Origin of the sequence: Acidisarcina sp. (assembly GCA_035539175.1) — a bacterium.
GTDB lineage: Bacteria > Acidobacteriota > Terriglobia > Terriglobales > Acidobacteriaceae > JANXZS01.
The window spans coordinates 170,557-254,878 of sequence record DATLIY010000003.1 but is presented as its reverse complement, the minus strand read 5'-3'; the positions used below and the strand labels follow the sequence as shown (position 1 = coordinate 254,878).

Below are 84,322 nucleotides of genomic sequence, written 5' to 3'. Positions count from 1 at the left end.
TTCGAGGATCAGAGGAGCGCGCACCGGATCCGGCTCTATGTTGGCTCCGGCCTTGCTCTGAACGTTGAGGTAACCGAGCGGCGCCCGCCACGGGACGCGGCCGGCAGCAACCGCATCCCGTTTCCTGACACGCTGTTTTTCGGAGTGGGCGTCGGAAAAGTACTGGTTAAAAGCTCCGAAGATGTTTGCTGCCAGCTTTCCCGCCGCTGTCTCATCGATGTTGCTTTCGAAGGTAGACCGCAACCGGACACCGCTGAGACCCAGGGCGCCGATTGCCTCGGCTTGGTCCAGATGATTGCGGGCAAAGCGGCTGAGATCCTGGACCACGACATACCGCACATTGTTGCGAGCGGTCTTACAGAACGCCAGCATGCGTTGAAACTCGGGCCTGTCGCTGGTGCGGCCAGACTCGCCCCTGTCTATGAACACATGCAATACGTTCAGGCCCATCTGCTGGCAGTATGCCCGGCAGCGCTTCTCCTGGTTCTCCAGATTATGAGGATCTTCCGCCTGCTCCTTCGTTGATACCCTCAGATAGATAACGGCGTTTTCACCTCTCAAAGATCGTTGGACCTTCATCACTCTGCCGCCTCATCACAGGTAGACCGTAGCTGAGAGAATATCCACCGGCGTCTATCGTCTATGACCCCCATGTTCAAGGCGAGCTTAGCTTGCTCACCGTTGAAGAAGTTCTTGTACAAAACCGTTTTCTCCATGTTGACCTCGTACTCGTTCCGATCCGGACGTTAATCAATGTTCTTGTTGACCAGTGTCAGCCCCATCCTTTCGCAGTATGCCCGGCACTGTCTTTCTTGACCCTCCAAGCCAAGAGGTTCGTCTGCCTGTTTGTTCTCAGGCCCTTGCTGCAGAGAGGTGTGGTTCTTACTGCCTTTGTTCTCCGTGATCTCGGCGTTCTGTGTTTGTTGGTTGGAGGACACTCTCACGTAGAAGATAGCTTTCTCCATATTGATCTCCAATCTGTGTCAGTTAGGCTGCTTGTTGACCGGGTTCCAAAGCACGTCGCTTTTGGTCCGGGGTCATCTCTAGGAAGACGCAGGCGAAGATCTCGATTAGCTCGGATTCAGCTATGGTCTTGCTCGGACTGTCATCATGCTTGTCCTTCAAACTTGTCGCCCCCGTTAACTCTGTTGCGGGGGCATAGCTCTTGCGACAAACCTCAGGTAGCTTACATTCGCTCATAGATACGTCTCTGCGCTCAGATTTCAGTTCTGAATTCACGAAGCGCGTTGATCCTCCTCAGGAAAAATTTGTCGAGATCGCGCGGATACGCTGATGCCCTGCTCCTTGGGCCACGGCATCTCCGATTGCGTCTCGGCAGCTGTCTCGGTGCGCTGGCGTAAGTCATCTCCTTTCGTGTGCGCCAGTGCAGGAACATAAGGGTCTTGTTTGCAAGATTGGGAAGCAGATCGTTTGAGGCCGTTACGGTCGTATGGCAGAGACTGTAGCGGGAACACTGCCGCCCGCCAGGTAGATCAAGCGAACAATTCCCATATTTTCTGGAAGAAACAGCTAAACTTCCGAGCGAGACCGTTCGGGCCTAAAATCTTGATTCAGTTTTCAAAGATCCGGAAATGCTGGGCCTGGGCTCAGCTGTGCCGGCGCAAGTCTAAACATCGCCGCACATATGTATTATCGGCATATACCACTGGTATATAAATTACGAAGGTAATACTCGCTTTCTCGAGTAGTTGCTGAGTGTGCTTGGGTTGCGTCTACTAGCCCGGAAGGCCGTTTCAACAGCTACAAGAGGCTGGTTAGTATGAAGGATCGGAAAGGGGAAAATGGCAAACGTGCCTGCGCCACGTCTGAGCGATTGTCAGCCTCCCCTTCTCGATAACGTAGAGTGAAGAGATGAAGATCGATGAGGCTGCGGCACTCATTCATACGCCCCTCGTGGAATGGGACCGGCCTCAATCCTGGTGTGATCTTGGCTCAGGGAGAGGAACCTTCACACGAGCCCTGGCTCAGCTACTCGCTCCGGGCAGCACCGTCTATGCTGTCGATTTCGACGCGAGCGCTCTGGAGGGAATTCCAGACCGGCACAAAGATGCAGAGATCCGCAAAATCGTCGGGGATATTGAGAGTTCAACTCTTCGATTGCCCACGGTGGATGGCGTCCTCATGGCGAACACTCTGCATTTCGTCCGCGAACAGCGGCCGCTGCTGAGAAGGCTTTTGACTGTGACCGATCGTTTCCTCGTCGTGGAGTACGAGCGGTCCAAGCCGAACAGATGGGGGCCCTATCCAGTTGGTTTCGAGAAGCTCAGTCAACTCTTCAGCGGGGTTGGAGTAGAGAGCATCGAGAGGCTGGCAACACGACCTTCACTCTTTGGCGGCACAATGTACTCTGCAGTGGCGCAGCGCCAACGGCCGAAGTTAGGAGAGGGACCGCACCTGCCTGTCGCGTGAGTCGAGAGTCGGGGCACCAACCTGCAGTGTTGCCTGCCAGGCATATTTTACGAACGTTCTGAGTTTTCGAATGGACGATCCTCCTGCGAAAAGGAGTGATCGGTCGCGCACGATTACGATTAGCCGGCCCGTATTCGAACACGCTTACGACGATCCCATCCGCAACCTAATCGAACTGCGTGAGGCTAATGCGCGGCTGAGCTTTGGTAATAGAAGGCTCCGTGGGGCGAGGCCAACATGAGGCTGCAGCCGCATCAACGAGCTAGCTGACCGTCTCTCCGACTTCTTCTTCTGAGGAGGCGGATGCGTCTCCGGATGCCTTATCCACGCCTTCCTCTGCTTTTTCTTCTGCGAGCGTGACGGCGGACAGCTAGACATTTGCACCTTTCAGCGTTGCTCAAGATTACTCTATATTGCCTTTTATAAATGGTTTACTTAATCCTAGTTGCCACAACTGAAATGTAGGGACTGCCCAGAATTTCGCTTCATTTTTAACTCTAGTCCCTACAAAAATCCCTACATCGAAAACGCCAATTTTCGGCATGATTCGAACCTCGCAAGCGATGAATTAATGACTCGACTGCAAGATCGCCAATGAGTGACTCGGCCTGTTGGCAACAGCTGAGATTCAGGTTGTTCATGAATCGCGGGACGTGGCCGACTTTTGAGTACAATTCGGTCGTAGAAGTCCAACACGGTAAGAAACTCGAATGAGAAAGCTTCGGGCTACATTGCCGAAAAAGATCTCAAGGTGCTGTTTTGCGTGATTGATTCCAATCGCCTCTAAAGCAACACTTGGCGGCGAGAACTTAGGAGAATTCAATGCCGGACAACACTCATGAGCGAGCCGCTGAAACAGCGAACGACCGCGACGGCGCTTCAGAACTCTTCGAACCGCTTAACAAGCTTAATGATCTGACCAGATTCTGGAAGACTCGCAATGCAATTTTAACTGAGGAGCCGTTGTTCGATTATGGCAAGCAAAGGCTAGAGAAGGAAGGACATCTAGGGCCTTGGCAATTCAATCTATTACAAAGCACGATTTGCGGGCTTCCGGCGATTGTTCTCCCGCTTGCTGTTCGCGTGGTGAAGCATCTGGTCGGTCTACCCATCCCGACGGACGAACCAGAAACGTTAGACAAGATTTCGGAAATGGTACAAACCTTTTCCGTGCCATTTATCCTCATGCTTTCGGCATATGTCATCGGCAGAGCAAGCCTATGGAAGGGGGACAGGAGCCGAAGCTCGCGAACACACGCTGCCCGAGCGTTTCTCTACCTAGACGGCGCATACGGCTTCTACCCACAGCTTGCCGTATGTACAGCCTTCACGCTCTTCCTGTTGGCACCTGAAGTACCCCCCATCCGTTCGTTCTGGTTTTGGGCCTCCATCTGGCAGCTGTATATATACATGAAGACTATTCCGGTGCAGCTCTTTCACGTGGTTGGATATGCGAACGCGGATAGAGTCCTATCGCCTAACATCCCAGTAACGCTTTTTCCGCCAGAAGATAAGACTTCGAGAGCGAGTACGCTCTCCCGACCCGATCCCCCTCTTTGGAAGTATCGCCTCAGCGTGCTTCTCGTTATTCCAATATTGAGCGCTCTTGTACTAGCAGTCATCACGGGCATCTCTCTCGCACTACACGCGCTAATAGTACGTTTGACTGGGTGACCTCGCGTGTGCCCCAAGTCTCGCATCTTAGACCCTGGGCTCCGCAGCGTCGCACCTCTCGGTTTACATCAAGCAACGCGTCCGGAAGTACTCCCGAAACTTACTCCCTTCAGAACAGGGAGAAACACACTTCGCGGCACACGGCCAAACCATTCACAGAACGGGCAATCCGCTCGCAAACCCGAATAGGTCTCTGAAAACAGGGATCGGTCCCGCGATCTCGCGCGGCTTGCCGACGAGTGCCAAATCTCTAGTGCCGTATCGACAGCGCTCCGCAGGCAGGGATTCCTCGAGTTCGGAGAAGCTTCCGGCGGAGCGGTGTTGGTACGGCGATTTGCGCTAAGCCGCTAGCGCGGTGGATGTATGGGGATTGGATGGACTCTGCAGGGAGCCGATGCGGCCGATTCCGCGAGGGATCCGTTGGTGCGGATGCCTGGTTGGGTGCTCATCAAGGGCAGTCTCGACTCGGGTTGTGTTTGCGCTCGCTTCGCTGACGGATGGCGAGCTGTTTCGAAGCGCACGTTCGCGAAGGGCTGATGGAGATGCCGTGAGCGCGCCTGATCGAGTTGGCATGAAAGTGAGCATCGATTCTCAGGAGGAGTCGACGGCTGCAGGGTGAGTTGGAGTTATGCTGCCGATCTGCTGACCGGCGATTGCACGGGCCACGACCTGGAGAGTCCCGCATCGACACTGGGGGCAGGCTCGGTTCAACGCGGATCGCTGTCGCTCGTCAAGCAGTCTGGTGAGGTCGGTCTGCGTGGAGCGGAGATGAGCTCGGCATAGGGCCAGCGCGCGCCGTCGGTTCCGGTTGGCAAGCAGGCCGAAGTGCCGAATCTTCACGAAACCGGAGGGCAGGACGTGGAGAAGGAAGCGCCGGATGAACTCGGTAGCCTCGAGCCTCATGGTGCTGCTGCGGTTGCCGTGCCGCGAATCGCGCCAGCGAAAGCGCACCTGACCGTTCTCGATGCTTATCATCCTTCCGTTAGAGATGGCGACCCGATGCGTGTAGCGTGCCAGATACTTCAGCACATGCTCGGGTCCGCCGAAAGGAGGCTTGGAGTAGACCACCCACTCCTTCCGTCTCAGGCTTCCGAGCAGCGAGTAGAAGGTGCGCGGGGAGGACAGTGCAGCTACCTTGCCGGTGAAACATAGCTCGCCGCTGCGGTAGCTTCGCTTCAGAAAGCTGAGCAGCTTGCCACGGAACATGCGGCTGAGCACGCGCACTGGGAGGAAGAAGCCGTGGCGTCTCGTAGCCACCCAGTTGGAGTGATCGGGAGCCAGCCCCCCAGCAGGGATAAGACAGTGCAGATGGGGATGGAACTGGAGGTTCTGACTCCAGGTATGAAGAACGGCAAGGATGCCTATGTGCGCGCCAAGGTGCCGTGGATCCGCGGCGATCTCCAACAGGGTCTCGGAAGCTGCGCGAAACAGCATCGAATAGAAGACCTTCTGGTTGCGCAGTGCGATGGGCGCCAGTTGTTCCGGGACGGTGAAGACTGCGTGGACGTAGGACACCGGCAGCAGGCTGGCAGCCTGCTTGAGCAGCCATCGATCGCGCGCTGAAGACTGGCACTTGGGACAGTGCCGATTGCGGCACGAGTCGTATGCCAGCGTTTCGTAGCTGCATCGATCGCAGCGTTCCAGATGAGTGCCCAGCCCGGCTGTGCGGCACAGACCGATATCGCGCAGCACCTTCCGTTGCTGGTCCGACAGTGCGTGGCGCCAGCCTTGGAAGAACTGCTCCTGAAAACCGCGGAAGACATCGGCCACTTCGAGCCGATGTCCTGTCATGCTGTCCTGTGGCCTCCCTGCGCGGTTGGGCGCATCTGAATCGGCAGATCATCAAGCGGGCTTGGAGTGGAACGCAGCCGGGCTTCGGATACATGCAGGTATCGTGAGGTCGTCTCGAGATCGCGATGACCGAGCAGCAGTTGAATGCTGCGCAGATCGGTGCCCGCGTCCAGCAGATGCGTCGCGAACGAGTGGCGCAGCACGTGCGGGCTTAGCGGCTTCCTGATGCCCAACTGCTTGCGCAGCTTCTGACAGACGACACGAACTGCGTTCGCTTTAAGCGGCCCTCCCGGCCGTTTCCCTTGAAACAGCCACTCCTTGGGCTTGCGCCAGCGCCAATACATGCGCAGGATCTCCAACAGCTTCGGGGACAACATCACCTGACGCGGAAACTTGCCCTTGCCTTCGCGGACGTGGATCACCATCCGCTTGCTATCGATGTCGGTCACCTTCAGATCGAGCGCTTCCTGGCAACGGAGACCGGCGCTGTAGTACAGGGCGAGCAGCGCGCGATGCTTGGTGTTCATCTCCGCGTCCAGCAATGCGCGGACTTCCTCGCGGCTCCAGACGGTGGGCAGCTTGCGCCGTATCTTGGGCTTGATGACTTCCTGATCAAACCAAGTCTGCTTCAGCGTCCTCGTATAGAGAAACTTCAGCGCCGATCGCGCGCCCTGAATCGTTCCCCATGCAAGCTTGCGTTCGTTGAGCAGATGCAGCAGGAACGTGCGCACATGCTCAGGACCGAGTTGATCGGGTGACTTGTGGAAGTACTTCGCGAACTCGGCAACGGTGTGGGTGTAGTGGCGAACGGTGCGTTCGGAGAAGTTGCGCAGCTGGAGATCTTCCTGCATGCGCTGACGTAGATGAGTCATGGACACCTCCTCGGGTGTCCAACACTCTATCCAAATGCCACAAAGGCATCCCCTGCCGCGCTAGCGGCTTAGTGCAAATCGCCGAGGTGCTCATCGAGGCTGGCTGGATGAGCGCATTGGCCTGTTCTCACAACTTAAGAACATTTGGCAGGGAGCGGGCTACTCCCTGCAGGCCGACTTCTCATTACCCATTGATGGATGTAATCAAAGCATCCTCGCTCTCGTCTGCAGCCATATTCTTCAAGACGACATTCGATCTGTTCCATAACCACAACAAGCCACCACCCCACATCACGGAAACCAGGACCAAAAACTCGATTGCCTTTCCATACTGCGGGTATTCCATGCGGTGGAAGAAAACATCCGCCGTCAGCCACGCACACGAAATGCAGAACAAAATAAGAAGAAGTAACGCTGCTGTGCGCGCCCTCCACCTGTCCGCAAGAGCCTTCCGTTGAAAGATGGCGGCATAATCACGGACCGTCTCCGTCGGCGTGATCCGTTCTTTTCGCCATCCCATGAGAGCGAGAAAGAGTGCCACCAGCGTAGCCATCCACACCACTACCGCCCAGACGACAATCTCGCGGCTATGCATGAGCCGAGCCACAACTAAACTTCCACCGATCAGGATGAAACCGAAGACCACATTGGCCGCCAGCTTCAACGAGGAACGCATCTGATGCCGATGAATTGCCTTAGCCACATCGATTTCCCTTGTTGAGGTTTCGTCGGCTGACCATACTTCACTCCACGTCTCCATCTCTGGGTCGGACATCTTCACTTTCTCCTCATGCGTTCGCGCAAAGTAGCGCGAGCTCGGTTTAGTCGAACTGCCACATTGTTTTCGGTGATGCCAAGAACCTCCGAAATCTCGCTGGTGGAAAGCCCTTCCAGAGAGAGCGATATTGTCTGACGCAATCCGAGGGGCAACTCGCGAATCGCTCGGAGCAGATGCTCGCGCTCGGCCCCGACCATTCGGATTCCGGTCCATACCGGTCCTCCAGGTGGCGACATGCGCGCAGAAATCCGACCTCTGTAGGTGTCTGGTATTGATGCGCCTTGACCAAATGCAGAGATCCGCACCCGGGATCTGAACAATGCCATAGGGGGAGATGAAGAGTCGGTGGCACGATACGCCAATCTGCACTTTCCAGAAGTCCAAGCGGCCCCGAGAGAAGAGGGCCAACCTGGAACACTCCTTGGGCCGTTCCGCTAAGTAGATTTCGTACGTGATCCGCTTCCAAGAAATCCGTTCGATTTCCTTGATAAGTGTCTTGGAACTTATCGTACAACGTATGTCCATAGACATATGGCCAGCGTACGCCTCCGGAGTGAAGCATGCGACTGAGGAAAGTGACAATTCGTTCCATATCGCATCCAATGTCAATCAACACGTCCCGAAACGCGAACATTCGAAGCATCGTGAAGGCAGCAAGTCGAACTGAATCTAAAACCCCTTCTCTCTCGAGCTCAGATGCAATCGTTCTTCCTTCCTCGGATAGCACGACAGCGGACTCCCATTCATCCGTCAATTCAAAGTCCGCAGGATAGAATGCATTCTTGAGAAACCGAGAAATTGCAAATAAGCGAATAAGAGCTTCTGGGTTTGTTTGAACTTTAAGTCTGGCTTCAGCATCCACCTGCGATAACCATTGCATCATCGAAAACTCCCGTTCCTGCCCGACGAAGGTGTGTAGACTTCGTGTGCATGCAAATCAGGGTGCAACGTCGGAATTGTGGTGAGTTTATCATTTGGACGGATTGTCTGAATTCCTGCAGTTGGCAAACTGGAAGTCAAGTGGTTCGTATTGATTTGGCGGTTCACTACCCTTGGCTTCTCATACAGTCCCCCAAAGAATGATTCATCGCCAACTCACTCATGTAGGCGGTTTCTGTAGGCAAGGCAAGGTCGGAATGCCCCGATCTCAAATAGAGCTATTTTGCCAGTTGGGCCCGCCACCGATGGTAGGAATTCACCGAGATGCCGGCCTTTCCGAGCGCAACGTGCAGCAACTCGCCGCCACGGCGTGCATCGTCAATTTCTCCGAGAATGGCCGCCTTTTCCTCTATGGTGCGTACAGATCCGTGCCTTCTTATAGAAACGCGATTCAAAGGAAGAAACTCCACCAGACCAAATGCATCTCCGAAGCGCGTTGACCTCTTGCGCCATCGACGATAAGTCGAAATTGGAATACCGGCCTTCCAGCACGCCTCGTAAAGCGATAGGCCAGTTGAAACACCTTCAGAGATCCTCTTCGAAATCTTGATGATTTCTTCAAAGGAATATGCATTGCTTCTCCATTGTCTCTGTTGCTTTCCGACAATCTCGATTAAGGGTAACGGTGGTTGCTGCTGCGAAGGAAATCCGCTTGCCAACCTCTGCCAATGCCCGGCAGGCGGAATGGGAACATGTAGCTTCTTGCATCTTCTCCAGATCGTTGTGGTCAGAACGCCATAATCTTTCGCGACTTCTGACATCGGTTTACTCCAGACTTCCCGATACAATGCTTCCCGGTCATGAGCACGGATGAGCCGTTCCGAGACGCGCACAACCGAAAACCTTTCATCGGACAAGCCTTTCGCTGGAACAGCACCAGCATTCATTTCCACCTCAAGAACGGTCTGCCCCTCCACTTTCGAGAATTCATGAAGGGAAATGCAGTGCGAAGGGTTGGCCCCGGAGCGGTCCGATTCTGGAACACTATGAGATTGGGAATCGGGAGCAACTCCCCAGAGCTCCGCGTCAGCTTTTGCCGACTCAAATGAGCCTTGCTCAGTTTCCGGCCTCACGGACACGCCCACCTGAGCCTCGCACGCTACCATCTCGGAATGCGCTGAGTACCAGCGTCGGTACGTCTGGTAAGTAATTCCAGCGTTTCGGCAGGCTTGAGCCAGGTTCTTCCCACCTGAGACCTCCTGAGCCACCTGAGCCAAAATTTGCGCCCGTTCCTCAAGGACATAGCCACGGCTGTAGTCTCCCTGAACGAAATTAAGTTTAGGGAGTTCGGGGCGAGGCACCAGTTGTCGCGCTGAAGCACTCCTCTTCCAGTAACCTGCTGGCGGAGTCGGTACTTCGAGCCTGCTGCATGCTTTCTGTACGGCGCTAGCGGATACGCGATATTGGAGAGCCAAAGTTGTCATTGGGACCTCCCAGACTTCCTGGGACAGGCGCACCCGATCGTATTTGGCAGATGGTTTCCGGAGAATGCCAAAAGAGTCTCGAATAAAAGGTCGGTCTCCCCTTTCACTTTGAACGGGGCCGACGATGCTCTCATCCGTGGATGGTAATGTTCAAGAGTCCAGTCTTCTGTTGGGTATGGTTACAGTCGGTCCAGAATCGTCTGCAGGTATTGAAATCTCACCTGACCCTGACGGCTCTGTCGTTCGTAAATCTTGCTCATTGGCCCAGGACTGAGTTATCGAGGATTTCGGATCGCGCTCTGAGGAAGGCTTTGCCGTCAATAGAGTGTCGTAACCCAATACATCTCTCTCCAGCCCGGCGTCATTACCTACAGCCACGTTTGAGCCTGTGTCTGGTTTTTCTTTTAGAATCTGCATGATAGTCGCGTTTAATATTTCCAATTCTCGAGATTTAGCCGAGATTTGGTTCAAAATCTCAGTATTTTGGTCCACCAAAAAATTCAGCAACTTGCGGCATACGCTCCATCTCCTCCTCATTTTCTGTCGCCGTCATCCAGAGCGAAGCCAAGGACCCATCCCCTCCTTTGTCTCCCTTGAATCCCTCCAGCGCGTTCCGCATCGCTTCCATGCGAACGTGAGAGTAGTGCTTAGAGAAATGACTGGCATTCGTGCCAAAAAACTGATCCGAATGAGCCTCCTTGGCTCTTCGCGCCGGTCAAGAACTCTCCTACTTAAAAACTGCTTCGCAGGACCAAAGCAGGCGCTGGAAATGGCAATTGTTGGCGAAAGAAGTGCGCCGACGCCGGATTTCTCAGAGGTGATCCACCTTACCGGAATCTCCTAAAACCCCTCCCCATCGTGGCTCTTCAGACGCCTGGATCACAATCCGTTACCGACCAATGCTGTCGATCCTCACACGTCAGTCGCGATTCCCGTAAATGTTTTATTTTGTGTTGCTTATCACCTTTTTGCTCGAGCACGCCGAGTATGATGCGGGCAATTTCAATACAAGCTCGCTCCGTGAGGTGAATGCGCATGAGACGTGCCGTGCGTTGCATATTATTCGGGCTTCTTCTGTTGTCATTAGGGAGACCAGCGCCGGCTCAGCAAGCCAGCAAACAACTCAAACCTGGTGCCTCTCAAAGCGCGACTCAGGTCACTGCGACCGACTATGTCGGTTCCGAGACCTGCACTGCGTGCCATGAAGAGGTCTCGAAAAAATTTGGGTTTAACCCCCACGCCCGGCTCGCTCTCGAGCACGGCAGCCAAGGCGTCACCTGCGAAGGCTGCCATGGACCGGGCAAGGCGCACGTGGACGGCGGTGGCGACGTATCAAAGATTCGCTCATTCAAGACACTCTCCAAAAAGCAGTCGGACGAGGTTTGCTTGAGCTGTCACTCCGGCCAGCACGCCAACTTCGAGCGCTCCAGACACGCTAAGAACGGCGTGGGATGCCTGAACTGCCACAGCGTGCATCAGGCCACAAGCAAGGCCAATCTGCTTACGCTCGACCAGCCAAACCTCTGTTACACCTGCCACAAAAAAGAGCGGGCTGCCTTTGACCAGGCATTCCACCATCCGGTGAACAACGGCCAGATCAAGTGCTCGGATTGCCACGACCCGCACGGCACATTCCAGGACACGCAGTTGCGCTCGACCGCCGACCAGAGCGCGGTCTGCACGAAGTGCCACGCCGACACCGCCGGACCGTTCGCCTATGAGCACCCGGTCGTGAAGACGAGCGGATGCATGGCCTGCCACTCGCCTCACGGCTCGCCCAATCCGCGCATGCTGCGGGTGAGCAACGTCAACACGCTCTGCCTGCAGTGCCACTCCTCGGTCAATCTCGCCAAGTTCCCGAACGCCAGCTCCGAACAGGGCGGACCGGTGCATAACCAGTCCACGCAGTATGTCTCGTGCACGACGTGCCACACGCAGATTCACGGCTCGAACACGGCCTACAACTTCTTCCGGTGAGAAAAGGAGAACGGTAATGCGATCCAGATTTTGCCTGTCTATGTCCTCCCTGCTCTCCGGCTCTGCAGTCCTCCGGTGCTTCTCGGTCCTGGGAGCGGGCGCTCTTCTGTGTGCTTCGTACGCGGCGGCGCAAACACCGCAACCGGCGAAGGAAACCATTCGCGACGGCTTTGCCGTCCGTCAATCCATCGATTTCGGTGGCCGCATCGCCGATGAATCCGGCAGCCCGTCGATGTACGATACGCTGGTCAACCTGCACAGCGGCACGCGGATACTACAGCAGTCCCTGCAAATGGACGCGGTGCCTGGCGCTAAGCATTTTGGCTTGTACGACAGTCTCTTGCTGACGAACACGGGTTACGGCGGCGACCCGCAAAATGCCACAGTACTGCGCATGTCGAAGGGCAAGCTCTACGATTTTCAGGGATTCTTCCGGCGCAACCGGCAGTACTTCGACTACAACCTGCTCGATAATCCATTGATTCCTGCGGGAGTGACGTCGAATGGCTATACCTTTCCGCAGGTGCAGCATTCGCCGCATCTCTACAACACGGTGCGGCGGATGACAGACACCAACCTGACCCTCATGCCGCTCTCACGGCTCATCTACCGGGCCGGGTACTCGCAAAACATCAACCAGGGACCAAGTTTCAGCTCGATCCACGCCGGCGCGGAATCGCAGTTCCTGCAGAACTGGCGCAACAGCACCGACACATGGTTTGGGGCCGTTGATTGGAAGCTCCGGCCACGGACCATCCTCACGTTCCAGGAAACAATTGTGCATTACAAAGGCGACACGAACTACCGGCTCGTGACTCCTACTCTGCAACTGCCCAACGGCGGAGGCCCGGTCACGCTTGGCTATGACCAGGTCACGGTGCCTTCGTGCAACGACGGCAACCCACCCATCCTGGACAGCACCACCAACCCGCCAACGGCCAACCCCACCTGCGCCGGGCTGCAGCAGTTCACGCGCTACTCGCCCACACGGACCCTGTTCCCGACGGAGGAGTTCCGCTTCCAATCCTCCGACATCAAAAACCTGCAGATGAACGGACGTGTCCGCTACACCGGGGCGAGGATGAAGATGCCGCAGTTCAACGAAACCTTTTACGGGTTGGACAACTTCGGCATCCGTCGATGGAACATTACCGGATATTCCAAGGCAGAGAGGGTGAATGTTTCCGCCGATTTCGGAGCCGTGTGGCAGATCTCACCCCGATTTGCGATTTCGGAGCAATACGACTTCTGGAACTTCCGGCAGCCGGCGGACAACTACCTTTCCGAAATCGATCATATGGACGACGTGAATCCGAACACGCCGTCGATGGCCGATCCGGCCGGCGCACCGCAGCCAGCGGTAATTACCGCCGCGCACAACTTCCTTGGCCAGAAGACGGAGACCAACACCGTACTTCTGGAATGGAAGGCGACCAGCCGCGCAAACTTCTCCGTGGGCTATCGCTATCGCGCCCGCACCATCGGGTTCGCGATGCCGCTGGTCACCGACTTCCTTGCCAACGGAACTTCGTACACAGTGCCGATCCACGAAAACGGCGGCATCCTCGGGGCGATCCTGCATCCGACAAACCAGTGGTCGATCGACGCTACGTTCGAGGGCTCCTACGCCGACAACGCATACGTGCAACTTGACCCGCGCCAGACCTATCGCTATCAGGTTCACTCGATGTGGACGCCAAACAGCGTTGTTACGGTTAGCGGATCGTTCGACGATCTGGAGCGGTACGACAACCAGACCCTTGTCCATCACGCAGACCACAGTCGCAGTGGCGGCATCGGGGCGGAGGTCGCGTTCAGTGAACACTATGGGCTCAACCTCAACTACACCTACATGGACGCCTTCACCCGCACCGGGATCTGTTATTCGGCCTCAACTCCGCCGGCAGGAGCCTCTGCGACAGCACCGGCCGACTGCGGCACGAACACGTATCTCGGAACCGGATATTACGACGAACCCACGCAGTATGGCTCCATCGATTTCATGTACGCGCCAAACGCGAAGGTGAAGTCGCACTTTGGCTACCGCATGAATGCAGTGGACGGGACTACCGAGTCTCTCAATCCGCTGCAGGTTCCCGGTTCGCTTCGGTCGCAGTACCAGACGCCCTTCGTCAACGTACTTTGGATTGTGGCGAGGGGGGTGGGCTTCCGCGGCAACTGGGACTACTACGGCTATGGCGAGGGCGGTCCGGTCGGTCCAACGGCGCCTCGCGCCTTCCACACGAATCTCTACACCCTTGGCGTTCACTACGAGTTTTGAACGGCAAGGGAAACACGATCCCCCGGGGAACTCCTCGGGGGATTGCTGTCTGCACGGTAATCCTGCGTCAGTTGATCCCTTCACGGCCCACGAAGAATTCCGTCAAGAAGATGCACCTGTAACAATCGGGCGAGTATGCTGAATGCTCCGGGGAGGTTCGCTCTGCCCCCGCCTGCGAGGAAACATGAAACTAAAGCTGCTGATCGCTGTTTCTGCGGCATGTATGGCTCTGACTGCCGTCGCGAACGCCGCCTCAGCCCACAAGGTAGTGGTGAAGATGACAACTGCCGATGGCAAGGACGCCGGCACTGTGACCCTGGCTCAGCAACCGGAAGGGGTCGCCTTCAAACTCAATCTGCAGAATCTGCCGCCGGGCGAGCACGGGATCCATATCCACCAGAACGCCAAGTGCGATGCTCCGGACTTCAAATCAGCCGGTCCCCACTTCAACCCCTCCGGGAAGAAGCACGGCACCAAGAACCCGGCAGGCCCTCACGAGGGCGATGTTCCGGTCAATCTGACCGTGGGAGCGGATGGCACCGATAAGACTTCCTTTGAGATGAAGACCGTGTCGCTTAAGCCCGACGCTCCAGACTCCCTCTTTCTCAATGGCGGAACGGCGATTGTCATTCATGCCCAGGCAGACGATATGATGACCGACCCGGCTGGCAATGCGGGAGCGCGCATCGCTTGCGGCGTAATCACGGCTGCGGCAAAGTAGACGACAAGTTAGCGGTTAACATGCCGTCCTGAAGCACGAAAAGGCCGCGGAGCGTTTCTGCCTCCGCGGCCTTTTCGTGCTACGTGCTCAATGTAGGTTGAATTACCTAAAAATGAGTAGAAACCGAGCCAGACGAATTCTAGTGCTACCACGATATACCGTGAGTATGCTGAACTGAGTACGCCGGGAAAGATCCTCTGCAACCCGGGCTCGAGGATAGCCATGAAATTCAGGCCCTTGTTGGCTGTTGCTGCTGCCGCATTTGTTCTGCTACCTGCCGCCCTTCAAGCCGATCCTGCTGCGCCCGCCACGGCTGCACCTGTCACGGTAAAGATGAAGACCGCCGACGGTAAGGACGCCGGCACCATTACCCTGACGGAAAAGAAGGGTGGAGTCACCTTCACTCTCGACCTGATGAACCTGCCACCGGGAGACCACGCGATTCACGTTCATCAGTTTCCCAAGTGTGATCCACCGACGTTTGCCACCTCGGGCTTTCACTTCAATCCCAGCGGCAAGCAGCATGGGATAAAGAACCCGGCAGGCTCCCACGAGGGAGATATTCCCCTCAGCCTGAAGGTGAAAGCGGATGGCACCGAAAAGAGCTCGTTTGTCGTGAAGACGCTGTCGCTGGAGCCATCGGCGGCAAACTCCGTCTTCGCGAATGGCGGAACATCGATCGTCATCCACGAAGGAGTGGACGATATGATGACGGATCCAGGCGGCAACTCCGGTGCGCGCATCGCTTGCGGCGTGATCGCACCTCCCGGGGCGTAGACCCAATCGATCCAGTTGACCAGCAGGCCGAGCAACCCCGCAGGAGAGCCTGCCGGGCCGAGTTAAACCGGGGGTAAACCGGGCAGCTTGTCCGGTTTACCCTATCCTGCTACTGCTACTTCGCAGGCACTTCCACTCCCAGAGCCTTCAGATAGCCAGGATTCACGCGGGTATTCTCGTAACGGATGTTGTGCAGCAGCCCGTTCAATGCGGCACGGGAGTGCTCCAAGGAAGGCCGCGCCGCCACAAGCTTCTCAACGTTTCCTAAGCCGTGCGGCAGCTTCGCATAGGCCACAACCTCATCCCAATAAGGAGGCCGGTCGAAGGTCACGGGGCATGAGGCCTGGTCCATCTTCTTATACGGCCAGAAGGCCCAGCCGATGTTGTTCTTCTCCAGCAGCGGGACAAATTGCGCCACCCACTCGTCCTTGTTTTCGCCGGATTCCCCGAGCCAGATCGGTACCTGGTAGCGCTCGCGAAAATCTACGTAAGACTGGATGGAATCCTGCACCGGCGGCATCCAGTACTTGTGGAAGGTGTAGAGGATGTTGTTATCAAACGGCGCACCCAGCACGGAGAAATCGCTGTCCCACACCGCTCCCGTTGCGATGATCACGTGGTTGCCATCGACCTCGCGGATGGCATGCGCGATGCGCTTTTCGAGCGGCTCCAGCATCGGCTTGTACTTCGCCAGCGCAGGAAAGTGCGGGACAGGCTCATTCAGCATGTCATATCCCAGCACGGTGTGGTTGTTGCGGTAGTGCCCGGCAATTCTCTGCCAGACGGCGATGGTGCGTTGCTGCTCCTCCGGGCTTTCATAGAGCCAGGGATAGCCCCAGCTATCGTCGATGTTCGTACCCGTCTGGCCGCCCGGCGCACAGTGCAGATCGAGGATGACGTAGAGTCCCGCCTTGTGGCTCCACTCCACCACACGGTCCAGAAGCGCAAAGCCCTCCTCATTGCCGGGGAGGAAGAACTTGTAGTGCAGCGGAATACGCACGGAGTTGAATCCCGCGCGATGGATCAAGTCGATATCGCGCTCGGTGATGTATTGCTGGCGATACTCATGCCAGAACTCTTCCGCTTCGACCGGGCCGATCAACTCGTTGAAGTAGGCTTCGATCTCGCGCCCGGATTGCGGGCCGTCGTCGAGCCGGAACATGTAGCCTTCGTTCACCAGCCAGTTGCCGAGATTGATGCCACGCAGCAGCAGCGGCTTTCCCGATGCATCCACCAGGTTCTTGCCTTCGCGGTGGACAAATCCTCCCTGGGCCTGAGCGCCGATCGAGCAAAGGAACAAAAGCAGACATAGAAATTTACGCATGACTCTCCCTGAGGTGCGGCCGCAAGATGGGCCACCCGCGGCTCGTTATAACGGAACGGTCAAGGATACACTACGTGGGTCATGAGATGGCGAGGCAGATGGTGCCGGAAAAACGAGAAGGGGAAGGCCAGGAATGGCCTTCCCCTTCATTGCTGACAGAGGGCTTATGCCCTCCTCAAAGCTAGTCCGCGCTGCTGCGAATACTGGCCTTCTGCGTGACAACCTTGCGGGCATTCTCTTCAAGCGCCTGCGCCTGCGGCAGATAGCCGATTGCCTTGTTGATCATGGGATCCCAATCCGCCCGAATCCTCAACCCCTCAAGCTGGCCGAACTGCGAAGTGAAGATCTCCGCTTTGATGTTGGTCTTCACCCAGTCCATCACAGCGTTCATGTCCTGGGGCGTGTAGCTGATCTGCTGGCTGGTGAGGAACTGCCGGAACTCCGATAGCACCGCATCGTCCACCACAAAGCTCTTCTCCACCGTGCGATTGGCAAGATAGTGCTTGGCGAAGTTGAAGAAGCTCTGGTGCTCCATCAGGATGTCCTGGAAATGTGTCGATTTCGGAGTATCAATCTTCACATCCGGCGTAATGCCGCCGCCCCCATACACCGTTCTGCCGGAGTCGGTAAGCTTCACCTCGCGGTTGGTGTTGTCCTGCTGCTGCGGCGCTCCATCGTGGTTGTAGTAGTAGTCGTATAGCGAAACGCCGTTGTAGTTGCGCTGGATCAACCTGCCGCTGGGTGTGTAGTAGTGATACGTCGTCAGCGCCAGCCCGGTGTTCTCCGAGAGCTGGTAGACAGTCTGCACTAAACCCTTGCCAAAGGTGGTCTCACCCACGATCAGCGCGCGGTCATGATCCTGCAAGGCACCGGAGACGATCTCGGCTGCCGACGCCGTGCCGCGATTCACCAGCACCACCACCGGGTACTCCCGGCCGCCATTGCCATGCGACGCGCGATAGACCTGTTCCGGGAAGGCACGGCCACGCTGGGAGACGATGATCTGCCCCTTGTGCAGGAACTTATCGCTGACGGAAACAGCTTCGGAGAGCAGACCGCCGGGGTTACTGCGAAGATCCAGGATCAGCCCCTTCAGATCCCCGAAGTTATCCAAAGCCTCGTTCAACTCACGCCCGGTCGTCTCCTGGAAATTTGTGATGTGGACGTAGCCTACCCCAGGGCGGACCTCATACTTCAGATCAATGCTGTTGTGGGGAATCTCGTCGCGGATCAGGTCGAAAACCAGCGGCTTGGCCGCGCCCTCGCGGATCATCGTCACCTGAACATGGGTTCCCTTGGGCCCCTTCAGCAGGTTGGCCACGTCTTCGGAGCTCATGTTGTCCGTAACCTTGCCGTCAATCGACGCAATGACGTCTCCCGGCCGGATTCCTGCCTTAAAGGATGGCGTGCCCTCAAACGGAGTGACGACCACGATCTTGTTGTTCTGCGGCTGGATCAGCATGCCGACGCCGTAATACTTGCCGTGCTGATCCTCGCGCATCTTCGCGTAGGCCTTGGGATCGTAAAAATTCGAGTGCGGATCGAGCACGCGCAACATGCCGGGAATGGCACCGTCATACACAACTTTGCCCGGCTTATCCCCGTCAATCGGCTCGGCGTAGTTCTGTTCCACAATCTCGTACACGCTGGTGAATGCACGCAGGCTGTCGCGGAGTGTGGATTCGTCCGCTTCCGACTGTGCATCGACTCGTTTGTTGATCACCGCGCCGAGAAAACCGCAGGCGGTAAAGAAGACTACCAGCGAGAAAAGCGTACGACGAGTGCGGGACGGCATAGCGGGGAAGTCCTCTGGAGGTGCCCGGTCCACGAGGAGGCAGGTCTTACCCTCAACTCACCGGATCCCTATTCTAGAGCGAAGTATAACATTTGGGGACTTTCGCAGGCTTGCCGGGAGCGCATATTGGCTTGCATCCCGTCGATGGATCCGATGGCGGAATCACAACCTCTTCCATCCTGAAGAAAGCGGAAGGCCGATCTGTTAGGAGTCGGATTTCCGCGCTGCGTGATGCACGCGTCGCGACAAACGGCGCCTTAGCTCCAGCCGGGCACGCAGTCTGCGGCTCTTGGCCGCGGCGACGGTAATTCCCAGCGTTGAAGCTGTCTCTTCAATGGTTCGGGACTCGATATCATGAAGAAAGATGACGGCGCTCCAGGCCTTCGGCAGCCCCTGAATCGCGTTTCGCAACACCACGGCAAGCTCCTCCCGCTCCGCTATAGACTCGGGACCCAATTCCCTGGAGACCACTTCCGCCTCGGGTAGCACCTCGCCATCTTCATCGATCAATGGATTACGGCAGCAGGAATCCCGCCGTTGCTGCCTTAAAAACATGAGGCTTTCATTCATCACGATGCGGGTGACCCAAGTGGAAAACTGCGAATCGCCCCGGAAATTCCGGATCTTTTCAAATGCCTTCATCAGGGATTGCTGCACGACATCCTCGGCGTCGTAGGGGCTTCCCGTGAGCCGCAAGGCGATGCTGCGCAGCTTGCCTTCGTGGCGCACCACAAGTTCGTCAAAAGCTCCGTGATCCCCACGTTGGACCCGGGAAACGATCTCGTGGTCCCGGTTCCACTTCTGGTTCCGCTGCTGCCCGCAAGCCGCCTCCAATGTACTCATATTGCTCCTCTTCTTCTTCTTTCGAGGGAGATCTCACGCCTTGCGGCATGGTCTCCATGGCTACAGTACCGTACGGTACGGTACAATGCAAGCGACATTGGAATGAGCCGACAATGTGCACAAAAGGCATGGAGGCAAGCCTAAAAGCCAATGGGACCGAACGTTGATGACGGCGCGTTTGAGAACCATGTCTTTTCAAGTGCCTGCTTCCCCATGCTTTGGATACACTTGTTGCGAAAGTCTTGAATGCAAATGACGAAAGACAAAATTGATCCCTGCGCGACGATCGAGGGCGAAAGCAAAGATCAGCCCGATATCCGGCTTGGCGCACTGCTGGATATTGCGGCAGAGGTCTTCGTGTCCGAGGGGTTCGAGGCAGCCAGCGTGGGCGAAATTGCCCGCCGCGCAAAGGCCTCCAAGCAGACGATTTATTTGCACTACCCGAGTAAGGCGGAGCTTTTTCAGGCGGTGATCACCTGGCGCGTGGATGCAACGTATTGCCGGATCGCAAGCCTTCTTATCTCGGACGATCCTCCGCAAAAAGCCCTCATGACCTTCGGTGCAGGCCTTCTGGATATGGTTCTCGAGGCCAGCGCCGTAGGGCTTCTGCGCCTTGTGTATATGGAGTCCCGGCGCTTTCCGCAGTTAGGCGAGCTGATTTACAACCAGGGCGCAGGCCGTGGGCTTGCAAAACTGGAGTCCTACATCCGGAAGCAGCGGGACCTGGGCAGGCTGAGGGTGGAGGATACAGAGATTGCCGCCGAACAGTTTCTGGACATGATTACCGGCAGGCTGTTGATGCGCGCCGCGCTCGGAGTAGCGCCAAATCCATCCCAGAGAGACAAAAAGAGCAGGGTCAAGGCGGCCGTCGATGTATTTCTTGCGGCCTATGGATGCGAAAAGGGGTGACCTCCCCGCCGGCCTCCAGTCCAATTAAGGAGAGATGAGGCGCGGGAATTTACCGCATTCGCCGCCTGCGAATTGGATTTCACGCTTCGGGTGTTTAGAATGGCCTGACGGAGCCTGTCAGCAAACGCAATCATTACGGTCGAGCCGGGAGCGTGTTCCTTGAGGAATGCAGACCCGGTAAAGGCCGGCGCCAGGTGGTCCTCATCGAGACGTTGAGACACATGATTCTTCGATCCTTGCAGTCCCCGGCCGTGCTGCTTCTGAGCACCGCCCTTGTGGCCACTTCGGCACTCAGCCAATCTACCCGATCGAGCTCTGCCCCGGCGCAGCAGCCTCAGTCCGCTACCCAGGGAGTCGTGGTCGAGGACATCCTCGCCCGCGTCAATGACCAGATCATCACCCGGTCGGACTATGAGCGCGCCGATCAGCAGTTGCAGGCCGAAGTTCGCCGTAATAACGGAGACGTGGAAGCGCGCCGCAAGGATCTGCTGCGCGACCTGGTCGACCAGCAGCTACTGCTCTCCAAAGGCAAGGAGCTGGGCATTACCGGTGAGACCGAGCTGATCAAGCAACTCGACGAGATTCGGAAACAGAATCATCTGGAGTCGATGGAGGACCTGGAGAAGGCCGCGCAGTCGCAAGGGGTCTCTTTTGAGGACTTCAAACAGAATCAGCGCAATGCGATCATCACCCAGTCAGTAGTGCGGGAAGAGGTTGGGCGGCACATTCAACTGTCGCAGTCCGACGTCCAGCGCTACTACCAGGCACACAAGGCTGAGTTCGACCAGCCGGAATCGGTACGTCTGAGCGAGATTCTGATTCCAACAGCAGAGACGGACGACGCAACCAAGGTTGCCGCAGCTGAAGCAAAGGCAAACAGCATCGTCGCTCAGCTCAAGGGCGGAGCCGACTTCAGCGCATTGGCAAAGAGCTCTTCCGGCGGACCCACGGCACCGCAGGGTGGCGACCTGGGTAGTTTTCGCCGCGGGAGCCTGGCCAAGGTTCTGGAAGACAAGACCTTCGCCCTCGATGCGGGACAGAATACGGATGCGATTCGCACCAAGCAGGGCTTTGTGATTCTCAAGGTAACCGAGCATGTGCGTGGTGGCGCTGCGCCCCTCTCCGCGGTAGAGCAGCAGGTAGAGGAAGCGGCGTTCATGGAGCGCATGCAGCCCGCATTGCGGCAGTATCTGACAAAGCTACGCGAACAGGCCTTCGTCGATATCAAACCCGGCTACATCGACAGTGGCGCAAGTCCCAACCAGACAAAGCCGATTTACAGCGCGTACACACCCCCTGCTCCCAAGAAGAAAAAGGCAGCCCTGGTTCGCTATCGGCAAACGTCGCATCATCGTGGACGTGGTGCTGCGGCCGCCGCTGCCACTGCAGATACAGCTACGGGTCCCGCTACAGGTGCTTCAGAAGCAACAACCGCAGCAGCCACGAGCGGAGCACCGGGAAAACAGGCCGCCAGCAAGCCGCTGGCTATGAAGCCCGGAAAGAAAGAAAAGATCCGCTATGGGAAGGCTCCCCGGGAGACATTGCCTGTCGCGACGACCGAGACCGAGCATCTGGACGCCGGAGCAGTTCCTTCCAGCGATCAGGCGGCAGCAGAGGAGCCGGTGGTGAATCCGCTGGAGCCCGTGGCGCCCCCCCAGGCAAAGAAGCGCTTTAGCGACCGCGCCAAGCTGCCCAAGGCGAAGAAGGTGAAGGGTCCCAAGGTTGACCCCTTCGCTCCTCCGCCGGTCAGCGAAGACGAGGCGGCGACAGAAAAGACGCAGGCCGCTCCACTCGGGCTCGCAGGCGACACCTCCAAGAAGCCGAAAAAGGTGAAGCATACTGGCGAGAAGGTTCGCTATTCCAAGACCACGAAAGCGCCTGAGCAGCCCGAAGCGGTACCGAACGTTCCGGAAACTGCGCAGCCTGCTGCCACTCCGGCTACACCTCCCCAGGCAGCGCCCGCTCCAGTACCCCAGCAGTAAGGCTGCTCAGGCAAGGAATGAAAGACGTCTATATAACGGACTTTGCTGCACATGAAGACAGGGCGATCACCTCGTTTTTTGTGGCGACGCAAAAACAGGTTCGCACCAAGAAAGATGGCAGCCCATACCTGGCCCTGATCCTGACCGATAAAACCGGACAGGTGGAAGCGCGGATGTGGGACAACGTTCCAGAGTGCATTCCGCTCTTTGAGCAGGGCGAGGTCGTCAAAGTTCGCGCTGTCGTATGCCGTTTCGATGGCCGGCTGCAGCTTAAGGTCGAGCGCATCCGGCGTGCGCCCCAGGGCGAGTTCGATCTTGGAGATTTTCTTCCCAAGACGACGAAGGATGTCGATGAACTGTGGCGGCAGCTTACCAACTATGTAGACAGCTTTCACAATCCGCACCTGAAGGCGCTGCTCAACGCGTTTCTCGAGGACGAGCAAATTGCGGCGGCCTTGCGCAACGCACCCGCGGCCAAGGGCATGCATCACGCATGGATCGGCGGACTGCTGGAACACATTGTCTCGCTGATGGGGATTGCGGACCTAGCCGCTGGCCATTATCCGGAGATCAACCGCGATCTGCTGCTGACCGGGGTGATGCTGCACGACATTGGGAAGCTGCGCGAGCTGAGCTGGACCACGGGCTTCAGCTACACGATGGAAGGCCAGTTGCTCGGCCATATCACCATCGGCATCGGCATGGTGGAGAAGAAGCTGGAGACGCTGCCGGACTTCCCTCCAAAGCTGCGGCTGCTGGTCGAGCACATGATCTTGAGCCACCATGGCCAGTATGAATTTGGCTCTCCGAAACTTCCCATGATTCCGGAGGCGGTCCTGCTGCATTACCTGGACGATATGGACGCCAAGATGCAGACGATCCGCAGCGAGCTGGAGCGCAGCGCGGCCCAGGGAAAGAGCGCCGATCAGTTTACGGACTGGGTGCGCGCGATGGAGCGGGCCCTGTTGAGTACGAGCGGCTTTCTTGCCGATGAAGCAGGCGAAACAGACAAGTCCGAGGCTGGCGAATCCAAGGAAGTGTAGTGCTGGGAAGTGTAGTGCCAGGAGGTGTAGCGATGCCTTACCTGCTCAAGACAGAACCCGATGTGTACTCCTTCGCGGATCTGGAGCGTGAAAAGGAAACCATCTGGGATGGCGTTGCCAATCCGCAGGCGGTGAACTTTCTTGCCGCCATGAAGCCGGGAAATAAGCTCGTCATCTACCACACGGGAGATGTGCGCACGGCTGTGGGAATCGCCAAGGTGCTGTCGGTGGACACCTCCGATCCCAAGACTCCGCTGGTGCGTATCCAGGCCGGCAGGCCGCTAAAGAATCCAAAGGCCCTTTCGGACATCAAAAAAGAGAAGCTTTTCACGGACTCGCCTCTTGTGAAGCAGGGACGGCTCTCAGTCGTTCCGTTGACAGAGGAGCAGTATGAATGGCTGATTGCCTAGCGGGCGATCCTGGCACTGAGCTGCGCCCCCTAAGCTGCAACCCATGAGCTGCGATACAATCGAAGCTGGTTTTTTACGCCCATGATCCGTTTTTCCACTGCAGGTGAATCGCACGGCGAGAGCTTGATTGCTCTTGTATCGGGACTTCCAGCCGGTCTCGAAGTTGACCTCGACTTCGTGAACCACGAACTTTGGCGCCGCCAGCAGGGCTACGGCCGCGGCGGGCGCATGCGTATCGAGCAGGACAAGGCGCACGTACTCTCTGGAGTGCGGCACGGTAAGACGATCGGCTCGCCGGTGGCGATCGAGATATCGAACCACGACTGGAAGAATTGGGAAGAGATTCTTCCGGTTGAGGCAGGCGATCCCGCAAAGCACAAGGCTGTGGCCTCGCCACGTCCAGGCCACGCCGATCTGGCTGGCGCTCTGAAGTATGGCTTCCCGGATGCCCGCTATGTACTGGAGAGGGCCTCCGCTCGGGAATCGACAGCGCGTGTCGCAGGCGGTGCCTTCGCCAAGGCGCTGCTGCGTTCGCTGGGCATAGAAGTGGCCAGCCACGTCGTCCGCGTTGGCGCAGTGGAGCTGGAAAAGACTCCCTCCTGGGGAGAGATTGCGGCTCTCGCGCATCGCGAAGAGGTGTTGCTGAACTGCACCGACCCGGAGACCGAGCAGCGCATGAAAGCAGAGGTCGATCGCGCCGTAAAGACTGGCGATACGGTCGGCGGAATTTTTGAGGTGGTGGTCCACGGTGCGCCGGCCGGCATTGGCACCTATGCCAACTGGGACGAGCGCCTGGATGGCATTCTTGCCTGGACGGTCATGTCTTTGCAGGCCGTCAAGGCCGTCGAGATCGGCCGCGGCGTGACTGCGGCGCACTCCTTTGGCTCAGAGGTACACGACGCCATTGCCTACAGCGACGAGGAGCATGCCGGGCAAACGCGCTTCATCCGTGACCACAACAACGCAGGAGGCATCGAAGGCGGGATCTCCAATGGCGAGGATATTGTTGTACGCGGCTATCTGAAGCCGATCTCCACGCTGCGGCGGCCCCTGGCTTCGGTTTCGTTTGCGACCCGCGAAGTGACCAAGGCGGCATATGAGCGGAGCGACATCTGCGTGGTGCCAGCCGCGGGTGTGGCAGCAGAGGCCATGGTGGCCTTTGCCCTTGCGAAGCTGGTGATGGAAAAGTTTGGAGGCGATTCCGCTCAGGAACTCCGGCGCAATTATCAGGGGTATCTGGAGCAGATCCACAGGTTCTAAAGAGATGAAGGCACAAGAGAGTTTACCCATGGTTCTTCCTATCGTTAAGTATCCTGACCCCATTCTGCAGCGCCCTGCGCTGCCGGTAACGGAGTTCAACGAAGAACTGCGGACGCTGGCAAACGATATGTTTGAGTCCATGTACGCGGCGGAGGGCATTGGGCTGGCGGCACCGCAAATCGGCGTGTCCAAGCGCCTGACGGTCATCGACCTGAGCTTCAAGAAGAATCCTGAAGATAAGCTGGTGCTCGTCAATCCCGAGATCATCTTGCGCGAAGGCAAGCAACTGGAAGACGAAGGCTGCCTGAGCCTGCCGGAGATTCGCGCCAAGGTATCGCGTGCGGCCCGGGTCGTGGTGCGCGCGCAGGACCTCGAGGGCAAGTGGTTCGAAAAGGACGCAGAAGCGCTGTTGTCGCGCTGTATTCAGCATGAAATCGATCACCTGGACGGGATTCTGTTCATCTTCCGCATCAGCATGCTGAAGCGCGATCTGGCGTTGCGTCAGATCCGCAAGCTGCAAAGGGCAGGTGAGTGGTAATCTCTACGCCTGACGCACAAAAATCTTCCCTGCAGAGGCAGATGTGAAGCTGGTCTTCTGCGGAACGCCGCAATTCGCCGTACCTACATTGCAAGCGGTCCTCGAGGCCGGGCATCACGTCGAACTGGTGGTTACGCAGCCCGACCGGCCAAGCGGCCGAGGCATGGCGCTGACCATTCCCCCGGTCAAGGAAACGGCTCTTCTCCGCGGATTGCCGGTGGTACAACCGGAAAAGCTCAAGAACAATCTGGAGTTCCGCGCGCAACTGGAGGCAATCCGTCCTGACGCGATTCTCGTGGTTGCGTATGGACGGATCATTCCCAAGTGGATGCTCGATCTGCCGCCACAAGGGAACCTGAACCTGCACGCTTCCCTGCTGCCAAAGTATCGCGGTGCTGCGCCGATCCAGTGGGCCATAGCGATGGGCGAGACAGTGACGGGCGCGACAACCATGCGCCTGGATGAGGGTCTGGATACCGGCGATATTCTGCTGCAGTCCACGCTGCCCATCCTTCCCGACCAGACCTCGGTCGAGATCTTCCCGCTGCTGGCGCAGCAAGGCGCAAGCCTGATGGTGGAGACACTTGCGGGGCTTGCAGCGGGAAGCATCACGCCCACGAAGCAGGACGAGAGCCGCGCAACACTGGCTCCTATCCTGAAGCGAGAGGATGGAGCGGTTGACTTCCGGCGCAGCGCGCAACAGACCTTCGATCGCTGGAGAGGCTTTCAGCCCTGGCCGGGAGCGTATACGGTGTTCCATGGAAAGAAGCTCTCCCTCTCCCGCATCCAGGTGGCCGACAGGCCGGCGCATACCGCAGAACCGGGAGAGATTCTGGTGGAGCAGGGACACTGGTTCCTGGCTTGCGGCGAAGGCACCTGGCTGGAAGCGACGGAAGTTCAACTCGAAGGCAAAAAGCGGATGCTGGCCGCGGACTTCCTCCGTGGACACGCCCTGAAGAGCGGCGAGAAGCTAGGGTAACTATGGCTGTTACGATTTCACCCGCACGCGCGGCGGCGTCCAACATTCTGCTGAAGATTGCGCACAACCAGGGACACTGTGACGAACTGCTGCGCTCGAGGCAGGTGGAACTGCTGACTCCTGTCGATCGAAATCTCTGCACCAATCTGGTGATGGGAACGCTGCGCTGGCAGATGGCCCTGGACTCGCAAGTGGATGCTTTTCTCACGCGGCCCGGCAACCGTCTCAGCGAAGAAATACGAATCGCCTTGCGCCTGGGCGCATTTCAACTGCTGCACCTGGATAGGATTCCGGCGCACGCGGCTATCTCTGAAAGCGTGGAGCTGGCCAAAAGCGCGGAGAACAAGTTCGCAGCAGGCATGGTGAACGCCGTTTTGCGGAAGATTGCTGCCGGAGGAGCACGCTCGCGGCATGACTCCACCACACCCGTCGGCATCGCGAGCGCTACAGCGCATCCTGCATGGCTGGTGGAGAGATGGGCTGCGAATTACGGGCTGGAGGCCGCGGCTGCGATCTGCGCTTTCGATCAGGACCAGCCGCCTCTACATATCCGAATCGTTTCCGACGGCGTGGAAGAAGCCTTACAGCAGGAAGGCATTGAGCTTGCGCCATCCAGCTATCTCACACGCGCGCGCAGGGTCGCCCGTGGAGATGTAACAGCGACAGTTGCATATCGGAAAGGGCTCGTCCGCATTCAGGATGAAGGATCCCAATTGGTAGCGGAGCTGGCGGGAGAGGGCGCCGCTATTCTGGACTGCTGCGCCGCTCCTGGAGGCAAAACCACGATACTCGCGGAGAAGAATCCCTCATCGTCGATTGTTGCCTGCGACGTCAGCGCCCGGCGGCTGGAGCAGATGAAGGGCCTGCTGCGCGCACTGCCGGAGAGCACGCATGTGCGCTTCCAGGCTGCGGATGCCGCCACGCTGCCCTTCAAAGATGAATTCGATCTGGTGCTGTGCGATGTCCCCTGTAGCGGAACGGGGACCATCGCACGCAATCCCGAGATTCGTCATCGGCTGAAGCCTGAGGACATTCTGCGGCATCGCGAACGCCAGATTGCGATCCTCCAATCTGTCATGTCTGCGGTGAAGCCGGGAGGCCGCGTGCTCTATTCGACCTGCTCTCTCGAACCGGAGGAAAACGAGCAGGTAGTGGCAGAGTGCCTGCAATCGTCTGCCGGTTACCGGCTGCTTCCGCTGCAGGACCGGCTTACCGGGCTAGTGGAAACAGGGGCTTGCCACGCGGAAGGCGCCGCCACACTCCAGGAGACTGGCTTCCGCAACGGCTTTCTCCGCACGCTGCCGGGAGTTCACGCATGCGATGGATTCTTTGCCGCGATGCTGATTCGTGACTAAAGCTTATTTTTGCGGGCCGGTTATCGTGCGATGGTGAGTTCGACGCCCATCGTCGGATCCACGCGGAAGCCGGGTGCCGGGCTTTGCGCCACGACCGTGCCGGGCGCGACTACAGGTTTGATGGGCTGGCCAGAATTCTGCGATGGCGGCTCAATGGGAACCTGGATATCTTTCCATGCCGACAGTTTGAGGCCAACGTGAGTTACCGCATAGCTCGCCGCGGCTGCGGTTTGTCCTGTCAGATCCGGCATTACAAATCCTGCCGCGGGTGCGGAGGGCGGTTCCGCAATCAGCAGGCTGACCGTCGGACGCTCAACCCCTGCGGCATCGGGAGGCGGAGTCTGCGCGATGACCGTCCCCGGCGCAGCACTGTCCATCGGCAGGTGAGCCACGGTTCCAAGGTCGAGGCCGAGCCGTCGAATCTGGATGGTGGCCATTCGCTCTTCCTGTCCCACGACGTTGGGGATGGAGACCTTCTGCGGTCCGAGACTCTGCGTAATTCGAACGTGCCACTCCCGCCGAACCACGGTGCCGGGTGCCGGAGACTGGCTGAGAACGCGGTCTGCAGGAACCTCTGCCGAGTAGAAGCGGTTATCCACGCTCAGGTTGACGCCGAGAAGGATCGCTTTGTGGGTAGCCTCCGTTACGGTCATGCCGCGAAAATCCGGTACCGTAACTTCCGCGCCATGGATGGCAAAGTGCATCGTCGTAATGGCTGCCAGAAGGGTCACGAGAGCCAGTAAAAGGACTGCGACAGCGAATTGGAAGAAACGAATCATTATGCCTGTTATCGCCTGTTTTAGACAGCAGCCTGCTCGTCTTCATACTCTATGGCAAAGTCGATTTCTGCCGCTTTTTCGAGCATCTTGGACACGGAGCAGTATTTATTCTTCGAGAGAGAGACGGCGTCCTCCATCGCCTTGTGCGACACCTTCCCGCTGACGCGATAGACAAGGTGGATGCGGGTGAAGACACGCGGTGGCGCGCCAGCCTGCTCGGCAGTAGCGGAGACCTTCAGGCCGGTAAAGGGTTCGCGCTTCTTTCCGAGGATGGCCACAACATCGACCGACGTGCAACCGCATAAGGCCATGAGCACCGCTTCCATCGGACTGGGCCCGGCAGAGTGGTCCGGGCCTGCATCGAAGAGCACAGAGTGGCCGCTCTCCGAGATGGCCTCGAATTCGCTGTCCTTCTTCCACGTGGCGCTCGCAATCATGGTGCCTCCCAATATGCAGATCAGTGCGTGTTGTCGGTAATCGGTTCCGGGTGGATCAGCACGCGATAGACCTCGGGACTCTTTACCCGGAAATGTGCTTCGAGCGAGGTGATCACCTCGTGTACGCGTTGCATGCTCATGTCGTCGGGCAACGTACAGTGGCAGGAGACCTGGATCCGCTCTCCCGCGCGTCCGACCACGATCTCGTGGATGTCTACGATCTCAGGAAAGTGCGATCCTGCCTCGCGCAGATTCATCTCGAGAATTTTATCGTCCCGGTCCATGCTCACAGGCTCTTCAATGGTTGCCGGCTCGCTCTCAATATGCGTCAGTACGGACTGCAGCTCGGGAATTTCGCTTCGTATCTCCGACTCCAGACGACAGACAAAGTCATGGGCATCGCGCAGGGACATTTGTTCAGCCACCTCTACGTGCTGCTCCACGCGCAGCTTTCCATGGAAGGATTGCACGCTGACGTCGTGAATGGCCACGTTGTTGCGCGAGGCGACCGCGCGAACACGATCGAAGATGCTTTCAGCAAACCCGGCGCGAGGCACAGTGTGAATGACAACATCTGCATTGGGCAGGATGCGGTTGACCGCAGCTGTAGCCTCGCGGACAAGCTGCTCTGTGCGCTGGAAGGTGAGATTGCGGGGGAGCGCGAGAGTGAGATCCGCGAAATAGGAGTTGCCGGAGCGCCGCACCCGCGCCTGCTCCACAGACAGAACGCCATCCGTGCGCTGCACTTCGGCCAGCATGCGATAGCGCGTCTCGGCAGGAACGGAATCCATGAGCACCGCGATCGTCTGCCGTGCCAGCTTCCAACTGAAGTTGAGAATCAGGACAGAGACCGTGACCGCGGCAATAGGATCCGCAAAGCGCAGCCACGGCAGATGAAATCGGATGCCTATTGTGGACGCGCCCAGACCGAGGAAGACCGCAATGCTGGACCAGATATCCGAGGCAAAGTGCAAGGCGTCGGCTTCAAGCGCCTGGCTGCCTGTGCGGCGTGCTACCGCGATGAGTTGGTGCGACCGCCAGTAATCGACCGCCATGGAGAGCAGCAGCACACCGAAGGGCCAGATGGAAGGCTTAATCTCGACCGGGTGGAGAAAGATGCGCGAGACGGCCTCGCTGACAATCCAGATGCAGGAGACGGCCATGAGAAATGTCTCGGTGAAGGCCGACAGGTTCTCGATCTTGCCGCGTCCGTAGGTGTAGGCTTCGTCCGCCGGGCGGTCCGAGACGCGCACCGAGAAAAATGTCAGGCCAGCACCGAGCAGATCCAGCCCGGAGTGCGCCGCGTCGGAGAGCATACCCAGCGAGCCGGTCAGCAAACCGGTGACGAGCTTGAGCAGCGTCATGCCGGTAGCCGCAGCAACGGACATGAGCGCAACGGTGCGCTTCTCCTTGCTAAGCTGTTGCGCGGTCGTTTCGGTTGCAGTCACCGACATAGGATAAGCCTACAGCCATGAGTTGTTGAGGGGCTAGAGCGACGCTCAACTTGCCTTTCAGAATAGACGGAAATAGGTTTGGCACAGGGCCTATTAACACTACCTGTTGCGGGGGACGGGCCCAGGTAGGGTGAACAGACCCTAGCTCTTCACTCCGCGATACAGTCCCGCAATTCCCAGGCTGTAGGGCGTCCAGGAAACATCGCGAAAGCCCGCCCGCTTCATGATCTCCAGCATCTCTGGTGGCGGCGGGAAGCGTTGCACCGATGTGGGGAGATAGGTATAAGGGCCCGAGACCCCGGAGATTACCGCCCCGATGGCAGGCAGGACGTGATGGAAATAGAGCGAGTAGAGCTTTCCCAGCAAGCCGCCGGGTTCATTGAAGTCGAGGATTCCGACCTCCCCCCCGGGCTTGAGCGCTCGATGAAACTCCTCAAGACCCGCCTGATAATTTGCAAGATTGCGAAATCCGAAGGCAGAGACGACCAGATCGAGCGAGGCTGCGGCCAGGGGAAGATGCAGCGCATCCGCCTCGATCGCTTCCGCGCCACCGTTTCTGAGTCTGGCTCCGCCTCGAGGCCCGAATTTGGCGGCGCCGCGGCGCAGCATCTGGTGAGAAAAGTCCGCCGCAAGAATGGGCCGCGCCTTTGCGGGACGGCGACGCAGCAGTGCCAGTGTCATGTCCCCGGTTCCGCAGCAGATGTCCAAAACCGCTGCGTCCGGACGGGCAAGAATCGCACGAAATCGACGCGCAGTCCGCCACCACCACAGCCGGTCAATATTGACGGAGAGGACATGATTGAGCAGGTCATAGCGCGGCGCGATGGTGTCGAACATCTCGCGGACAGCAGTCGCCGCGCCATGCTCGTCCCTGGCGCCTTCGGGTTGGGCTCCGGGTGCGGCCATGGTCACGGCGTCTTCCTTTTGCGCAGCATCGCTTCCGCAGCGCGGGTCAGCTCGCCGGTGGTCACGTCTTCCACCACAACCGCGTTGCCAATGCCTACGGGGAGCACAAAGCGGCGAATCCCGGCAGAGTGCTTCTTGTCGCGGCTGGAGGCGGCGAGGAGCTTTTCCGGGCTGAGGGAAGCATGCGGGAACGGGCCATAGAGATCGATCAGGCGGGTGATGCGCTCAGCCTGCGCGGCTGTCAGGGTCTTCCGCTCCAGGCCAATCTCCACCGCGGCGATCATGCCCAGCCCCACGGCCTCTCCGTGCAGAAATTTGCGGTAGGAGGTAGCCGCCTCCAATGCATGGCCAAGGGTATGTCCCAGATTCAAATGCATGCGCACGCCGGATTCGCGTTCGTCTTCGCTGACCACCGCGGCCTTCATGCGGATCGATGCCGCGATGACATGCTCCAGCGCCTTCGGATCGCGCCCCAGAACGGCCGCCGAGTTGCGTTCCAGATAGGTAAACAAACGGGCATCGCGAATAATGCCCGCCTTGATGCTCTCAAAAAGTCCAGCACGCAGCTCCCGTTCCGGCAGGGTCTGCAGGGGGGCAACATCGGCAAAGACCGCGCGCGGCTGGTAGAAGCAGCCGACCAGATTCTTGCCCTCAGGAAGATTCGCGCCCGTCTTGCCACCGATAGAGGAGTCTACCTGGGCGAGCAACGTGGTGGGCACCTGAATGTAGTCGATGCCGCGCATGTAAATGGCAGCCAGAAAGCCGCCCAGATCGCCAACAATGCCGCCGCCAAAGGCGATCAGCAGCGAGGAGCGGTCGGCTCCCGCCTGGGCCAGTTGCCGGGCAAGAGCTTCGACACTCCGCATGTGCTTATGCGTTTCTCCCGCGGGCAGAAAGAGCACCGCAGGCGCATCCTTTTGAAAAGAAGCGAGAAAGCTCTTCGACCACAAGGCCCAGATTTCTGGCGAAGTAAGCACGAAGATCCGCTGCGGCTTGCGGCCGAGAGCGCGCACCGTGCGCGGAAGCAGCGACCGGAGTAACCCGTCGCCTGTCAGGACGTTATAACTTGCGGAAGTAGTTTGGACCGGGATATTTGCCACGTTATTTTCATCGTATCAGGGGCACGCATTCCTGCGGCTCGAATCCCGCGGCTCGAGTCCCGCCTCGGATCCGCTTGAAAAGAATCGCCTCCGATCCCGCCGGATCACCACCGCCCGTGCCCCATGCTCGTGGCCGCTACCGCAGACCGCGAAGGATCTTTTGCGGCGTATGAGTGGCGTGCTATGCTCTCGACCAACGGGGGAAGCGCAGATGCGTCGTTCCGTTCAGTCTACCGACGTCCTCACCGGCATACATTGCTGGTCGCAATCCTTTGCGCGGACGCTCACTCCCCGGAAATATCTCCACGTACTGCCAACACGCACTCGGCCCAATCTTTTTGCAGGCGACTAACTCCGCTCGGAAGGACCGTTTTTTAGCGCGATACCCATCCTGGACACTGCCCGGATGCGGTTCGCAATTCCCTTCCGTAGCACTAACGCCAGCGAGGATAGCCCATGCAGAACACCACCCACTCCGACCGGAATACAGGGCTTACGCCCGAATTGCGGGCACAATACGGCCCCAGCATCCTATGTGCCTTACCCGGCCCCAAGGCACGCGCGATTATCGAGGCCGATGACCGCCTTATCTCCCCCAGCTACACCCGCTCGTATCCTATGGTGGCGAAGCGCGGCCGCGGAATCCGTGTCGAAGACGTAGACGGTAACGTCTTTCTCGACTTCGCCGCCGGAATCGCCGTCACATCCACCGGACATTGTCATCCGGAGGTTGTCGCGGCCATTCAACATCAGGCCGGCGAGCTCATCCACATGTCGGGCACAGATTTTTATTACGAGCACATGGTTACGCTTGCGGAGCGCTTGTCCGCGGTGGCTCCCATGCCGGGGCCGCACCGCTTCTACTATGGCAACTCCGGCGCAGAGGCCATCGAGTGTGCGCTAAAGATTGCCCGCTACCACACGCAACGCCAGAATGTGATCGCGTTCTTCGGCGCATTCCATGGGCGTACCATGGGTGCTCTTTCGCTCACCGCGTCCAAACCGCAGCAGCGGCGCCGCTTTTCCCCGCTGGTTCCAGGTGTGACCCATGTGCGGTATCCCTATGCCTATCGTGGCTGCACGGGTGGTCCGCAGGAGGAAGCGGCGTTTGCGCTGGGATGTGCCCGCTATATCGAGGAGAAGCTGTTCCACACCACACTGGCGCCGGAGGAAGTAGCAGCGATCTTCGTCGAGCCGATCCAGGGCGAAGGCGGCTATGTGGTGGCGCCAACAATCTTCATGCAGGAATTGCGCCGCATCTGCGACAAATACGGCATTCTCCTGGTGGTGGATGAGGTGCAATCCGGCGCAGGCCGCACCGGCAAATGGTGGGCAGTCGAGCATACCGGAGTGCAACCCGACATCGTCTGCATCGCCAAAGGCATTGCCTCGGGAATGCCGCTCGGCATCTGCATGACGCGAGCCGAAATCATGGATTGGAAGCCGGGTTCCCACGCATCCACATTCGGCGGAAATCCGGTCGCAATCGCAGCCGCCCTGGCAACGATGGATGTGCTGCAGCGCGAAGGCATCGCCAATGCCGCCCGCGTTGGAGCCTCGATGATGGCCAGGATGAAGGGCTGGCTCGAACGCTTCTCCATCGTGGGAGACGTGCGCGGGCGCGGGCTGATGATCGGAGTCGAGATTGTGAAGGATCAGGCCACGCGGGAAGCCGCCGGAGCCTGGCGCGATGCCATCGTGGAAGCTGCGTTTGAACGTGGCCTGCTGATTCTGGGCTGCGGAGAAACGTCCCTGCGGCTATCCCCACCGCTGATCGTGAACGAACATGAGGCGGGTATCGCACTCGACATACTGGAGGAATGTATTGCCAAAGTGGAGCACGAGCATAGCCGGGCAACGGCGCTTGCTAGCTCCATGAAGTAAACGAATCTTGTAAAGCAGGATTGCTCCGTTTCCAACACAGGATTGCGTTGGGAACGGAGCATTTTTACTCCGGCAGCTTGCCCTTGCGCCGAGACTGCAATGCGGCTGCAAAAAAGAGGATCGCAATCACAAACGATACTGCTGCGTGTCCCCTTCGCCCTGTGTGCCAGACAATTGCGGAATTTCCCAACCACACCAGCGAGCCCACTACCCAGATCCAATAGATTGTCGACTGCTTCATTCCAGAGCCCTTCCTTCTTGCCGATTCACAGGACGTCGAGCCATCACAGGCATCATATTTGTCTTAGAGCACTTCCACTTCGAGCAATTCCACTTTGCACGCGTCCGGGTAAGAATAGCGCAGTGCGACTCATCTTTGCCGCAAGCGGATGCCAGGGTCACAGGCCTGCGCAAGATTTGTAAGACACGCGCTTCGAGAAGCCTGCCCTTTAGCGCCGGTGTGAGCGCCTGCTCAGGAGCAGCCGCAGCCTTCGCCGCGTATGGCGCGCCTTCCTTCCACTACCAGAATCGGCGCAACCGCCAATGCCGCCACCGCGTCGATCCACGGCAGATGAAAGAACGCGTTCATTGCAAGGCCCACGAGCGTAAGGAACGCCAGATAAGCACACGTCGCCGATTGGATAGAATCCGCAGCCAGGGCCACGTTCCCCGTCTTCTCTGCCAGGTAATGCTTCGCGGTACTGAGTGCAGGCATGACGATCAATGCCGCCACGGTGATGGCGATGCCCATCCAACTGCGGTCGGGTTCGACATGAAGGGCCAGCGACCCGATTGAAGTGAGAACAACGACGCCTGCAAGGACGAAGAGAAGAATGCCGGCAATACGCGATGCCCGCTCTGTATCGACGCGAAATCTGCGAGTAAACTGCAGGGCAACCACAGAAGCAGAGAGCAGCTCCACCAGGCTGTCCGAACCAAATGCGAGTAAAGCAGGACTGTGCGCACGCACCGCTGCGATCAGCGCGACCGTGCACTCGAGGATCATCCAGACAATCGTGATGCCCTGAAGCCAGCCAATCGTGCCTGCATGCTCCGCACCGCAGCCCGCCAGCGGGCATCGATCCACCGTGGGAATTGGGTTAGCGGCTATCGTTCTGGATTGCAAGGAATGCATCCCTTTCTGGCGATAGAGAGATTTACTTGGCATACTCCACCGCTGAGGCTGACAATACTACCAATGTCCCTGGTAACTCAATCCCATCTCCGTGTCTTTCAGGGAGTGGTGCGCGCGGCTGACTGGCTTACCGCGCGGCTGCGGCCTTCCCGCGTTGCACGTCACCTGCAGACGGGGGAGCGAGGGGAAGAGGATGCATTCTTTCACCTCCGCAGGCAAGGCTATGTTGTGGTGGCGCGACGCTATCGCTCCGCACTGTGCCGCGGCGATATCGACCTGATTGCATGGGATGGCAGTACACTCTGTTTTATTGAGGTCAAGACCCGCTCCAGCCGCAACGTTGCCAGCGCCGAATCCTCCGTCGACGACGACAAGCGGCGGACGTTGCGCCGGCTGGCGCGCGTCTACCTGCGTACGATCCCACACACGACCGCCCCTGAGCCGGAAACTCGCTTTGACATTCTCTCCCTCTATTACTCGAAGGAGAGTGCTGCGGAGTTTGAACTGTTTCAAGGCGCTTTTGACTGGTATTAGAAACCGCATCTCCTCGATGAGATGCAGCTATTGCGCGTCGAGATATTCTTCATGCCAGGCCATCTGGATGGCCTCCAGGCGCGCTTCATTGGACTTTGCGGGATCGTCGGAGAAATCTTCCAGTTCCACGACGTAGCGGTGCAGATCGGTAAAGCGGACCGTCAGCGGATCCACCTCGGGATACTTCTCCTGCAGTTGGATTCCGATCTCTTCGAAATCCGTCCACGTTAAATTCCTGGCCATGATCCTCTCCTACTTTTCCTGACTCAGTGTGAGTGGCTTGCCTTCCGAAACATAGTTGCGATTCCAGCTGGGAATCTCAACAACGTAGATTCCGGGTCCGGTGATTACCGCCTGGCAGCCAAGGCGCGAATTCAACTGCTGGTCGGCAGCCATATCGAGACGGTCCAGCTCTTCGTCATCCGCTTCGCTGATGCCTTTTTCGCCTTCCTTCACCCATATGTGACAGGTGGTGCAGGCACAGGCGCCGCCGCATGCATGGTCAAGAAAGATGCCGTAGTTCTCCGCTACGTCGAGGAACGACATCGGCTTGCCGTGATGGTCGTAGGGCATGCTTCCGTATGCAAACTCCACGGTCTTGCCTTCCGGCAAAAACGTAACGCGAACCATTCCCTCCGCGGGCGGCTTACTTAGATCTACGGTCGTGGTCTTCTCGTCTGACATTGCTCTTCTCTCGATTGGTCTGCTTCGGTATGCGTGGTTTGATTAGTTGAATTCGGCGGGAGCGATTTCATGCGGTGCAGTCGGGCCCTCACCGAGCTTTGTGCTGGCAGACTGCATCGTTTCACCCTGGATCGCGCTCGATACGGCCTGATCCATCATCAGCTCGGCAAAGCGTCGCGTCGCATGGTCCAGCGCCTCGGTTGCCTGACGAATCGCGGGCAAGTCATCGCCTTGCTTCACCACAGAGAGTTCCCCACTCAGCTTCGCAATCTCCGCGCGCTCCTGCTCACTCAACTGTTGCCATGCTGCGTGCTGTGGGGCCTTCTCAACGGCGGCAAGAATCGTCTCCGCCTCGTTGCGCGCCTCAATTAACTGGCGCACATGGAAATCTTCCTCGGCATAATCGAACGACTCCAGAATCATCGTCTCTACTTGCTCATCCGTGAGTCCGTAGGTGGGCTTCACCTCGATCTCTGCCTGCTTGCCGCTGCGCTGCTCCAACGCGGACACGTGCAGGATCCCATTTGCATCGATGAGGAACTTGACTTCGATGCGAGGCAATCCCGCGCTCATCGGCGGAATGCCTTTCAAGTCGAAGCGAGCCAGCGAGCGGCAGTCCTTCGCCAGTTCCCTCTCGCCCTGGACCACGTGAATCGCGACATTCGTCTGCCCGTCAACTCCGGTGGTGAAGTGCTCAGTGGCAGAGGCGGGAATGGTGGAGTTGCGATCAATGATCTTGGCGACCACACCACCGAGCGCTTCAATGCCAAGCGACAGCGGCGTGACATCGAGCAGGAGCATGTCTTCCGTGGCCTTCGATCCGCCGGCAAGAATATTTGCCTGCACAGCCGCGCCAAGCGCAACTACCTCATCGGGATTCAGTTCCGTGTGCGGCTTCTTGCCACGAGCGGATAGCTGAAACAGGTCATCGACCACCTGTCTCACCGCGGGAATACGCGTCGATCCGCCGACAAGAACAACCTCCTGGATTTGCTCCGGAGCGAAGCCCGAATCCTTGAGCGCCTGGCGCACGGGACGAATCGTGCGCTCGAGAATCGGCTGAATCAACTCCTCGAACTGATCGCGGGCAATTTCGCGGCGATACAGATGTCCACCGGGAAGCGCCACTTCAAGCCGGGAGTTATTCGCCGAAGATAACTCGATCTTGGCTTCGATCAGGGCCTTGCGAATCGCCTGGATTGCCTCTGCACTGCCGCGTACATCCACACCAAGATCTCCGCGTATGTCCTCGATGGCAATGGCGATGAGCAGGTTGTCGATATCGTCGCCTCCGAGGTGCGTATCGCCATTGGTCGCAACCACCTCAAAAATTCCGTCCTGCAATTTCAGAATAGAAATATCGAAGGTACCACCGCCCAGGTCATAGACCGCGACGATGCCTTCCTTTTCGCGGTCCAGCCCATAGGCCAAAGCCGCGGCGGTAGGCTCGTTCACCAGGCGCAGCACATCAAGACCCGCCATGCGTCCTGCATCCTTTGTTGCCTGGCGCTGTGCGTCGTTAAAGTACGCGGGCACAGTGATGACGGCCTTGCTGACCGAGCCGCCAAAGTAGCGCTCGGCATTCCGCTTCAACTGGCGAAGGATGTATGCCGATATCTCGGATGGCGTGAACTCCATCTCGCCGAGCCGAATCCGCAATACCTCGCCCGGTTGGACGTTCTCCGCAAGCCGGAACGGAAAAAGCTTCAGTTCGTCCTGCACATCCTCCACGCCGCGCCCCATCAGGCGTTTCACCGAATAGACGGCCCGGCCGGGTGAAGATATCAGCGACTTGCGCGCCCCATTGCCAACGACCACTGTGGGCCGCGCCCTGGGGTCCGTCTGCACATCGAGCGCAACGACGGAGGGCACAAGATTGACGCCGTCTTCACCGGGAATGACAACGGGACGCTCGTTATACATAAAGGCCACGAGAGAGTTCGTCGTGCCCAGATCAATGCCTATGACTCGTTCTTCTGTCATGATTTCTCAAATATCGAAGTCTGCTGCGTTTCGATCAAGACCGGTTACGCGTCGAGTGTCTCGTTTACGTCGCGAACCAGATTGCGGATATAACGCCGGCGATCCAGCAGCGCAACCATGCGCTGCTTCACGCTGTCGGCGGATGCGGGCGCTGCCTCATCCCACTGCTGCCAGAGTTGTTGCAGGGAGTTGTCCGTCTCCCCCAACTGCGCTTCAAATTGCTGCTTCACCCGCACAAGCTCTTCGCGCAGAGCAGGATCGTCATCGCCGGATTTGCGGGTCATCCGCATCTCTTCCAACTGCATGTTCAGCTCAAAGACCTCTTCCAGCAGATCCTCAGGTACACGAGAGGTATTTTGGCGGGCGCCTGCCTGTCTGCCCTCCTCCTCGATCGGCACACCTTCCAGCCGCAAGAGGTACTCCGTGCGGGCAATTGGTTCTTTCAGCGTTCGATACGCGTCGTTGAGGAGAGACGCATTGCGCAGGCTCCACTCCTGCTCCCGCTCACTTGCGCGCGCATAGATATCCGGATGCAGCTTGCGGCTCAGGTGATAAAACTGCCGCTCCAATGCAGCGGTATCGATCGTGAGTTTGCGAGGCAGTTGGAAGACCTCAAAATAATCCGCGCCATCGGGCGCAGGTTGTACCTTGCCGCAGCCGGTACAGAAAAGCTGGGCATGCGACAACGGCGCGGCACAGTTCCAACACGCCGCGTCTACGAATTTCTCTTCCGCTGTGGGCATTCGGAAAGGCGCCTCAGGCCGAGAACGAGGAGCCGCAACCACACGACTTGGTCGAGTTCGGATTGATGAAATTGAATCCCTGGCGCATCAATGTCTCCTCATAATCGAGAATCATTCCGTGGAGATAGATGAACGACTTGGGGTCAATAAAGATGCGGACATCCTGAAATTTATAGATGCGGTCGCGTTCTCTTGGCTGCGTATCAAACCGGATGTTGTACGAGAGGCCGGAACAGCCGCCGCCCTGGATTCCGAGGCGCAGACCACCATCCTCCGGCGAGATCTGCTCCTTCGCCATGGCAAGGCGAATGTGGTTCAACGCTCTCTCCGTCAATTGAAGCCCCTGCTGTTTGGGAGCCGCGCTCCCGCCGTTTACAACGGTCTCTACCGAAATCATGGTCTTACTTCTCCCGGGAATGAAGGCGAAAGCCGCAGCGGCTCCGCCCTCGTTCACAAATCAATTCGCGGCTACAGCGCTCGCTTCGTCTGCGGTCTCTGCAACGCCGTTCTTCTTCTTCCAGTCGCCAATCGCGGCGCGAATCGCATCTTCCGCGAGCACCGAACAGTGAATCTTCACCGGCGGCAGAGCAAGCTCTTTCACGATATCGGTGTTCTTGATCGTGAGCGCTTCCTCTACCGTCTTGCCCTTGACCCATTCGGTCGCGAGCGAGGAGGAGGCAATAGCGGAGCCACAGCCAAAGGTCTTGAACTTCGCTTCTTCAATTACCTGCGTCTCAGGATTCACCTTGATCTGCAGGCGCATAACATCTCCGCACTCCGGCGCACCAACAAGACCAGTCCCTACTTCACTGCTGCTCTTGTCCATCTGTCCAACGTTGCGCGGATTGTTGTAGTGGTCGATCACCTTATCGCTATATGACATCTGGAATCTCCTCCGGGCTTTGAAGCCTGTTCGTTTCTTGCAACTGCGGCAGATCTTTTTAGTGCGCCTGCCACTCGATCTTGGTAATGTCGATGCCTTCTTTAACCATCTCGTAGAGCGGGGAAAGCTCGCGGAGCTTCTGCACAACATCAATCACCTTGGCTGCAACGTAATCCACCTCGGCTTCGCTGTTAAACCGTCCGAGGCCAAAACGAATCGAGCTGTGAGCTACATCGTCTCCCAGGCCAAGAGCCTTCAAAACATAGGAGGGCTCGAGCGTTGCCGAAGTGCAGGCGGACCCGCTGGAAACGGCAATATCGTTGATCCCCATTAGCAGGGATTCTCCCTCAACGTAAACAAAACTCATGTTGAGGTTGCCCGGAAGCCTATGCTCCATCGAACCGTTGACGTGGACGTAATCCAGCGCGCTCTCAAGCCTGGTCTTCAGCTTGTCGCGCAGGCCAGTCAGCCGCTCTGTCTCTGCTTCCATCTCCTGACCTGCTATTTCGCACGCCTTGCCCAGGCCTACGATGCCGGGAACATTCAGCGTGCCGGAACGCATGCCGCGCTCGTGACCACCGCCATCCATCTGCGCCGCAATCTGCACCCGGGGATTACGGCGGCGCACATACAGCGCACCTACGCCTTTTGGACCGTAGACCTTATGCGCCGACAACGACAGGACGTCGATATTCATCTTCTGCACGTCCACGGGAATCTTGCCCACTGCCTGCACCGCATCCGTGTGGAAGAGAACGCCCCGCTCGTGACAAAGCTTTCCAATTTCAGCGATTGGTTGAACCACGCCGATCTCGTTATTTGCACTCATGATGGTGACAAGAATTGTCTTGTCATCCATGGCCCGCTTCAGGTCTTCCAAATCGACCAGGCCATCCGCCTTCACCGGCAGATAGGTCACGCGGTAGCCATATTTTTCCAGGCGCTTGCAGGTGTCCAGCACGGCCTTGTGTTCTGTTACCTGCGTAATGATGTGGTTGCCGCGCTCCTTGTACATCTCGGCTATGCCCTTGATGGCGAGGTTGTTGCTCTCCGTCGCCCCCGAGGTGAAGATGATCTCCTTCGCAGTGGCGCCAATCAGCTTCGCAATCTGCTCGCGAGCCGTCTCAACAGCCTGCTCCGCCTCCCAGCCAAAGGAGTGGTTGCGGCTGGCTGCGTTTCCAAACTTCGTGGTGAAGTACGGCATCATGGCTTCCAGCACGCGCGGATCCATCGGGGTCGTAGCGTGGTAATCCATATAGATCGGGAGGTGCACACCTGCCGGAACTTCAACTGCGCTTGCTACTGTGCTCATTCTTCATCTCCTGCTTGTAAAAAGCGGTCCATCCACCAAAAACTGTTTATTGCGTTAGGGTCACCAGTTGCGGGTCGTGAGCCTGGTGCCGTGCTGCCGCTTCTGCCCCGGCATCCACCAGATCAGAGATGCGGATCTTCCGAAGCACATCGGCGATGCTTTCATTCACCTTGGCCAGCGGTTCCTTGATCGTGCAACTGTTGTGAAGGTCACAGGACTCTGCCGCCTTGACGCAGGAGGTAAGGAAGAACGCGCCGTCGATGGCGTGAATCACCTCATACGCCGATATCTCGCGCGCGTCTCTGGACAGCACGTATCCGCCATTCATACCGGCATGCGACCTCAGCAGGCCTGCCTTCGTAAGCCGTTGCAGAATCTTTGCCAGCAACGGCGTGGGAATGCCGTATGCCTCTGCAATATCCTTCGCGCTCAACGATGCGGTATTGACGTGCTCGGCCAGAAATTTAAGAGCCATCAGGCCGTAATCGGCTTTCTTTGTGAGCCTTAGCATGTTCTGATCCCAGGTCGGAGATTCGCCCTGAATCAAAGAGCGACCATATTGGTCCGACATATCAGAGTATACGACCGAATTTGTCCGAATTACAACCCTCAGAAAAACGCCGAAGGTTCTCTGCAACAAAATCCGGGTCGTCGGGCAAGCGAAATCGGTCAGGGATGGCTCTCGCAGGAACCCAAATTGGACAGAAAAGGGGAGAGAAAAGAAAATCGCCGATTCGATTTGACAAGGCGCGACCGGCGGATAGAATCGAGGCCATATCGTCAAATCCCCCGACTCATAAACACCCCGACATGGATACAGGCTGCAAGCATCCCAGAGTGCGAATTGTGGCACGCGAGGAAGACGTGGAATATCTCGAGTGTCTAGAGTGCGGCGAAGTCTTCGACTCGGAAGAACTTCGCGACATCACTGCCGAAGAAACGCCTGGTGCGCCAACCCTGGAGGAAAACGAATAGACAAACGCTACAGCCCAGCGGCATGAGCGGAAACACGGTGACCAACCCTCCACGCGTAATGAAAGCCGGAGAAGATGGTTAGAACCACCGTTGCGTGAAGCGAAAATGTGCGCAGGGCCAGCACCCAGGACGGGGCGTAAAACAAACTGAGAAGCACGCTGACAAGCGCAAGGATCTGGGCACAGGTGTTCGCCTTGCCATAGATACTGGGGCTGAAGTCGCGCATTCCCACTCCTACGTAGAGAATGGCCGAGACGACGAGAATTCCGAGGTCGCGGCCAAACACCAGCACCGTTACTCTCCAGGAAATCAGCCCTACGTGCGTCAGGACCAGGAAGAGCGTACTCAACAGCAACTTGTCGGCCACCGGATCCAGGTACTGGCCCAGCATGGTTTGTTGCCGCAACATGCGCGCGGCCAGGCCGTCCAGGCCATCTGTTATCCCGGCAACCACAAACAACGCAAAAGCTGTTCTATATCGCTGATCGAGGATGGCAAGCACGACAAACGGCACAATACAGAGCCGCAGCAAAGTGAGCTGGTTAGGAGCCGTCCGAAGATCTTTCAGCACGATAGCAGGCCAGAGATAGAGATAGTAAAGATGGGTTCTTCGTTCAGCACCGATGGTATCGCATGGTGGAGTTGCGTGGCTTGTGGCGGTGCACTCCAGACGGCGAAATCGAGTACTGCCGGTGAAACCAACGATTCCTGCCTGCCGGTCTCTGCCAGTACGCGCACGTTTTGCGGAAAATTGATATGATCGTTCGAGTAGGACAAGCCTGCCTATAGGCGCGTAGCTCAGTTGGTTAGAGCGCTACCTTGACACGGTAGAGGTCAGGAGTTCGAGTCTCCTCGTGCCTACCATATTTTTCAATCAGATACGAAGCTCCGCGTGTGCCAGTCCCAACGCCTGATCGGATTCCCCACCAGATCGAAACGAGTCAAAATCGGCGGTAATTAGTTTTTCTTTTCTGCCGAACTTCCGTACCCCTGCAATGGCTTGTTTCACCTTGCCGCTGACGGTTGTCCAGCCGAAGCCATTCTTCTGGTGCAGGTAGATCAGCCACTCTTCCAGCCCTTCGGCTTGATGTCGCGGATCGCAGTTTTCTCCAACGAGGCGGGCAATAGGCAACGAGATTTGATGCGGAGACAGGTCCGTTGGCCTTCTTCCTCGCCGGGTGGCCGATCGCCCAGAAGAAATGCAACGGCTTCACGCAGTCACCTCAATTCTGGCACGGACCGAAATCCAGCAGGGTTTGCCTTTTGCGAGCCAACAATCAAGCTTTTGCGCAAGGAGCGAATACCCCGGAGGATATCCTCTCCTGTAATCTCCGATTCCCGCTCAAATGCATGTTGACCTGCCACGATGTACGTTTCGCGAAGTTGCGCGAACGAGAAGCCCTCTGATTCCTTTGCGATCTCGTCGAGGAACCCCGAAGAAGTAGTTGGCCTCATCCGCACGAAGTACGTTTTCCTTAGCTCGAAGTCCGGGTTTGGAAAATGGACGACTCGATCAAACCGTCCTGGCCTTCGCAGGATTGCCGGATCTAGGATTGTGGGCTCGTTTGCCGTTGCGACAACAACAACTCCTTCGCCTGAAGCCACTCCATCGAGCGAGTTAAGTAGCTGCTGCAGACTCAGCTTGCTTCGCCCTCCACCGGTACGAGGAAATGCGCGATCAAGATCTTCGAGCAGAATCATAGAGGGACGGTTACGGATGGCGCACTGAAAGAGATCATCCAAGTCGCTATCGTCAACGTTGGGATCAAACAGCCGGAGAGTGTACGCCGACAAGGAGCGGCTCGTCATCATTGCCCGGATGGCTGTCGACTTCCCGCACCCCGGCGGTCCGTGAAGCAGATAGCCGCGACGGAAAGGAAGCCGCCTTTCGCGGAACCAGCCTTCGCGATCGAAGAAGGATTCAAAGTCGTTTTTCAGAAGATCGACGATTGTTGCATCGAGGACAAGGTCATCCCAGGAGCAAGGTGAGATCCGCTGGGGCAAGCTGCAACCTGTGTGGAGTCGCGGTACTCGGTCACTCACTGCCAGATCTTCAAGAAGAGTTACGACTGCTTGTGTAGATGTCCGCCGTACTATCAACAACCTGTCAGTGCTCTCCAAGGCGCTCTGGAAGCCGCTGTGATACGAGATATTCATTGCGATGATGGGCGAGTCCAATCCACGAACATGCACTGCGACAGGTAGGTCGAACCAATCGAGAGCGTATTTCTTCCGACGATTCGACGAAGAGAGTGTCTGTAATTCATCAACGTTGCCCCGGTGGAGTGTGATTAACGGAGCCGAATACGACGGAATTTCGACGGACGAGAGGCGCGATCTGAGTCTCTGCACCATCGTGGCATCGCAAGCATTCTCGTTCGAACGCTGAATGATAGGATCGATAGCTGCTTGTGTCAGGCACTGCTGATCAATTTTCAAGATTACAGCGTCAGCCATGAATACACCGAGTTGAGACTCGATCCAATCTTTGTGCCTGTCGATGGAATGGCGGATTACATTTGGGCTTACAGCGAATTCCAGTGTCTCGTGCGTCATCGACAATCCTCAGTTCATGAGTTCAGTGTTTGAAATTTGCGGAACCCTTTAGCTCTGGCCTGCCCCAAGACACCGGGAGCAGATACCAGAAGAAGAGCAAAATCCGCAATGTTTCGGATACGGCTTCTCCTGGCCGAATCCTGGATACCCGAAACGACCTGTACCTTTACATTGCTGGCAGCGGCCTGTGCCATTGCATCGATCGCATTGCTTTGCCATTACTACTTAATCCTTTCGGTGTCGTTAAAATCGAGTCCGGCGATATCCAACACGATGGGCTTGTTTTCCAACGCACCGGTCAGCCCCAATAGAGCCGCATTCACGAACATCGTGTCGCGAGTCGGGTTCACGCCATATCCAGCGTGAACGTGACCGAATACGTGGAGTCGAGGTTTTACCCGAATGACGGCTTTGCGGAGGATAGGATCTCCAGAGGGCCCCGGATATTCGTCTGTTCCATCGAGGATGCCGTACGGAGGCATGTGGGTTATCAAAATGTCGGTATCGTTCGGAATGCTGGAATATATACGGACACGATCAGCTTCATTGCTTCGTCCAAACGCTCCGCCGTAATGCGGGGTCATAGGCGAACCCCAGATCTTCACCCCGGCTAGATCTATTCCTTCGTTGCTAAGAAGAATGCAGTTTGTGAAAAGCCGAGCAAGGCCAGGATCCTCTTCCAGTAGGAACTCGTGATTGCCCGGAACCACTACTTTGTGTGCGTGTGGTAGCTCTCCAAGCCAATCATTGAACTCAATGATCTTCCGTCGCGACTTCCCGAAAAATGTAAAGTCACCGGCATGGATGAGCAGATCCCCCCTGGGGATTTGAAGTTCGCGATGGAGTTCGTGTGTATCAGAAATGCAAACGACTCTCAATTGTCCTCCTTGAAAGACTGCCTCTCACAACCTGATCACTTCGGCTGAATGTTCAGCGAGCCATCCCTGCGCACTTCGATCGACTTGTTCTTGTAGACGAGCCCCGGGCCGCCTACTCTGAAGACACCGAATCTTGTAATCCGGCATTTGCCGCGAATATCCAGGCTGACTCTTGCATCCGGATAAGTGACCCATTCATAGCCTGTAATGTCGCCAAACAACAGCAGCTTTCCACGACTCTCCTTGAAGTGCCTCCGCACCCGCCAAGACACCCAACCGAGTTGCGCCTCTTCGCTTCTCTCGCGGACATGCTGGGGAATATCAAGATATCTCCATCGTGCTCCTGAGAAGGCTGCAGCAGTAATGGAAGTCGGCGTATTGAGCGAATGGTTAACGTATATGTAGGGCTCGAAATGTTCGTGAGCCAGCCGATCGTGAGCCTCTTCCTTACGCTGTTCTTTCTCGATACGGGCAGCTTCCAGAAACGCCTTCTCGAATTCTTTGCGGCGTCCATACACTTCCTGTACGCGCTTAAGACACCACTGATCGTTTAGATTGCCGTGGAGCAGACGGTCGAGATTCCGCGACCCTTTAGTCAGATTTTTGTATCCAAGTGTTTGGACGAATGCCGATCGCTTTAATCCTGAGTCGGAAACGATCTGTGCTACAAGCTTGCTGACAAGTTGATCAGATGTATTCGATGAAATAGTGTGACCTCCACAGATGCGCATCTTGTACCGCAATCGAGGTGGATCGCGGGATGAAGCATTCACCCGATACTGTGATCTACAGGGTTGGAAGGGACAGAGGATAAGATTGCTTCAGAGAAAAGGTACAGGCGAATGCTGGCAACTAAAATGTCGCCCGAGTGCAAGTCTCGTGGGCAAGCAGTGCAGTTCAACACTGTGGTGTAGATGGAGGTTTGCGGGGGGTCACTTCGGCAAAGACAGTATCGCCCTCTTCATCTTTCAGCAGGGAGCGCAGCACGGTTATCCGGATTCTGATCTGGTGCTGTGAGAATCTTGCTTCCCCGACACTGGCAAGCTGACGAAAGTGCTCACCGCGTGCCGAATCGTTGATGTTGATTCGCGGATCGGCGGGATAGTCGATTGTGTAAACGGAATTCGCTACAAACGTCCCGCCGAGCCGGTGTAGATATTCGTGCTGCCCTAAAAGTACGCTCCATCTGTCGCTGAATCTGGAGCAGCGATTCCGACGTTCCGGCCTCGGGATGCGAGCAGGGCCCTGCTATAAAGCTGATTCTACGGTGACACTCAAAACGTGAACCGCACCATAAGGCCAATCTGCCGTGCTGCCGAGCCATTCAGTTCAGCGTAAGTAGAGGTGATGCTGCCTGCGGCGGGCGAGCTAATGTTCACGTCCGACGGCGGCGAGAAGTTCGGATGATTGAGTAGGTTCTGCACAGAGATACTCAATTGAAGCCGCACGCGGTCGCGAAGCGGCATCTCTTTGGTCAGGTTGGAATCGAGCTCAACATAATTTGGAGCTTGCAGTGTGTTTACGCCAGCGTTTCCAAATCTCCCCACATCGGCCGGGGCCGAACATAGAGGAAGTGCGTCTGGACATCCGGGTATTTTAAAAGCGGCTGGGTTAAACCACTGCGCGAGCCTGCGACCTGCCGGTGGCCGGCTACTTACGCCCGGAACTATGTCGGGGCGCAGGTTGGTGGTGTTGTTGGTATTCGAAACATCGAAACCAGAGAAAAGCGGAGTGTAATACGGCCCCGTTTCCGCCAAGAGGTTCAACGCAACCGTCCAGCCTCCAAAGATTGACCCCTTCGCGTGCTGAAAGTATCTATCCTTTTTTGTATCTCCGAATGGCAGGTTGTAGATTGTGTTCAGAAATGCGCGATGCCTGCTGACGTTGGTCGAGTTTCCATATTCCGCGGCACGGTTATATGCATCCTGAATCAATTGCCCTCTATAACTGATCTGATCCTGGGTATCTGTCAGATCCTTAGCCCAGGTCCAGCCACCTTTGAAGGACAGTCCATGATCCATTGTTTTTCGAACCACCAACTGTAGTGAGTTGTAGTTCTCTGTGCCGCCGTTATCTGCCCAAATCACAGAGTTGTAGAGAGGATAGGTATAGCTAGAGGAACTAAACGGTTTGGTGCTTGCGTGTGGCTGGTTGAGATTACGGCTGTAGATCAGGTTTGTAGCTTTACTGCCAATGTAGGAAATGCTCAGGCTAAATGTCTGGAGTGCCCAGTCTGTGGTGAGATTCCATTGCTGAAGATAAGGAACGCGCAAGCGTGGGTTGACTCCGACCATATTTTGCGTCGGAACCTTTGCGGTTGCTGGAAAGGGTTGTGCGAGGGTCAGCAGAGGCTTGCCGTTCGTGATGCTATTGGTAAAAGACTCGCTGCTGGAGAAAGGTCCACCGGAGAGATCCAGCGCTCCATAGATGCTATTACCGTAGATACCGTAGCCACCACGCAGGACGATGCCATGCGCTCGCGATAGTTGGTAGGCAAATCCGAAACGCGGATAGACATATCCTTTGTGAAAATCGAGAAGTGAACGCTTTGGGTAACCGGCCCCTGAGGCGGTTTCAATCGGAAGATTCTTCGGAAACAGCGGATTGATTCTAGACAGACCACTATCAGGAATCACGATGCTTCCATTGCCAGGATCAAAACTTGCGAGCAAGCCGTTCTTTTCGTAATACGGCCCCTGCGCTTCCCACCGCAGACCGTAGCTCAGTGTCAGGGCTGGCAGAACCTTGAACTGATCCTGCGCATATGCGCTCCACCACGTACCAAAACGATGGGACTCTGGAGTAGGAACAGTGAGAGATGTTGTTTGAGGAAGACCTAAGAGAAAATCCGCGTAGGGAACTCCAGTAAAGGCTCCGGTAAAGGCATAGGAGCCATAAACATTTCCTCGAATATTGAAGCCGGAGTTCTGATCTCGAACGGCTGTAACTCCAAAGCGGTAGGAATGCGACCCCTTCGTCCAGGTCAGGTTGTCAGTCCATTGAAAACTGGTGTCAGTAAAGCGAAAGTAAGGAACCTGACTCGCAGTAGTAATTCCGGTAATGCTTATGATCGGGACGGTCGGAATCCCGATAGTAGCCACACCCTCAATGCCAGCTGCATTGAGGATGGTATTACCTGCATATTCTGAAGCGATGCTGTTTTTTTGCCGGGTAAATCCGATGCGAGCCTCATTCAGCAATGCTGGTGATGGCACATGGGTCCAGGAGATCTGCCCGCTGCGGCCCAGCCGGTATTGTCTGCGTAGCCCATAGGGAGGAAGGCTGCCGGGTTGCCATGACGTACGCGGCAAGTTGATGAAGTTAAAGCTTGCATAAACGTGGTCGCTGGCGCTGAAGATACGGTCCAGTCGTGTGTCAAAGCTATCGAAATTCGTCTGCCCACTCAAACCCGGCTTTAACAGAGCCCGGTAATTCCCTGACACAAGATCAGGCATGCCGTAGTTGGGTTGGGGATAGTATAAATTCTGGATTTTATTGGAAACAGAACTAATCAAATCAGTGGGAATTTGTTGGTTGGGAATTGCTTGACCGGTGTAGGGATTCGTCAGAGTTCGCGTTGCATCGCGAAAATTACCAGAGCGCCATGTCGCCAAAGGAACATTGCCGTTGACGATAATGTCCGTGCTCTCACGCGAGTGCTCCCAATCCACAAAAAAGAAGGTAGAGCCCTTCCTGATCGGTCCCCCGAGGCTAACAGCTCCATCGTTGTAGATGCGAGATGGAACGCTATTGGCGAAGTAATCTCTTCCATTCAGGAAACTGTCATTGTGCATGTAGAAGATACTGCCATGCATTGTGTTACCGCCTGCCTTTGTGACAGTGCTGTACTCAGCAGGGCGTGGGAACTCGGCGGGACTACCCGCTAGTTCGACACTTACTTCCTGTGTTCCTTCCATCCCGGACTGGACAACCGTTCCACCTCCGCCATCTATCTGTGATGCCACGATCATTCCATCTACTGCGGGCGTATTGTCCAGATAGCGGCCTCCATCGACCGAGATCCATCCCCCTCGGCTCCATGTCGTACCTGGATTATTAAGAGCGAATGCCTGTGTCCGTTGATCCCCGAATTGGCGGCTTACTGAGGGGAGACCAGAGATCTCCCGTTCCGTCGCTAGATTCGCAATGGCGCCGCTATCATTCGTCAATTGCTCATTATTCGCGGTCACCGTTATCGAAGTCGTAGCATGTCCGATTTTAAGCTCGACAAGGATCGTACGTTTGTCCCCGGAGCTTAAAGAAAATTGCCGTGATTGCGTGATCTGGTATCCGTCATGTTCAACACGCAGCAGATATCTTCCTGGTGGAAGAGCCGGAATGCTGAATGTTCCTGTATCGTTTGAAAAAACGCTGCGCTTGAGTTCGGTATCGCTGTTCGTTAGATCAACACGGGCACGCGTGACGATGGCATTGCTCTGGTCCACAACCGTTCCACTCAAGTCGGCGGTATCGTTCTGGGCGTGAAGTCGACACGAGAGAAAGAGCACCCAGAAGACAATAAAAATCCGCTGTCCTTTTTGGAAAGCTAACGCTGGCGCCGATCTCTTTATCGTCACGTCAATGATTTCTCTATTGTAGGCAGCCTCTGTGAATAGACGATGCCATCACCGAGCTGCCCGGTCGGCCTCCGCCTTCAACGTTCTTTCTGCAGTGGCAGTTTCTCGCGCGAGGCTTTCGAGTCTCTCGAGCGACAGCCAAAAGCTCGACTTCTTGAGTACGTCGCTCTCTCCAGGAGAGGCCGATAGCGTGAACGCGGAAGCAAGGATACGGTCGTTTGATCGAGACAGATTTAGTAGTTGATCGGCAGCGTTCGTAAGCTCTTTGATATTTGTAATCGGTTCAACTCCAGCCTCATCTATCTGGTGTGGCGGCGAGAAATAGGCGAGTTCCACACGAGTCGCCTGAACACAGAGCAGAAGAGCGGAACTGTGTAAATCGATGATCTGCACCCATTCCAAACGTGCCTGTGGAGAGAGGCTGATTAGGTCTGCGGGCGAGAAGCGCCTGGCGATCCGATCCAGAGCCCATGCGTGCTGCTGGGCCTCGTCAGCATTTGCCAATACCTGTCGCGAAAAGTGCTGCATCGCACTTTCCATTTGATCCGGCGGCGTGCCACGCTCCATAAGAAGCTGACGCAACTGGTGGTCAACGGGAATCGTACCTTCTGTTGGCTCGACAAGTTCGACAGCCTGCCTGCTCTGCTTTCCTTTACTGCTGCTATGAAGCTGATCGGGTGTCAGCAGGTGAATCTCAATTCCACTCTCCGCACGCAAAGGATTAAGGACGCGGAGAATCTCGTCCCGGCGTGCTGCCGAAGCAATCGTTCCCGTGATCCGGAGCGTACCGTGCGCGGTAGCTTGAACGCTTGTCTCGCCATTCATGTCCGCTCCAACCAGGCTGAGAAGATACAAGGTGTGAATGATGCGTTCGGCGCTTACATCGTCCATCCGCCCGGTTGCATCGAGAGACTGCTCACGAGAGAAGGTTTGGGATACTACTTCAGATAGCTCCTTATCCGGTGCGAAAACATCTTTCTGCACGCTGGAACGCGCGATCCGCTCATAACTCGACTCGATAAGACGGACATGGTGTACCGCTCCATCCGAACGCAGGACAAGATCCTCCTCTACCGGATGAAGATCGTTCCGTCGCAACACAAGGGTTGCCTCAACCAGTCGACCGCCATCGTTCGCTGGATGCCTATAGGTGATCGAATAGCGATCGCTCGCCTGCTGGATTGCAGAAGGTTGATCCGGCGCAATGAGGTCCTGGAATTGTTTCGCAGAGGGCGTGATCTGCCAGACATCCTGCACCTGGAGGTCTGCGCGGTTCAACTGGGCATCATGGCCCCGGTTCAACTTGTCAAAAAACTTCGTGCGGTTTCCGCGTGTAATCTCTTCGGCGACAAGCGTGCCATCATGGGCGTAAAGCCGTCTGGCTCGGTTCTGTGCATCTCCTGAAGCCCACTCTTCTACCGAATCTTCACGCACCGTCTGACCTGAATCTCCGAGTTGCTCGATGCGCATAGTTCTCCGCACCAGATCATTTGGAGTTATCTCCGCGGTTGCTCGTTGATCGGCGCGCCGAAGGAGTTCACCAGGTGACTGCCACGGTTTCGAAGCACGCAGAAGCACCACGCCTGCAACTATAACCACCGATACGGCGACCGTAGCCGTTGCGCCTATCGGCCAAACGTCAGTGCAGCGAGCCCAGAATGCCGCAACAGTTCTTCCGAGAGTCCAGGATCCGCCACGTGTTGGCTCGGCTCCGGCATCTTCTCGCAGGCGCTCGAATAGAGCCGCTTCCGCCAGTGTCTCCGACTCCGTAAATAGAGGATCGTGATATCTCACGCATATCGTGGGGCTATCTCCCGAGATCGAAACCGACACTTCAAGCGTGCGTCCGTCGCTCAATTGAATGCTTGCGCGCTCTCCCGAGTTCGTTGGACTGGACGAAGAACTGATCGGCAGGTACAGGAGGCGGATACTCTGCTCACTGAAGATTTCAAGAAACTCCAGCGTCCGGTTTCTGCCCACTCTGACGTGAAATTCACTCAGTTCCGAGGTGATCTTTTGAGAGGACTTAATCTCTCCATTGACCGCGACCTGCAGGTAATTCGGGCGGTGTTCATTCTCTTCTTCGAGCCTGCGCAAGGCTTCGCGCTCCACGTTATTGGAAGAGGCTCCGCCGCCACTTCCCGATCCGCCGCCATCTTTGGGAGAAGAGCCATCCTCGCGGCCAAGGGTCTTTGAGGGGCATCGATCAGCCAAGAGTCGAATCCCTAGAATCCAGTTCAATGTATCCAGGCATTGCGGACAACTTACCAGATGTGCGAGCTCGGATGTGCTGAGGGATTTCGAGGAACCGGATGTATAAATGTCCTGCAGTGCCTCCTTCGAGAGGCATTTTCCCTCGCAGGATCGAAAGACCTGATGGCGCAGCGCCAGAAAGCATTCCTGCGACTCTTCCGGCACGGGTGGTGTTTCGCGAGACGTGCGTCTCTCCCCAAAAATCCGTAATGCGTTGGGTCGCGAGACACTGAGACGCGCCTCTTTCCGGGCGGTATGAAGGTACTTGTCGACCGGAATCCGTGTTGTTTTCAAAATACGAGCAATTTCACTCGGGAAGTAGGCCAGAAAAAAGCGCAGGATGAGCACGCTTGCCGAGCGAGAGGTCTTCTTCCGCTCGCACGCATAGTCGCAAATCCGTATCAGCTCCGCCCATATCGCAGAGAGAGGCCTGCCGGGAATAGAACGCAGCCCCTGTTCCACCGAATCATAGTCGATGACTGATAGTTCGCAGATAGGGCTACGTTGTGCACGGCGCAATTGGGAGAGACGCATGTTGCGCAACATCGTGTACAGATAACCGCGAACACGATCCGGGTTTGAATCCAGGCTGGGACGAAGTCGGATTAATTGAATAAAGAGATCGTGAACCAGATCCTCAGCTTCGCAATGCTTACCCTCAGTCAGTCTCAATGCCCATTGCATCAACCACGAATAATTCCGCTCGAAAACCCTTTCGTGGGTGAGCTCTTCTTCTTGAAACTGAGCCTGCTGCATATCCTGGGACCTCTTTAATTGTTACTCGCTCGCTGGAGCAACCTTCCCTGCGAGAACCCAGAATTCATCGCAATGCAACAAACCGCATGCATTTTCACGCGGCTGCAATGCTCTAGCCACCTGGATCGAAAGGTTGCCAGATCATTTGCAGCCACCGTGTATTACTTGCCGATCATCTGCGAAAGTATGTGTCCAACGCTTCCTGACGGTGTTTCAACGTTCAAAAGGAACGCTAATGTCGGCGCAACGTCGCTAATGCCCGTGCGAGACGTATAGAAGCCCGGCTTGATCCTCCATCCATAGAAGATGAGCGGAACATGAGAATCGTAATCGTACGGTGTACCGTGACTCGTACCTGCGCCGGCATGTGTTGCGTACGGGTCCAGCAGAATGGAGACATCGCCGGATCGCTCTGAGAAAAATCCTCGCGCCATATATTCGTCGATGGTGGATCCCATTGCCACGTGCTGCTCAAACTGGTGCCTGGTATAAACACGGGCAACGCCGGGGAGACTTTCTGCTGTTGTAGCTACTGTATCTTCAACGTCCGATTTGGAAAGTCCTTTTTTGGCAATAAGCTCATCGTTAAGATAAAGGCTCGCCCCTTGATCTGAGAGTATCCACTCGCCTTCACCGAATCTTTCGCGGAGTCTTGCCTGGATCGGTTGCAGCAACGCAGTGCTGTGTATGCGTGTTCCTGGGAGCTTGCGTTGTGCATTGACTTCAGGGACAGGGGCGACGCCGTGATCGGCTGTAAAGATGACCAGAAGATTTTGTGGACCGCCCACTTGCACCTCTGCCGCATGAATCAACCTGGCGATTGTGCGGTCCGTCTGGACGCACATCTCTTCGACCTCGGGAGCATCAGGGCCTACGCGATGCCCGAGAGCATCGTTAGCCGAAAAGCTCACGGCCAGCACATCGGGCGCAGCATGATGACCGAGATTTTCGCTGTGCAGCGCGGTCTCTGCAAGTTCTTCGAGAACGTTATTGGCATAGGGAGTCCCTGCCAAGGCACCATAGAAGGCTTTTCCTGGCGAAGACGGCAGCTCCAGGAAAGCAGGACTATTGGGATTCAATGAGGACTTCCATATCTTTCCCAGATATTGTTCAGCAAGCCGCTTTTTGTTGAAGTCCACCATCCACACAGGGAGCGTGCTCTCATACCAGGAGCTGCTGACAAACCCTCCGATATTTGCGTCGAACCAATACGCGGCATCCGCCATCCGGCCAACCATTAAGATGGCGGCCCTATCTTTCATCGAGATCCCAATGACCTTCGACTTGGCACCTCCCACAATCTTGAGCTCATCTCCAACCGTGCTGACAACAAGATTATGGGGAGACGAACCCTTTGCCGAAGAATCACCGGTCAAGGTAGTCTCTGCATCTTCAACCGAAGAGATTACTTTCCCGGACTGCCGATCGTACCATTCATTTCCAATGATGCCGCTCGTGGCTGGAACCGAGCCAGTAAGCAGAGTGGCATGACCCACAGCCGTCACCGTCGGGAAATGGTCTTGATGAGCATCGGGGAAGACCGCGCCCTTTTCGAGCAATTCCGCGATGCCCCCCGTGTACTCCTTACGAAAGCGAGTAGTGTAATCCTCCCGAAACTGATCGACCACGATCGCCAAAATCAACCGCGGTCTGTCCGGAGTATTCGCAGGCGCTGCAGCGGCATACCCTGCCATAACAACAAAAACGGTGATTCCTGCAAAAATAGTTTGCTTTATGTTCATCATCTATTTCTTTCGCGGTGACATTATGCCGAAGGTTGCATCTCACATTTGAGTTGGATTTGATCGAGCGCCTTCTTGACCTTTTCAAAGGTAGCCCAATCTAGGAGTTCTGCAAGTTGCATCTCCAAGGTTGAATTGAGCAAGGCTGGCGTATCGATGAAGATGCTTTTCATCGCGGACTCATATCCTGATGCCCGGACACGAATACGCGCAGTAGCAGGCGCATTGAAAGTTACGCGGCCGCCTGTGAATTCACCCTTGCTTAACAACGTGGATTCCCTCCCAATCATGTTGAGTATCTCGTAGCTGCCATCGAGCGGCTTGCCAGAACCGGAAGCGACCACTTGTAGTTCCACATTGGCTCTTGCAGGCGGGGGAGTTTGAAATCCAGGAGCCTCAAAGTAAATCGGGTTAGAAATGGCATACTGGTTTCTCTGCGAGCCATAACACTTCACGATGTACCAGGATGTCTTATCCTCTTCAACATCGAAGTCCAATGTGTGAGTCTTCGGCTTTTCAGCAAGTTCAAAGGTCTTGTAGACCTGCCCGTTTCGAATAACCTCGATCTTCGTCAGATACTCGTTCGGTACACCGCTGGCCCAGGCTTGTACGTGGGCGGTGCGCCTCATACGATTGAGAACCGGGATGACATCGCCGATCCCGTGCCCGTCTACCGTAAACGTCAGCAGTGGACCACTGGTAACGAAGTTACGTCCGCCCTTCATCGCCACGGCCACTTTTTCTAAGGTCACATCCCCATCAATCCGCGTGTAGACGCGTACAACGCCCGGAGTCGCTCCGCCAGGAGTGTCAAATGCGGCATCCGTAGAAGCCGTAGCTGGAATTCTGTATCCCCGATTCAGGAGCATGAACCAGAGCTGCTCTGCAAGCTGGTTTACTAGCTGCTCCTTGGTTTGCATCAGGATATCAATCGAGTCATAGGTGGGTCCGGCTATCGTATCGAACGGAAGCTCCTGAGCCATGTTGGAGACGAACTTCTCCTGCTGTATAGGAAACCCATTCTTCCCTCCCCACTCTCCTCTCCAGATACGGCAGGGATGAGTATAAGAGACGATTCCGCCAGTAGCATGAATGAAGGCATGACTTTCAAAGTTCGGAGTCGGTACTTTTTCTTTCTGATAGTCTCCCGCACTCATCGCAAATAATTCCGAAATCGGATCCGCTCCATTTGCAGCTATATCTCGAACTGCTAGCGTCCAGCCGTGCCCCATGCAATGGGATACATCTCCCTTCCAATAGTTTTTAGGGGCTTCCATATTCCATTGCAGCACACAGTCACTTGTCGAGACGGATGCGCATTCCTGGGAAAGAAGTGTAGAGGTGACGGTCTCGACATTCCACTGCTGAGCCACAGACATGTAGTCCAATGCTTCCGCTCGTGCTGTAAGTGCCATGAACGGGAAGCCCGCCTGAATCGGACCTTGACCATGTTTCATGTGGACATGGCTATCCCCACAGACCCAACCTTCTTTACGTAGAGGTGATACCCGCGTCAAGTTAACAGTGCACTTCGTTGTCTTACCGGGTTCGAGGAGTAGTTCCCGCACTTCGGCTATATAGTCGCACCCTCGCGTAATCACGACTTTGATCCTGCCTTCGGTGATCACCGAATGAAACTCGCCAGAAGATCGAATGCCGCCCTTATAGCCCGGATCTTTTGTAATGAGTTTTCCGGTAGAGTCCCAGATGGCAATTGAAGAAGGGATGCTTTGCTTCGTCGCAGAGTCATAGACCTTCAAGTCCAGGACTGCAGCCTCCACCTTCGCTTCGCCAAATGCAAAGCGAAGGTGGAGACCACTAGCTGCAAGGATTGAGCTGCGGAGAAACGATCTGCGAGTCGACACTGAACATCCCAAATCTTCTATCATCTTTCTTCCTTAGTACACACATCAGGTTGAGTACCCGTGAGAAGCTCCTCAGCGAAGGACGCAAATGGCTGCATCAGAACTGCACGCGCATGCCGAGATCAAGAAATCTCGACTGCTGGCCATACAAGTCCCCTGCTGTACCGGTAATCACCCCATACGTCCCCGTCGACTTTATGTTCGCCGCGGGAACTCCGAAGCTGGGATGATTGAATACATTCGTCGCCGTAGCGTTGAACTTGGCGACGATTCTTTCTCCGACGTGGATGTCCTTATATAGCGAGAGGTCTATGTCTGTAAGACCCGGGCCAACCAGAGAGTTCACGCTTGCATTGCCGAATCGACCGACGTTGGACGGCGTAGAACATACGGGATTCGTATCGGGGCATCCTGGGATCTTGAATGCGGACGGGTTGAGCCAGCTAGCAATAGTTTTATGGGACGCGTAGGGATTTACTCCAGGCACGACGTCCGGCCGCCCTGAGAAGTTGTTGGTGTTAGACGTGTCATATCCGGAAAATGTAGGAGTGAAATAAAAACCAGAATGCTTGTCAACGATCCAGGCCATTCTCCATCCACCAAGGGCCAAATCCGTGGCCCTTCCGGCATTGCCAAGGAACATTTGGCCTTTGCCGACTGGCAGGGTATAGACAACCTGAGCAAAGAAGTTTTTACCAACGTATGCGCCACTATTGCCGTATTCGGCTTTCAGATTGTATGCGTCCTGAATCTGCGAACCAGCGAAGCTGCTATTGTCCTGTACGTTCGTGAGGTCCTTGGCCCAGGTAAATCCTGCATTGATGACAAGATTCCTACCATACGGCCTCTTTGCGAATAACTGCAGCGAATTGTAATTATCGACGCCACCATTGTCTGCCCACGCAATTGAGAAATAGTTCGGATAAGGACGATTGGAGGCGGAGAAAGGTGCTGTGCTGGGTCGTAGCTGGTTGAGATTTCTGACATAGGGAAGGTTGGAGGTATTTGCACCGACATAGCTTCCGCCTAGATCAAAGCCTGCCAACTCCTGCTCGAGCGTGAGGCTCCACTGCTGGAGATATCCGATTTTGAGATGGGGATTGATGCCATTTACGGACTGGCTGGCTACTGTCCCCGTATCAAGAAAGGGATGAGGAAAGCTGAATAGAGGAGAGCCGTTGACAAACTTATTGGTGAAAGACTCGCTGCCCGAGAAGGGGCCGCCACTTAGGAAGCCAGCCGCACTGCCGTATGTCGTCAAGCCATATATCGCGTATCCGCCACGGATGACGGTATTGTCACCAAACGGCCGATAGGCAATTCCGATACGAGGATAAAAATATGCGAAGTGTTTGTCTACCAGGTTAGCGGACGGATATCCAGCCTGCTCTGCGGTCTGAATCGGGATGTTGGAAGGAAACAGCTTGCTGACCCGAGCCAGGGCCTTCTGAGGTACAACGAGTGATCCCGATGCGGGATTGAAGTTGTACATCAAACCTTTTTGTTCACTGTAAGGCTCCTGCGCTTCCCAACGAAGGCCCATATTTACCGTAAGCCTGGTTGTTGGCTTCCACTGATCTTCAACGTGAGCGGACCACCAGTCACCTACCCAGTGGGGAGTTGGAGCCGGGGAGGTGAGACTGGTAGATTGCGGAGTTCCCAACAGGAAGTCGGCGTAAGGAGAGCCCGTGAATGCTCCTGTGAAACTATAAGTACCGTATACGCTTCCGCCATAAAAGAAGGAGCTGTTTCTATCGCGGATCACATCAAAACCCGCTTTGATGAGGTGAGTTTTGTGTACCCAGCTCAGGTTATCAGTCAATTCAAAATCTGTTGTGACGCCGCCGAAATAGGGAACCACATTAGGCGACGTTAGACCCGTAACATTAAAGACTGGATAGGTTGGAAGCCCTACGACAGGTACTCCCGTAATACCCACCTGCGCCAGGATTTTATCGCCGACCACCGGCGTTTTGATTTGATTGTTATCTCGTGCGAACCCAATACGAAACTCATTCAAAGTATTGGTGCTGATAGTGTGAGTCCAGGCAAACACACCAGAGCTTGCAACTCTCAGCGACGATCTAAATGAAAAGGGAGGAATGACGGGAGCCACATATGCACTGATCGGCATACGGCTGTAGCTGAAGCCACCGTAAAAGGAGTTCTGCTCCGATGGCCGAAAGTCGAGACGCGTATCAAAGCGGTTGTAGTTCGTGACACCATTATTTCCCGGATGGAACAATGCACGATAGTTACCCGCTTGAAGCGACTGTGACCCATAGTTAGGAGCAAGAAAATATAGGGCCTGAATGTTCTGCGATACCGAACTAATCTGATTCGATGGAATCTTGTTTCCTACATATGGCAGATGGGTATGTGGATCAATCAGAGGAGTGCTCAGATTGCTGAAGTCACCAGTCCGCCACTGTTGGAGAGGAACGTTTAGCGTATCGATGACCGCGGTAGATTCCCGCGAACCCTCATAATCACCAAAGAAGAAGAGCCTGTTCTTCAGAATTGGTCCGCCGAGGCTTCCACCAAAGTTGTTGTATACGCGAAATGGAGCCTTCGCTGAAAAGTAGTTAGCTGCGTTGAACCGACTTCCGTTGTAGTTGTAGAACAACCCGCCGTGAAATGTATTCGTTCCGCCCTTCCTTACCATTGCCAGTTGCACAGGCTGGCTAAATTCAGCAGAGGCATTCGAAAGAATCACATCTACTTCTCCCATTCCCTCAAGCCCCGGCTGGACGGTGCTTCCTCCAACAGAATCCATTGACGACATCACTGTAATTCCGTCAACCGTCGGCTGCTGGTCCATGTAACGCGCACCATTCGCAATGATGCTGCAACTCTGGCATCGCGCGTTGCTCACGCCCGTATTGAAAAAGGCATAGCCATAGACGCCCTCATCTCCCTTCTGACGTGTAATCAGGGGCATCTGCTCCATCTGCTCGGGAGTGAGAACCGTGGATAGAGCGGGAGTTTGCGTATTCAGGATCGGCTGCAGCCCTTTCACCTCTACGGAAGTACTGCCCGCGCCAGCTAACAGCAGCGGAGCATCCACGTTCGCGGTTTGATTCGCGTTGAGATTGATTCCGCTAGTTACCGATGGCTCGAAACCCTTGGCTTCGACACGAAGCGTATAGCTGCCAGGAAGAAGATTGGGAACGATGTAAACTCCCGAGTTAGAGGTAGTCGATTTGTAGACAAAACCGGTCTTTTCATTCGTGAGCGTAATCGTCGCGTTCGGGATCAAGGACCCAGTCGGATCTTTCGCCACGCCTGTGATTGTCCCGAATGTAGTCTGGGCTTGTGCAGCTCTTACCCCAATTAGCGCTGTCAGGAACAAGAACAATAGGCACATCCGTTGCATGGATTTTAGCGAAGCACACAACTTCAGGTTCATTATGCTTTCCTCTTTCAGACGAACAGTCCTGTGGTCGAGAGTGGATTCAATAGATGAGTTGCTTTGGGCGATAGATTATGCGCACGCAACAATCGGCTTAGTCATCGCTGCATCCGGAAGAGCCCAACGTCTTATTCGTGCTCGCTTCATGGAGCACCATGGCGAGGCGAAGATGCAATTTGATCTGCAATCCTGGTGGAGCGATACGGGTTCTTTCTCGGCGACTAGCCATAAAGATGCGTTCTCTACTAACTGCTAGTCATCCGACGAGCGAACCTTCCATGCGCGGCAGTTCAATTCATCGAATCTCAACATTTCGCCGAAGGCTATGGATACGCGGGTAGGCCATACAGTATTTTGGAGAACAGATCCGAACCGATCATTTACCGGTTCCTTCAATATCCGGTAGCGTTTCGCCATTAGGACTGAGGCGCGGCCTCGAAGGAACTGAGTCTGCTCCAGCTCGCCTCCGTTGATATGGCATAGCGTGACTTCTCTTCAGGAGCGTTGCGCCCAATACCCTCGAACCATCTCATCAGACTTTTATTTATTGAGGTTTCATTTCTCAGTAACAGAGTCTCCCTACGATTTGGTCCGCGAGCTGAAATCGACTTCGGCCCCACGACCGGCGACTTGCATGCATTCAGCTCGCGTACCCCGGGATCGGCTATTGTGTCGTCGGCCAGACTTTCCGCGCCGGTCAGTTCCCATCTTTCCGGCCAGTCTCGCTTCCCCAACCAGATCCACCCAAATAGAGGAGATCATTCATGCTGAATCAAGCCTTTGCGCAACTCAGAAAGATGATTTCGTTATATCTAACGCTTACCGTAGCGCTGGGACCAGGGATTCCAACAGCATTTGCCGCAGAGAATGGCAGTTCCAACACAGCGACACCCATTAAGCACGTAATTGTCATCGTGGGAGAAAATCGGTCTTACGACCACCTTTTTGCCACCTACGTTCCAAAGGCAGGGGAGAGCGTAAGTAACCTGCTTTCCAAAGGGATTGTGAATCCCAATGGCACACCCGGGCCGAAGTATTCTCTGGCCGCGCAATCCTCCGCCGACATCACCGGCAGCACCACGTATCAGATGAGCCCTACGACGGGGAAAGCTCCCTATACGGTTCTGCCTGCACCCCTAAACGGCGGACCGTCGAATGTGTGTTCGAGCTATGGAATGTGCAACCTTGGGGATGCCGAATCGTCCGAAGACGGACTGCCCGAACCGCCGGACCCGTACTACAATTCGCTCCTTGTCGGTGGCAGTGGACTGAAAGGCAAAGTTCCTGATTCTCGAATCACGGGGGTGAGCGACACATCTCCATACTCAACGCTGGCGCCCGGCCCCTTCCAAATCACCAATTCCAGCACTTTCCCTTACAACTCTTACGCCAATAGCCCAGTACACAGGTTCTACCAGATGTGGCAACAGGAGGATTGCAACGCTTCGCATGCAACCACAGCGAATCCGAGCGGCTGCCTGGCTGACCTCTTCACGTGGACTGAAGTTACAGTGGGCTCGAACGTGAATGGCAAGGCACAACCAAAGAACTTCTGTACGGATTACGCACCTGGCTGCACGACTACCGGCGAAGGTGCAACGGCGATGGGCTTCTACAACATGCTTCAGGGCGATGCACCCTACACCAAAACACTCACGGACAACTTCGCAAGCAGCGACAACTACCACCAGCCAGCAATGGGTGGGACAGGGCTGGACAGCATCATGCTGTTTTTTGGCGATGCGATCTGGTTCAAGGATCAGAACGGCAATCTCGTTCCTCCCCACAAACAGATGACATTCCAGGGCGGCCCCGTAGATGAAATCGAAAACCCGAACCCTGTGGCCGGAACCAACAATTGGTGGACACAGGACGGTTACGGCGGATTTGGCAACAATGGCGCATCTACGGGTGTCTACGGCGGAGGAAGTTACAGCAACTGCTCGGATCCCTCGCAGCCTGGCGTCGGTCCGATCTTGACCTATCTAAGTTCGTTGAAGCGTCCCGTCAAACCAAACTGCGATCCTGGCCACTACTACCTGTTGAACAACTACAACCCGGGCTACTTCGGAGATGGGAGCAATGCCTATGAGGATGTAAATCCCAACAACACGCCCTTTACGATCCCCCCAACATCGCAGCGCAGCATCGCGGATGTGCTGTTAGAGCACAACGTCTCATGGAAGAGCTACAACGACCAGTGGGACCGCTATCTCGCAGACAAGTATCAGCTCAACTACGGGACCGTGGGGCAGCAAAGCGATGCATACTGCAACATCTGCAATGGATTTCAATACCAGACCCAGGTCATGGCCAACCCGGAGGTTCGAACCACACACATCGTCGACACCGATCAACTCTACGAGGACATCAGGGACAGCAAATTACCCGCAGTGTCGTTCGTAAAGCCGAGCGGATGGGTCGACGGTCATCCGGCGTCATCGAAGTGGGATTTATTTGAAGGCTTCGTGAAGAAGATCGTCGATATGGTGCAGGCGAATCCAAGCCTTTGGAAGTCGACTGCGATCTTTGTCACCGTAGATGAAGGCGGCGGCTATTACGACTCCGGCTACGTTCAGCCGCTCGATTTCTTTGGTGACGGCACTCGTATTCCGATGATCGTGGTGTCTCCGTATACGAAGCCCGGACATATCTCCCACAACTACGGGGATCACGTCTCGATTCTGAAATTTATTGAGCGTAACTGGGGTTTGCCGACTATCTCAAGCCGCAGCCGCGACAACTTGCCGAACCCGACTTATAATCCCTCAGCCAGCCAATACGCTCCAACCAACAGCCCAGCCATCAGCGATCTTTTCGATATGTTCAGCTTCTGAGTGCAACCCGCTTACGCGGCATCGCCCTGCCATAAGGAGGGTGGTGCCGCGTTACATCTCATCACGATGTGTGCAACATGCCTCACGCTCAGAGTGGATCGATCAATCCGCCGCAGCAGCAGCCACTAGCTAACCTGAGCATCAATACCCCGCAGTATCGACACCCATAGTTGAGTACCGCATGTAGTTGAATGCCGCATGGGTTTCTGAGGTCCTCTCAACTCCATTCACATATTGGTTTGCAGATGGGCGGTGAGGAATATCGCTCAAATTGCGCATGGATCGCCATAAAGATGAGCTTCCCATGATCGCTTTTGGTTTACTTTATTCTTTAATCGTTCGCAGACTTGCGGTTCCCTCTTACGAGATTGGATTAGGGAGCAAATTCTCGATCCGCACATGTGCCTGCTAAGCATTGCGAGGAAACATTATGGACACGCTTACTACTCGCCGAAAGTTTCTTTCTCATAGCGCCTTAGCTGCAGCTGGCGTAGCCAGCACTGGCATGTCCCGTACCGATGGGAAGACGGATGGAGACAAGACAAAGCCCGAGGAACTGCCCCGCTATTCGCCGCCTAAGAAGCCTGTGATCATCACTCGGGAAACCGGAGACGAAACCGTCAAGGAAGCCTATGCGATGTTGCTGCAAGGCACGGACACGCTCGATGCCGCACTACATGTCTGCGCTGGAAGAGAGGATGACCCCAAGGACCACAGCGTTGGCTACGGTGGACTGCCGAACGAAGATGGCGTCGTCGAACTTGACGCATCGGTGATGCATGGTCCGACGCGACGCGCTGGAGCGGTCGGTGCATGCCAGAACATCCGGCACGCTGGCCTGCTTGCAAAAAAGGTCATGGAGCGCTCGTCGCACGTGATGATGGTTGGAGCCGGCGCAGAGAAGTTCGCTGTTGCGGAGGGGTTTCAAAGAGAAGATCTCTTTACCGACGATGCACGAAAGATCTGGCTGTTGTGGAAGGAGAATGGCCGCGGCTGGTGGGGGCCCGGAATCGATAGTCCGGATTGGAAGCCGTCGCTTGATGCGCCGAAGGGAGCCATCCCAAAAGCTGCACTGCTGCCAGGACACCCGACGCCTGAACAATCTGCAATGGTGCTGAGCGAGATGAAGCGTCTTACAACATTGGCCGACCGCATGGGTATTCCTGCGAACCTGCGGCGCGAGGCCGTCAGGGAGATTCTGTGGCCAACCACCGGAACAATTCACGTGTCAGCCTTGAATACGGCAGGTGAGATGTCTGGAGCTACCACCACTTCAGGACTCGCATGGAAGATTCCGGGACGGCTTGGAGATTCGTCGATTATTGGCGCGGGCTGCTATACGGACCAGGACATCGGCTCGGCCGGCGCGACAGGAAACGGTGAGGAGAACATCAAAGTTGCCGGAGCTCACACCATCATCGACAGGATGCGGCAAGGCGCATCCCCAAAAGAAGCTGGAATGGAAGCGCTTCGCCGCATAGCGCGCAACTACAACAACGACATGACGCGACTGCGCTATCTCGACATGATCTATTACATCCTGCGTCGGGATGGCGCGTACGCCGGTGTCTCTCTCTGGAGCACGCGCGACATTGGCGTGCAGAAGAAGTTTGTCATCCACGATGGCACGCTTCGCACCGAGCCTTGCGACTATCTCTTCGAAGGCACCACGCTTAGCATCCATCCCTTCTAAAAAATCAAAAGCCTTTCAGGCACTCGCTGAAAGGCTTTGCTGACGTGATTCCGGCTGTCGCCAGACGCGCAGAGTGCAATCAAGCAAGGCTCAATGCGACTGCGACTGCTGAGCGGCAATAGCGGCTCCCAGAGCGCCAGCATCTGTACCAAACTGCGCGGGCACAACCTTGATATCGCAAAATCCTCGCGCAAATTGCTGTGCATACGCATGCACGTGCTCCAAAAAATATGGCCCCGAGGAGGCGACTCCGCCGCCGATGACAAAGACCTCCGGATCGATCAGTTTTTGCACATTTGCCAGCGCCATGCCCAGATATCGCATCGCCCGGTGGACCACGCGCTCCATTAGTTCATTCCCCTCTTGTGCAAGCGCAAAGGCTTCAGAAGTTGACACGGGATGGCCCAGGGCGTAGCTGGCATCGCGGGCGATGGCCGTTCCGCTGGCGATCCCCTCAAGCGCACCGGCCACGCCGCTGGGTGCAAGCGCGCCCTCCGGATCCGCAACGATATGCCCGATCTCTCCAGCGATGCCGTGAACCCCGCGCCAGATGCGGCCATTGAGGATGATGCTGCTGCCAATACCGGTCGAGATGGTGAGGAACACACTGGAAGAAGCATTCTTAGCCGCGCCAAATGTATCTTCGGCCAGAGCCGCTGCATTCGCATCGTTCTCGAGAACGACTACCCTTCCAAGCGCCTCACTCACGTATTCCACCAGCGGCACGTTTTGAAATCCATACACATTGGAGGCATAGACAACCTCGGTCCGCTCCGGGTTGAACATACCCGGCATACCTATACCAACTTGCTGCGCCCTGGGCTGCCCTTCTTCTACTGCCTGTACTTCCTCGATCACGCGGTTCAACACACTGCGCCAGCCATCTTTCGGTGTAGCGATGACTTTCTTCGAGGTAAAGCTCTGATCGTCCAATACACCGATGGAGATCTTTGTGCCGCCGATATCAATGCCGATACTTGTTGTCATATTGGTGCTGTTCCCCAGTGAAAACCCTGCAGAGCACAGGCGCAATCTGCGAGTTCCTCTTCGTGCGTCTGTCTCAGGTAATACCCAGTGTATGAAAAATGGAAGACGGGCGCCAAATAGTAGTTCATGGGTGCCTGAGCTTGTATGAGTGTATCGATTCAGCATGCGTGGCTCTCTTCGGTCGCACAGGGCCACGCACGGATTCAGGAAAAGTTAGAATTGCAAGCACGAGCAGAAGAAACCTTGTGGCGGGATGCAAAACCTGGCCTATTTTATGGATTACTCATCCAACGAGCACAAGAGAGACACGAGATGACGCTTGAAATCTGTGTGGACTCCGTCGAGTCCGCGATCGCGGCCTATCGAGGCGGCGCTCAGCGAGTGGAGTTATGCAGCAATCTGGCGGAGGGTGGAATTACACCAAGCGCGGGATTGATTGAATACGTGCGAGAACATGTGCCCCTGACCTTGAGCGTTCTTCTCCGTCCAAGGCCGGGCGACTTTGTCTATACAGACAGCGAATTGGAGGTCCTAAGATACGACATTGAGCAGGCGAAGAGACTTGGTGCGGATATGGTTGTCTTCGGCGTGCTTGATGGGAATGGCGATGTCGATTATGAACGGACATCGGAACTGGTCCAACTGGCGCGGCCACTGAAAGTCACTTTCCATCGCGCATTTGACATGACGAGGGACTTATTCGCGTCACTCGATGTTTTGATGGCGATGGGCGTGGATCGCATTCTAACGTCAGGCGGAGAAATTCGCGCAGTCGATGGCGCAGATACAATTCAGCGCTTGCAGCACAAGGCGCAAGGTAAGATCACCCTGATGCCGGGGGGAGGCATTACTCCCGCGAATATTCTTGAAGTAGCTACGCGGACGGGCGCAACCGAATTCCATGCAGGATTGAGGAGGGCCGTTGCAAGCCCCGGCAGGCATCAAAAGGCGCCAGTCTTCTTGGGAGAAGCTTCTCGAAATGCCAAGACGTGCGAGGGTGAATACACCAGATTTGTCGTGATCGAGGAAGATGTACGAGGATTGCGGAATCAATTGCTACAGATAGAAACTCCTCAGCAATCCTAGCGCAGGCGACATGGTTCGGCGAACAGCATTGTTCGCCATACAGTACATCATCTATGTCCCTCAAGTCAGACATCCGTGCCAAGCGTATTCTTCGCCGCAGTCGCTCAATAGGAATGGCAGCTATCGAACGCCCGCCACCGTACGATCCTGGTTTTACCGAATCCCCTAAAAAAACAAGGCGCTCGAACCCTTGGGGGTTGAGCGCCTTGTCGGTTGAGAAGTTAGAAGTTAGAAGGTAAATTCGCCTCCGAATCGAATCACTCGCGACATTCCCCCAGTTTGTCCAGCGTTGAACTGTCCAAAGTTCGCAGCCGAATTCGTGGTGATGGTACCGTTGACGTTCGATACGGTTGTCGAGCCTTGCAGATTCCGGTTGACTCCGTAATACACCGGGTGATTGAACGCATTACTGAAAGTGCCAGTCAGATTCAGCCTGTACCGCTCCTTGATGCTGATGCCCTTGCTCACCTGGGCGTCAAACATGGTCTCCCGTGGGCTTCGTGCACCGGCAAGGGTACGGGGAGCATTTCCTAACATCGGATTGCCCTGGGTTCCCGGAGTGCTAAACGCTGCAGGATTCAGATATGACGTGAAGTGCGAGTTCAACGCATTGTTCTTCCAATTCTTGTTGATCAGCGGTACTCCTGGCATGATATTTGGCCGTAGTGTATAGCCAGCCGGTAACGCTCCTGCAACGCAGTATTTGGCGGGAGCCCTGGGTGTGCAGCCATCCGTTCCAGCAGGCGTAATGGAGGTGAAGTATCCGGCTGAACCAAGAGCAACGACATTGGGAACGCCTGATGCAACCGTGAGAATCCCCGCAGTCGAAATGTTTCCAATGATCTGGTTCAGAATACCGACGTGGGTATCGAAGGTCCGCCCCCTGCCAAACGGAAGCTCATAGGTATAGCCAGCCTTGAGCTTGCTCGCCTGATCAAAGCTCGACACCGCCCACTCGTTTGCCGTGGACAGCGGATTTTGCTGCGGGGCTGTGCCAAAGCCGCCCGAGTTTGCGCCTGTACCGGTATTCGGAACATTATCCAGCGACTTTGACCAGGTGTAATTGGCCAGAAGAGACAAACCACGGCCCATGCGCTGATTGATGCTCGCGTAGAAGCCATTGTAGGAAGAGCCTCCATCGCGGGGATAAATCTCATTGAGCGACTGGTTGAAGAAATTCTGATACGGATTCAGCATCTGCAGTTTGGATTCGTTCACGACTGTGCCATTCTGCGTGATGCCATAGGGATTTGGGACAAAGGCACCCAGGTTCACATTGTTCTGGATTGCGTTGGCGATCGTCGCAATCGATGGAATATTGAGCGCGCCTGAAAAGGTACCGATCAGGTGTGTGCCTTTCAGCCCCTGATAGGTCGCCTGCAAGAGCGTCTTGTTCGCAACCTGGTATTGCAGGGTCGCCGCCCAGGCCTGGTTATAGGGAACAGTATTTCTTTGCGATACATAGATGGGATTGAGTCCCGTTGAATACAGGATGGGGCCGCGATTTCCCTGAAGCGCTGTGTATGCGGAGGAGAGGGGTCCCACCGGATTGGTAATGTAGTTCACCGTTGAATTGGGCGTCACGCCGCCGATCTGGTTGCCAACTGCCTGTGCCGCAACATTGAAGTTCGGATCGGGTATGTTCTCATATCCGCTCAGTGGAAGGTGCGTCAGCATATAGGACGCGCGAACCGTGGCACGCGACGTTGGCGCATAGGAGAAGCCGACCCTGGGCTCGATGCCATAGTAGTTGATGGGCCAGATTGTATGCGGATTCCCGCAGGCGGAAGAGAAGCAATACGCAGCGTTGGTAGGTAGACCATTCAGAGTTCCCGGTGTGTTGACCCTGATGTAGGCCTGATTGTTGAACTTTTCAGCCCTGGGCGTCTCGATGTTGTAGCGAAGACCGAGGTTCAGGGTGAGGTTGGGAGTCACATGCCAGTCGTCCTGGAAATATCCACCATAATAATGCCAGCGATAGTATCCATTGACGAGCTGTGGCGTGTTGGAGAATGCAGAGATCGTTCCCAGGATGAAGGTAGCGAGAGGCGCACCGCCGGTCGCACCGTTGTTGGTTTGACCACCAAGAAAGTTGTATTTGCCGCCGGTAGCACCGCTGAGGTCATACTGATTGGACTGAATCCAGCGGAGGTCCACGCCAAACTGGAAGAGATGCTTGTTGTGCGTCCAGGTAATGTCGTCGCCGAGGATGAAGTTTTGATCCACCTGGATGGCGGCGTTCGAAAGACCCATCTGTATCGTATAACCGACGCCATTCTGATTCAGATTTCCCAGACTCGGAAAACCCTTGCCGAAGGTGGCCGGCGTCAGACCATATTTCGCAGCAAAGTCCTGCGTGTTGGCACTGGGCGGCGAGAGGCGTTGCTGGTTAACCCGCAGGAAGCTGTAGCGGAAGACGTTGACCACAGAGTTGGAAAAGGCGTGGGAATAGCCGATGGCAACATTATGCGTGCGTGCCGTGTCACTGGGAACGATGGTAAGCGGGTTGTTTGGATCCACCGCAAAGAATCGATGCGCTTCCACGGGGATAACAGTGTAGCGGCCATAGATCTGGTCGGAGTTCGGGAAGGTGTGATCGATACGGAAGGAGTAACGATTATCGACGTTTATCACGCCACGGCGATAGATGCCATTGGTTCCATCGTTTTGAGAGGCTGCATCCGGGGAGTCGTACTTGATATAGGGTCCCGGATTGCTCGGCGTGGGAAAGAGCGACAATACATATTTCGCAAATGGGTTCATTGCCAACTGGGGTCCCACATCATCGGGGCAGGCTCCGTTGACTTGATAGGCAGCCGCGCAATCCGCAGCAGGGCCGTTGATCTGACGGATCAGGGACGCATTGTAGGGACCATTGGGAAAGCCGTTTGCGTCTACGGTCGACTGATAGTTGATGCCCCCAATTCTTGGTGCAGCGAGGGCTGCAGCGTATCCACTCGCCTTCAGAACCTTCTGATTCAGCAAGGTCAAAGAGTTGTGCATATGTCCCGCCAACTCATCGGGAGTTGGGAAGGTTCCGCGGAACGCATACTGATTCCTCATTCGGGCCGGCTCCACGCCAACATAGAAGAACGTCTTGTTATGCCCGTTGTAGAGCTTAGGAAGCCATACTGGTCCGCCTACGTAGAAGCCGTAGTAGTTTTCGTGGAGCAAGCTCTTCGCAAATCCACCGTCCGGAACCGCATTGAAGAACGGATCCGTATGGCGGTAGGTGATTGCCCCGTGGTATTCATTCGTGCCTGGCTTGCTGCTCTGGACAATGACGCCGGCGCCGGTGCGGCCATATTTGGCGGACAAACCCGACACGATCGTCGTTGTTTCCTGAACATCGCGCCCCGAGAGGTTCACGCCCGTTCTGGCGTAGCTTCCCTGGGTTACGTCTGATCCATCCACAAGGATGGAGCTGGTGCCCGGAGCCGCACCGCCGATGGCAATGCTTGCACCCGGCACTACGTAGCTGGTATACGCACCGGGATTCTCAGTGGAGATACCACCCGGCTGCAATGGGTCGCCGTTTACGCCAGGAGCCAGCAAGGCTGCTTCCAGCGAGCTCCGCTCTGGATAAGGAAGGGATTCAACAATTGCGTGGTCGACGGTCGTCGTCACATCCGACGTATCTTTTGAGAGAAGGGTATCCTGCGCGGTGACCGTCACAACCGTTGAGGCCATGCCAACTGACAGCGTCGCATTTACCGTTGTGGCCTGCGCCGCGCTGACGATAATTCCACTTGTAAGGGACCGTGAAAACCCATCCATGGTGACAGCGACGTTATAGCTCCCAGGATTCAGGAAAAGAACGCTGTAGCTGCCATCACCGTTGGTCTTTGTTGACTGCTTGACCCCAGTCTCCGTATTGGAGACCTCCACAGCCGCGTTCGATATCACCGCGCCCCGTGTGTCCTTGACAACGCCAGAGATGGAACCCTGTGCCGTCTGTGCATGCAATGTTCCCAGGCTCAGGAGCCAAACTACCAAGGCAAACCCAAACCACCAGGCAGCGTATGTTGCCGACCTGCGCCTTACTTCAGGTAACACCGCCGTTGTTGCAGGCGTGTGTCCTGAGAGATTCCGTATCATATGGACCACCATTTACTAGCCTCCTAAAGTTCGTGCCGATCACTACGACGGCGGCTTTTAGTACTCCACCGCTTCGCCGCCGAGGTACTGGCTCCCGCGAGAGCTATTCTTGCGTTCGGTGTGGTTTATAGTTTTCGATCTTAGACAGTGTCAACGCAGTGTTTCAGTTTTTAGGCGGAACTGCAGGCGTTTTATTTTTGCAGGGGTACCCAACCTTATTTTGCAATTGTCCCCCGTCGGAACCAGCATCTTTATCCATCCAATTTTAGAGGGAATATGGAATATTTCCCTTAATCCTCGATGCTGACGCCGGTTGATATCAGCAGAAAGCAACCTTGCAGATTTTGGAGTTATTGTTTTATCTAGAGAAACGTTCAGAGGTTTTTTTCAAGCGGTTCGCAGAGCGGTCGATGTCGGAAGAGAACTTGCGATGGAGTTAGTTCTCTCCAGTTGCAAAACTATGCGGGGGAGAATTCCCCGAGGCTGGAAGCCTCCTCCGCATCCGAAAAAACTCCTCACTGCTGGCTGCTGATGCGCAACAGCACCGACCCATGCTTGGGAACAACCGCGGTGTAAGTCCCTTCGCGGACCGTTTGGCTCTTCTTCGTCCACACATCGTAGATGCGGACGCCTGAATGGAAGCCGACGTCGCTCAGTTTCAGGGTCATGGGCGTCTCCAATTCCCCGCGGTTGAACAGGGCAACAGCCTTTGCTCCTCCGGAAAGCGGCTTCGACCATATCTCCAGCGGGCCCACAGCGGACACGCGGTCTCCCTGAATGCCAAGAGGGTCTTGATCGATGGCAATCGCATCCCGATTTTCGAGCAGCGCAAGCGTCTCGGGTGTTGCCTTACTGAGGTCGTTACCGGCCAGCAATGGAGCCGCCAGCATGACCCACAGGCTCATGTGGGTGCGGTATTCCTCCAGGGTCATTCCGCCATTGCCGATTTCCAGCATGTCCGGGTCATTCCAGTGGCCGGGGCCCGCATACTTCGCCAGTCCGGCCTGGGCAAAGCCGATCAGCGACATGCGCTCATATTTATCCGTGATGTCGCCGGTCGTGCGCCAGAGGTTTCCGCCTACCTCCGGCCCCCACTCCCAGACGTTGTTCATTCCATACTGGCAGAGGCTGTAGACAATGGGACGGCCTGTTGCCACCAGAGCTTTGTGCATCTTCAGATAGGCTTCCTTCTGCGTTGGGAAGGCCGCGGCAATATTTCCCTTCCCCTCAGCTCGCAGAACACTCGAGAAGCTGCACAAATCGTATTTCAGGTAGTCGACACCCCAAGCGGCATAGGTCTTCGCATCCTGTTCTTCATGGCCCAGGCTGCCCTCGTAATGGGCGCAGGTCTGGGTTCCGGGCGAGGAATAGATGCCCAGCTTTAAGCCCTTCGAATGAACATAATCTGCCAGAGCCTTCATATCCGGAAATTTGCTGTTGGGCTGGAGCACGCCGTTTGCGTCACGCTGGCCCTGCCACGCATCATCGATATTCACGTAGATGTAGCCCGCGTCTCTCATGCCATTCGCGACCATTGCATCCGCAGCGGCACGTACATCCGCATCCGTGACTTTGCTCCCAAAATGATTCCAGCTATTCCAGCCCATCGGCGGAGTAGCAGCAAGCGGCAGGCTTTGCGCGATGGCGAGGCTGCCGGAGATAGACAGGAGAGCACTGCAGACAGCCAATAAGCTCAAGCGACGAGTAAGAGATACTTTGCTTTTCATAGTCGTGGAATTTCGATCCTCCGTAATAGTTCCCTGCTGAAGAGCAGGCTGCGTGACATCCTGGCTGGAATCACGCAGCCTTTGGATCTAGCCTTTTGAAGCCGAGACAGCGTCGGCGGAAGCGCCGTCGTCAAAAGCAACTGCCTGTCCGGTGCGAGATAGATCGTTGCCGGCGAGCACGATTCCTGCGGACGCTTTGCCCTCGACCTGCAGGAAGGTGTGCGTGCCGTGCGGCGCCCTGGAGCCATGCAGGTAGGCATCCTGCGTATCGCGGAGCGTGACCATCGGCTGGCTCTCTGCGGGAGCTGTTCCCTCGAACCCGGAAATCGCGACATCCTTCACATCATCGCAGAAGAGAAGCGGACGGGCGTCAGGCGCCGCCGTACGCACTTCCACGTTCCGCAGACGAATGCGGTTCGCATGGCGTACATACAACCCCGAGGCAGGCAGCCGTCCGAACATCCGCGCTTCAGGATAGGCAGCTTCCTGCTCAGGTACGGTACGCCTCAACCACGTCGAGCTTCCCCGCTCCTCGGTCCGCAGGCATATGTCTTCGAGCGTGATTGCTTCAACCGGCATATCGGGAAGGCCGGTGATGGAACTTGTCAGAATCGCCCCCGATGCATCCAGCCCCTGAATCATCACGTTGCGCAGATAGCTGCCGGAATGAGGCGTCCGCTTCCCCAGCCTGATAAAGAATGGAGTGCGAGCATTCTGCATACGAATGTTGCTGACGACGATGCCCTCAAGCGTGCCGCCGTCTACCATTTCAATGGCGATACCAGAAGTCAATCGCTGATTCAGAGGCACGTCATCGTTGTAGATGACGGAGTTGCTGAACACGATATTTTCTACTGCGCCGCGGGTTGCTGTGCCGATTTTGAATCCGTTGCAGCAAGTGGTAAGGACGCAGTTCGTAACAGTAATGTTCTTAGTCGGCAACACCTCGCCGTAGGGGTTCTCACTCTTGATACAAATGGCATCGTCGCCGGTGGCAATGTCGCAATCGGAAACAAAGACGTTGCGCGATGCGGTTAAGTCCATGCCGTCCGTGTTTGGCGCGAAGATAGGATTGCGCACACGAATCCCTCGGATGAAGACGGATTCGCAGGCAACGGGCCGCATGGTCCATCCGGCTGCATTGATGAGGGTCACGTCCTCCACCCGCACATTCCTGCAGTATGCAAACTCAAGCATGGGGGAGGGCCGGCGCGGAGTTGCAGGCTCCCAATCCCATGCGATGACGTCGCCCCACATATCGCCCGCGGCTGGCTGCGGGCGCCCTTTGCGGCGCCAGAAGGCTGAGCCCTGACCGTCGATGGTTCCGAGGCCCGTGATGGCGATATCCTCTGCATCGCGCGCGAAGATAAGATGCCTGCCGTTGGCGTCTCCCATCTCCGGAGGGCCTGCGTTGTATTTGTAGTCTTTGATATCTGTGCTGCCACGCAGGATCGCGCCCGATTCGAGGTGCAGCGTTACGTGGCTGCGAAGCACAAGGCCACCCGTCAAAAACACTCCCGGGGGGACATAAACGACACCGCCACCTGCGTGTGAGGCCTGGTCAATGGCCTTCTGGAGAGAGTCCGTATTTAGCGAACTTTCCCCGGGTCTGGCCCCATAATCCAGAACATCGAAGACGCGCATCGCTGAGCTCCCTGCGCCAGGAAGCATGGCGACACCAGAGAGCCCCAAAAGAGCGAGAAAACTGCGACGATGCATCATCACACCATCTCAGCTTCGGCGGGCAGCACCTTGATCTCGATCTGCTGCGTTCCAAGGCGGGGATGCTTCGCACGCAGGATTACCGTACCCGGCGTCTCCAGCGCACGAATCCAGATCGCACCTGTTCCGCCGACCAGCGCAAATGGATTATCGCCAATGATGGTGGCGGGACCGCTGATCTCAAATACGATCGGATCATTGGCGATAGGACGGATCTGCTCAAACTCATCCGTCACACGAACAACCACGCGAGTTGTGTCAGCGCCATCTGCTACCAGTTCGTGGTCGTCGGCAACAGCAAAGAACTTCTGGTCCACTCCCTTGCCGGAATAGGTTTTGGAGATCACCAGCTTATCGTTGAGGAACCCGTCGATCCGAAGATCTCCCCAGTTCCTGATCTGCTCCTTGCGGAACGGCACCGTGAATGGCGCATATTTCAAATGGGCGAATTCCTTGCGATCGGGATCTGCTTCGGCCAGCAGCTTAAATCCCGAGCCCGTATCGAGATAAAACTTCAAATGGTCGCAATTGGAGCAGACTACCGCGGTCGTGAAGCCCGTATTTTCATCGTTGCGCGCCCAATGGTAAGCCGGCTCGAGAACAACTTCCTCTTCGGGATCACACTGTGATTTATAAAAACCGGCAGCAGGCTTTGGTTCACGAAAGATGTCAGAAACACCGTGGTAGCAAATCCGATCTCCCGATCCAAAGTTGGCATGCGTGTTGTAGTCGAAGGCGCACCAGCCCAGCCCGCCAGCGTATCCAGGATTCGATGCCAACTGGTCATGGATGCGTGCATGGCGAAGAGTGTGTTCGCGGAGGCGGTCGGAGTTGTCGGTGGAGCGGGTCGGGAAAGTGTGCCCCACAAACTCGGTATTCAGGTAGAGGGGATGGTTCGGCGGTTGTAACGGAAATCCGAAATCGTTGTTGGTATAAACGTCTTCAAGAAGTTCTGAAGTATAGCTGGAACGGATGCCGCCAGTCTGCCGCGAAGCATCGAGCGCATGCGCTAAAGTATTTGTGCGCAGATAGAAGTTGTGGTCGTCCTTGGACTCATTGATACGCACGCCCCACAGAATGATGGATGGATGATTCCAGTCGCGGCGAATCATGCGGCGCACATTATCCACGGCAATGTCTTTCCACGGGCCGTCGCCAATATGCTGCCAGCCGGTTATCTCTTCCAGCACCAGCAATCCAACCTCATCACAGGCATCCAGAAAATGCCTGGATTGGGGATAATGCGAGGTGCGCACGATATTGCACTTCAGGCTGTTCCGCAGAATCCGTGCATCGCGGCGCTGAACGCGTGCGGGCATGGCCTGCCCGACAAAGGGAAAGGTCTGATGTCGGTCGAGTCCACGCAGCTTGATGATCTTGCCATTGAGCGAGAAGCCGCGGTCGGTAAACTTCGCCTCGCGAAAGCCGATGCGGCGTGAGTCGCGATCTACCGCGACGTTCTTGTCGAGAAGCTGCACATGAACGGTGTAAAGCGTCGGCGCCTTCAGATCCCACAGCTTGATGCCCGTGAGATTGGTGAGCACAACCGTCTGCGATAAAGGCTCTGTACCATGAGCGACTCCATGCCACGGTACGGAAGCCTTGCTGATTACGCGTTCGCCATCACGCAACTCCACGGAGAGCGCATAGCGCTTCGGCTCGATCGGCGTCGCGGAGTCAAGGAAGCATTTCACCTCGACGGAAGGATGTTCCGATAGAACATCGACTGGCCGAGCAAAGATGTTTTCGAGATAGGTTGCCGGCACGATGCGAAGATTCATCTCGCGGTAAATGCCGCCAAAGGTGAGGTAGTCCACCTCATAGCCGAAGGGTGGGATGTCTGGCCGCTCGCTGGAATCCAGGTGGACGACGAGAACATTGTCTCCATCCCAGTCAACATGCGAGGTAAGCTCGAAGGAAAACGGCGTGTAGCCGCCCTTGTACTCGCCGAGCTTCTCTCCATTGATAAAAACTGTGGAGGCCGTCATCGCTCCTTCAAAGTCCACGAAGACTCGCTGGCCTCGAGCTGCCTGCGGAAGCTTGAAGCGCCGCCTGTACACCGAAGTAAACTCATAGCTCTTCTCGTCAAAGCCGTGCCACGGCAGGACCTTGTTCGTGTGCGGAATCACCACGCGCGCGAAGCTGGAGTCATCGAACTCCCGTTTGAAATCGCCCTCGGTCAGCGTGGGGCTGAACCGCCAGCCACGATTGAGCGGCAGAATGCGCAGAGTCTGCGGCTGAGGGTTATGAGAATGCTTTGTCATCTCGCCAATTGCGGAGGGGAGCATCGTCGCCCCTGCCGCAAGAGTGCTGGCCTTAAGAAAATGCCTGCGGTCCAAGTGTTCTCCTTTTCGACTCTACCGTTCTGCGCTGAATTCGATCTCGTTAGCCCAGTGGGTCTTCCAGTCATCATGGAAGGTAATGGAATTCGTGATTGAGACGCTGCGTCCTGTAGCTAGCTCGTGCGCCGGCCCCTTGTTGTCATTCACGCGGCAGGTGAACTTCACCGTCTTTCCCGCGAGGATCTGCTTATAAACTTCCGGCATCTCACTCCACGGAATCGCCGCTTCCACCACGCGCGTGTTGGCATCGCGGCGAATGACAAGCTTGCCCGCGACCGGGCCACCATCGATCGGCGACTTTGGCTGGCGCGGAAAGAAGTGCTTGCGCGGCATTCCGGGAGACTGCAGCCGCCAGATCTCGGTGCCTCCACCATATTGGTTCGCGACCGGATTCAATGCGTACTCGTAGTCTGTGTCCCAGTAGGTGATGAAGTGCGGCATTACGCCCGGCGGATTCGGCAGCCACGGCTTATCCCGCAGGACGTTGAGGGCAATCTGAACGTTGTCGTGTTCTCCGCTGCCCGAAGGCACATCGAAGTGCTTGCGATACGAATAGTGCCGTACCCCCTCCGGCCAGGTAAGTGTCTTCCCGTCCGGATCCGTGACGTGGTCAGGATAAAAGTACGCATCGTCATCGCGCTTTTCGAATCGCAGCATGCCCGCATCCGGGGTAGTGTCCGCGATCTTCGCCGCAAAGTAAAAGTTGTCGCTATCGTAGGCAAGGTACGCAGTCGCCAATCCATTCGCCGCACCCTGAGTAAAGTCCTTGAAGGGCAGCCAGGCTTCCTCGGTCATATTCGCGCCGATCCCGGTGCCCGGAAGGATCTGCGGCAACACTCCCTTCCAGTCCTCGAGATCCCCATCCACATGAATCGTGCGATGAGCAATCTGGTTCACGTGAATCTCTTCTTTGTGGGTGGCTTTGCCATCCGCACCGGTATCGAACTCTGCAGAGAGACCGTAGATGTTGCTGGGTGCCGGCTTGCCTCCGGTGATCGCGAAAGAGACATCCTTCGTCTCGTTCGCCGCAAGGGTCACGCTCTTGCTGGAGGAATCCATTGTCAGGTCGCCGAGCGTCACGCTCACGCGGCCCGTCACGGCATGGTCCAGGATGTTGGTTAGGGAGAGGCGCAGGTTTGCACCTGAATTGACTGGCGCAGTCATATCGTGCGCCACAATCTCCACCGGCGTATATCCCCTGGCATTCGCGGTCTTCAACGCAGCCAGCAATTTTGCAAACGACCCGGGCTGTCCATCGCCGCGGAGGAAATACCCCTGTCCATTCAGGGGAATATGAATCGCATTGCTCCCGACTTGTATCTGGTTGCCATAGAAGTCGTATGCCCGGATGAAGTGCCCGCGATTCGGCACGGTCAACTGTGCATCTGGCGCAACCTGGATGGAGCGGAAGACTGTGCGGTTCGGATCGTAGAGCTGCTTCAGATCGCCCAGGACCACAACTGTTCCGTCTTCCGGCCTGGCCTGGCCGCCCTTCTCCGCTGGTCGACCGTCAAAGACAAATACCCAGGGCAATCCGTTTTGAAAGAGCAGACGATTGAATGCGCGCTGACCGATAAACTTCTGAGTGGCGGCCACAGCCGCAGCCGGAGCCCAGGCCTGCACCACTGGATACACATGATCGCCGAAGGTGATGTTTCGGCTTTCGTAGACATTCCCACCGTAAACCCCAGCGGTTCGCGATTGACCCTGCGCCCGCATGGAAGCAATCACTCCGGCAAAGCGGTCTTCCGAATTCGCAATCCAGCTTTCCGTATCCCAGACGCGCACAGGCCCATAGGGACTCTTGCGATGTATCCACTCGGGCACCTCCGAGGGGTCTGCGGCGAGCGCCTGATAATGAACGCTTACGAAATCCAGCCACTTCAAAAAATCCGTAGATCCGTCGGAGAAAAGCTTATCGCGCGCGTTGGAAGAAGAGGATGTGCCCCCAATCAATACGTTGACTCCAGCGCTCTGCCGCGCCGCCTCAACCCCCAGCGCCATGTGAGTAAAGATCTCCCGGTAACGAGGGATATCGGCTCCCCAGCCGGAGATCGAGATGCTCTCCCACGGCTCATTCCACAGCTCCACGGCATTCAAGTTCCCCTTGGGCCAGCCATAGCGTGAGGTAATGTGCTGCACCCAGTTCTGGAAGTCGCCGTCATAGGAAGGCAGCCATGCCTGGTCGGACTTCGTCTTCAGCATTTTGCCATCAGGGGTGAGCCATGGCCTGGGCCTTCCCAACGGCTGCGTCATCATGGTTCCGCTGTCGAGCGTAAGCATGACCGTGACGTCATGCGCCTTGATCCATTGCATGTATGTGTCGAGATCCTGCGTGCTCCTGGCATACTCGGGAGCATTCCGAGGGCTGTAGGAGCCGGCAAGCCGCATGCCTTTCACCCCCAGCTTCTCAAACAGCACCAGCACGCCCTCGTTCATATACTGTGGCCAGGTAGCATCCAACGCGTAGGTGGGATACTGCACTCGACCGGCATCCGGAGTGATAGTCCGAACCACTGCTGCGGCAAACGCGCGTCCATGTCCAGCGAGCTCGGCCACCAGAACATAACCGCCAAAGCGCTCAGGGACCTGAGGACGAACGGTGACATCCTGAAAACCCGATGGAGGCAGATCGACATCCACAGCCGTAGTGCCTTCATCCGCTACCTTGAAGACATGGGGCACCCATACATCTCCGGGGGGCACGCTGGTGCGGTAGTTGATGAGGCTCAAGCTGCCCTTCGCCTGGATGCGCTGCTTCGTCTTGTTGGTAAAGCGAAGTGTGAGTTGCATATCCTCGCCGGGCAACAGCACGTTTGCCATCGTGGCGCCGCCAGCCTTAACACCAATCTCCTGTACCGAGTAGTCCGCGGCTTGCTCCCCGGCTGTGAGCCGGAAGGCCTCAGGATATCCCGGCATCTTGGCGCCGGTCACCATCTGGGCGCTGGCGAAGTTGGTTGCGATCGAAAAAAACGAAAGCAGGGATAGCCCAACAGCGGCTATCGCTCTGCGTGCAGGCAGGAGTGGAATCGAAGATAGGTTCATTTTTCTTGCAGCGCCTTAGGGTTGGGCTTAGCGGACATATTCAATCGCAACGTTGCCCCTCGCACGATATCTGCGTGCGTTATTTCGTATCTGTTGTAGGGCAAACCATCCAGCTCCGCCGACTGGATATATTTGTTTTCAGAGGAGGAAGCAGGAGCCAGGATGGTAAAGTTCTTCCCATTTGGCTGGTGAATCACGACGCGAGAAAAGATGGGGCTGCCGAGCGCATACACTGGCCGGCCGGGGCAAACAGAATAAAAACCCATCGCACTGAGGACATACCAGGCTGACATCTGGCCTGCATCGTCGTTCCCCGGCAGGCCCGCCGGCCCCGTATGAAATTCATCGTGCATAATCTGGCGAAGATGCAACTGCGTCTTCCACGCGCTCCCAGCGTAATCGTAAAGATACGCGATGTGGTGGCTGGGCTCGTTCCCCTGGTCGTAAAGCTTGGCTGCAAACAGGCCGTCGAGCTTCGCGATAAAGGGCGCGTTTCCTCCCATGGCCTGAATCAGGCCGGCAATGTTTTGCGGAACGAAGAACGTGTATTGCCACGGCACGCCCTCCGTAATATATGGATAGGCCTTTCCCGGATCGAAGGGTTCCGACCAGGTTCCGTTTTGATAGCGCCCTCTCGCAAAGCCCACAGCAGGATCAAAGACATTGCGCCAGTACTCGCTCCGTTTGGCGAAGTCACGGGCATCCTCTTCCTTGCCAAGGGCGTGCGCAAACGTAGCAGCCAGCGAGTCGTCGTAGGCATACTCCAGCGTTCTTGAGACCTGCTCCTGCTGGTGAAAGGCATCCAGAACCTTGTCCTCAAGCGGTATATATCCATACTGGAGGTAGGACGGCAGAGCTCGTCGGCCCTTTCCCTCCTTGTACTCCGCATCGGGTGGCGTGACCATCGCATTTTGCCTCACCAACCGATAGGCCGCTTCAACGTCGAAATCGTGCAGGCCCTTGCTGTAGGCATCCACTATCACCGCCGTCGCGTGATCGCCAATCATCTCGGAGGTGTAGTGATTCCAGGTCGGGAAGATCGGCATAAACCCTCCCTGCTCGCCTTTGGCAAGGAGAGATTGCACCATCTGCTCGTCTCGTGACGGATCCAGAATTGTCAGCAGCGGATGGAACGCGCGAAATGTATCCCATAAAGAAAAGTCGTCGTAATAGACCCGCCCCGGTCCAGCGTTATGAAGCTTTCCTTCGTTTGCGAAGCCGTTGTATGTACCGTCCGCATCGCTGACCACTCGCGGCACCAACGAGGCATGGAAGAGAGCGGTGTAAAACGTGGACCGTTGATCCCCCGTACCTCCCTGCACCTCGATGCGCCCCAGCAAGGTGCGCCAGGCCGCTTCCGCAGATTGTTCAACCTTGTCGAAGCTCCAGCCTGCGTTCTCTGTATCCAGATTCTTCTCTGCCTCTTCGATACTTGTGAACGAGGTGCCAACCTTGATCAGGACCTTCCCGCCTTGCAGGTGGGGAAAGGTTATAAAGGCCCCAAGATGCTTGCATCCGCCCGACTGCTCCGTTGTCCCCTGGCGAATATCTTCGCCGCACCAGACTCCGGACTTTGAAAAGGAATGGTCGAATCGGGCAACGAAATATCCGCTGAATCCTGCGGGCTCTCCAGCACCCTGGTACAAGCGATGCACCGGGTTATAGCCAACGATCTCATTCCGGTCGGCCCTGACCTGCACGTAGCCTTCGCCAGGCCGTGAATTTGGCTCCACAAGAATATTTGCGACCGCATTCTCCGGAAAGGTGAAGCGGAGCATGCCCGAGCGCGTGGTGCCGGCAAGTTCCACCCTGGTGGAGTAGTCGTCGAGCAGCACGGAGTAATAGGCCGGGGTTGAGGTCTCCGTCTGGTGCCGGAACGAGGAGGACCTGGCCGCCGGTGAAACCTTGAGCTCTCCAGTCGTAGGCATCAGCGTGACGCTGCCATACTCCTGCGTACAGCTTCCGCTAAGCCAATGGCTGCCGCGAAAGCCGGTGATCCGTGTGTCCTTGTAGTAATAGGGCGAGATGCACTTCGCCTCAGTAGGCTGAGTCTCGGGTGTCCAGCCCGTCATGCCGAAGGGCATTCCTACCACAGGGTAAGTTTGGCCTTCATTCGCGGTTCCAATCAGCGGATCCACCAACTCAAAGGGCGTGACGTTCGCGGCGGGCAGCGAAGTGGCTGCACACAGCAGGCCGCAAAGCAGGAAGCTGGACGCCGGGAAAACGCTTGAGATTCGCTGGAATACGCGGCTGAGGTTCCGCAGGCTGCGGCTGGATCTGGGGATTGCTACCACGTTCGAAGATATGCGCATTTTTCCAAGGCCGTAATGCTACTCACGTAAGGAGATGAGCGACCATGACATGGATGATCTGCATCTCTCCAAGGTTTGCGTTTCATGCCGCAAGGCCTTTTTTAGGCTCCGGCGGAATGAGTGTCAACGAAAACACTGAGTTTTCGAGGATATCGGGCTGCGTTTTATTTTCTGCGCTGCAACAGACCTATAGGAGGCTCCAGCAGCGCAGAGCGAACACTTTCTAAACTGCCAGGATCCCCTGATATTTCTCCAAAACAAAGCAACGCATGCCACCTTCACTCTAAGGAGCTATCTCTGGATCCCAGACAAATTCGTCTTACCTGATAAAACACAATCAGCCCGCGCACAACTGTGGCGCACCGGCATCTGCTGGGAGGAGCTCTCCATCCCAGACTCGTTCCAGCGTATTCCCTGCGTAAACGAAGGAGTTGGTAAGCGCATCGTAGCACTGCCCAACTCCCCCTTTGACGAAAATTTCGTCGACGTACATCGCTCGGTCGTCGGGGCTATTGAAAGAAGCTGAGATCGATTGCATTTCCCATTGCACTATAGCCAGCGTCATTGGGGTGCAAATGGTCATGGCTGTCATACGCTGGCAAAAGCATCAGCGGGTTTGCAGGGTCTCGAACGACTTTGTCAAAGTCGACGACTCCATCAAACACGCCGCTGGTGCGGATCCATTGATTCAGCGCTCCGCGAACCACCTCACCTTTTTCGCTGTAATATCCAGCGCCCTTAAATGGAGTGATCGTAGCCGCGAAGATCTTGATGTTGTGGTCATGCGCGCGTGCGGCCAGCTGCTGTAGACCCATCTCCATATCTTCCGCAGTCACCGCATCGGCGGGGTCGTTGTTGCGGACAAGACGCCCGATATCGTTGATGCCCTCAAGCACGATGACGTACTTCACTCCGGATTGCGTCAGCACATCGCGATCGAAACGGGCCAGCGCATTGGGGCCAGTTCCGTCATGCAGCAGCCGGTTGGCACCCATCCCCGCGTTCAGCACGGCAAGATTCGATGTCTTCTCATTGGACTGCAACCTGTGGGCGAGAATATCCGGCCAGCGCCGGTTTGCATCGAGCGATGAATGAACGCCATCCGTAATCGAATCACCCAGGGTCACTACCGCCGCGGCACTCTCCGCAGTGGTCTCTACGTCAACCCCTTTAAGGAAGTACCAGGAAGTAAGCTCCACTGGCGAATCGAATTTTGCCGCTCCGATGAAGTTGCCTTTTTGCAGGTAGCTCGTCTGGTCCGCCTCTCCGTGAAAGGAGGCGACGTCGATCTGCTGCGATGGGAAATAGCAGGTAATCGCAAGATCCGCAAATGGCGGCGTAGCCATGGCTACAACATCGCTCAACGCAATGCTTCCGGGGGGAATGATGATCGACGGTTTGCCATTGAAGGTAACCGGATGATCCGTTTCCGGCTGGATAGTGCCGTGACCTGCGCTGATGGCAACATGCGCGGCGCTAATCTCCAGCGGCTCGGTCCCAAACTCATTGGTAAACCGGATGCG

60 protein-coding genes and 1 tRNA gene (1 of these 61 cut by a window edge) are annotated in these 84,322 nt (G+C 56.2%); 20 read left to right on the top strand and 41 right to left on the bottom strand.

Annotated features, from left to right (window positions below; translation table 11 throughout):
* On the bottom strand, positions 1-561 hold a 561-nt coding region (locus VM554_01325; GenBank protein HVJ07002.1), incomplete at its 3' end, for a recombinase family protein.
* 1,311 nt (positions 562-1,872) lie between these two features.
* Here VM554_01325 and VM554_01320 point away from each other — a divergent pair.
* Positions 1,873-2,430 carry a class I SAM-dependent methyltransferase gene (locus VM554_01320; GenBank protein ID HVJ07001.1) on the top strand — a complete coding sequence of 186 codons (558 nt, stop codon included), beginning with the start codon at positions 1,873-1,875 and terminating at the stop codon, positions 2,428-2,430.
* Between the two features lie 822 nt (positions 2,431-3,252).
* Positions 3,253-4,104, top strand: a complete 852-nt coding sequence (locus tag VM554_01315; GenBank protein ID HVJ07000.1) for a hypothetical protein — start codon at positions 3,253-3,255, stop codon at positions 4,102-4,104.
* A 591-nt stretch (positions 4,105-4,695) separates the two neighbouring features.
* On the opposite strand, the gene VM554_01310 is transcribed toward VM554_01315, so the two are convergent.
* From VM554_01310 to VM554_01295, 4 genes are all read right to left on the bottom strand, one after another.
* Complete coding sequence (locus VM554_01310) at positions 4,696-5,895, bottom strand: IS91 family transposase (protein HVJ06999.1); 1,200 nt, start codon at positions 5,893-5,895, stop codon at positions 4,696-4,698.
* A complete protein-coding gene (locus tag VM554_01305) occupies positions 5,892-6,767 on the bottom strand; it encodes a site-specific integrase (GenBank protein ID HVJ06998.1) in 876 nt (291 codons plus the stop codon). Before VM554_01305 ends, VM554_01310 begins: the two co-directional genes overlap by 4 nt.
* A gap of 184 nt (positions 6,768-6,951) precedes the next feature.
* On the bottom strand, positions 6,952-7,542 hold the full coding sequence (locus tag VM554_01300; protein ID HVJ06997.1) for a hypothetical protein: 591 nt from the start codon (positions 7,540-7,542) through the stop codon (positions 6,952-6,954).
* A gap of 1,160 nt (positions 7,543-8,702) precedes the next feature.
* Positions 8,703-9,908: a hypothetical protein gene (locus VM554_01295; GenBank protein HVJ06996.1), complete on the bottom strand. Its 1,206-nt coding sequence runs from the start codon at positions 9,906-9,908 to the stop codon at positions 8,703-8,705.
* 1,047 nt (positions 9,909-10,955) lie between these two features.
* On the opposite strand from VM554_01295, the gene VM554_01290 reads away from it, so the two are divergent.
* From VM554_01290 to VM554_01275, 4 genes are all read left to right on the top strand, one after another.
* A complete protein-coding gene (locus tag VM554_01290) occupies positions 10,956-11,885 on the top strand; it encodes a DmsE family decaheme c-type cytochrome (protein HVJ06995.1) in 930 nt (309 codons plus the stop codon).
* A 16-nt stretch (positions 11,886-11,901) separates the two neighbouring features.
* Positions 11,902-14,166 carry a hypothetical protein gene (locus VM554_01285; protein ID HVJ06994.1) on the top strand — a complete coding sequence of 755 codons (2,265 nt, stop codon included), beginning with the start codon at positions 11,902-11,904 and terminating at the stop codon, positions 14,164-14,166.
* A gap of 184 nt (positions 14,167-14,350) precedes the next feature.
* The gene (locus VM554_01280) at positions 14,351-14,887 is read left to right on the top strand and encodes a superoxide dismutase family protein (protein HVJ06993.1); all 537 of its coding nucleotides are present in this window, start codon (positions 14,351-14,353) and stop codon (positions 14,885-14,887) included.
* 222 nt (positions 14,888-15,109) lie between these two features.
* On the top strand, positions 15,110-15,664 hold the full coding sequence (locus tag VM554_01275) for a superoxide dismutase family protein (protein ID HVJ06992.1): 555 nt from the start codon (positions 15,110-15,112) through the stop codon (positions 15,662-15,664).
* Between the two features lie 115 nt (positions 15,665-15,779).
* Here the strand turns inward: VM554_01275 and VM554_01270 are convergent, their stop codons facing one another.
* The 3 genes from VM554_01270 to VM554_01260 form a co-directional block, all read right to left on the bottom strand.
* Positions 15,780-16,988 (bottom strand): glycoside hydrolase family 5 protein, encoded by a 1,209-nt coding sequence (locus VM554_01270; GenBank protein HVJ06991.1) that lies wholly within the window; start codon positions 16,986-16,988, stop codon positions 15,780-15,782.
* A 181-nt stretch (positions 16,989-17,169) separates the two neighbouring features.
* On the bottom strand, positions 17,170-18,783 hold the full coding sequence (locus VM554_01265) for a S41 family peptidase (GenBank protein ID HVJ06990.1): 1,614 nt from the start codon (positions 18,781-18,783) through the stop codon (positions 17,170-17,172).
* Positions 18,784-18,987: 204 nt separating this feature from the next.
* A complete protein-coding gene (locus VM554_01260; GenBank protein HVJ06989.1) occupies positions 18,988-19,626 on the bottom strand; it encodes a sigma-70 family RNA polymerase sigma factor in 639 nt (212 codons plus the stop codon).
* Positions 19,627-19,878: 252 nt separating this feature from the next.
* Between VM554_01260 and VM554_01255 the strand changes: the two genes are divergently transcribed.
* The 8 genes from VM554_01255 to rsmB all read left to right on the top strand — a co-directional run bounded on the left by VM554_01255 (position 19,879) and on the right by rsmB (position 28,102).
* Positions 19,879-20,535, top strand: coding sequence for a TetR/AcrR family transcriptional regulator (locus VM554_01255; GenBank protein HVJ06988.1), 657 nt, complete (start codon positions 19,879-19,881; stop codon positions 20,533-20,535).
* Between the two features lie 221 nt (positions 20,536-20,756).
* Entirely contained in the window at positions 20,757-22,517 is a 1,761-nt protein-coding gene (locus tag VM554_01250; protein HVJ06987.1) for a peptidylprolyl isomerase, read from the top strand.
* A gap of 17 nt (positions 22,518-22,534) precedes the next feature.
* Positions 22,535-23,560 (top strand): HD domain-containing protein, encoded by a 1,026-nt coding sequence (locus tag VM554_01245; GenBank protein ID HVJ06986.1) that lies wholly within the window; start codon positions 22,535-22,537, stop codon positions 23,558-23,560.
* 32 nt (positions 23,561-23,592) lie between these two features.
* Positions 23,593-23,970 carry an EVE domain-containing protein gene (locus VM554_01240; GenBank protein HVJ06985.1) on the top strand — a complete coding sequence of 126 codons (378 nt, stop codon included), beginning with the start codon at positions 23,593-23,595 and terminating at the stop codon, positions 23,968-23,970.
* A gap of 81 nt (positions 23,971-24,051) precedes the next feature.
* Positions 24,052-25,230 carry a chorismate synthase gene (gene aroC / locus VM554_01235; protein ID HVJ06984.1) on the top strand — a complete coding sequence of 393 codons (1,179 nt, stop codon included), beginning with the start codon at positions 24,052-24,054 and terminating at the stop codon, positions 25,228-25,230.
* 28 nt (positions 25,231-25,258) lie between these two features.
* The gene (def, locus tag VM554_01230) at positions 25,259-25,768 is read left to right on the top strand and encodes a peptide deformylase (protein HVJ06983.1); all 510 of its coding nucleotides are present in this window, start codon (positions 25,259-25,261) and stop codon (positions 25,766-25,768) included.
* 43 nt (positions 25,769-25,811) lie between these two features.
* The gene (gene fmt, locus VM554_01225; protein ID HVJ06982.1) at positions 25,812-26,747 is read left to right on the top strand and encodes a methionyl-tRNA formyltransferase; all 936 of its coding nucleotides are present in this window, start codon (positions 25,812-25,814) and stop codon (positions 26,745-26,747) included.
* A gap of 2 nt (positions 26,748-26,749) precedes the next feature.
* Positions 26,750-28,102: a 16S rRNA (cytosine(967)-C(5))-methyltransferase RsmB gene (rsmB, locus tag VM554_01220; GenBank protein HVJ06981.1), complete on the top strand. Its 1,353-nt coding sequence runs from the start codon at positions 26,750-26,752 to the stop codon at positions 28,100-28,102.
* A gap of 20 nt (positions 28,103-28,122) precedes the next feature.
* Here the strand turns inward: rsmB and VM554_01215 are convergent, their stop codons facing one another.
* From VM554_01215 to aroB, 5 genes are all read right to left on the bottom strand, one after another.
* Entirely contained in the window at positions 28,123-28,881 is a 759-nt protein-coding gene (locus VM554_01215) for a PASTA domain-containing protein (GenBank protein ID HVJ06980.1), read from the bottom strand.
* A 20-nt stretch (positions 28,882-28,901) separates the two neighbouring features.
* Positions 28,902-29,318 carry an OsmC family protein gene (locus VM554_01210; protein ID HVJ06979.1) on the bottom strand — a complete coding sequence of 139 codons (417 nt, stop codon included), beginning with the start codon at positions 29,316-29,318 and terminating at the stop codon, positions 28,902-28,904.
* A gap of 20 nt (positions 29,319-29,338) precedes the next feature.
* Complete coding sequence (locus tag VM554_01205) at positions 29,339-30,772, bottom strand: cation diffusion facilitator family transporter (protein ID HVJ06978.1); 1,434 nt, start codon at positions 30,770-30,772, stop codon at positions 29,339-29,341.
* 141 nt (positions 30,773-30,913) lie between these two features.
* On the bottom strand, positions 30,914-31,678 hold the full coding sequence (locus VM554_01200; GenBank protein HVJ06977.1) for a ubiquinone/menaquinone biosynthesis methyltransferase: 765 nt from the start codon (positions 31,676-31,678) through the stop codon (positions 30,914-30,916).
* A gap of 2 nt (positions 31,679-31,680) precedes the next feature.
* Entirely contained in the window at positions 31,681-32,778 is a 1,098-nt protein-coding gene (aroB, locus tag VM554_01195; GenBank protein ID HVJ06976.1) for a 3-dehydroquinate synthase, read from the bottom strand.
* Between the two features lie 456 nt (positions 32,779-33,234).
* Here aroB and VM554_01190 point away from each other — a divergent pair, with 456 nt between their 5' ends.
* The gene (locus VM554_01190) at positions 33,235-34,662 is read left to right on the top strand and encodes an acetyl ornithine aminotransferase family protein (GenBank protein ID HVJ06975.1); all 1,428 of its coding nucleotides are present in this window, start codon (positions 33,235-33,237) and stop codon (positions 34,660-34,662) included.
* Between the two features lie 64 nt (positions 34,663-34,726).
* Here the strand turns inward: VM554_01190 and VM554_01185 are convergent, their stop codons facing one another.
* Positions 34,727-34,903, bottom strand: coding sequence for a hypothetical protein (locus VM554_01185; GenBank protein ID HVJ06974.1), 177 nt, complete (start codon positions 34,901-34,903; stop codon positions 34,727-34,729).
* 231 nt (positions 34,904-35,134) lie between these two features.
* On the bottom strand, positions 35,135-35,788 hold the full coding sequence (locus VM554_01180; GenBank protein ID HVJ06973.1) for a cation transporter: 654 nt from the start codon (positions 35,786-35,788) through the stop codon (positions 35,135-35,137).
* 72 nt (positions 35,789-35,860) lie between these two features.
* Between VM554_01180 and VM554_01175 the strand changes: the two genes are divergently transcribed.
* Positions 35,861-36,331, top strand: coding sequence for a YraN family protein (locus tag VM554_01175; GenBank protein ID HVJ06972.1), 471 nt, complete (start codon positions 35,861-35,863; stop codon positions 36,329-36,331).
* A 27-nt stretch (positions 36,332-36,358) separates the two neighbouring features.
* Here the strand turns inward: VM554_01175 and iscX are convergent, their stop codons facing one another.
* The 9 genes from iscX to VM554_01130 form a co-directional block, all read right to left on the bottom strand.
* On the bottom strand, positions 36,359-36,574 hold the full coding sequence (gene iscX, locus VM554_01170; protein HVJ06971.1) for a Fe-S cluster assembly protein IscX: 216 nt from the start codon (positions 36,572-36,574) through the stop codon (positions 36,359-36,361).
* Positions 36,575-36,583: 9 nt separating this feature from the next.
* Positions 36,584-37,015 carry a 2Fe-2S iron-sulfur cluster-binding protein gene (locus VM554_01165; protein ID HVJ06970.1) on the bottom strand — a complete coding sequence of 144 codons (432 nt, stop codon included), beginning with the start codon at positions 37,013-37,015 and terminating at the stop codon, positions 36,584-36,586.
* A 42-nt stretch (positions 37,016-37,057) separates the two neighbouring features.
* On the bottom strand, positions 37,058-38,998 hold the full coding sequence (hscA, locus tag VM554_01160; GenBank protein ID HVJ06969.1) for a Fe-S protein assembly chaperone HscA: 1,941 nt from the start codon (positions 38,996-38,998) through the stop codon (positions 37,058-37,060).
* Positions 38,999-39,042: 44 nt separating this feature from the next.
* Complete coding sequence (gene hscB / locus VM554_01155; protein ID HVJ06968.1) at positions 39,043-39,741, bottom strand: Fe-S protein assembly co-chaperone HscB; 699 nt, start codon at positions 39,739-39,741, stop codon at positions 39,043-39,045.
* Between the two features lie 13 nt (positions 39,742-39,754).
* Positions 39,755-40,138, bottom strand: a complete 384-nt coding sequence (locus VM554_01150) for an iron-sulfur cluster assembly accessory protein (GenBank protein ID HVJ06967.1) — start codon at positions 40,136-40,138, stop codon at positions 39,755-39,757.
* A 60-nt stretch (positions 40,139-40,198) separates the two neighbouring features.
* Positions 40,199-40,624 carry a Fe-S cluster assembly scaffold IscU gene (gene iscU / locus VM554_01145; protein HVJ06966.1) on the bottom strand — a complete coding sequence of 142 codons (426 nt, stop codon included), beginning with the start codon at positions 40,622-40,624 and terminating at the stop codon, positions 40,199-40,201.
* A gap of 58 nt (positions 40,625-40,682) precedes the next feature.
* On the bottom strand, positions 40,683-41,936 hold the full coding sequence (locus VM554_01140) for an IscS subfamily cysteine desulfurase (protein ID HVJ06965.1): 1,254 nt from the start codon (positions 41,934-41,936) through the stop codon (positions 40,683-40,685).
* A gap of 46 nt (positions 41,937-41,982) precedes the next feature.
* Positions 41,983-42,447 (bottom strand): Rrf2 family transcriptional regulator, encoded by a 465-nt coding sequence (locus VM554_01135; protein HVJ06964.1) that lies wholly within the window; start codon positions 42,445-42,447, stop codon positions 41,983-41,985.
* 471 nt (positions 42,448-42,918) lie between these two features.
* Positions 42,919-43,482 carry a CDP-alcohol phosphatidyltransferase family protein gene (locus VM554_01130; protein HVJ06963.1) on the bottom strand — a complete coding sequence of 188 codons (564 nt, stop codon included), beginning with the start codon at positions 43,480-43,482 and terminating at the stop codon, positions 42,919-42,921.
* A gap of 216 nt (positions 43,483-43,698) precedes the next feature.
* Between VM554_01130 and VM554_01125 the strand changes: the two genes are divergently transcribed.
* Positions 43,699-43,775 (top strand) — tRNA-Val (locus VM554_01125).
* Between the two features lie 10 nt (positions 43,776-43,785).
* Here the strand turns inward: VM554_01125 and VM554_01120 are convergent.
* From VM554_01120 to VM554_01080, 9 genes are all read right to left on the bottom strand, one after another.
* Positions 43,786-44,043: a hypothetical protein gene (locus VM554_01120; protein ID HVJ06962.1), complete on the bottom strand. Its 258-nt coding sequence runs from the start codon at positions 44,041-44,043 to the stop codon at positions 43,786-43,788.
* 86 nt (positions 44,044-44,129) lie between these two features.
* Positions 44,130-45,467, bottom strand: coding sequence for an AAA family ATPase (locus VM554_01115; GenBank protein HVJ06961.1), 1,338 nt, complete (start codon positions 45,465-45,467; stop codon positions 44,130-44,132).
* A 221-nt stretch (positions 45,468-45,688) separates the two neighbouring features.
* Entirely contained in the window at positions 45,689-46,345 is a 657-nt protein-coding gene (locus tag VM554_01110) for a metallophosphatase domain-containing protein (GenBank protein HVJ06960.1), read from the bottom strand.
* Positions 46,346-46,380: 35 nt separating this feature from the next.
* Entirely contained in the window at positions 46,381-47,076 is a 696-nt protein-coding gene (locus tag VM554_01105) for a hypothetical protein (protein HVJ06959.1), read from the bottom strand.
* Positions 47,077-47,619: 543 nt separating this feature from the next.
* Positions 47,620-49,959 (bottom strand): hypothetical protein, encoded by a 2,340-nt coding sequence (locus tag VM554_01100; GenBank protein HVJ06958.1) that lies wholly within the window; start codon positions 49,957-49,959, stop codon positions 47,620-47,622.
* 1,011 nt (positions 49,960-50,970) lie between these two features.
* Positions 50,971-53,136 (bottom strand): hypothetical protein, encoded by a 2,166-nt coding sequence (locus VM554_01095; protein HVJ06957.1) that lies wholly within the window; start codon positions 53,134-53,136, stop codon positions 50,971-50,973.
* Positions 53,137-54,092: 956 nt separating this feature from the next.
* Positions 54,093-55,676, bottom strand: a complete 1,584-nt coding sequence (locus tag VM554_01090; protein ID HVJ06956.1) for an alkaline phosphatase family protein — start codon at positions 55,674-55,676, stop codon at positions 54,093-54,095.
* A 20-nt stretch (positions 55,677-55,696) separates the two neighbouring features.
* On the bottom strand, positions 55,697-57,562 hold the full coding sequence (locus tag VM554_01085) for a CehA/McbA family metallohydrolase (protein HVJ06955.1): 1,866 nt from the start codon (positions 57,560-57,562) through the stop codon (positions 55,697-55,699).
* Positions 57,563-57,635: 73 nt separating this feature from the next.
* On the bottom strand, positions 57,636-60,821 hold the full coding sequence (locus tag VM554_01080; protein ID HVJ06954.1) for a carboxypeptidase-like regulatory domain-containing protein: 3,186 nt from the start codon (positions 60,819-60,821) through the stop codon (positions 57,636-57,638).
* An 893-nt stretch (positions 60,822-61,714) separates the two neighbouring features.
* Between VM554_01080 and VM554_01075 the strand changes: the two genes are divergently transcribed.
* Positions 61,715-63,787, top strand: a complete 2,073-nt coding sequence (locus VM554_01075) for an alkaline phosphatase family protein (GenBank protein HVJ06953.1) — start codon at positions 61,715-61,717, stop codon at positions 63,785-63,787.
* Between the two features lie 430 nt (positions 63,788-64,217).
* On the top strand, positions 64,218-65,480 hold the full coding sequence (locus tag VM554_01070) for an isoaspartyl peptidase/L-asparaginase (protein HVJ06952.1): 1,263 nt from the start codon (positions 64,218-64,220) through the stop codon (positions 65,478-65,480).
* A 90-nt stretch (positions 65,481-65,570) separates the two neighbouring features.
* On the opposite strand, the gene VM554_01065 is transcribed toward VM554_01070, so the two are convergent.
* On the bottom strand, positions 65,571-66,467 hold the full coding sequence (locus tag VM554_01065) for an ROK family protein (GenBank protein ID HVJ06951.1): 897 nt from the start codon (positions 66,465-66,467) through the stop codon (positions 65,571-65,573).
* 312 nt (positions 66,468-66,779) lie between these two features.
* On the opposite strand from VM554_01065, the gene VM554_01060 reads away from it, so the two are divergent.
* On the top strand, positions 66,780-67,553 hold the full coding sequence (locus VM554_01060; GenBank protein ID HVJ06950.1) for a copper homeostasis protein CutC: 774 nt from the start codon (positions 66,780-66,782) through the stop codon (positions 67,551-67,553).
* Between the two features lie 228 nt (positions 67,554-67,781).
* On the opposite strand, the gene VM554_01055 is transcribed toward VM554_01060, so the two are convergent.
* The 7 genes from VM554_01055 to VM554_01025 form a co-directional block, all read right to left on the bottom strand.
* Positions 67,782-71,663: a carboxypeptidase regulatory-like domain-containing protein gene (locus tag VM554_01055; protein HVJ06949.1), complete on the bottom strand. Its 3,882-nt coding sequence runs from the start codon at positions 71,661-71,663 to the stop codon at positions 67,782-67,784.
* A 503-nt stretch (positions 71,664-72,166) separates the two neighbouring features.
* The gene (locus tag VM554_01050; protein ID HVJ06948.1) at positions 72,167-73,378 is read right to left on the bottom strand and encodes a glycoside hydrolase family 27 protein; all 1,212 of its coding nucleotides are present in this window, start codon (positions 73,376-73,378) and stop codon (positions 72,167-72,169) included.
* Between the two features lie 87 nt (positions 73,379-73,465).
* Positions 73,466-75,100, bottom strand: a complete 1,635-nt coding sequence (locus tag VM554_01045) for a glycoside hydrolase family 28 protein (protein ID HVJ06947.1) — start codon at positions 75,098-75,100, stop codon at positions 73,466-73,468.
* A complete protein-coding gene (locus VM554_01040) occupies positions 75,100-77,439 on the bottom strand; it encodes a glycoside hydrolase family 2 TIM barrel-domain containing protein (protein ID HVJ06946.1) in 2,340 nt (779 codons plus the stop codon). The genes VM554_01045 and VM554_01040 overlap by 1 nt, the downstream gene beginning before the upstream one ends.
* A gap of 18 nt (positions 77,440-77,457) precedes the next feature.
* Positions 77,458-80,487: a hypothetical protein gene (locus VM554_01035; GenBank protein ID HVJ06945.1), complete on the bottom strand. Its 3,030-nt coding sequence runs from the start codon at positions 80,485-80,487 to the stop codon at positions 77,458-77,460.
* Complete coding sequence (locus tag VM554_01030; protein HVJ06944.1) at positions 80,484-82,799, bottom strand: GH92 family glycosyl hydrolase; 2,316 nt, start codon at positions 82,797-82,799, stop codon at positions 80,484-80,486. The genes VM554_01035 and VM554_01030 overlap by 4 nt, the downstream gene beginning before the upstream one ends.
* A gap of 509 nt (positions 82,800-83,308) precedes the next feature.
* Positions 83,309-84,322: the 3' portion of an SGNH/GDSL hydrolase family protein gene (locus VM554_01025; protein ID HVJ06943.1), read on the bottom strand. 243 nt of this gene lie beyond the right edge of the window; the window shows 1,014 of its 1,257 coding nt (coding positions 244-1,257); the start codon falls outside the window, past its right edge — the gene reads right to left on this strand; the stop codon is at positions 83,309-83,311.

Excerpts from the sequence above, each read along its gene's own strand:
- VM554_01140 (HVJ06965.1), bottom strand. The coding sequence starts at position 41,936 with ATGAGCACAGTAGCAAGCGCAGTTGAAGTTCCGGCAGGTGTGCACCTC.
- rsmB (HVJ06981.1), top strand. The coding sequence starts at position 26,750 with ATGGCTGTTACGATTTCACCCGCACGCGCGGCGGCGTCCAACATTCTG.
- VM554_01295 (HVJ06996.1), bottom strand. The coding sequence starts at position 9,908 with ATGACAACTTTGGCTCTCCAATATCGCGTATCCGCTAGCGCCGTACAG.
- VM554_01265 (HVJ06990.1), bottom strand. The coding sequence starts at position 18,783 with ATGCCGTCCCGCACTCGTCGTACGCTTTTCTCGCTGGTAGTCTTCTTT.
- VM554_01215 (HVJ06980.1), bottom strand. The coding sequence starts at position 28,881 with ATGATTCGTTTCTTCCAATTCGCTGTCGCAGTCCTTTTACTGGCTCTC.
- VM554_01070 (HVJ06952.1), top strand. The coding sequence starts at position 64,218 with ATGGACACGCTTACTACTCGCCGAAAGTTTCTTTCTCATAGCGCCTTA.
- VM554_01115 (HVJ06961.1), bottom strand. The coding sequence starts at position 45,467 with ATGACGCACGAGACACTGGAATTCGCTGTAAGCCCAAATGTAATCCGC.
- VM554_01315 (HVJ07000.1), top strand. The coding sequence starts at position 3,253 with ATGCCGGACAACACTCATGAGCGAGCCGCTGAAACAGCGAACGACCGC.
- VM554_01075 (HVJ06953.1), top strand. The coding sequence starts at position 61,715 with ATGCTGAATCAAGCCTTTGCGCAACTCAGAAAGATGATTTCGTTATAT.
- VM554_01240 (HVJ06985.1), top strand. The coding sequence starts at position 23,593 with ATGCCTTACCTGCTCAAGACAGAACCCGATGTGTACTCCTTCGCGGAT.
- VM554_01150 (HVJ06967.1), bottom strand. The coding sequence starts at position 40,138 with ATGATTTCGGTAGAGACCGTTGTAAACGGCGGGAGCGCGGCTCCCAAA.
- VM554_01105 (HVJ06959.1), bottom strand. The coding sequence starts at position 47,076 with ATGCGCATCTGTGGAGGTCACACTATTTCATCGAATACATCTGATCAA.
- VM554_01030 (HVJ06944.1), bottom strand. The coding sequence starts at position 82,799 with ATGCGCATATCTTCGAACGTGGTAGCAATCCCCAGATCCAGCCGCAGC.
- VM554_01260 (HVJ06989.1), bottom strand. The coding sequence starts at position 19,626 with ATGAGTACATTGGAGGCGGCTTGCGGGCAGCAGCGGAACCAGAAGTGG.
- hscB (HVJ06968.1), bottom strand. The coding sequence starts at position 39,741 with ATGCCCACAGCGGAAGAGAAATTCGTAGACGCGGCGTGTTGGAACTGT.
- VM554_01085 (HVJ06955.1), bottom strand. The coding sequence starts at position 57,562 with ATGATAGAAGATTTGGGATGTTCAGTGTCGACTCGCAGATCGTTTCTC.
- VM554_01320 (HVJ07001.1), top strand. The coding sequence starts at position 1,873 with ATGAAGATCGATGAGGCTGCGGCACTCATTCATACGCCCCTCGTGGAA.
- VM554_01200 (HVJ06977.1), bottom strand. The coding sequence starts at position 31,678 with ATGGCCGCACCCGGAGCCCAACCCGAAGGCGCCAGGGACGAGCATGGC.
- VM554_01275 (HVJ06992.1), top strand. The coding sequence starts at position 15,110 with ATGAAATTCAGGCCCTTGTTGGCTGTTGCTGCTGCCGCATTTGTTCTG.
- VM554_01190 (HVJ06975.1), top strand. The coding sequence starts at position 33,235 with ATGCAGAACACCACCCACTCCGACCGGAATACAGGGCTTACGCCCGAA.
- VM554_01255 (HVJ06988.1), top strand. The coding sequence starts at position 19,879 with ATGACGAAAGACAAAATTGATCCCTGCGCGACGATCGAGGGCGAAAGC.
- VM554_01205 (HVJ06978.1), bottom strand. The coding sequence starts at position 30,772 with ATGTCGGTGACTGCAACCGAAACGACCGCGCAACAGCTTAGCAAGGAG.
- VM554_01285 (HVJ06994.1), top strand. The coding sequence starts at position 11,902 with ATGCGATCCAGATTTTGCCTGTCTATGTCCTCCCTGCTCTCCGGCTCT.
- aroC (HVJ06984.1), top strand. The coding sequence starts at position 24,052 with ATGATCCGTTTTTCCACTGCAGGTGAATCGCACGGCGAGAGCTTGATT.
- VM554_01245 (HVJ06986.1), top strand. The coding sequence starts at position 22,535 with ATGAAAGACGTCTATATAACGGACTTTGCTGCACATGAAGACAGGGCG.
- VM554_01055 (HVJ06949.1), bottom strand. The coding sequence starts at position 71,663 with ATGGTGGTCCATATGATACGGAATCTCTCAGGACACACGCCTGCAACA.
- VM554_01300 (HVJ06997.1), bottom strand. The coding sequence starts at position 7,542 with ATGTCCGACCCAGAGATGGAGACGTGGAGTGAAGTATGGTCAGCCGAC.
- VM554_01305 (HVJ06998.1), bottom strand. The coding sequence starts at position 6,767 with ATGACTCATCTACGTCAGCGCATGCAGGAAGATCTCCAGCTGCGCAAC.
- VM554_01280 (HVJ06993.1), top strand. The coding sequence starts at position 14,351 with ATGAAACTAAAGCTGCTGATCGCTGTTTCTGCGGCATGTATGGCTCTG.
- VM554_01185 (HVJ06974.1), bottom strand. The coding sequence starts at position 34,903 with ATGAAGCAGTCGACAATCTATTGGATCTGGGTAGTGGGCTCGCTGGTG.
- VM554_01050 (HVJ06948.1), bottom strand. The coding sequence starts at position 73,378 with ATGAAAAGCAAAGTATCTCTTACTCGTCGCTTGAGCTTATTGGCTGTC.
- hscA (HVJ06969.1), bottom strand. The coding sequence starts at position 38,998 with ATGACAGAAGAACGAGTCATAGGCATTGATCTGGGCACGACGAACTCT.
- VM554_01065 (HVJ06951.1), bottom strand. The coding sequence starts at position 66,467 with ATGACAACAAGTATCGGCATTGATATCGGCGGCACAAAGATCTCCATC.
- VM554_01250 (HVJ06987.1), top strand. The coding sequence starts at position 20,757 with ATGATTCTTCGATCCTTGCAGTCCCCGGCCGTGCTGCTTCTGAGCACC.
- iscU (HVJ06966.1), bottom strand. The coding sequence starts at position 40,624 with ATGTCATATAGCGATAAGGTGATCGACCACTACAACAATCCGCGCAAC.
- VM554_01310 (HVJ06999.1), bottom strand. The coding sequence starts at position 5,895 with ATGACAGGACATCGGCTCGAAGTGGCCGATGTCTTCCGCGGTTTTCAG.
- VM554_01045 (HVJ06947.1), bottom strand. The coding sequence starts at position 75,100 with ATGATGCATCGTCGCAGTTTTCTCGCTCTTTTGGGGCTCTCTGGTGTC.
- iscX (HVJ06971.1), bottom strand. The coding sequence starts at position 36,574 with ATGGCCAGGAATTTAACGTGGACGGATTTCGAAGAGATCGGAATCCAA.
- VM554_01210 (HVJ06979.1), bottom strand. The coding sequence starts at position 29,318 with ATGATTGCGAGCGCCACGTGGAAGAAGGACAGCGAATTCGAGGCCATC.
- VM554_01090 (HVJ06956.1), bottom strand. The coding sequence starts at position 55,676 with ATGATGAACATAAAGCAAACTATTTTTGCAGGAATCACCGTTTTTGTT.
- VM554_01135 (HVJ06964.1), bottom strand. The coding sequence starts at position 42,447 with ATGCTAAGGCTCACAAAGAAAGCCGATTACGGCCTGATGGCTCTTAAA.
- VM554_01270 (HVJ06991.1), bottom strand. The coding sequence starts at position 16,988 with ATGCGTAAATTTCTATGTCTGCTTTTGTTCCTTTGCTCGATCGGCGCT.
- VM554_01165 (HVJ06970.1), bottom strand. The coding sequence starts at position 37,015 with ATGTCAGACGAGAAGACCACGACCGTAGATCTAAGTAAGCCGCCCGCG.
- def (HVJ06983.1), top strand. The coding sequence starts at position 25,259 with ATGGTTCTTCCTATCGTTAAGTATCCTGACCCCATTCTGCAGCGCCCT.
- VM554_01060 (HVJ06950.1), top strand. The coding sequence starts at position 66,780 with ATGACGCTTGAAATCTGTGTGGACTCCGTCGAGTCCGCGATCGCGGCC.
- VM554_01035 (HVJ06945.1), bottom strand. The coding sequence starts at position 80,487 with ATGAACCTATCTTCGATTCCACTCCTGCCTGCACGCAGAGCGATAGCC.
- VM554_01175 (HVJ06972.1), top strand. The coding sequence starts at position 35,861 with ATGTCCCTGGTAACTCAATCCCATCTCCGTGTCTTTCAGGGAGTGGTG.